This is a genomic window from Candidatus Zixiibacteriota bacterium (genome assembly GCA_036397555.1).
Taxonomy (GTDB): Bacteria; Zixibacteria; MSB-5A5; order WJJR01; family WJJR01; genus DATKYL01.
Genome location: DASWIS010000008.1, coordinates 787,843 through 879,923 on the forward strand (window position 1 = coordinate 787,843; position 92,081 = coordinate 879,923).

The following is a 92,081-nucleotide window of genomic DNA, read 5'->3' on the forward strand; positions in this document are numbered from 1 at the left end:
AAATCGGTCGCGCTGCACGACATGGACAGTGCCATCGCACTCGGTTTGCGGTCCGGCATCGGCAACGAGTGGATCACTATCGGCGCGGTGAAGGTCTTTCTCGATGGCGCGCTCGGTTCACGCACCGCCTGGATGTATCAGTCGTACTCGGGCGACCGCGCGAATCGCGGGATTTGCCGTCTCGACCAAAACAGGTTCGACGGAGTGGTCCGACGTGCGACCAGCCACGGCCTTTCCATTTGCGTTCATGCGATCGGCGATGCGGCGGTCGGCGCGGCCATCGACGTCATGCGCAAGTACAACCAACGCTTCCCGCGCTGCCAGCCGCCCCGCATCGAGCACTTGCAGCTCTTGCAGCCGAACGATCTGAAGAAACTTGTGGGAACCCGCATCATCGCATCGATGCAGCCGTCGCATTTGTTGACCGACCGCGACATCGCCGACCGCCACTGGGGAACGCGCGCGCGCAACGCGTTTGCGCTGCGGTCGCTCTGGGATGCCGGAGTTCCGCTGGCATTCGGCTCGGATGTGCCGATTGAACCGCTCTGTCCGCTCGATGGCATCGGCGCCGCCGTCCATCGGGCCCGCCCCGACGACAATCGCGGCTCCTGGCACTCACGTCAGCGGTTGTCGGTGTGGGAGGCGGTTTGGGGATTCACCGCCGGAGCCGCGTATGCCTGCGGCGGTGGCGAACGACGAGGACGCATTCTTCCGGGTCAACTGGCCGATCTGGTTGTGCTGGATCGCAACATCTTCACATGCCGGCCCGCGGACATCTTTTTGACGAAAGTTGACATGGCCGTAGTCGGCGGTACAATCATGTGGGACAGAGCCAACGCGGGGTGATCCGTCACACCGTTCTGTTTGCTGTTGACGTAGACGCGATTCTCCTCTTGGTTGCAGTTTGACAACGATGCCCAGACAACGCCCCAGAGTCTCGTCCCGCGCGAGCCGACATGCGTCGGTGCGTTGCACTGTCGTCTGCCTGTTGTTTGCTGCGACGCTCACCGCCCATGCGTCGGCGGCGACTGTCGATGTCATGACCATCGACGGTCCCATCGGTCCGGTGACTGAAATGATGATTGAGGACGCTGTCGAGGAGGCCGAAGAGTCCGGATCCGAAGCGCTCATCATCGAATTGGACACGCCGGGCGGATTGGTGTCGACCACCAAGAAGATTACGCAAACGATCCTGAAATCGAATGTTCCGGTTGTCGTCTATGTCTCGCCGCAAGGGGCGAGCGCGACATCGGCGGGCGTGTTCATCCTGATGTCGGCCCATTTCGCGGTCATGGCGCCGGGCACCAACGCCGGCGCCGCGCACCCGGTGTCATTGCAAGGCGAGATGGACTCGACCATGTCGCACAAAGCCGAAAGCGATGCCGCCGCGAACATTCGCGCGCTCGCCAAACGGCGCGGGCGCAACGATCACTGGGCCGAACGGGCTGTGCGCGAGTCCGAATCGCTGACCGCCGATGAGGCGCTCGATTCCAACGCCATCGATTTCATCGCCGCCAATCTCAGCGACCTGCTCGACTCGCTTCACGGACGCACCACCGATCTGCCGCGCGGCATCGACACATTGAACACCGCCGGGGCGGACGTTCATCGCATTGCGGCATCCTGGCGCGAAAAGGCGCTCGGTGTCATCACCGACCCCAACATCGCCTATATCCTCATGTCGATCGGCTGGCTGGGCATCATGATGGAGCTGTACAACCCCGGTTCGATCTTCCCCGGCGTGGTCGGCGCCATCTGCCTGATTCTCGGTTTCTATTCGCTGCAGACGTTGCCGATTAACTATGCCGGACTGTCTTTGATAATCCTGGCCATCATTCTCTTCATCATGGAGGTCAAGATCATCAGTCATGGTCTGCTGACCATCGGCGGCGCGATTGCCATGATTATCGGCTCGATGATGCTGATCGATTCTCCCGACCCGGCCGCGCGCGTATCATTCACCGTGATCCTCGCCGTGGTCGGCACGACGGTCGCATTCTTCGCTCTCGCCGCCGGTCTCGCATTGAAGGCGCGCCGGCGCAACCCTGTCACCGGCGACGAAGGGATGATCGGCCTGACCGGCACCGCGCGCGAGTCCTTTGATACCGTCGGGACCGTCTATGTCGCGGGAGAATACTGGCGCGCGAAGACGTCGCGCCACATTGAATCAGGCCAGTCCGTACGCGTCGTCGGCAAAGTTGGAATGGAGTTGGTTGTCGAGCCGGCGGGGCCGCCGTAGTCCGGAACGTGCCGGTCAGCCCTTGGGCCGCAGGTCCCGCCACAGCGGGGCTGACGGTCATCGCGAAGCGATGAAGATAGAATGATTGCGGCCGACCGCACGGAAGGTGAGTCGCAGCCGATTTCATCTGCTAAACTGACTTCAACGAGAGGAAGGAACACATGCTGCCCATCGGACCGATAACCGTCGCCATCATTGCGCTCATCATCCTGGGGAACGCCGTACGCATCCTCAAAGAGTACGAACGCGGTGTCATCTTCCGTCTCGGACGCCTGATCGACACCAAGGGGCCGGGGCTGATCCTGCTCATTCCCATCGTCGACAAGATGCTGCGCGTCGATCTGCGCACGATCACCTTCGATGTGCCGCCGCAGGATGTCATCACGCGCGACAACGTCACCATCAAGGTCAACGCCGTCGTCTATTTCCGCGTGATGGATGCCAACAAGGCGATCGTCAATGTCGAAAACTATATGGTCGCCACTTCGCAGATCGCGCAGACCACGCTGCGTTCGATCCTCGGCCAGTTCGAGCTCGATGACCTGCTCTCCAACCGCGAGCACATCAACCAGCAATTGCAGAAAATCATCGACGACCAGACCGAGCCGTGGGGGATCAAGGTCAGCGTCGTCGAGGTCAAAAACGTCGATCTGCCGGTTGAGATGCAGCGCGCCATCGCGCGTCAGGCCGAGGCCGAACGCGAACGCCGCGCCAAGATCATCCACGCCGAGGGCGAACTGCAGGCCTCCGAAAAACTCGCGCAGGCCGCCGAGATCATCGGACGCAACCCGGCGACCCTGCAACTGCGCTACCTGCAGACGCTGACTGAAATCGCCGCCGAAAAGAACTCGACGATCATTTTCCCGCTGCCGATCGATCTGATCAAGCCGTTCATCGACATGGCCACGCACCGCCAGCAGCAGGGGTAGGGGGGAGACTGGACGGATGTTCAATTGGAGGGTAGGGGCGCGATTCATCGTGCTCGCCAACGGGGGGACGGGCGCAATGAATTGCGCCCCTACGACGCGAAGACGACTCGCCCTGACCAGATGCTCGTCGCCCTCGGCGGATGGCCAGGGCTACCCGGCCGATAGGGCTATAAAGTGAAGAGCTGGTCGTTCATCAGCGAAGCGACATTCGTCGCATCTGTGTCGGCTATTATCTATCTAGCAGCGTACAGTTACGAAGAAGCATATTGTAATTACTGGGGTCTGCCCGCTGAGTTCATTGTAGTTTCAATCGAACGTCTTGCAAATCTGGCCCTGATCGCTATCTCCCTGTTCATGATTTACCTGTTCCCGGCTATTGTGCTTAGTAGAAACTTGTTTGCACGAATCTCTCGAAGTCCATATCTGCAGATGATGGTCTACCCGCTTCTTGTGACATGTTTTGCGATTCTGACTCTCATTCTGTATCCGACTCTTCGCCGGGCGTGGTGGACACTGGCGTTTTTCACTCTCAGCATCTGGGCAATTTGGTTTGGCCTGCCGGCGGTTATTGCGTGGAAGCGAAAAGTCTCATACTTGGAAGCCGAAAACGAAACACGTGAAGCAGATAGAGAGTTGGTAACGCCAATTGACTGGATCACTGGCAAATTGGGAGAGATGGGGGCGCCTTTGATCTTGTTCCTCCTCTTGGGGTATGTCGCAGCGCCGATGGTGGGCACGATGCAAGCGAAGAGACAGAAGACGTTTCCGGCTCTCGTTCGCGCCTGTGCCCCGGGCGAAGACAGTTGCCAGGTGATGATAGTGATTAGGAGCTATTCTGATGATGCTTTCTGCGCACTTGCTGACACATGTTCAAATACCGTCACGAGAGGTATAATCCCGGTGAATTTGAGTGAGTTTGCGCGTGCCGGAGGGACGATACTCAAGGTTCATGCGGGCCCTCTCGAGTTCCCTGACTAGGCCGATTCAAGCTACCGTGTGGCTGTCGCTGGGTGACCCTGATCGTTCGTCGAAGGCCGGGTGCCTGTGACGGAATTCGATCCCCATGTGCCGGGTGCCCATGACGCATCCGATCCCTGTGTGCTCGCCACATCTGTGGCGGACATGCGACACCACAAGGCACATCGGCCCCTGCCCTACCCAGCAACCTTCAGCTTCATAACATACTGTCCCGCAACGTGTAACCCGCCGCGTTATTCCTGACTGCAGCCGCCACGAAAAACCCAAGTCTGCACACGCTCTCTATCAACATACATCACAACCACTTTCGCCCCTCCCGAAACTTTCTTCCAATTGCCGTTGACTCCCACGCGCCAACCCATTGATTGCTCAGTTTTTCAGGGGGGCAAAACAGAAGATCAATCCGCCGCAGGCGGATCAATCGAGGGGGTCGACCAAATGACCAAAACCAAGGAATCTGTACTTGCCGCCCTGGACGCCAACAACGTCCGCTACATCCGACTTCTCTTCACCGACATTCTCGGCCACATGAAGGGGATGTCGATCACCCGCAGCGAAATCGAGCAGGTGCTCGAGGAGGGGCAGGGCTTCGACGGCTCCTCGGTCGAGGGGTATGTGCGCATCGAGGAATCCGACCTCATGGCGATGCCCGACCTCCGGTCCTTTCGCGTGATCCCATGGGACATCTCCGGCGAAAAGGTCGCGCTGATGTTCTGCGACATCTTCAATCCTGATGGAACGCCGTTCGATGGTGATCCGCGTTACATCCTGCGCCGGACACTCGAGAAAATCTCCAAGCGCGGCTGGACATTCTACACCGGGCCGGAAATCGAATACTTCTACTTCCGCAACGCCAACGGCACCGAGTTGCTCGATCACGACGGCTATTTCGACTATTCGACAGTCGACGAAGGGACTGTCCTGCGCAAGAAGGCCGTCGTCTCGCTGGAGCAGATCGGTATTCCCGTCGAGTGCTCGCACCACGAGGTCGCGCCATCGCAGCACGAGATCGATTTGCGCTACCAGGACGCATTGACCATGGCGGATTTCGCCATGCTCTATCGCTTCGTCATCAAGGAACTCGCGCTGAAGGCGGGCGCCTACGCGTCGTTTATGCCCAAGCCGATCTTCGGTCAGAACGGATCGGGCATGCACGTGCACCAGTCGCTGTTCGAAGACGGCCGCAATCTGTTCTTCGATCCCAAGGACCCGTACCATCTCTCGGCCGTCGCGCGGCACTACATCGCCGGGCTTTTGGCGCATGTTCGCGAGTTTACCATGGTGACCAATCAGTGGGTCAATTCATACAAGCGGCTGGTCTCCGGATACGAAGCGCCGGTCTATATCTCCTGGGGACGGCGCAACCGTTCCTCGCTGGTCCGCGTGCCGATGTATCGTGTCGGCAAGGAGAAGGCCACGCGCGTCGAACTGCGTTCGGCCGATCCGGCGTGCAATCCCTATCTCGCGTTCGCCTGCATGCTGGCAGCGGGTCTCGACGGCATCGACAAGAAGACACCGTTGGCCGAGCCGATCGAGCAGAACATCTTCCACATGTCCGAGGAAGAACGCGAACGCCGCAAGATCGTCGGGCTGCCCGGATCGCTGGAGGAAGCGCGCGAGGTGACCTCGAAATCGACGCTCATCCGCGAGACACTGGGCGAGCACATCTTCAACACCCTGATGGCCAACAAACGGCTGGAGTGGGACCGTTACCGGATTCACGTGACCGACCACGAGCTGGCGACGTATCTTCCGGTGCTGTAGACATGGCCTGCTCATCTCAATGGTAGCATTACAGTCGAAAAAATGTGCAGGCCAGGCGTCCTCGCCTGGCCCATCCCCCGCGCCTCCCTCCGCGACACTCGGTACCTTCGGCCGAGGGCGGGTGGTGTGCACACTTCTCACGGTTGAGCATCGCACCACATGACTGACTCCCCTGCCCGCTGGTCGGTGGCCAAAATCACCGAACAGGTGGGGTCGGGGGCGACTACTGCGCGTTCCGTGTGCGATTCGGTTTTTTTGCGAATCGAGCAACGGCGCTCGCTGAACGCCTTTGTCACGACTACTCAGTCTGAGGCCCGGCGGGCCGCATCTGCGATTGACACACAGGTTGGAAGTCGCGCCCCACTCGGTCCACTTGCCGGCGTACCGGTCGCCATCAAAGACAACATTTGCGTCAACGATGTCCGCTGCACCTGCGCGTCGAATATGCTGCGCGACTGGATCGCCCCGTATGACGCCGCCGCCGTCGAACGACTGCGAAAAGCCGGGGCCGTCATCGTCGGCAAAACGAACCTTGATGAATTCGGGATGGGATCATCGACTGAGAACTCGACCTTCGGCCCGTCGCACAACCCGGTCGATCCGTCTCGCACTGCGGGCGGGTCATCGGGCGGCTCGGCCGTGGCGGTGGCCGATGGACAATGCGCGGTTGCGCTCGGGACCGATACCGGCGGCTCGGTACGGCTCCCGGCGGCGTTTTGCGGCGTGGTCGGGCTCAAACCCAGCTATGGAGCCGTGTCGCGCTGGGGCGTCGTGGCCTTCGGATCGTCACTGGATCAAATCGGTGTCTTCGGCCGTTCCGTCGACGATGTGCGCATCGTCTTCGACGTGATCCGCGGACGCGACGAACGCGATGCGACCTCGGTCATCCTTCCCTCTGACCCAACCACACCGGACCGTCTCAGAATCGGGATGCCGACAGAGTATTTTGGAGATGGCCTCGACCCACAGATCGCGTCCGCCGTACGGAGCGTTGCCGATCGACTCGTACAGTTCGGACATCAGGTCGTCGATGTCTCATTGCCGAATTCGAAGCATTCCGTCGCCGCCTACTATGTGATCGCGACGGCAGAGGCGTCATCGAACCTGGCGCGTTATGATGGCGTCCGATACGGGCATCGTGCGCAGTCCGATGATGTCATCGCGATGTACGAAAAAACGCGTGCCGAGGGATTCGGCGTCGAGGTCAAGCGTCGCATCCTCCTGGGAACGTATGTCCTCTCCGCGGGGTATTACGATGCCTATTATGGGCGCGCCCAACGTGTCCGGGCGCTGATTGCCGCCGACTTCGACACGGCATTTCAGCGTGTCGACTGTCTGCTCACGCCGACCGCGCCGACCTGCGCCTTCAAGCTGGGCGAACGCTCCGATGATCCGCTGGCCATGTATCTGACCGATATCTACACCACGTCGGTCAACCTGGCGGGTCTGCCGGCGCTCAGTGTCCCCTGTGGTCGTTCGGATGAGGGCCTGCCCATCGGTGCGCAACTGATCGGTCCCGCTTTTCACGAATCGCGACTGCTGTCATTGGGCGGTTTCATCATGGACACAACCGGCGGCCGGAACTGACCATGGCATTCGAACCGGTCATCGGACTGGAAGTGCATGCGCAACTCTTAACCGAGTCTAAGGCGTTCTGCGCGTGTCCCTCCGCTTACGGTGCCGACCCGAATGCGCATACCTGCCCGGTCTGTCTGGGATTGCCCGGTGCGCTGCCGGTGCTCAATCGTCAGGCGGTCACCTGTGCCATCCGTCTGATTCTGGCGGTGAATGGGCGTGTGGAAGACACCAGCATCATGGCACGGAAGAATTACTTCTATCCCGACCTGCCCAAAGGGTACCAAATCTCCCAATATGAGGCGCCACTGGGTTCTGGAGGCGCTATTGACTTCACTGATGAGGGACGCGTGACATCGGCACGGCTGATCCGTATTCATCTGGAGGAGGACGCGGGCAAGTCGCTCCACCCCGACGATACGGCCCCCGATCCGTACACACGTCTCGATCTGAATCGCTGCGGCGTGCCGCTGTTGGAGATCGTCAGCGAGCCCGATATTCGCTCGCCGCGTCATGCGTCGTTGTATCTGCACAAACTGCGGCAACTGGTGCGCTATCTGCAGATTTGCACCGGCAACATGGAAGAGGGGGCGTTCCGCTGCGATGCGAACGTCTCGATCCGGCCGCGCGGCGCCGACACGCTCGGCACACGCACCGAAATCAAGAATATGAATTCCTTTCGTTCCGTCGAACGGGCGCTGGAGTTTGAGATTGCCCGACAGAGCGAGGTCGTCCGCTCGGGCGGCGCCATTGAGCGTGAGACGTTGCTGTGGGACGATCACGCGCAAACCGCCGCGCCGATGCGCTCAAAGGAAGAATCGTCGGACTATCGCTATTTCCCCGACCCGGACCTGCTCCCGGTCCGTATCGGTTCGGAGATTGTTGCGTCAGTACGCGATTCCCTCCCCGAGCTGCCCGATGCACGGGCCGCGCGATTCGTCTCACAGTATGGCTTGCCGGCCTATGATGCTCAAGTCCTCACCGACGACCGCGCCCTGGCCGAGTACTACGAGCGCGTGGCCGGGAGACTCTCCGATGCCAAGGCGGCATCGAACTGGATCATGACCGAGGTGATGCGTGTCCTCAAAGAGTCCGGCACGGGGATTGAGGGTTTTCCGATCGGTCCCGATGCGCTGTCCGAACTGCTAACGCTTGTCGAAACCGACAAAATCTCCGGCAAGATCGCCAAAGACGTCTTCGCCGAAATGCTCTCGTCCGGAATGCCTGCGGGGCAGATCGTAGAATCGAAAGGACTGTCACAAATATCGGACCACGACGAGCTGGGCGTCATCATTGAATCGCTGATTCAGTCGCACTCCGAACAAGTGTCGGATTATCGCGCGGGCAACAAACGCGTGCTGGGATTCTTCGTCGGCCAGGTGATGCAACAAACCGGAGGGCGTGCCAATCCCGCAATGGTCAATGAACTCCTGCGGGCGCAGCTCGACCGTATCTGAGTCAACGGCGATGGATCATGCCCCAAAACTGCGAATCGCCGTCATGGCCTCCGGCAGCGGCAGCAATCTGCAGGCGGTCATCGATCGCTGCGCCGATGGCACACTCCATGCCGAGGTCGTGTTGGTGATTTCCAACAACCGCGATTCCGTGGCGCTGCGGCGAGCGGAGGCAGCGGGTATCAAGGCGCTGCACTGGTCGGAGAAAGCCGTCGGATCCAGCGAGCGCTTTGCGGCGGGACTGATTGAACACCTGCGCGCCGCACGGACCGATTTGGTGGTTCTGGCGGGGTATATGAAACTGGTGCCCCCGGCGGCGGTGGCCGCATTTTCCGGATGCATCCTGAATATCCACCCGGCGCTGTTGCCCCGGTTCGGTGGAAAGGGGTATTATGGCATCCGCGTGCACCAGGCGGTGCTGGCCGCCGGAGAAAAAGAGACCGGCGCCACCGTGCACGTCGTCGATGACGTATATGACCGCGGTCCGATCGTGATGCAGCGACGAGTCCCGGTGATGCCGGGTGACACGCCCGAACGCCTGCGCGAACGCGTTCTGGAGATTGAGCATCAATTGCTGCCGGAGGCGATTGCGCACTGGGCACAGGGTCGGACCCGGGCCAAAACGGAATGAACCGATTATCTTGAGCGATCGAGGATGGCACCATGAATGTGGCGATTGATGCGATCGAACGCGCCGTGGGACAAACAACGATTCCCGGTGTGCCGCTGTACGCGCGCGGCAAGGTGCGCGACATCTATGATCTGGGAAGCAACCTCCTGATCGTCGCCAGCGACCGCCTCTCGGCGTTCGATGTCGTGCTGCCCACGCCGATACCCGGACGCGGAATTGTGCTCACGCAGATGTCGCGATTCTGGTTTGAGAGTACGCGGCACATCGTGCCCAACCACTTGCTCACCACCGATGTCGGGCGCTATCCGGCGCCGCTTCCGGAATTCCGCGACCGTCTCGAGGGCCGCTCGATGCTGGTCAGGCGCTGCAGCCGCATCGACTTCGAGTGCGTCGTCCGCGGGTACATCACGGGATCGCTGATGAAAGAATACAAGCAGGCGCGCTTCGAGTCCTCCGGCGATGTGGTCAGTCTCCATGGATTGCAGTTTCCGCGCGACCTGGTCGAATCTCAGAAACTCCCGAACCCGATCTTCACCCCGGCCACAAAGAACGACTCCGGACACGACGAAAATGTCTCCTTTGAGCACATGTCCAATCACATCGGCGACGATCTGGCGCAGACGCTGCGCCGACTGTCCGTCGAACTGTACCAATCGTGTGCCGACCTCGCGGCCAAGCGCGGAGTCATCATCGCCGACACCAAGTTTGAGTTCGGCCTCGACGGGGACACCGTGACGCTCATCGACGAGGTCTGTTCCCCGGATTCGTCGCGCTTCTGGGATTCGAAATCGTATCGTCCCGGTGAGATTCAGGACAGCTTCGACAAGCAGTACGTGCGCGACTACCTCGTCTCCATCGGCTGGGACAAGACCCCGCCGGGACCCCAATTGCCGATCGAAGTGGTTCGACAAACGGCCGCCAAGTACCGTGATGTCCAGCAACGTATCATGGGTGAGCAGACGACTGCTTAAAATGCGATTGTCCGACGATGACAGAGACACTGACTCAGAGCAAGCGGATGGATCGCGGAAGCGCTGAACATCTGCCCAACGGTGCGATACGCGTTCGCCGCGCGCTGCTGTCGGCCTACGACAAATCCGGACTGCTGCCCCTGGCGCAAACGCTCCGGCAGTTGGGAGTCGAGATCGTATCCACCGGCGGGACATTATCGATGTTGCGCGATGGCGGAGTACCGGCGCGCGCGGTCGAAGAGGTCACCGGTTACGGCGCCATGCTGGGCGGACGCCTCAAGACGCTGCACCCGAAGCTGCTCGGCGGGATTCTGGCGCGTCGCGACAACACTTCGGACACTCACGATCTTTCAGAAGCGCAGATCGATCCCATCGACCTGGTTGTCGTGAATTTATATCCATTCGAAACGGCGGCCGACGATCCCTCCGCCACACGGGATGATGCCATTGAGCTGATCGATGTCGGCGGGCCGACCATGATCCGTGCCGCCGCCAAAAATCATGCGTGGGTCGCGGTCGTCTGCGACCCGGCGGACTACGAATCGTTGTCGCGGGAGTTGCAGGCAACCGACGGTTGTGTCAGCGAGGATTCTCGGGCACGTCTGGCGTCGAAGGCGTTCTCCATCACGGCCGCCTACGACACGCGCATTGCGGATTACTTTGCCCGAAATGTCGGTCAGGACGCATCGCCGGGTTTCCCGTCGATCTGGCTGCAGCGCTACGATTACGTAGCCGGGCTCCGATACGGCGAAAACCCGCATCAGCGCGCCGCGGTCTATGCCGCGGCCGATTCAACGCAATCGTCCCTGGCGCGGGCGCGCGTCATCGGCGGCAGGGAGATTTCCTACAACAACTACAACGATCTCGACGCCGCCTGGCGCATGGCCGCCGACTTTTCGGAGCCGTTTGCCGCCGTCTTCAAACACGCGACTCCCTGTGGTGCGGCCGAAGGCAATTCGATCGCGGCGGCCTACCGATCCGCCCATGAGACCGACCCGTTGTCGGCGTACGGCTCGATCATCGCCTTAAACCGCCGTGTCGATTATGCGTGCGCCGAATTGCTCCACGCGACGGAGTTTATCGAGTGTGTCCTAGCCCCGGGCTATGATGAGGATGCGCTCGAACTGCTGATCCGGAAAAAGGCGCGCCGTTTCGTCGACGTACCGACCATCGACATCGAATCCTCCGCAATGCGCGTGCGTGAGATCATCGGCGGACTCCTGGTGCAGGAGGACGACAGAACGAACCTGACCCCGGCGGATCTGCGCGTTGTCACGCGCCGTTCGCCGACCGCGGAGCAAATCACGTCGCTGCTGTTTGCCCGCAAGGTCGTCAAGCACGCGCGCTCGAATGCCATCGCGATCGCATCGGGTTGTGTGGCGGTCGGCATCGGCGCGGGGCAGACATCACGGGTCGATGCCGTGCACCAGGCGGTGGCCAAGGCGAACAATCGCACCCAGGGTGCTGTGCTGGCATCCGATGCATTCTTTCCCATGGCCGATGGCGTCGAAGCGGCGGCGGCCGCGGGGATTGCGGCCATCATCCAGCCGGGCGGCTCCCGGCGCGACGCCGAAGTCATTGCCGCCTGTGACAACGCGAATATCGCCATGGTGTTCAGCGGGCTGCGGAACTTCCGGCATTAATCAGTGTTGCGAACGTGATGACAGACCATATCAATGATGCACCGCCCTGGGAGTCGCTGGGGGGCAAGCAGATCCTGCTGGGCATCGGCGGCGGCATCGCCGCCTACAAGTCCGCGTACCTCTGCCGACGGCTGATCGAAGCCGGCGCCCAGGTGCAGGTGGTCATGACCGAGGCGGGATCGAAGTTCATCACCCCGCTGACGATGGAGAGTCTCTCCGGGCGCGAGGTCATCACCGAGATGTTTCCGACGGGACAATTCGTCGGCACACGCCACATCGACATCAGCGCCTGGGCCGAGTTGGTCATTGTCGCGCCCGCCACAGCGAATCTGATCGGGCGTTACGCCGCCGGTTTGGCCAATGACATGCTCACGACGCTGCTGATCGCCACGCGCGCGCCCGTGCTCCTCGCGCCGGCAATGAATACCGACATGTATCTGCATCCGGCCGTGCAGGACAATCTGGAAACTTTGCGGCGCCGCGCCGTTTTGTTCGTCGAGCCCGGAGTCGGTGAGATGGCCTGCGGCACCGTGGGTGTGGGACGCATGGCCGAGCCCGAAGAGATCGTGGCCGCCGCCGCCGCCGTCCTCGCCGCGCGCGACAAGCGCGACCTGGTCGGGCACCATGTCATCGCCACCGCCGGACCGACGCAGGAACCGATCGATCCGGTGCGCGTCCTGACCAACCGGTCATCGGGCAAGATGGGATACGCGATCGCCGAGGCGGCCCGGATGCGCGGCGCGACCGTCGATCTGATCAGCGGTCCCACAGCGCTGCCCCATCCGTCAGGTGTCGAGTTGTTGAGGGTCAACACGTCCGAGGAAATGTACGACGCGGTGGTCGAGCGCGCCCCGCGCGCCACGATCATCATCGGTGTGGCGGCGGTCTCCGACTGGCGCGTCGATGAGGTGGCCGATTCGAAACTGCGCAAGGAGGACGGCACACCGTCGTTGCGTCTGGTCCCGACACGCGACATCATGGCATCGCTGGGCGCATCGAAACGACATGACCAAATACTCGTCGGTTTCGGACTGGAAACAGACCCGCGACGTCTGGAATCGATTGACAAGCTGAGGCAGAAGGGTCTGGATTTGCTGATCGCCAATAACCCGACACGGCCCGGCTCGGAGTTCGGCGGCGACACGAATGAAGCGGTCCTCATTGACGCAACCGGCACGATCACCCGGCCGGGACTGCTGTCGAAGCGCGCGCTCGCCGATGTTGTTCTCGACCGAATCGCGGAAATGATCGAACACAAACGCACCGGGGCACGCACCCGAACGTAGACGAAAGTCCCCATGGATGAGTCACTGGCAACGATGGGCCGGGCACTGCGGCAACTGCTGGACACCGAACCCTCGTTGCAGCTATTCGACGACCCCCGCGCGCAGCGGCGCGCGCGGTCGCTTGTGGAACTCTACGAACAGATTCACACGTGCACGAAGTGCCCGCTGGGACACTCGCGAAACAAGTTCGTCTTCGGCGTCGGCAATCCCAACGCCGAAATCCTGTTCATCGGCGAAGCCCCGGGACGGGATGAAGATTTGCAGGGAGAGCCGTTTGTGGGGCGCGCGGGCCAGCTACTCGACAAAATGCTGGCGGCAATCCACCTCCAACGCGAAGAAGTTTACATTGCCAACATCCTGAAATGCCGCCCGCCGGACAATCGCGACCCCCTCCCCGAAGAATCCGCCGCCTGTCTGCCGCACCTGGCGGAGCAGATTCGGCTGCTGGCGCCGCGCCTGATCTGTTCGCTGGGGCGCGTGGCGGCGCAGATTCTCATGGAGACGAAGGCGCCATTGTCCAAGCTGCGCGGCCGGTTTTATGAGTTCGGTTCCGCGCGCATGTTGGTGACATTTCATCCGGCGGCGCTCCTGCGTAATCCCAACTTCAAACGCGATGCCTGGGAGGACCTGAAGGTCTTGCGCAGAGCATACGATGATCTGAAAGGGCAGCCGTCGAACTTTTGATCGCCAGGTCTTCAAGGAGATCAATCCTATGGTTCACGCCGTAATCCTTGCCGGTGGCGCTGGAGAGCGATTCTGGCCGCTGTCGCGCCGCTCGCGCCCCAAGCAGCTATTGCCCTTATTGGGCGACCGTTCGATGATCGAGATGACCATCGATCGCATCAGTCCCGACATTCCCGCCGATCGCACCTGGGTGGTTACCGGACAGGAGATCGGGGCTGCCGTGTGCGAACGGCTCACGCAGATTCCCAAACAGAATATTCTCGAGGAGCCGCGCGGCAACAACACCTGTCTGGCGATTGCCTGGGCTGCCGCCGAGCTGCGACGCCGCGATCCCGATGCCACGCTCGTCGTCCTCTCGGCCGACCACGCAATCTCCCCGGTGGAGACATTGCGCCGTGTTCTCAGGGAAGGCGTCCGCCTGGCGGAATCCGACGATCATCTGATCACCGTTGGGATCACGCCCACGCGCCCGGAGACAGCCTACGGCTACATCGAATTGGGGCCGATCTTCGCCAAAACCGATGGGATCACGTCGTATCAGGTCGAGCGCTTCGCCGAAAAGCCCGACCGTCCCACCGCGCAGGATTACTATTACGACCGTCGGCATCTGTGGAATTCCGGTATGTTTGTCTGGACGGCGCGCGCGCTGCTGGACGCCCTGTCGAAACATGCTCCCGGCGTCAATACGCCGCTGATGGACTACATCAGGAAATCCGGCACCGGCCCGAACAACGGCGCACTGCAGGAGCTCTACGACACGGCCGAGTGCATCTCGATTGACATTGCCGTGCTCGAACGGGCCGACAATGTCGTGGTCATCCAGGCCGATCTGGCATGGGATGATGTCGGCAGTTGGCTGGCCCTGCAGCGGCTGTCGCACAAGGACTCGCACAGCAACGTCGTGCGGGGCAACGCGGTCTCCCTGGAGACATTCGACACGACAATCTACAACGATTCCGATGACTTGGTTTGCGCCTTCGGTGTCTCCGATTTGGTGGTTGTCCGCACCGGACGGTCCGTGATGGTGGCGCACAAGTCCCGGATCGATGAGATGAAGCAACTGATGGAGGAAATCAAGTCCGACCCCTCGTGGGAGGAGTACCTCTGATGAGACCCGTGACCGCGCCGGGGATTTTGGCTGTTCTGCTTGTGGTCAGTTCCTCGCCGGTTACGGCCGATCGCAAGGGTCCCGACCCTCTCGGCTTCCCCGGCGATGATGCCGTCATCACGGAGAATGTCACCGCTCACATGCCCGACACGGGTGCGGTCACAGCGCACGAATACCAACAGCCGGCTCCATCCACTGCGTCCACTGCGTCCTCACTCAGTCTCCAGGTCCAGTTCTACGCGTCGCCGGACATCGCCAAGGCGCGGGATGTCAAGTCGCGCGCCGAGGCGAACCTGCCCGATTCGATCACGCTGATCTATGAAACGCCGTACTACAAGCTGCGCACGGGCGACTTCCGCGATTACGACCAGGCCGAACACATCGCGGTCCGTCTGCGTGCCATGGGATATGAGACCGCCTGGGTCGTGCGCGTCGATCGCGCGCGCAACCCGCGCGCGACGGGTGAATGAAGGCGCCCGCCATTATCCCGATCGACCGCAGAGACCCGTCTCGTTTCGTTCCACGCATCGTTGGCCATCTTAAAAGGGCGGCGGTTGTTGTTCTCCCGACCGAAACGCAATATGCGTTGGCTGTCGATGCCTTTAACATTGCCGCGGTGCAATCAGTGCTCCGGCTCAAGGGACGCGACGCCGGCAACCCGCTGTCGATCTTCGTGTCCGGCTGGGACGCGCTGAAGCCCCTCGATATCCTGACAAACGACCGCGAGCGTCTCCTGGCCGAGGCATTCTGGCCGGGGCCGCTCACGCTGGTGCTCAAGACCGGAAACCGGCGGCTGTTGGCATTGGGGGGAGAGGGGTCGGTCGGGATTCGCGTCAGTCCGGAGCCGGTTGTCCGCTCGTGTCTGCGCACGCTCGGCCGGCCGTTGATTGCAACGAGTGCGAATCCTGCCGGTCGGCAGCCGCCGGCCGCCGCGCAGAATCAATGGTTGCAGAGACTCGCCGCTTCGGGTAGTGTCGTGTGGGTGCGCCCGCGATATTACCGGCGTGGTACTCCCTCAACCGTCGTCGATTGCCGTGACGGGCATCTGCGGGTGCTGCGGCACGGGGCGATTGCCGAATCGCAACTGCGGCGTGTGTTGTAGAATCAGGTGACGTCATGGAATCGGAACGCAAGACACAACGACAGGGGGCAGGAGGCGAGCCCTTTCGCGTGCTCTTTGTCTGCACCGGAAACACCTGCCGCAGTCCGATGGCGGAGGGGATTCTGCGGAAAATTCTCGCCGAGCAGGGGATTGATGCCGGTGCGATCACGGTCGCATCGGCGGGCACGCTCGATCTGCGTGGCGCGCCCGCCAGCGAACACGCCATCGCAATCTGCCGCCGTTACGGGATCGACATCAGCGCTCACCGTTCACAAGGGCTGACCCGGCGCGCCGTCGGGGAGGCGGATTTGATACTGGCGATGGCGCCGGAGCATTTCGATGCAGCGAGCGCGCTGGGCAAATCACCCGACGCGGTCAATCTGCTCCGCTCGTTCCCCGATGGTTCACAGGGTCGTGCGGGCCGCGCAGTGCCCGACCCGATCGGACATGCGATCGCGGAGTACGAAGAGGTGTTTTTGCTCATCGACGAGACTCTCCGGCACGCCCTGCCGGCGATTCTGGAACGCGCCAATCTTAACGTTCGATAGCCCACATCGATATCCATGATGCCCAGTCTGCCACGGCGCACCGCACGCGCACTCCGACAGGGTTTGCCGGGTGTCATTGCTCTTGCGTCGTTGGCGCTGCTGGTCGTCGGCAACCTGACGCAGGCACAGGCGCCCGACGCTCCCAAAGTCGGCGATCCGACCATCACGCCGCCGGATACCGTCGACTTCATTACACCGCTCTTCGATTCGACGGTGACGGGCGACAGCACTCTGACGGGATCCGGACCGTGGGCGGCGCGTCAGCACACCAACTGGGCCTTCGGCAGCGCGGAGACCCTCAGCTACACGATCGGCTGGGAGTCGATCGTCGCGGGACGTGGCACCATGGTGGTCGGCGAGGCGATCGACACGGCGGGGCGAACGTGTTTTCCGATCAATTCGCTGGTTGAATCGACGCCGTTCTTTTCGACATTTTACCGTGTCGCCGACACGATCACGACGCTGATCGATGCGCGGGAACTCTTTCCGTTGCGGTATGACAAGCGCGTTCACGAGGGGAAATACCAACACCGGACGCACGTGACATTCATTCCCGAACTCGGCATTGCCCATACGGACAAGGACACACTCGCGGTCCCGCCCTATGTCCAGGACGATCTTTCGTTGCTGTACTTTGTGCGGACCCTCGATCTGGCGCCCGGCAAGGACATTGAAGTGGACATCTACGGGGGCAAGAAGCTCTATCGGTTGACCGTCAAGATCGTCAAGCGCGAGCGCATCAAGGTTCGCGCCGGCGTATTCAGCACCATCGTGGTCGAACCCTTGCTGCAGGCGGCCGGACTCTTTAAGAGCGAGGGACGGGTCCGCGTGTGGCTCACCGACGACCGCCTGCATCTGCCGGTACTGATGAAAAGCAAGGTCGTGGTCGGGTCGATCGTTGCGGAGCTGGAAGATTATCGTCTCGGGCAAATCCGGCCCTACTGACATGACGCCCCGGCAATCAACCATGCGCTCCAAACGCAAACCACCGAGCCGTTCGGTACCGGCCGATCTGTCGCGGCTGAAACGTTACGACGTGTCGCGCCGACGCTCATTGGTACGCAAGGATCAGTTCGCAACGGCGCCCGCGCGTCGTGACACCATCGCCCGCTTTCTCGACAAACTGCCCCGGATTCTCAAGTCGGCGGATTGGACTCAACTGCTCGATCACATTGCCGAGGCAAAACGCCGCGGGAAACCGGTGTTTTGGTTGTTGGGCGCGCATGTGATTAAGTGCGGATTGTCCCCGGTCATTCTCGATCTGATGCGCTATGGGTTGGTCGATCTGATTGCGCTTAACGGCGCCGGCGCCATCCACGACCTGGAAATCGCATTCATTGGGCAGACGTCGGAGGATGTCGCCGCCGGACTGAAGACCGGGCAATTCGGCATGGCCCGCGACACGGCGCGTTGGTTTGCAGGCGGCGTCGATCGGGCGAAGCAAAACCAACTCGGATTGGGGGAGGGGTTGGGGCGGTTTATACGGGCGGAAAAGCCCCGCTGGAGACGCTTCTCCTTGCTTGCGGCGGCGGCTGAGTGGGACATACCGGCCCTGGTCTTCCCCGCCATCGGAGCGGAGATCGTTGCCCAACATCCTGAGTTCGATGGCGCCGCGGTCGGAGAAGCCGGTCATATCGACTTTCGCCTGCTGGCGACAGAATGCCGCAAACTCCACCGGGGCGGGGTGGTATTACAGTTCGGGTCGGCGGTCATCCTGCCGGAGGTGTTCCTGAAGGCGCTGTCGGTGGCCCGCAACCAGCGCCGCGTCGAGGGCATCGTCACCGCGAATTTCGATATGATTCAGCACTATCGCCCATTGACCAATCTGGTCAGCCGTCCCACCAGCGGCTCCGGTCATGGTTACAGCTTCACGGGTCACCATGAACTGATGCTGCCGTTTCTGGCGTGGTCGTTGAAGTCGCGTCTCAAACTGTAGCGCGTTCATTGTTCGGTTTCCACGAATCTGCTATAATATCGGGCTGCGCCTGAGCCGGCGTTCACTTTGCCATGAGTGCCATCGTCGAGTGCGTTCCCAACTTCTCCGAGGGGCGTCGTCCGGAGATCGTCGATGCCATTGCCGGAGCGATCAGTGGCGTCGCCGGAGTCGCCCTGCTGGACCGGCACATGGATGCCGATCACAATCGTTGCGTGATCACCTTCGCCGGCGAAGCCGATGCGGTCGCAGAGGCCGCCTTTCGCGCAGCAGAACGCGCCGGGGAATTGATCGACATGCGGGTCCACCGGGGCCTGCATCCGCGCATGGGCGCGGCCGATGTCGTACCGTTTGTTCCGATCCGCGATGCAACGACGTCCGATTGCGTTTCGCTCGCGCGCCGCGTCGGGCAGCGCATCGGCGACGAGCTTGGCACTCCGGTCTATCTGTATGGCCGTGCGGCGACCTCCGAGTCCCGTCGAGAACTCTCCGATGTGCGTTCAGGCGAGTACGAAGGTTTGTTGGAGGCGATCCGCACCGACCCTGATCGCCGCCCCGACTTCGGGCCCGCCGAGTTGAATCGCAAATCGGGCGCGACCGCGGTCGGCGTCCGGCCACCGCTGGTAGCATTCAATGTTTATCTGAATACCGGCAGGGTCGAGGTCGCCGATGCTATCGCCCGCGCCATCCGTTTTTCCAGCGGCGGACTGCGGCATGTCAAGGCGCTGGGACGTCCGGCGCCGTCGCGTCACGGTACGCAGGTCACGATGAATCTGACCGATGTCTGGGAGACCCCGATTTACCGGGTTTTCGCCATGATTAAAAACGAGGCCGCGCGATGGGGCGTCCAAATCACCAGTTCGGAGATCGTGGGGCTGGCTCCCGCCCGGGCACTCTTCGATTGCGCCGCCGCAAACTTGCAGTTGGAAGGGGATGTGCTGGACCGCGTCCTCGAGGAGAGAGTCCGCCGACTGTTGTCCGAGGAAATCGCGCCGCTGGACGCCGATCACTCAATGCACACACCGGCCAACTGATGATCGACAAATCGACCCGGAACCCAATCACACATTGGCGAGTTTAAGAACTGGCCGATCCGAGATTCCCCATCCGGCATGAGAGGACTCTCCCGCATATGTTCCTGAAACGCGCAATCATGTTGTGCCTCGTGGCTTCCTGGGCCGCAGACGCCACGGCCGCTGTCGACGCCGCCTACCAACAGTCGCTGATCGAGCGGGTCCGGCAACTCTTTCCATCACCGGCGACGACTCAGCCCGACAGCGACAATTCCGCCACGACAGTCAAGTGCGGCACGCCGCTGATACTGGAAGTCTGGCAGGCCTGGCCGGACCTGAACGAGGACACCCGGCGCATCCTCGGCGCGGCCATTCAACTGGAGCGTCCGGAACTCGACGAAATCTATGACACTCCCGATGGCCTGTTCCGGCTGCACTATTCGCGAACCGGAGCGGACTCTGTCGATATGACCGACGGAGTCGGCGCGGGCAATGTCCCCATTTACGTGCTCAATTGCGCCGATCTGCTGACGGATGTCGTCGATGTGGAGATCGACCAACTCGGTTTCCGGTACCCGGTATCCGATTCGGTCGGAGCGCCGGGGGAGGATCCGCGATTCGATATCTATTTCATCGATTACAACCTCGGGCTCTACGGCCTGACCGTGCCCGATAACATCGTCAAGATGGGCGACGAGGAGTCGTTTTGGGCGACGTCCCACATGCGGATCCACAGCCAATTCCGCGACATCCCGCCGTATCGCAACAACCCCTACGACGCCATGGCCGTGACCCTGGCGCACGAGTTCCACCATTCCTCGCAGTGGACCTACGACGTGGGCGAGGCCGAAGTGCGCGGGGCCAGTTCCTACCCCTGGTTTTTGGAAGCGTCGGCCGTCGCGATGGAGGATTTCGTCTTTGACGATGTCAACGACTACTACGCATATCTCACATCGTTCTACGACAACCCGTGGATGTCTCTGCGCGTCTTTGCCAACAGCCCCACCGCGGAGGGCTTCCATCCCTATGCGAGCGCAGTCTTCTTCATCATGCTGGCGCAACGGTACGATCAGGTGATGCTCCGTGAAATGTGGGAAGAGTGCGGGGATGTCTCCGAATTCAACACGTTCGATGCGATTCGAACCGTCATGGGAACGCGCGGAACAACCTTCGAGGTCGAATGGGCCGAATTCCTGATCTGGAACTACTTCACCGGCGGCCGCAATCGCGCATGGGCCTACCAGGAAGGTCAAAGCTACCCGGAAGTTCCTCAGAACCTGCTGGCGCAATACGACACCTATCCCATGGCCGACACGTCATCACTGATCGGTGCTCCGCGTTCCGTCGATGAACTGGCGGGCCAATACTTCATCTTCAGACCCCCGCCCACCGACACGTCGATCACGTTCCGCACCCTCGTGACGCCGCGCAGCGCTTTCGATGAATGGATGGTCGTGACCGCCGGAATCAACGGGATCTCCAAGCCGATGATCACGTACACGCAGGACATCTCCGCACCGATCGAGATTCCACACTGGGATACCTACGATGAGATCCTCATGGTCGTCTCGCCGTTTAAGGCCGACCCGCAGGAGGACGCACTGACCCGGCGCCTCGACTACATTGTCGCCGTGGCCGACACCTTCGAGACCATCTCGCCACGGTCCGCTGTGTGGAAAGTCATCCCCAATCCGTTCCCCATTGCAACCGGCTCAGCGGAAAAAATTCGCATTTACGTCGACCGCGCCTCAGCGGTCGAAGTCTCCATGGATATTTTCACGATCGATGGACGCCTGGTCCGGGGCGGCGAAAAAGATGGCATGCATGTTCCGGCGAACACGGGCCGCGTTTCGCTCGAGTGGGATGCCACCAACCGGGACAACGAGTTGGTCGCCTCCGGTGTCTATCTCGCCCTGGTGCGCATCGGCGACAAACGCGAAGTGGTCAAGCTCGCGGTTCGCAACGAGTCCGACTGATGCCGCACCTGCAGCGTCTCGCCCGCAGCGGCGGGATTCTGGCCGCCGCTTTGGTCCTGGGGTACCCGCTCATTGCCGTTCCCAATGTCGAGCCCCTCACGCTCGCCTTCTTCGCGGTCGGGTGCGCTGAGGGGCCGCTGTGGGGTCTGTTTGTCGCGCTCGTCGGTGAGAGCGTGTTTGCGGCCTTTCATCCCATGGGTCCCGCCATCGCTCCGGTGTGGCTGGCGCAGGTCATGGGAATGGGGATCGTCGGCGTGCTCGGTGGTTGGTCGCGTCCGCTGTGGCGTGGTGCGTGGCATCGCGGCGCATGGACAGTCCGCGCCGCGTGGGTCGGCGTGCTCGCCACGCTGGTTTTCGATGGGCTGACCAATTTCGCGTTTGCGATCGCGATCGGGCCGTTTGTCCCGGTCATGATCGCCGCCATTCCGTTCGCTGCGGTTCATGCCGGATCAAATGCGTTGCTGTTTGGGTTGTTCTTCCCCATTCTCCAGCGATGGCTCCTGCGGCCGACGAGCGTCGTGGCGCATTCCGTTCCGTCGCCGTGACGGTCCGCGGATGCCGTGCCGTTTGTGCGGCAATTGCGGCCATCGTGGCGCTTCTTGCCTCCCGCGTTTCCGCGCAGTCCCCATCGCTGCTGAATGCCTTCGCCGCCGATTCGACGGCGCAGAAGGACACGGCGCACGCGCCGGTGATCGCAGTCTCACGTTTCTCATTTCAGCCGATATCCGAGGCAGAGACGCCGAGTCGCCGCCGCTTGCGAGCGCGCTTGTCGGGGCCGCCGTGGCTGCTGCCGTCACCAGCGGCAACGGGGGGCGGTGATCTGGCCGACTGGATACAGCTTCTTCCGGGATACGATGTCGACGATGCGCCCGGTGTCGGACAAAGCCGCTTCTATACTCACTGGGGGATCGCGCCGCGTGAAGGGGGCTGGTCGGTCGATGGTGCGCCCCTGCATTGGCAGCGATTGTCGATCCCGCAGCGCGCCCAATTCGATCCTGTCATCGTGCCGTCGTTCATTTTCCATCAGTACAATGTGAGCGACGCCGTTATCCTCGAACGCGACACCCTGTGGGAGCATCCGGCGCGTTCGTCGTATTTCTATCGCCAGGGCGACTTCGCCGACACGTATTCGGAAGGACGCTTTCGCCGTGTCCTGGGCGGCCGCCTGGGAATCGACCTCGATTTCACCTTCTTCGACAGCGAGGGACGCTACCTCTCGGACAATCGCGACACGCGCCATCTGCGCGCACAGTTGGTCGCGCCGTTGTCATCGGCGGTCATGTGGCGCTACCAGTTCACACAATTCCGCGACAAGACACGCATCGTGATGCCGGAATCGCCCAGCCCGCTCTCGCAACTGGCTCCGCGACGCGATGATCTGCTCTGGCAGATGGATGTCGATCTGTACCGCCCGGAGCCGCTCGGATCGGCAGGCGGGTGGAGGGGCGGCCTGCAGATCCAGTCGGGAAAACAGTCATTGCGTGATGCGCTGCACGGTTTTCGCAATGGAAGCAAAGACCAGCGCTGGACGCTGCATGCTCAGACCGAACTCGTCGGGTGGCAGCTCGATGCCGAGACGGGATACGAACGTCTCGACGTCGAAGAGACACTCCACGAGCGTTGGCGCGGACGGATCACCGCCGGGCGTACCGCCACGATCGCCGAACAGTGGTTGGGCGCGGCATCGGTATCCGCCACCGAGTACGACACCGACCCCTTGGGCGTCGAGCTTCAGGCATCAATCGGACCCGCTGCCCAAACTCTATGGTTCATCCCGACCGTCCGGGTCGAGCGTACACGTGTCATGCCGACACTCTATGACCGCCACCGTCCCGCAACAGACTCCCTGACGGCCGTCAGCGGGTTTTCCAGTATCATCGTCTACGGCGAATCCGGGGATCCGTCGCTGGAGCCGCAATGGAACAACATGGTCAGTGCCTATTGGACGCTGGGAGACGCCAAAGGCGGCGGTCGCGCCCTGGTTCTCGAAGGGCGAAGCGCCTACATCGAGAATTACACCGCTTGGCAGGACATCTCATCGACGGACGACTCGATCCGCTACGCTCCGTTGGGTCACGATGCACGCACCCATGGTTTCGGCGCCGCCCTGCGCTCGGGGAGTGCCGCCGGGTTTCGCATGACGCTTCACTACGCCGCGCAATACGCCGAACAAACCAATGGGCAGCGGCTCGCGGGCTATTTCCCGCACAAGGCGAGCGCGATTCTCAACTGGCATCGGGACTCGCTGTCGTGGGATGTCACGACCGATGCCAATGTCGTTGCGGTGTGGTGGTATGGGGACCGTCGCATCGATCCGACACTGTATGAATCGCCGCATGTCTTCCGCATCGATCTGGCGGGATCGGCGACGCTGCACACGTTTACGTTTTATTATACGGTGCAGAACCTGTTTAACTTTCGGTATCGGACGCGCGTGGAGTATCCGATGACCGGGCGCACGATGCGCTTCGGACTCGACTGGCGATTCCTGGACTGACAACGGACAACCATGATGTCTCACATCCACGGCATACGCGGCGCAATCCAGGCGAGTGAAAACTCGGTTGCCGCCATCAAATCGGCGACGCAATCCTTGTTGCGCGCGATGATGGACGACAACGGCCTGACGGTCGACGACATCATTTCGGCGTTCTTCACCATGACCATCGATCTGAATGCCGACTATCCGGCGGCGGCGGCGCGCGCCATGGGATGGACCGCCGTGCCGCTGTTGGACGCACAGGAACTGGAAGTCCCCGGCGGACTCCCGCGCGTGATTCGTGTGCTTCTCCATGTGCGGTCGACCCGAGTTCGGGATCAGATCCAGCACATCTATATCGGCGCCGCTGAAGCCCTGCGTCCCGATCTGCACAATCCAGCGTGATCCGATGCCGACCACACGCCGCCGCACATTCGGGAAACGGCGCGCGTCTGCGCGTTTGCTGCGCGGCCGGACCGTCGGCGTGATCGGCCTCGGTCAGATCGGCGGCTCGATCGTCCGTCGACTCTCGGGGTTCAGAAATCGACTGAATCTCCTGGGGCACGACCGCGACCGACGACTGGCGGCGCGCGCGCGGCGATTCTGCCGTTGGCGCGCGGACATCGACGATTTGATTTCCCAATCGGACGTCATTATTGTCGCGGTGCCGGTGCCGACGAGTATCGCTCTGCTGGCTCTGATCGCCGCGTCGGCGGCGAAACGGATCTCCGGTCGGCTGATCGTCATGGATGTCGGCACCGTCAAGGCGCCTGTCATTCGCGAAGCCCGGAGACACCGGGCTGCATTCGATTTTGTCGGGCTGCACCCGTTTGCCGGGACCGAGAAGTCTGGTTGGAAAAGCGCCCACGAGGACTTGTTCGTCGGCAGAACCATTGCGTTGTGCGGCCCCCCACGATCCGCCGCCACTGCAGTTGCCTCCGAACTGATTGCCCTCCTTGACGGCGTCCGCTGGCGAGTCGATGCTGCAGCCCACGATCGCCTCGTGGCCTTGTCGATCGGCCTGCCGCATGTGCTGGCCTATGCCGCCGCCGGGATGCCGGAAGCCGCACTGCTCTCCGAGGGTCCGCAGGCCGGGTCGTGGCCGTCGCTGACGCGCGTGGCGGCATCGGATGCGGGCATGGTCGCGGGGTTTCTGTCGACCAACGCGACAGTGCAGCGCCGAATGATCAAACAATTCCGAAGGCGGCTCGACCTGATCGACGGGCTGCTGCGATCACACGATGTGAGCATGCTGGAGAAAACACTCAAGGCCTGGGGAAGGAAGACTGCGCACCGTGAGCCACGATGAATCGCCTGTTTCATCCGATTACCTGCCGGTCGTCTACTTCGATGGTTCCTTCGTCGACATCGCCTCGGCCCGCATTCCGGTCACGACCCATGCGCTGCACTATGGTACCGGCGTATTCGAGGGAATTCGTTCGTATGGAGACGGCGACCGCGCCTGGATATTCCGGGCCCGCGACCATTACGAGCGTTTACTGCGAAACGCCGCACTCTTGCAGATGGTGCCCCGGCACACGGTGGATGAGTCAATTGGGCTGACGGTCGAACTCCTCCGTCGCAATGACGCCTGCGCTGACACCTACATTCGTCCGCTGCTCTACAACAACACCGAACACATCGGCGCAGGTCTGAACAGCGACTGCGCGCTGACCATCATGGCCGTCCGGTCCGCCCGTGCGCCGGCGCCGCGCGCCCCTCTGAGAACTGACTTCTCGCGTTGGCGGCGCTTTCCGAGTGCGTCATGTCCCGCCGGCGCGAAAATCACGGGCTTGTACATCAACTCCTCGCTGGCGAGGGGAGACGCCCAGGCGCGCGGCTACGACCAGCCGATTCTGCTGACGACTGCGGGGCAGGTCTCAGAGGGATTTGGCGCCAATCTCTTTGCCGTCTTCGGGCGGCGGATCGTGACTCCGCCTCCGGAGGCCGACATTCTGGCTGGAATTACGCGCCGCACGTTACTGGATCACCTGGCCCGAATGCCCGACTACCGTGTCTCTGAAGAACACATCGATCCCGACGCGCTGACGTCCGCCGACGAGCTGTTTTTTTGTGGCACGGGAATGGAGATTACTCCGATCGGCAGCATCGGTGACGTCCCGATCGGCGATGGCGCCGTCGGTCCCGTTACGACGCGACTGGCGATCTGGTACCGCGCCGTCGTGACGCACGAAGTGGTTCCGGACTCCAGTCTGTACACCGCCGTTCACCGCGATTGATGATGGTGCCCGACACATTGTCCGCATCGGCTCCGCGCCGCGCCGTGGTCTCGTGGTGTCTGTATGATTTCGCCAACTCGGTCTACGCAGCCGTCATTCCCGCCACCGTGTGGTCAGCGTACTACGCCGGTGTGATCGTCGGTTCGGCGGGCGCCGGATCGCAGTGGTGGGGACGGGCCGTGTCACTGTCGATGGTTGCCGTCGCTGTCACATCGCCGTTCGTCGGCGCCGTCTCCGATTGGGCCGGGTGGCGCAAGCGGCTGCTGATCACGTATACGGCCCTCTCGGTCATTGCAACCGGACTGCTGGCGACCGTGCAGCCGGGGATGATCATTTATGGATTCATCCTCAGCGCGATCGCCGGATTCGGATTCGAAGGGGCGATGGTCTTCTATAATGCCTATCTCCCCGACCTGTCGCCCCCGGAACGCCGCGGTCGTCTCTCCGGCGTCGGGTTCGCCGTCGGCTACGCCGGGTCGTTCATTGGACTGTTGGCTGTGCTGCCCCTGGTCAATGCCGAGCACTACGCCGCATCGTTCGCCCTGGTCGCCCTGTTGTTCGGTGTTTTGGCGGTGCCCTCATTCCTGTGGCTGCCGCGTGACCACGTGGGCACGCACAGTGTCTGGCATGCCGGACGGCTCGGATGGAGCGGTGCCTGGGCGACGACCCGGGACGTGCTGCGCCACTGCACGCTGCGGCGATTCCTCGCGTCATATTTTCTGTATGCCGACGGCGTCAACACCGTCATCGTCTTCTCGTCCATCTTTGCCAAAGAAGTGCTCGGTTTCGCGATGACCGATTTGATCCTCGTGTACATCATCGTGCAGGTATCCGCGCTCATCGGCGCGGCGCTTTGGGCCAGGCCCACCGACACTTTGGGGCCGAAGTTTGTTGTGATGACCACCATCATCCAGTGGAGCATTGTCGTCGGATTGATCTATTTCGTCCAATCCAGAACGATGTTTCTCATCGTTGCCGCCATCGCAGGCACCGGACTCGGAGCCATTCAATCCGCCTCGCGGGCCCTGATGGCCTCGATGATCCCCCGCGGACGTGAGGGAGAGTTTTTCGGATTCTACAGCTTGTGCGGCAAGGCGTCAGCCGTACTCGGGCCGCTTGTTTTCGGAGAAGTGGCCGCCGCCACCGACGGAAACCTGCGGTTGGCCGCGCTGTCGATCCTCTTCTTCTTTGTCGCCGGGGGCGTGCTGCTGTCGACGGTTCGCGCCGGTGGTCCGAGTGCCGAGCAGAAGGCGGTGTGACCGCTACACGTCATCGCCGCGTCGGCCGGAACGCGGATCGTCGAACTTGTACTTGCTGATCTTGCGGTACAGCGTCGAGTTATCGATGCCGAGGATCTGCGCCGCCTTCGATTTCTGCCAGTCTGTTTGATTCAGAATCCAATAGATGTAGGCCTTCTCGATTGACTCCAATGTCGGCACCGCTCCATCGGACGGTCCGTCCGTCGCTTCGGCCGATGTCGCCTGTCCCAGCTTGTCGGGAAAGTCGCTGATATCGAGCTCGTCTTTGCGCGTCAGGACAACCGCCCGCTCGATCACGTTTTGCAGCTCGCGCACGTTGCCCGGCCACGAGTAACTGTGCAGGCGTGCCGCCGCCGCAGGAGTCAATGTCTTGAGTGCGCATCCCGCGCGCTCGCAGCTTTGACGGACAAAATAATCGCTGAGCAGTTCAATATCGTCGCGGCGCTCTCGCAGCGGCGGCAAATAGATTTGGATGACATTCAGACGGTAGTACAAATCGGGACGGAATCGCTTGGCCCCGACAGCGCCTTCCAAATCAGCGTTCGTGGCGGCGATCAGGCGCACGTCAACCGGCTCGGCACTCGTCGAACCGATCGACGTGACCTGCTTGTCCTCCAACACGCGCAGCAGCTTGACCTGGATCGCGCCGGGAGTCTCGGCAATCTCGTCGAGAAACAGTGTGCCGCCGTTGGCGGCGCGAAAGAGCCCTTCATGATCCCGGATCGCTCCGGTAAACGATCCCTTCACATGCCCGAAGAGCTCGCTTTCCAGCAATGTCTCCGGCAGAGCGCCGCAGTTGACGGCCAGAAACGGTTGATCACGTCGCGACGAGTACTGGTGGATGGCGCGCGCCAGCAGATCCTTTCCGGTGCCGCTCTCGCCACGGATCAGGATCGTCGCATCCGAACGTGCCGCCTGCGCCGCCGTGCGCTTGAGCTGATCGATGCGCGCGTCGGCGCCGAGAATCCGGTCGAATGCGCCGGCGACCCCGAGCTTCTCCTTCAGGACGCGGTTTTCCTTCTTGAGCGCCTTGGTCTCCAGCGCCTTGGCGACCGCGTGTTTGAGCTCGTCGACCTTGAACGGCTTGATGATATACTCATCCGCGCCCTTCTTGATCGCCTCGATCGCCGTGTCCACCGACGCGAACGCCGTCATGACGATGAAGGGCACCTCATTATTGAGGCGGCGTGCTTCATCGAGGATTTCGATCCCCGACATTCCCGGCATCTTCAAATCCGCGATCACCAGATCGTAGCCGGTGCTTTTGAGGCGCGTCAGCGCGCGGTCCCCATCGGGCTCAGCGTCGACGGCATACCCTTCCCGCGTGAGCATGATGCTCATCATCTCCCGCAGCGACTGCTCGTCGTCGACAACCAGAATCCGATGCTGCATAGCGCGTTGTCCGGACTGCCCCATCAAGGGGAGTATCGGCCGACGGCGGCGATCCGTTGACCGACTCGGTGCCGCGTCTAAATGTCGGGAACGGGTTTCAACCCGCGGACGGTTTCGCCGATAACTACTGTGTCGGGCTCCGGGCGGTCGTCGACCGGCTGTCTCGTATCCCGTCACCGCAGGGACACTGTGACAACACGCCGAATCACCGTCTTGCTGGTCGATGACGACCCCGAGATCGCTCAGGCGGTCGCCAACTTCCTGTCGCCGGAACGCTTCCGTGTCGAAGTGGTCGGCGACGGTGCGCTGGTGCTGTCCACGGTCCGCCATGTGCAGCCCGATGTGATCTTGTTGGATGTCCACCTGCCGTCGATCAGCGGGCTGGACCTGCTCAAAGAGATCAAAGCGACCGCGGCATCGATTCCGGTGATCATCGTCTCCGGGCACGTCTCCACCGACAACGCGATTGAAGCGATGAAACAAGGTGCATTCGAGTACGTCACCAAGCCGTTCCGTTTGGCGACATTGGAGCAAACGATCATCCGCGCCTGCGGACGCGCCGCCGGTCCCTTCCCGCGCGACGACGAAGACGTTGTGCCCGCCGACGGCCAGATCATCGGCAAGTCGCCGGAAATCGTCGCGGTTGCGAAGATGATCGGACAGGTCGCCGATGCCGACGCACCGGTGCTGCTCATGGGCGAATCGGGAACGGGCAAGGAATTGGTCGCCCGGGCCATCCATCGGAATTCGCGCCGCGCCGGAGCGACCTTTTGCTCCGTCAGTTGCGCTGCCTCCAACGAAGACTTCCTCGAAGCGGAACTCTTTGGCGGGATCGGCGGCTCGGAACGCGGACGGCCGGGACGGGCGGGAAAACTCGAGGAGGCAACCGGCGGAACCGTCTTTCTCGACGAAATCGCCGACTTGTCGCTGCTGGTGCAGAGCCGTCTGTTCCGCGTCCTCGATGACAACCTCATCGAGCACCCCGGTACACACGAAACCATCCACACCAATGTCCGGATCATCGCCGCGACGTCGCAGAGTCTGGTCGACCTGATGAAAGAGGGGCGCTTCCGCGTCGACCTCTTTTATAAGCTGAAAGTTGTCTCGCTGTTTTTGCCGCCGCTGCGCGAGCGCAAAGCCGACATCCGTTTACTGAGCGACTATTTCATCCGCAAGTACTCGCGCCTGGCGCATCGTCCGCCCAAGCCGCTCGCGTCCAGGGCGTACGATCAACTGCTGCGGTACCATTGGCCCGGCAATGTCCGGGAACTGGAAAACGCCATTCATACCGCCGTCGTGCTCGCGCGCGAGGCCGAACTCATTCCCGAAGACTTCCCGATGCTCGCGGACGTGCGGCAGGCGGTGCCGCCCGATTTGGACAAGATGCACGGCGACTATTGCGACTTGTTCCGCCGCACCCTCCGACCCGCATTCGAGCAGATGGTCGGAAATTCCGAAGGGCGGATTTACACGGAACTGACCGCCGCGCTCGACGAGGCATTGGTCGAAGCGGCCCTGGAGGCGACACAAAACAACCAGGTCCGGGCCGCGCAGTTGTTGGGAATCTCACGCAACACGCTGCGCGAACGGATGCGCCGCTTTTCGATGGTCGCCAGTTGAGCCGCAGCCAGGGAGGCAGGGAGCAGCGAAGACAACGCAGACGGCGCAGACGGGGCCCCATCTCGCAATCGGTATGGGACAATTCCCATCCCGTGTTCAACATGAGAAAAAACCCCTAAAACAGTCGCGTGCGTCGGCCGATGTGAGATTTAGGCGATCGCTTGATGTGCCGGTGGTCTCGGGGTGAGCGCACCGCATACACGGCGATTCCGATTGCATACGCAGAAGTGACGCCGACTCCGGGTGACGGAGTCCTTCCCAGACGGGGGAGATCATGCAGATACCATTTTTTAAGAAACGTTCCCGCTCCGTGGCCGCGCTCGACATCGGCGCCAGTTCGTTGAAGTACGTGCGGCTCGACCGCCAGTCGGAAGGGTATGCCCTGTCGGCCGCAGGGATTCGGGAGTTGCCGACCGAAGCGATCGTCTCTCACGAGATCAAGGACCGCGACGCCATCATCTTCAACATTCAGAGTCTGATCGACCAGTGCGATCCCGGCACGACGGATGTTGTGGTCAGCGTCTCCGGCCACGGCGTCATCACCGACAAGTTTGAAGTTGAGCACAAATCGGGCGTCGAAGCCGAACAGGCGATTCTCTTCGAGGCCGAGCAGCGCAGCCCGTTCGACGTCGATGATGTCTCCATGGATTACCACGTTTTGCGCGAGGACGCCGACCGCGGCAAGATGGAGGTGCTGCTGGTGGCGGCGCGCCGTGAGTTTTTGCAGGAGTACTTGAACCTCATCGAAGACGCCGGCTTAAAGACATCGCTCGTCGATACCGATGCCTTCGCGGTGCTCAACGCTTACGACATCAACTACGACATCGACCCCGAACGCGTCACGGCGTTGATCAACATCGGGTTCGACACGACGAACGTCATCTTTCTAAAGGACGGGCGCTACCACTCGACACGCGACGTATCGGCGGGTGGACGCATCCTTTATGAAGTCATTCAGCGCGAATTTCGTCTCAACCAGGAGTTGGCGCTCAAAGTGATCAAGGGCGAAATGACCGAGACCGTCGATCAGGACATGCTGCGCGCCACCATTCAGTCGGCGTCCGATGACCTGCTCACCGGGCTGGAAGTCGCGTTCTCCTACTTCCGCACGCTGGCCAAGACCGACGCGGTCGACTGGATCGTGTTGTCGGGCGGCGGGTCGATGGTGCCGTTTCTGCCCGAGTGTATCCAATCGAAGATGAACGTGCCGATCGAAATCGCCAATCCGTTGCGCAACGTCGAGTACGATCCCGAGCTGTTCGGCGGGGTCGATCCGGAACGCGTGGCGCCGCTGTTGGCGGTGGGAATCGGACTGGCGGCACGGGAGGCATAACGCGATGACGATGATTCAGATCAACCTGCTTCCCCGTGAGATGCGCCGGACCTCCGGCGGCGTGGGGCTGTCCAAGAGCTCGCTGGTGGGCGTCGCGGCGCTGGCCGGTGTGATGGCGGTACTGGCGGGATTGACCTTCATGCAATCGGCGCGCCACAACGCCGTTCAGGGCGAAATTGCCCGCGCGCAAATCAAGGTCGATGAACTGCGCGACGACATCGCCCTCGTCGATCGCTTGGAAGAGGTCAAAACGAAAATCCTGCGGCGCATGAACGCCATCGAGACGCTGGACAACCACCGGGGCTATTGGGTGCGCAACGTCGAGGACATTCTGGCGGTCATCCCCAGCTATCTGTGGCTCTCCGGGTTCCACCGCGAAGACCCCCGGAAAGCCGTGAAGGGCCAGGCCATCGATTCGACCCTGTTGTCGGAGAACCGCTATCTGCTCGACGGCTTCTGTTTTACGATCAGCAGTCTGGCCAATATGATTTTGAACATGCAGGACTCGCCGCGGTTCGAAAACGTTCAGTTGCGGCGCGCACAGATCAAGGATCTGAAGAAGCGCCACGTCTATGAATTCCAGGTCGCCTGCGAACTGATCCCGTTGGACGAGGCGACCGGCGGCATCGAAGACGTACCCGCGACATCCGTGACCGTCGGCAGTCGTCCGACCCAACGCGGCGCGGCGATGGCTGCGACACCCGATTGGTACGACGCACCGGCCGAGGAGGCACGGCCATAACCATCATCAATCGACTCTGACCTCTTGGACAGGTGGATGCAATGGATCTGAAAAACCCGCAAGTACAGAAGCTGTTGCTGCTGGTCATGGTCGGGCTGGTCGGTACCTACTTTTGGTACACGAAGGTCTATACCGACTACGAGCAGAAAATCGATGCCGGCTACATGCGTCTGGAGTCGCTGCAAACGGAGCTCGCCGAAGTCGAAATGAAGTTCCGTTCGCTCGAATCCCTGAAGGCCGAGTACACCGACCTGACGCACCGCTACCGCCTCGTGGCGCAGTTGTTGCCCGAGCACAACCAGCTCTCGCCGCTGCTTTCGAAAATCCACGCTGCCGCGCTGGAAACGTCCTCGAAGATCGCGAAGGTCGTGCCGCTGACCAACGCCTCGGAGGGATTCTACGATCGCGAGAACTATCAATTGACGCTGCATTCGACTTATCACGACCTGGGGGACTTTCTATCCCGGCTGTCGAACATGCCGTTTATCGTCAATGTCAATCAGTTGGCCCTGAAGTCGGTGGACGAGCGCGAGTCGCCCGAAACGGTGGGCGGCGGATTCACGCTCACCGCCGAAATGCAGATTGCCACCTACCATGTCAAAGAGTCCGAGCGCCTCGTGCTGTTGGACAATCTGGACTTAACCGAAGGTAGCGGGGAAGCGGGTCTATGATGAGTGCTCAGAGATCGTGCCGTTTGATCGCCGCCGCAGGCGCGGCCGCATTCCTTCTGGCGGGATCGCCGGCGCATGCCGCGACCCCCGTCAAAAGTGTGGCCATGCGACCGGTCGGCGACTTCACCGAACTGTCGATTCCCGTGCCCGGGGCGCTCTTATGCGAGCACTTCACCGTGGAACCGGGCAACGGCAAGCCCGCCCGCATCGTCCTGGATTTTTGCGATGCGACTCACGCCTTTGGCCAGAACGATTTCTCCAATCTGCCGCCGTGCGTCATCCGCGGCATTCGCACCAGCCAGTATCGTGTCGAGCCGCAGCCGATCGTGCGTGTCGTGCTCGATCTGGAGCGCAACGCCACGTACACGGTCCGTCAGGACGCCAATTCTGTGATCGTGGCGATTGCCGATGCGCAGCGCCCGGCGTTTGCCGAGTGGCAGAGCGGGCGTTCGATCGCGCCGTCGCCGACGTCGTCGGGCAAGCCCGCAATGGCGGCTGCCGAACAGAAAGCCCCTGCTTCAGTGCCACAAGTGACGAGCAAGCCGACCGTCGCAGCCAGCGACAAACCCGCGACGCAAACGGCGCCGAGCAAAACTCAGTCGCCGCCGCCAGCGCCGACTTTTGCGGATGCAAAAAAGAGCGCCGAGCCGAAACCGCAAGCGGCCGCCGCGGCAAAAAGCTCTTCGGACGCAAAGCCGGCAGCGGCCGGACAGCCGGAGTCACCCCCGTCGCAACCGGTGCCCGCACAGGTGCCGACCGACATGGCTCAGTCGCCGGGGAAGGGGCCGCAGTCGAGTGAGAGTCCCGCTGATTTTATGGCGCGCATGACGCCGCCGCAAACGAGTCAGACGTTCGTCCCGCCGTCGGAACCGTTGGTGCTCGCTCCCGAGCACTTCTCCGGGAAGGACGAGTCCGCCACAAGCACCGATATGCCGATGTCGTCCGCGCCGGTGCAGCCGATGCCCCGCGTGACATCGGGCACAGCGTCGCGGCAGACTGAGGCGCAGGTATTTGCTTCGACCGGACCGCAGGTTGTTCGCTCCGGAGAAGGCGGCGATGCCGTGGCAGACGATGAGCGTTCGCTGCTGGAACGTCTCAAGCTCAAGTTCTTCGGCAATCAACGTGCGCCGCGCCCCTACACGACGACGGGTATCGACCCCGCGGCCGTCCCGTTCGACAGCACGGCCGACCTGTTTGGTCCGCCGTCGCCGGGGCAGGCGCTCGATCGCGCCGCGTTGCTGGAACGCATTCGCGAGGCCGAACAACAGGCGGCCCAACGGTTCGGACAAGGCAAGCCCCTGCCACAAGAAGCCAGCGGACGGCACGACGTTTTCTACGATGACATGGGACGCACCGATCCCTTTGAGCAACTTCTCGACGGCCTTCGCTCGGGGTTCCTGACCAATGCCGTGCCGAACGTCGAGAGTCTGCGGATGGTCGGTGTCCTGCATGATGACTACGATGCCATGGCGCTGCTGGAAGACATGGAAGGGCACAGCTACATCCTGCGAGAGGGTGATCCGGTCGAGAATGGACACGTCGTGACGGTCCAGGACCAACGCGTGATCTTCCGGATTAACGACTACGGATGGCTGCGCAACGTGGCGCTGCAACTCAGCCCGCGCAACGCCGATCCGACCAAGACGCTGGGAATGAATACACAGAACCGACCGGATCGAATTCAGTATCAGGAAGAACCCATACCGACAGAAGGCAACGGCGAATAGAAACGGGGTGTCCGCGCTATGAAACGGTTACGCAATCGACAAGTACTGGGTCTCTCGCTGCCGGCGATCGGCCTGACGGTCTGCGCGCTGCTGCTCCTGGCGGCGCCGACTTCGGGCGAAGAGATCATCAAAAACCTCAACTTCCAGAATGCCGACGTCCGCTCCGTTCTGAACTTCCTGGCGGAGTACGGAGGCGTCAATCTGGTCGCGGCGCCCAACGTTCAGGGCCAGGTCACGCTGAACCTGAAGAATGTCGAATGGCGCCAGGCACTGGAAATCCTCGCCAAGACCTATGGACTGAAGGTCACCGAGGAGAACGGATTCCTGCGCGTGCTCTTGCTGATCGACTACCTCGAAGAGGAAGCCGAGCGCGAACGGCACCTCGCCGAACAGCGGCAACTCGTCGACATCGAAACCGAGCTATTCGAGATCAAGCACGCCAACGCCAAGGATCTCATCAGACCGGTCAAGTCGCTGTTGTCGGTGCGCGGAAAAGTCGATGTCGAAGAGCGGACCAACACGCTGTTGGTCTCCGATGAACCGGTCAATCTGGCGCGCGCCGCCCAATTCATCATCGAGCTGGATCGCGAAACACGTCAAGTGCGCATCTCCGCAAAACTGCTGGAGGTATCCAGCAACTACTTCGACGAAGTCGGCGTGTCCTGGAATCTGCACGGCTCCGGCGCCGACAACGACGGCAACACGTATACCAACGACATCTCGACCGACGGCGCTGAACAGATCACCGATCCCTTCGGAATCTACACCTTCGGCACGATGCAGAATGGATGGGATCTGGACGCCACCGTCGCCGCCATCGTCTCCAGCGGCCATGGCAAGGTCGTCGCCCATCCGGAAATCACCACCGTCGACAATAAAATGGCGCGCATCCAGGTCGGCCAGAAGGTCCCCATCAAGCAGTTCTCCGCAACCGGTGACGTCGTCATCACGTTCGAAGAGGTCGGCACCATTCTGCGCGTGACCCCGCACATCACCTCCGACAATCGCATTCTCCTGTCGCTGATGCCCGAGCGCTCCTCGTTCTTCTTTGACCCCAGCGGCGTGGTGATCAACACCAGCAATGCCGAGACCAACGTTGTCGTCGAAAACGGCCAGACCGCGGTCATCGGCGGACTCACTACCGAGGACGAATTAAAGACCGTTATCGGCGTGCCCATCCTGAAGGACATTCCGCTGATCGGCAAACTCTTCAGCTACGAAAAGAACGACACTCAGAAACGTGACCTGGTGATCTTCGTGACACCGGAAATTGTCGAGCCCGCCCTCATGGGAGCCGTCGACAACACAGGCAGCACCAATCCGTAACCGTGCGTTATCGCCAGAACAAAGCCCCGCGCAAATGTGCGGGGCTTTTTCTTTTGGCCGCGATGTCCTCTTCTTATTGTATTTTTATACTGTTGCTAAACAATGCTATGCGTTGAAAATATGAAGTCTCACTTTAAGCAGCGACCGACTCACTGTCCGGAGACGTTCAACGTCAAATATGTCAATGAGATAGCGACATTGTCCACATGTTTACCGTTGACAGATCAACCCGCCGCCGGTAGTCTGCTTCCTGTTGTCGGACTTTGGGTTCCGTCGAATGAGGATCTGCCTGCAACGTGTGAACTCGGCCTCCGTCGCCATCGGCGACGAACTGGCCGGAGAGATCGGGCCGGGGCTCGTGCTCCTGGTCGGATTCCGCACTGGTGATGCCGAGGATCAAATCGAGCCGATGGCCCGACGAATTGTCAATCTGCGGATCTTCGAAGATGACGACGGACGGATGAATGAATCGCTGTTGGAGCGTGGTTACTCGCTCCTGGTGATTTCGCAGTTTACCTTGTACGCCGATGTCGCCAAAGGACGGCGGCCGTCGTTTACCGAAGCACTCGAGCCGCGTCGGGCGGAGGAATTCTACTTGCGCCTTGTATCGGCCTTTCGGAGTATGAACGTGCGGACGGAGACCGGTCGCTTCGGCGCGAAGATGCTCGTACGCATCAACAACTGGGGGCCGGTCACGTTGGTGCTGGATGCCTAAGGGGGGCTTGTGGTCTTCCGGGAAACGCCGCAGGCAGGGGTCCGAGACGCTCTCGTTTCGCCAGGTCGTCGACAACGGCGACATCGCATCACTGCGGCTGGCGGTTGGCCGACGCCGCGTTTGTCTCGCGTCGGCGTCCCCGAGACGGCGTCGAATACTCCGCGCCTGTGGGATTTCGTTCTCGGTGTGCCCGTCGACCGTCGACGAGCCGCCGCCGCATGGTCCCGACTGGCGCGCGTGGGTGCGAACGTGGTCGTCATTCAAGGCATCCGATGTCGCGACACGAATCAATCGTTCGGCGCTGATCATCGCCGCGGACACGATCGTCGTGCTCGGCGGGCATGGTCTCGGCAAACCGCGCGACGGCGACGATGCCGTTGCCATGCTGAAACGATTGTCGGGACGTTCGCATTCGGTCATCACGGGCATCACCGTGACTGACCGGGCAACCATGCGAGGTGGGTCGGCATCCGAGGCGTCGGTTGTGACCTTTCGTACGCTGACCGATTCGGAGATTCGTGACTACGTCCGAAACGGTGAACCGATGGACAAAGCCGGCGCTTATGCAATCCAGGGTCAGGCGTCGGCATTCATTGCCGATGTTAAGGGCCCGATCGACAACGTGGTCGGTCTGCCGGTCGGAGCACTGGCCCGGCTGATCAGACGAGTGAGCGCATGAGCACGCGAAATCCCCGACGTAACGGATACGCCGCCGCGCCCGAAGGCGGCGCCGGGAGCGGATCCACGTCCGGGGCGCGCATCGAGTTGGCAACGCCGGTTGAAATCGATGTCGCGTCCGACCGACTGGGGCCCGTGCTCGGCGACCGACGACGATCATTGGGACTCAAACTGGAAGAAGTCGCGGAGGAGATCAAGATCAGGGCGGAATATCTCAAGGCGCTCGAGGAGGAATCCTTCGACGATTTGCCGACGCCCGAGTACGCCCGCCTGTTTTTGAAAACATACGCCGAACGCCTGGCGTTGAATGTCTCCGAGGTTTACGCCCTGTTGGATCTGTGCGACCATCCCGGAGTCCGCCGCATACCCTCGGTAACCGTGAAAACCCCGGCGATTTCGGTGCCGAGTCCGTCGACGGTCCGTTCGGGAAAGCTGTCAATCATCGCCATCGCCACTCTCGCGTTGCTGGCGATTCTGATGGTTGTGTGGTTGTTGCTCGGCGGGGATCAGGAGCAGTCGAATGTCGCGCCGCCGCCGGCCCCGGTCACATCGGATATCGAAGGGGCCGGGCAGCAGTATCAGGCAACGACCGAAACGGGGACAACTCCGGTTGAGCCGATGCATCTGGTGCTGCATTTCGGCAAGTCGACGTGGGCCGTGATCGCCGCCGACAGCGACACGGTCGTCAGTACGATTCTCTCGGCCGGGGACTCCGTCACCGCATTCGCTGAGGATCGGTTTCTGTTGACGATGGGGCACACCGACAGCGTGACGGCATCCATCGACGGCCATCCATTGGTCCCGTTCCGCAACCGCGCGGTCCGGCTGTCCGGACTGTTGCTCACCCGCGATTCGCTCGACGTCTGGTGGGATACAACTCAGGCGGCGCGGGCGATTTCTGTCGGCTCAGAAATGTCTCCCGACGGAGAGGGTATTTAAGGGCGGCCAATGGGAATGATCCGCGATCTGATCATTCGTTGGCTGGCCCGACGCTACGCTCCGGCGGAGTTCGCGTTTCCCCACGTGTTGCGCAACGCGCGCCGGGTGATGGTGCTGATGCCGCTGTCGCTGGAGGCATTTCGATTGTCGGAATACTTCCTGTCACGCCTGCCGCAGGCGTTCCCCGATGCCAAGATCACATTGCTCTATCCGCCCAAGAGTCTGGCGCCGCGCTTTTACAACCCGCACGGTTACCGCGTGGTCGTTCCCGAACCGCGCCAGGTCTGGTGGTTCAGTCTGCCGCGCCGTGCGTTTTTGGAAAAGCTCTTCGAGTCGAAGTTTGACGTGATCATCATTCTCAACAAGGAACCGAGCGTCTTCTATTCGGCGGCGGTGATGGCCTCCGGCACGGCGGTCCGGATCGGCTTGCCCGGCGGCATGGGTGCGCCCTTTGTCACCGTCGAGCTGCGTCACGGACGCGACGACGCCGATGTCAAAACCGAATTCATCCTGTTCGTGGAGATGTTGCGCAAAATGTCACGCGTCGTCCCGCCCCCCGACGAGAGCAGCGGCGCCGGGCTGGAGCCGACCTCGCCGCTGATCGGCCCGCAGTTGGCGATGCTGTAGACCGGGCGAAGCGACAAGGGAGTCCACTGTGTATCTCAAACGAATCGAATTGGCCGGATTCAAATCGTTCCCGGAGCATACCGAGGTCATTCTCTCCTCCGGGATCACGGCGGTCGTCGGACCCAACGGCTGCGGCAAGTCCAATCTCATGGACGCCGTCCGCTGGGTGCTCGGCGAGCAGCGCCCCCGTGTCCTGCGCGGCGGGAAGATGGAAGAGGTCATCTTCGGCGGCACGCCGCAGCGTCCGGCAATGTCGGCAGCCGAGATCACGCTGGTCATCGACAACGAGTCGGGACGTCTGCCGACCGAGTACACCGAAGTGTCCATCAGCCGTCGGCTCGACCGTTCCGGCGACAGCGAGTACCGGCTCAACGGGCAGGTCTGCCGTCTGAAGGATTTCAGCAATCTGTTTCTCGATACCGGGATGGGTTCCCACGGTTACGCCGTCATTCAGGCGGGGATGATCGATGCGATCATCTCCGAGCACCCCGACGAACGACGGTTTCTCTTCGAAGAAGCGGCCGGCGTCTCCAAATACAAAGTGCGCCAGCGCGAGGCACTGCGCAAAATGGAGGCGACCGATCAAGACTTGCTGCGGCTGTCGGATCTGCGCAACGAAGTTCAGACGCGCGTGCGATCGCTTGCGCGACAAAAGGGGATGGCCGAACGGCACCGCCGTCTGCGCGAGATGTGGAAGACGCTCGATATCGCCCGGGCCGCCCGGGCCTACCAGAAGTTCGTCAACGAGCGCGATCGGCTCGCGGCGTCGTTTGAATCCGCGGTCGGTGACGCGGCCGCGTTGACCGCGCAGACCGATGCGCTGGAACTGGAACGACAAAAGCTGCGCTTGTCGGTCGACGAAGCCGAACGTGACGCCCAGGAGATCATCGACCGATTGACCGCCGCCACCGCCATGGCACAGGATGTCCGCGCCCAGCGCCTGCGCAGTGAAGATCGCATCGTCCACCTGCGAGAGGAACAGACGCGTGCCGCCGACCGGAGTGGGATGTTGGTCCGGCGCAGTGAGGAAGCCACTCAGGCATTACAGAACGCGCAACACCGTCGCATGGACGCGGAAAAGGATCGCGAGCGAGTCTCGTTAAGCGTCAACGAAGCCGAGCAAAGTTGCCGTGCGGCCGATCAGGCCTTTGACACCGCATCGGAACAAGAACGCACCGCACGCGAACGGCGTGATCTGGCCGAACGTGACTATGTCCGCGCCGTCTCGCAGCGCGAGGCGATGGAGCGGCACGCGCAGACGCTCGCATCGATGCAAACCGAACAGCGTGAGCGACTGATACGATTGGAAGAAGACGTCTCGCAACTCCAACTCGAGACGGCGGCCGACGCCGCACAATTATCGGCGGCAGAAGAAGAATTGCGCCGGGACGGCGATGCCGCCGAACAACTGCAGAAGCAACACCGTGAAATCCAGGATGCCATCGCCCGCACGGAAACCGAAATTCAGCAGCGCCGGGAGCGTCTGGATGAAGCCCGTGACGGGCGCGCCTTCGTCGAGGGACTGATGCGGCGCGGTGAGGGACTGGGTGAAGCGGCCGAGCGCATCCTCTCCGACGAAGCCCGTTGGGGCCAACGTGTCAGCGGCTGGGTCGACCGCCTGCATCCGAAGTCCGAATGGATGCTGGCAATCGAGACGGTGCTGGCCGACCGGATCGCCGCCATCTGTTGTGTCGATCAGGCGACCGTCCACGATGTCGTCGCGCACCTGTTGGCTGAATCGACAGGACGCGCCGTCGTTCTCGACCCGTCACTGCTGCCGAAGACGTCAGGCGAGAAATCGGCCGAATCGGCGGCACATTTCGTCGGCTGGCTGTCCGATTTCATTGATCGTGAACCCGCTGACGCGGGGATGGTCAACGCAATTTTCGGCGGGATCGCCTGCGTCGATCAATCCGAGGATGTGCGCCCGCTGTTCGAATTCCTCGGACACAACACGCCGGTCGTGTCGCGCGACGGTCTGCACATCGCGCCGCCGGGGACAATCCGAGTCGGTCGCTTCGAGGGCGAGCCCGTTGTCGGGCGTCGCGCGCGGCTGCAGGTGCTCGATGCGCGGATGGCGGAAAGCGAATCGGTTCTCGAGGATTGCCGACACCGCCTCGCAGAGCTGGAACGGACGCGGGAAACGCTGACCAGGGACCTGACCGAAGCGTCGTCGCGCAGGAATCACCGGCAGCACGTTGTCATCGAGTTGCGCGCGAAGTCGGAAACAGTCAATGCGCGACTGGCGATGACGCGCCAATCGCTCGCCGAACTCCGGCTGTCGGTCGGCGGCGACCCCGCGACAGCGAGGGAAGGTGGCGTTGCCGCCGATGATCGTTCCCTCGAGGAGTTGCAATCGATTCGCGACACGATGTTGAAGGAACTCGAAGCGGCTTCGAACAGAGCCCGCGCGACCGAGGAACATCGCAATCGCCAATCGGCGGCACTCAGCCGCGCGCGCATCGCGGTGGTCGAGGCACAGGCGCGGCTCGAAGCGATTATCGCCGAACAGCGGCGTTACAACGACCAGATGACCGAGCTCAACTCGGAACAGCAGGAACTCTCCGGCCGATTGGCGGCCATACAATCCGAGTCGTCCGCCTTGGAACGCTCCCTGAACGAAGGCAAAGAGCTTGAGCGTCAATCTCAGAGAGCGGTTGAGGAACTGGAGGAACAACGCCGTGCCGCACGTGCCGAGCTGTCCGTGCGACGGGAAGCCCACGACGCGCAGGAGGCGCAGTTGCGCGAGTCGCGACGGCGCCGCGACGAGGCCGAACGCGCGCGATCGGGCATCGAGTTGCAACGCGCCAAGCTCGACGCCGAGGCGGAGCAATGGCGGCGTCATGTGCGCGACACCCACCAGATGGACCTGGCGACCGCAACAGTCGCCCGAGCGGAATTGTCCAATGAGGATCTGGACAAAAAAGTTCAGGATGCACAGCGCGCCATCGACAAGCTCGGCCCGGTCAATCCGCTGGCGCTGGAAGAATGGGAACGCGAATCGGAACGGCTCCAGTACCTCGATCAACAGATTCGTGACCTGCAGGAGGCCAAAAAGTCACTGGTCGATACGATCACCGAACTGAATGAGACCGCCGGCCGGCGTTTCACCGAGACCTTCGAGACTGCCCGCGGCCATTTTCAGGTTGTTTTTAACGAGTTGTTCCGAGGCGGTGAAGCCGACGTGCGCCTGACGCAGCCCGATCAGCCGCTGGAGTCGCCGATCGAGATCTACGCCCGGCCACGCGGCAAAAAATTCATCGGCATCCGCCAGCTCTCCGGCGGCGAACGCGCCCTGACCGCGCTGGCGCTCTTGTTCGCGCTCTATTTGGTCAAACCCAGCCCCTTCTGCATTCTCGATGAAGTCGACGCGCCATTGGACGACGCCAACTGCGGGCGATTTCTGCGGCTCCTGCACCGATTCAAACAGAGCACGCAATTCATCGTCGTCACACACAACAAACTGACGATGGACGCCGCCGACGTGCTCTACGGCGTGACCATGGAGCAGCCCGGCGTGTCCAAGCTCGTCTCGGTACGTCTCAACCGGGGCGCGGAGCAGGGCGGCAACGGGCATTCGCCGTCGGATGACTCGCGCACCGTCGATGAACTGTTGGCGCCGGGCGTGGCGCCGTCGTCGAATTGACGGTTCATCGCAGCGATTGCAATCCCCATGACACCGAGGGCGCCACGCCGTGCGTGAGTTTTTTCAGCGGCTCAAACGCGGATTGCACAACACGCACCGCCAACTCTCCGATGGCCTCCGTCGGGCGGTGGGGCTGTCGCCCGTGTTCGATGAGGCGATGTACGACCACATGACGGCCGCATTGATCGCCGCCGACTGCGGTGTCGATCTGTCCGAAAAACTGATCGCGCAGTTGCGCGATGATGCCCGACAACAAGGAATCAGCACCACGGATGGACTGTTGCAGGCGCTGAAGGGCCACGTGGTCCGACTGCTCAGCGATGCGCATGCGCCGGCTGGGCCGGATGATGATCGAATTCAGCCGCGCGTGACCGTGTTTGTCGGCGTCAACGGGGCCGGCAAGACGACCTCGATCGGCAAGATCGGATGTCATTGGGCGCAGAAGGGACGTCGCGTGCTGTTCGCCGCCGCCGACACCTTCCGCGCCGCCGCCGCCGAACAGTTGTCGATTTGGGCCGAGCGCGCCAACGCGCAATTGGTCAATTCGGCATCGGGCGCCGATCCCGCGGCGGTCGCGTTCGATGCGGTCAGCGCCGCCTACGCGCGCGGCATCGATGATGTCTTAATCGACACCGCCGGTCGACTACAGAGCAAAAGCAACCTGATGGCCGAATTGACGAAAGTGCGCCGCTCGATCGACAAGGCGCGCGGCGAACGGCCCGGCCTGGTTCGCGCTTGGCTCGTCTTGGATGCGACTACCGGACAAAACGGCCTCTCCCAAGCCGAGCGCTTCCGCGAGGCCGTCGGGCTCGACGGCATCGTCCTGACCAAACTTGACGGTACGGCGCGCGGCGGCATCGTGCTCGCCATCGCCGATCGGCTCAAGCTGCCGGTGGTCTGGGTCGGCGTCGGCGAGTCGCTGGAGGATTTGGAGACCTTCGACCCCGTGGAGTTTGCCGATGCGCTTTTTGATTGAGAGCTCTCCCGCGCGATGACAATCTCCTTCATTGCCGTCGGAAAGCCGAAGGCCCGCTGGGTGTCGGCCGCGCTCGCCGATTACGAACGCTTTTTGCGGAAATACACGAAAGTCGAATGGGAGTGGCTCCGACCATACTCGCGTTCTTCGAAGACTGCTGCGCAGATTCGCGCTGCCGAAGCTGTCGCAATCCAATCGGTGCTCCGGCGCCAGGTCGCGTTCACGGTCGTGTGCGATCACAGGGGAGAAGCGATGGATTCGGAGGACTTTGCCCGGCGGTGGCGCAAGGGCTTGGATTCACACGGCGGGCATGCACGAATCATCGTGGGCGGCGCGTGGGGGCTGGAAGCGAAACTGATCAGGGAGGCGGACCTGGTCTGGTCGCTGGGGCCGCAGACGATGGCCCACGAACTGACCCTCGTTGTCGCCGCCGAGCAGATCGCCCGCGCATTCTCGATCCTGCGCGGCGACTCCTACCACAAGTAGTGTTGACTCCTTTGGGGGTCGCAACAATGACTCCCTCTGTCCACCTGTCCCGCTTGTCCCACTTGTCCCGCTTGTCCCGAGCGCAGCCGAGGGAAGCGTAGTCGAGGGAAGCGTAGTCGAGGGAAGCGTAGCCGACGGAGTGAGGTGTGTGGCGAGGGAAACGGGAATGATCCGGGCGAACTTGCCAGGGCCTGAAGACTGTTACGCTGTCGCGGTCGAATGACGCCGTACGCGCACGAGGCGCCGCAACCAGGTCGCGAGGAAGGCCGCGATCAGCACGATGACACCGAGCCAGTTCAATACGGTCGCGGACTCTTCCGACAGAGCCGTGTCCACATTGGGTGTCCAATCCCAAGCACCAAAACCGGCATTCACGATCCACCCGATAAGGACACTGATGACGATCAGCGCCGTGATGTAGACCGCCGTCGTGCGTCGCCCCAGTTCTCGCGCGATGACCGCGAGCGCTGCGACATTCGTGGCCGGACCGACCAACAGGAACACCAGCACCGCGCCGGGCATCATGCCCTTGGCCAACAGCACCGCCGCGATCGGTGTCGAAGCCGACGCGCAGATATACAAAGGCACGCCGGCAATTATCACGAGCGCCATCTGACCCCACGCCGAGGTCGCGCCGAAAAACTGATCGGGCAGCCAGACCGCCAGCACACCGGATAGCACCAGCCCGATCGCCAGCCAGTTGGCGATGTCCGGGAAGAAGTCGAACGCGACATATCGCGCCGCCGAGCGGACGCGCTCAGGCCATCCGTGCCCCGTGGCGCATTCGGCCTCGTGACAAACGATGCAGCGCACGATATGATCGCCCCCGGATTCGGATTGTTGACTGCCGGAGAATCGATCGACCGCCAAGCCGGTCGTCAGCGCCGACACCAGCGCAGCCGCCGGGCGCAGAATCGTCATCAGGGGGTTGATCAGTGCGTAGGTCACCGCAATCGAATCGACCCCGGTCTCCGGCGTCGACACCAGAAACGACACGACCGAGCCCCGCGAAGCGCCACGGCGTTTCATGGTCAGCGCCGTCGGCAAGACACCGCACGAACACAAAGGCAGCGGTATTCCGGCCAGCGCGGCTTTGAGGTTGGAGACGAATCCGGGCTTGCCGATCAAGCGATGGATGCGATCCGACGGAAAGACCACCAACACGACAATCGCCGCCGTCAACCCCAGCACGATGTACGGGGCCATCATGAGCGCGACATGCCACGTCTCTTTCGCCGCCTGCGCGATCCAGAGCATCCAGTTCATAATCGATCGATCCTAACGCAAATACGAAATACTGATTCGAATGGTTGAACAATCGTTCAAATGATACAAACGTATAACCCGTTGCGCATCAATGTCATATCGCCTCACGCTTAGATGATCCCGTCGTCCACGTGACGAATGTGATCGAGACCCGAGGCGAAGACCGCCCTGACATGGTCGTCGTCGATGGAATAATAGGCCATCTTGCCCGCCCGTCGGAATTTGACCAGCCGGGCCATCCGCAAAGTCCGCAGTTGATGCGAGACCGCCGATACCGTAGCCCCCAAGACTTGGGCCAGGTCGCAAACGCACAGTTCCGTTCGCGACAAGGCGCGCAGGATTTTCACGCGCGTCGGATGCCCGAGGCAGGAAAAAATCGACGACAGTCGCTCCACTTCGGCGTCGTCAAGCTGACCGGCGCGCGCCTGAGACACCTTTTTCGGGTCGAACGACTCAATGGTACAGACGTCGAGTGTCCCGCTTGCCGCATCACGGGGTTTGCGTCCCGTCATCATCGGTGCCTCCATCCGTATCAGTCAGCATGCGCGCCGCTGTCGAGTCAATGAGACTATTACGTTTCAGGCGCGGTCTCAGACAGATTCGTGCATCCCGGCCCTGCTTGACTCCGTACAACTTTGGGCCTACAATCGCCCCGTCAACCATGGGTCGCATCATTCTCTGAGGAGGAGCAATGAGGAGTTTGATTGTATTTGTCAATGTCGTTGCCGCGATCGCCCTGTCGGCGGGCGCATCGTGGGGATACTTCGTCGATACGGCGTATGTTCCCGACATTGAAACGTTCATGCAGATCGGCGGCAACTCCTCGTTGCAGGTCTCACGCGACGGTTCGGTCCGTTGTTTCAGTTCCGCGATGTCCGGGGTCTCCCAGGCATACCGGCTCGATGCCAACGGCTGGCCGGTGCAGTTGACTTTCTTCACCGATGGCATCTCTTTCTATGCGTTGTCTCACGACGGCAAGTGGGCCATCGTCGGCGCCGCGGTCGGCGGATCGGAGCAGACCAATCTCTACCTGCTTGAAGTGGCGACCGGCCGGATCGAGCCGGTGACCGACTTAGACGATGTCCAGATCGCCAGCGTCCTGTGGTCCAATGACGACCGGCACATCTACTACCGCTCCAACGAGGTCAACAAGAAGGACTTTCATGCCTACGAGATGAACCTGGCGACCCGAAAGGTGCGTCCGGTCTTCGTGCAGGAAGGGTACAACGGCCCGTCGCTGATCACCCCCGATGATAAACGGCTGGTGACCTTTCGCTACAATTCGAATGTCGACAACGAACTCTACCTCGTGAACCTCGCCGATGGTTCGGTCGATCCGCTGACGCCGCACGAGGGCAACCAGATGTTCGAACCCGGCGGTTTCTCGGTTGATATGAATACGTTGTATATCGTCACCAACGCCAACGACGACGGCATCATGCGGCGCGCGACACTGGATGTCGGCACCAAGCAGATCACGTTTCTCGATGCGGCATCGCCGTGGGAAGTCGAAGGGCTGACACTCTCCGACGACACCAAGACCCTGGCCTGGACGGTCAATGAGAAGGGGTACTCGCGTCTCAAGCTCTGGGATCTGACCGCCGACCGCGAACTGCCGTTGCCGCCGCTGGACGGTTTGATTTCCGGCGTCGACTTCGCGGGCAACGACGCGGTGAGTTTCACGTTTACCAGCGCGGCCAGGCCACCCGATTGCTGGATTTGGAACCTCAGGACGCAAAAGCTTCAACAACTGACACAGGCAGTCAATGCCGGGATCGATGCGTCGATCTTTGTCGAGCCGGAGTTGGTGACCTTCCCCAGTTTCGATGGGTTGGAGATCAGCGCGTTTCTCTTCATGCCTCCCGGCGCGAAGAAGGGCGACCGCGTGCCCTTCATCGTCCACTGCCATGGCGGCCCCGAATCGCAGTTTCGGCCGACGTTCATCCGCAACTTCCAGTATTTCGCGCTCAACGGATTCGGGCTTCTCGCGGTCAATCCGCGCGGTTCATCGGGATACGGGCGTGAGTTCCAGGATATGGACAACTACAAGGACCGGCACAAGTCGGTGAAGGATTATGAATTCGCCACCCGGTGGATTGTCGAGCAGGGGTACGCCCATCCCGACAAGGTCGGCGTGTCCGGGGGCTCGTACGGCGGCTACATGACCTTGGCCTGCCTGACGACCAATCCCGAGCTGTACGCGGCCGGAGTCGACTTAGTCGGCATCGCCAATTTTTACACGTTTCTGAAGAACACCGCCGATTACCGGCGCGGCCTGCGGGAGTCCGAGTACGGTCCCATGAGCGACAGCGCGTTCCTGATGGAGATCTCGCCCGTGTCGCACGTCGACAGAATCGCCGCGCCGTTGTTCATCATCCACGGTGAAAACGATCCGCGCGTGCCGGTGGGCGAAGCACGCCAGATGGCGGCGGCGATCGCCCAGCGCGGCGGGATTGTCGACACCTTGATTTTTCCCGATGAGGGGCATGGGGTCGCCAAACGCGAAAACATTCTGGTGGCCTACCGGCGGATCGTGGATTTCTTCAGGCAGCACCTGACCAATTGACGGACGATCGCGAGACGCGATTCGTGTCAGGCCGGCGTAACTCAGATGGTAGAGTAGCTGATTTGTAATCAGCCTGTCGGGGGTTCGATTCCCTTCGCCGGCTTCGATATCGTCGGGTGTCGGACAGCACGGCCGCCACGACAAACTCGTTGACCAACGCTGCGTACGGGTTTAGATACACGCCCTGTCCGCCCGCGCCCGGCGCGGGAGGTCGACCCGGTGACGGAGAGGTACCCAAGTGGCCAAAGGGAGCAGACTGTAAATCTGCCGGCGGATGCCTTCGGAGGTTCGAACCCTCCCCTCTCCACCATTCCCGAAGCAAGCGACCCGGTTCCCCCATGAATCATCGCAATCGAACAGGTGTGCCGTCGTTATGAGCACACACCAAGGAGAACGATCTCCCATGAAGAAGGACCCTGCACCACGCAGGCGGACCCTCGGCCCGGTCTCTGATCTGGAACGCCATCTGCCGACAGACTGGTGGCGTCATCTGTTCAACTCGGTCTACCTGAAGACCGACGGCGATGTCATCGAAAACCGTGACAACACGCGGCGCGAAGTCGAAATCGTCATTCGCGTGGCCGATCTCGACAGGGATTCCCGTATCCTCGATCTGTGTTGCGGACAGGGACGGCACTCCATCGAATTGGCGCGCCGAGGATTCCATCACGTCACCGGCGTCGACCGTTCACGCTATCTGATCCGCCTGGCCCGCAAGCGCGCGCGGTCGGAGCGGCTCGATGTCCGCTTTCACGAAGGCGATGCGCGCAAATACCGGACACAGGGGGAGCCGTACCATTGCGTCGCGCTGCTGGGCAATTCGTTCGGCTATTTCGACATGGAAAGCGACGATGCGGCGGTGCTGGAGAGCGTGCGACGCGCCGCCGTTTCCAACGGCAGTCTCGTGCTCGACTTGGCCGACGGCGACTGGGTGCGCGCACACTATCAACCGCGTTCGTGGGAATGGATCGACGAGAATCATCTGGTGTGCCGCGAACGGTCCATCTCCCGCGATGGCGACCGGCTGATCGCGCGCGAGGTGGTCGTGCATGCCGAGCGCGGCATGATCGCCGATCAGTTCTACGCGGAACGGCTCTACTCCGAGGAGCGGATCACCGCGCTCCTGCGCGCCAACGGTTTCGGCGACATTCGCAACCACGGGCCGGTCGCGGCCGAATCGACTCGCGGGCAGGACCTGGGGATGATGGAGCACCGCCTCATCCTGACCGCCCGCACGCCGCGCCGTGTCGCCATCCCACGCCCCGAAGTCGGTGAAAGACGGTCCGTCACTGTGATCATGGGCGATCCCCGGCTGCCCGATGAAGTCAAGCTGGAAGAGAAGTTCAATGCCGAAGACATGGACACGATCGATCGGCTCAAGCGGGCGCTGGCGGAATTGGATGAGTATGAGTTCACCTATCTCGACGATCACGAGACTCTCATCAGCGATCTGCGCCATGAACCGCCGGAATTCGTTCTGAATCTCTGCGACGAGGGATTCGGCAACGATCCGCTGTGCGAACTGCACGTGCCCGCCATCCTCGAATTGCTCGGCATCCCCTACACCGGAGCCGGCCCGGGGTGCCTGGGATTGTGTTATGACAAAGGACTGGTGCGCACGATCGCCGCTTCCGAAGATATTCCCGTCCCGCTGGAATCGTACTGCGGCCCCGATGACACCTCCGCCACGTTGCCGTCGACATTTCCCGCGCTGGTCAAGCCCAACCTCGGTGACAGCAGCATGGGCATTACGCAGCACGCCGTCGTGAACGACTCCGGCGAGTTGTTCGAGTATTTCACCTGGTTGCGGGAGAAGTACGGACGCAAGGCGGTGCTCGTGCAGGAGTACCTGACCGGCCCGGAATACACCGTCGCCATCATCGGCAACCCCGGACGGTCCATTCGGACTCTGCCGGTGCTCGAGGTTGATTATTCGGGTTTGAATCCCGGCTTGCCCCGGATTCTGTCCTACGAATCCAAATGGGATCCCCATTCTCCCTATTGGACACAGATCAAATTCAAAGAGGCCGATGCCGACGCTGAGACCGAACGGCGCCTGATCGATTACTCCAACATACTGTTCGAGCGCCTCTCCTGCCGTGATTATGCTCGTTTTGACTTTCGCTGCGACGACGAGGGCACTCCGAAGTTGCTGGAGGTCAATCCCAATCCGGGATGGTGCTGGGATGGCAAGCTGAACATCATGGCCGAAATGGGCGGCCTGCGATACGCCGAGTTGTTACGGCTCATTATCGAGGCGGCGCACGAACGCAACGGTCTGCGCCCGGCACGGGTGCATGAAGCCGAACCGGCGCCGAGCTACGGTTAAGTCGCGCTCATGCCGATGACGGCGATCTCAGTGCGGCCGATGCATCCGGACAGGGCGACGCACATGACCCTGGAGACCACGCCCGACCGCGATCCGGCCGCCTTTGCGCGTGCGTTCCCCTGGCAATTCCGGTCACGTATCCCCGCCCGTATTCATCCGGCCGGCGCGTCCCTAAAACGGATCGACATTCTCGAAATCGGCCCGGGGCGCGGCGAATTCCTGCTGGCAGCGGCCCGATCGTATCCCGATTTGCGGTATCTGGGCATCGAGCTGGGACGGAGACGCTTCGACAAACTCAGGGCGCGGTGTGATCGGCTGGCGCTCGACAACGTCGTGCTGATCCACGCCGATGCGCGTCTGGCCATCCCGCAGTTTGTTCCCGAATCGGCCGTCGCCCAGATTCATGTCCTGTTTCCCGATCCCTGGCCCAAACGACGGCATGCTTTTCTTCGTCTGTTGTCGATACAGTTTCTCCTGATGCTGCACACACGACTGCGTGCCGGGGGGGTGCTGGTCATGCGGACCGATGTGCGCCAGTACGCCGACTGGGTTGCCCGCAATACTGAAGCCGTTGCCGGTTTAACGCGGGACGACGGGCATTCAGCGTTGGATACACAGCTTGAGACGGAGGGCGCGACATCGCACTTCGAACGAAAGTGGCGTGCCGATGGCGCCCGGATTTTGCGCCTGTGCTGGCGCAAAGCCGCCGGGGACACGTCCTGATGGCAGTATCCGCATCCACCCGCCGACGCGGCGTGCTCATCGTCAATCTCGGTTCACCCGAATCGCCATCCCCAAAGGATGTCCGCCGCTACCTGCGTCAGTTCCTGATGGACCCGCGCGTGCTGGACCTGCCGTATCACCAGCGCGCATTCCTCGTCTACGGTCTGATTCTCCCGCGTCACACGGCGAAGTCGGCGTCGCACTACCGCAGCATCTGGACCGACGACGGCTCCCCGCTGATCGTCCACAGCCGCAAGGCAGTCGCCGCACTCAGAGAACGGCTGACGATGCCGGTCGCCCTGGGAATGCGCTACGGCCATCCGTCGATCCGTGAAGCCGTCGGCGAATTGCTGTCCGCGCCCGGAGAGCGAGTCGATGAAATCCTGCTGATCCCCGCGTATCCGCAATACGCGATGTCCAGCTACGAGACAGCGTTGGTCGAAGCCCGAAGAGCACTCAGATTCAAGCGTCGCATCCGCTTGACCGTCATCCCGCCCTACTTCGAAGAAGACCGGTTCCTCGACTCACTGGTCGAGTCCGCCCGCCCGCATCTCAAAGAGGGATTCGATCATCTCCTGTTCAGTTATCACAATATCCCCGCACGACACCTGCACAAAAGCGACACGACCGGTTCCCACTGTCTGAGGGACGATCGTTGCTGTCTGATCCAATCCGATACCTGGCGTACCTGCTATCGCCGGCAGGCCATCCGCACCTCCGAATTGTTCGCGGCGCGGGCGGGAGTGCCGATTGAGCGCTGGTCGATTGCCTTTCAATCCCGATTCGGTTCTGACGAGTGGCTGACTCCCGAGACCGAACCGGAGATCATTCGCTTGGTCAACGACGGTGTCAAACGACTCACCGTGATCTGCCCCGGGTTTTCCGCCGATTGCCTGGAGACAATCGAGGAAATCGGGATCCACGGACGCCAAATGTTTCTCGATGCCGGCGGCGAGTCGTTCACGCTGATCCCATGTCTTAACGATCATCCCCGTTGGGTCCAGACCCTCGCGGATTGGTCGCAAGAGGACTGGCCGGACGCTCGCAAATAGCGGTCGCATGTCGCTCCCATTGCCCACAACGTGAGAAATACCTTGACTTTACGGGGTATTCCGCTACGTTTCGACGCCGTGGAATTGGAATTATCAGCACTCCCGGATGGCCAAACCGAGCAAGACCTTTCGGAGCCGTGGGAAGATGTTCTGCCCGAGGGAGATACCTATCGGTTCGACCGCCCGGTCCGGCTCCAGTTCATAGCATCCAAGACCCAGGACGAGGTCGTTGCCGATGGTGAGTGTGACTGCCATGCCGTTTTGACCTGTGTCCGTTGTCTCGAGGAGACGGCAGTCGAGATCAGGCAGCCGTTTCGGGTCGTTGTTCACATCGTCGACGATGCGCAGTTCGAGGCAGACACGGGGGATGAAGATTTCTATCTTGTGCGTCGCAGCGATCCGGTCTGGAATCTGGGAGACCTGATCCGCGACCTGTTGCTGCTGAGCATCCCGGTCAAGCCGCTTTGCCGGACCGATTGCGCCGGAATTTGTCCTGAGTGCGGCGCGAACCGAAACACCGACCCGTGCAATTGCCGCGCACAGAGACCGGAGGGACCGTTGGCCGATCTGGGACGCCTGATGGAAAAAGCGGGTGGACGGCAACCCGACGATTGATGCTGAAAGTAACGGTATTGCTGTAACGAGCAGGGTCTTTGGGGGTAATAAGAAAGCACAGGAGATCGCATGCCATTACCGAAGAGACGTCACTCCAGAACGCGCGGGCTCAAGCGGCGCACGCACTGGAAGCTGCAGGTCCCGAACCTCGGGCCGTGTCCGCAATGCGGAACGATGCGTCAACCGCACATCGTTTGCCCGCACTGCGGCCATTACAACGGACGTTCAGTCATCAACGTTGACGCATCCTGATCGATCGAGTACCGATCGACAGGACGCCTCGAGGACTCTCGGTGAAAAACTCCGAAACCATCGTAATTCTCGATGTTATGGGGGGTGACCACGGCCCCCCCGAGTGTATCGCCGGAGCGGTGCAGGCGGTGACCGAAGCGCCGCACCCGATGCAAATCGTCCTCGTCGGTGACCAGGCGGCGATCGAGTCGGAACTGCGAAAGCACCACGTGCAGCGGGACCGGCTGGAGGTCGAGCATGCGACCGACTTCATTCGTATGGACGAGCAACCGACCGAGGTGATGCGGCGTCCCGACACATCCATCCGGGTCGCCATGCGCCTGTTGAAATCCGGCCGCGGTTCGTCGGTTGTCTCGACCGGTAACACCGGCGCCGTCATGGCGGCGGGGCTTTTGGAACTCGGACGGCTCCCCGGCGTCTCACGTCCCGCCATCGCCAGTCTTTTCCCCACGGAGAAGGGTTCGACATTACTCCTGGATGTCGGCGCCAATCCTGTCTGCAAAGTGCAAAACCTGACCGAATTCGCGGTCATGGGCTCGGTCTATATCCAGGCGACGAAGAACAACGGTCGACCAACGGTCGGGCTGCTCTCGATCGGCGAGGAACCATCGAAAGGCACGGAGTTGACGATCAACGCGCACCAGGCGTTGTCGCAATCATCGCTCAATTTCATCGGGAATATCGAGGGACGCGATATCCTGCGCGGACGCGCCGACGTCGTCGTCTGCGACGGATTCGTCGGCAACATCGTCCTGAAGTTTGCCGAATCGCTGCGCGGGTTCCTGGAGAATGCCGTCCGCGCACAGATCAGCAAAAACTACTTTTCGCATCTCGGCGCGATTTTGATGGGACCGTTCCTGCGACGGATGCGCAAGCGTTTCGATTATGCCGAGTACGGCGGCGCGCCGCTGCTGGGACTCAACGGCATGTGCCTGATCTGTCACGGATCGTCATCGGCGCTGGCCATCCGCAATGCGCTCTGGGCGGCCATGTCCGGCGCGGAGCACCATGTCAACGATCACATCGTCGCGGCACTGGCCGGAAGCGAACCCGCAGTCGCGGTGATGACCGCATAGGGGGAGGGATTGGCCAACGCCATCATTCGTGGAACCGGCCGTTACACTCCGGAAAAGGTGCTCACCAACGCCGACCTGGAGAAGATGGTCGATACTTCGGATGAATGGATCGTCGAACGCACCGGCATCCGCGAACGGCGCGTACTCAACGGCTCCGGCGACTTCGGTTGCTCGGACATGGCGGTCGCCGCCTCGCGCAACGCCATCGAAGACGCCGGACTCACGCCGCGCGACGTCGACGCCATCATTCTCGGCACCGTCACGCCCGACTTTGTCGTCCCATCGACAGCGACCGTCGTACAGTACAAGCTGGGCTGCCGCCGCGCTGCCGTCATGGACATTGTGGCGGCCTGCGCCGGATTCCTCTATGGGCTCTCGATTGCCAGAGCATTCATCGTCTCGAACACCTACAAAAACGTGCTCGTGATCGGCGTGGAACACCTGACCAGCATCACCAACTACAAAGACCGCAACACCTGTGTCTTGTTTGGCGATGGGGCGGGCGCGGCGATCGTGGCGCCGTCGACAGCGAGTGAAAGCGGACGCGGTATCCTCGCCACGTATCTGTCCGGCGACGGCCAGTACCGGGACCTGCTGAATGTCGAATTGGGCGGCTCACGCGCGCCGCTGACCGCTCAGACACTCGATTCGCCCGGACGCTTTATCTACATGGATGGCCGCAGCATCTTCAAGCTGGCGGTGCGTGAAATGGCTGATGCCGCCGAGCGCGTCCTGGAGAGCGCCGGTGTCAAACCCGCCGACGTCGACATGCTGATCCCTCACCAGGCCAATATTCGCATCGTCGAGGCGGTCTGCAAAAAGCTCGGTTTCCCCATGGAACGCGTGTATCAAAACATCGAACGTTACGGCAACACCTCGGCGGCCTCTGTCCCGATCGCATTGGACGAAGCGCGGCGCGGCGGCATCGTCGCCGACGGTTCGCTGATTCTCTCCGTGGCGTTCGGCGGCGGGCTGGTCTGGGGCGCCGCGCTCTATCGCCTGTGATTCGGTATTCCCTCAGGTGCCATGAAGACAGCGCTACTGTTTCCCGGTCAGGCATCCCAGTACGTGGGTATGGGCGCCGACTTGTATGCGGAGTATCCGCCGGCACGCGAAATGTATGGCCGTGCCAATGAAATCCTCGGTGTCGACATCGCCGCACTCTCCTTTCACGGTCCATCGGATGCGCTCGTCCGGACGGCGAACACGCAGCCGGCCATCTTCCTGCACTCTTGCGTCATGCACCGTCTCGCCGCCGATGCCGGACTGGTTTTTGACTTCGCTGCCGGACACTCACTGGGCGAGTACTCGGCTTTGGTGGCGTCCGGCGTGTTGACGTTTCACGATGGTCTCGTGGCGGTCCGCGAACGGGCGCGATTCATGCAGAACGCTTGCGAAGCCCACCCCGGCACGATGGCCGCTGTCCTGGGGCTGGACTTCGCCACCGTCGACGACGTCTGCAAGCGCGCCATGACCGTCGGCACCGTCGTCGCCGCGAACTACAACGGTGAACGCCAGATCGTGATCTCCGGCGACCTCCCCGGTGTCGAGGCGGCATCAGCACTGGCCTCGGAAGCAGGCGCCAAACGGGTCATCCGACTGGCCGTCGGTGGCGCGTTTCATTCGCCGCTCATGGAACCGTCGCCCCGAATGCTGGCGCCGGTGCTCGAGCGATTGCAGTTCGCCCCCGCGATGCGTCCGGTCGTCCTCAATGTTTCCGCCGAACCGACGACCGATCCGGCCGCCATCAAACCCGCGCTGATCCAACAATTGACCGCCCCCGTGCTCTGGTATCCGACCTTGCGGGCACTCTCGTCGGCGGGTGTAACCCGCATCATTGAAATCGGCCCCAAGACCGTCTTGCTGGGACTGGCCAAGCCGCTCTTCCGCGAAGCGGAACTGCTCTCGCTGGACACCGTCGTCGATCTGAAATCATTTGCGGAGAACCACGAAACCGTCCCTGCCCGTGGCGATTGAATTGCGATCAGGCAGTCTGTCCGATATGTCGACAACGCCCCCGAAGGCCGGCGAGACTCGCACGCCGGGTATGAGCGAGACGGTACGGTCGCGCGTGGCGCTGATCACCGGCGGTTCGCGCGGAATCGGCGCGGCCATCGCCGCCCGCCTGGCGGCCGACGGCCACAAAATCGCCATCAGTGGACGCGATCAAAGCGCGCTGACGCGCCGCGCTGAAGACGTGCGCTCGCTGGGCGTCGAGGTGCTGCCGGTGGTCGGCGATTTGCTCGATGCCGATGCCGCGAACCGTCTCATCGACCAAATCGAAGAGCGGTGGAGTGCGCCGGAGATTCTCATCAACAACGCGGGCATCACGCGCGATGGCCTCTTCATTCGGATGAGCGACGATGATTTCGACACTGTCATTCGCACCAATCTGACCGCGGCCTTCGCGCTCTCCCGGCGCTGCGCGCGCAGCATGATGAAGGCGCGCTGGGGACGGATCATCAATATCACGTCCGTCGTCGCCCAGATGGGAAATCCCGGACAGGCAAACTACGTGGCCGCCAAGGCGGGACTGATCGGTTTGACCAAGAGCATGGCGTTGGAGCTGGCCACGCGCGGTGTCACGGTCAATGCTGTCGCTCCCGGGTTCATTCAGACCGAGATGACCGCTGCGCTGTCCGAGGAACTCGCGGCGCGCTACTTGTCACGCATACCGTTGGGCCGTTTCGGTTCGCCCGCTGATGTCGCGGGGCTGGTGGCGTTTCTGTCCGGCCCGGAGGCCGCGTACATTACCGGACAGACCTTTCGCGTCGATGGGGGATTGCTGCTGGCATCCTGAGGAATGGGCCGGCAATTGGGCTTTCCCCGGAAGTCATGATTGTCCTATTATTGCAGGTTGGATCGGAGATTTACGGCACAGACAATTTGCTGGGGAGGATCGAGCATGGCGTCCGTCGAAGAGCGGGTCAAAAAGATCATCGTCGAGCAGTTGGGAGTCAATGCGGAGCAGGTCACCAGTGGCGCGTCGTTCGTGGATGATCTCGGAGCGGATTCGCTCGACACGGTCGAGCTTGTCATGGCCTTGGAAGAGGAGTTTGGTCTGGAGATTCCCGACGAAGAGGCACAGAAGCTCGCCACCGTGCAGTCTGCCATCGACTACATCAACGAGAAGGGCGAGGGCGGAGCCGACGACTAAGAGCGATGCCCTTCGCCGGCTGACCCGGGGCATCACTGACCGATGAGCACCAACGGCTACCATCGCAATGACCGTCCGCGCCACCGTGTCGTGGTGACCGGTATGGGTGCGCTCACGCCGATTGGTCTGTCGGTCGACGAGTTCTGGAGTGGTTTGCTGGAGGGGCGCTCCGGCGCGGCGCTGATCGACTCCTTCGACACCTCGCAGTTCTCCACGCGCATCGCCTGCGTGGTCAGGGGTTTCGACCCGGCCAGTGCCGCCGAACGCAAGGAGGCCCGTCGGCTGGATCGAGCCGAACTCTTCGCCCTGGCCGCCACGGCCGAGGCGATCAAAAGCGCCGGAGTCGATTTCGACACGCTGGATCGCGAACGCTGCGGCGTCGTGATCGGCTCGGGCATCGGCGGCATCGATACGTTCGAAAAACAACATTCGACGCTGCTGAATCAGGGTCCCGGACGCGTGTCGCCGTTCTTCATCCCCATGATGATCATCGATATGTGTGCCGGAATCGTGTCGCTGCGACACGGATTGAAGGGACCCAATTACGCCACCGTCTCCGCCTGCGCATCCTCGGCACATGCTATCGCCGACGCCGCCCGCATTATTGAACGCGGCGACGCCGACTTGATGATTACCGGCGGCGCCGAGGCCACCATCACCGCCGGTGCGCTCGCCGGATTCTGCTCGGCGCGCGCGATGTCGACGCGCAACGACGAACCCAAACGCGCCTCCCGTCCCTTCGATGTCAACCGTGACGGGTTTGTCATGGGCGAAGGCGCCGGCATCATCGTGCTCGAATCACTGGAACATGCCACCGCGCGGCACGCCAGGGTCTTAGGTGAGATTCTCGGCACCGGGATGTCGGCCGACGCCTATCATATCACCGCCCCGGCGCCGCACGGGGAAGGCGCGGTCCGGGCCATGCGCGCCGCGTTGAAGGACGCGGAAATCGAACCCGAAGACGTCGACTACATCAACACGCACGGCACATCGACCGATCTGGGGGATATCTGTGAGACCGAAGCGATCCGTTCCGTGTTTGGCGGCCACGCCGACAAACTGGCCGCAAACTCCACGAAATCCATGATCGGGCATTTGCTCGGGGCCGCCGCCGGCGTCGAATTGATCACCTGCCTCAAGACGATTGGAACCGGCACCGTTCACGGCACACTCAATCTCGAAGATCCCGATCCGAAATGCGACTTGAACTATGTGCCGCTGGTCTCGATCAAGCGGACCGTCAAGACGGCGATTTCCAATTCTTTTGGTTTCGGCGGGCACAACATCACACTTGTCGTCGGTGCGCCGCCGGGCAACGGCAGCACAGGAGCAACGTCGTAATACCGACACCGAGTCACACTGAGGGCCACACAACACCCGTAAGCGCCGGGAGCGGTTAGCCGGGAGGCGCTATCTGCGCCCTGCATCAGCAGGACGCAGATAGTTCTTCCCCACATTCCCGATCGAACCGTCGGCTTCCGCGCTCGGGTTCACTGGGACGTTGCGTCCCGGGACGACCGATGGGATTTTTATCACGACTCTTCAAGTCTCGCCGTACTGGCGACCAACCGACGATTTCGGCCGCGACGCTGCTGGGTTACCAGTTTCGCAGCCGTCTCCTCCTCGAAGAGGCGCTGACGCATCGTTCCTATGCGAATTCCGCCGGTACGCCGACAACGTACGAGCGCCTCGAGTTCCTCGGCGATTCGATCCTCGGACTGGTCGTGGCCGAACACCTCTATCGAACCCATCCCGACAAGACGGAAGGGGAACTCACCAAGCTGAAAGCGTCACTGGTCAACCTCAAGACACTGACCGCGGTGGCGCGACGCGAAGGGATTGCTCCCCACATCCAGCTCTCTCCCGAAGAAGACCGCGCCGGCGGTCGGCGTCGCGGCTCGATCCTCTCCGATGTCCTCGAGGCCGTGCTCGGGGCGATCTACCTCGATGGCGGGTTGCCCGCAGCGCAGGGGGTCATCGAACGCATCCTCATCGGCGAATTGACCAACACCCACCAGGAGTTTCTCGAAGTTAATTACAAGGGGGAACTGCTGGAGTATCTCCAGGGACGTGGCGAGGGCATGCCGCGTTACGAAGTCTCCGATGAGTCCGGTCCCGACCACCAGAAAACATTCACCGTCGTCGTGCACCGCAACGGGCAGGCGATCGGACGCGGTATCGGCACCAACAAGAAGGAAGCGGAGCAAGGTGCCGCGCGTGAAGCGCTGCGCTCACTGGGCATCCTCACGGAGATTCTCGAAGGCGCAAGAAAGCGCCGCATTCCGTCTGGTCCCGGCCATGCCCGCGCCGGCACGATTTAAGTAGCGTCACACGCGCGTCGAATCCGACGCCACCCGGAGAACCCGATGAATATCGTCGTCTGCATCAAACAGGTCCCGGAAATCGCCCTGGTCAAAGTGACGGCGACTGAGGGCGTCATCCTGCCGGCGGGAAAGGGGACCATGAATCCCTTCGATGAGTACGCGGTCGAGGAAAGCATCCGGCTCAGGGAGAAACACGGCGGCACCGTCACGGCGCTGAGCTGCGGTGGCGACGACGCCGTCTCCGGCCTGCGCGATGCCATCGCGCTGGGCGCCGACCGCGCGGTGCTGTTGGCCGATGCTGCCTTCGCCGGTTCTGACGGCGTGGCCATCGGGCGGATTCTCGCGGCCGCAATCGTTAAGCTCGGCGCGGTCGATGTCTGTCTGTTCGGCAAAAACGCCGTCGATACCGACCGGTCCGTCGTGCCGGGGGCCACCGCCGGAGCGCTGGGATGGCCGCAGGTCTTGTTCGTCAAACAGATCGCGGCGATCGCCGACCGCCGGGCCGAACTCCTGCGCACGACCGAGGACGGATTCGACCGTGTCTCCGTCACGCTTCCCGCGGTGATCAGCGTCGTGAAAGAAATCAACGAGCCCCGGCTGCCCTCGTTGAAGGGCAAGATCAAAGCCAAGAGCGCGCCGGTGGATCGCTGGAGCGCATCCGACTTGGGGATCGACGTGTCCCATATCGGAACGGGCTCGGCGACGCGCGTGCGCACGGTGACTCCGCCCGCCGAACGCACCGGCTGTGAAATGCTCACCGGCGATGCGCAGACGGTGGCCCGGTCGTTGTATCAAAAACTGCGAGAGCAGAAAGTCATTTGAAATTCATCGATTCCTCGCGTGCGTCGTGACATACGCAAATATCGCAATTCGATCGCTTAACGATGACCCGCTGAATCGACACTTCGCGGGCGATGGCCCCCGATGCCGTTCCCGGATGCCGGTTGACCCCCGCTGAGGTGATTTCTATCTTGCCCGGTCTCAAGCCCTGGGGACACGGGTCCCGAGCGAAGCCGAGGGAAAGGAGCGTTCGTGAAGGAGATTACATCCGAGGATATCCGCAACATCGCGCTCGTCGGCCACGGCGGGACCGGCAAAACATCGCTGACCGAGGCCATCCTCTTCTGTGCCGGGGCGCTCAATCGCATGGGATCGACCGATGCGGGCAACACGACCAGCGACTACACCGAAGAAGAGATCGCGCGGAAAATGTCGTTGGCGGTCTCACTGACACACTGTGATTGGAAGGGTCGTCACATCTCCGTCCTCGATGCTCCCGGTTACAGCGATTTCATCGGCGAGACGATTTGCTCACTGCGCGCGGCGGACACTGCGGTCTGCCTCCTGAATGCCACCGGCGGCGTCGAGGTCGGGGCCGAGCACACGCTGCAATTGCTCGACGAAGGCGATCGTCCGCGATTGTTCTATGTCAACAAGATGGACAAAGAACACGCCGACTTCGCCGCCGCCGTTGAAGCGCTGCGCGAACGCTACTCGACGAAGGCCGTTCCGGTGCAGTGGCCCATCGGCCAGGCGACCGAGTTCAAGGGCATCGTCGACTTGGTCACCATGAAGGGATACGCGGCCGACGGAAAGCCATCCCCGGTGGAGATGCCGATCCCCGATGCAGTTCGTCCCCAGGCCGAAGAGGCGCGTGGCCAAATGGTCGAAGCCGCGGCCGAATCCGATGATGCGCTGCTGGAGAAATTCTTCGAGTCGGGCGCATTAAGCGATGAGGAACTGGTCACCGGACTGCGCAAGGCCGTGGCCGATGGGAAAGTCTTTCCGATCCTCTGCGGCGCCGCCGCCACCGCCGCGGGCGTGCCGCTCTTCATGTCGTTTGTCGATCAGTTTGCACCGTCCCCCGCCGACCGTCCCCCGGTCGAGGGGACCAACCCGGCCGATGATCAGGCCGCGACCCGCCCGCCACGATCCGTCGCGCCGTTTTCGGCACTCGTGTTTAAGACCGTCTCCGAACCGCATGTCGGAGAACTGTCGATGGTGCGCGTGTTCTCCGGGCGGCTCGCCCACGGCGACGAAGTCATCAACACAACCCGCGATCAGACCGAACGCATCGGCCAGGTGTATCTGCTCAACGGCAAGGAGCGCAGCGAGGTCGGGACGCTCGTGGCCGGACAAATCGGCGCGGTCGTCAAGCTGAAAACCACGCACACCGGCGATACGCTCTCCGACAAGAAATATACCATCAAGCTCCCGCCGCTGGTGTTGCCCAGACCCGTTATCGAGATGGGCGTCAAGGCGAGCGCCAAAGGCGATGAAGACAAGATGGGCAACGGTCTGTCCCGGTTGCACGAGGAGGACCCCACGTTCTTCCACCGTGTCGATTCCGAACTGCGGCAGACGATCATCTACGGTCAGGGGGAGATGCACTTCGACGTCATCACCAACAAGCTGAAAAAGCGCTTCGGTGTCGAAGTCAACCTTGAGAAGCCGCGCATCCCGTATCGCGAGACCATCACCGGGAAGACCGAGATTGAGTTCAAATACAAAAAGCAAACCGGCGGACGCGGCCAGTATGGCCACGTGTTTCTGCGGATCGAGCCCCGTGGGCGCGGCGAGGGATATGAGTTCGCCGACGAAATCAAAGGCGGCGTCATTCCGTCGAAGTTCGTCCCGTCGGTCGAAAAAGGCGTCGTCGAAGCGATGCACGAAGGAGGGCTCTCCGGCCATCCGGTCGTCGATACGCGGGTCGCGGTTTTTTATGGATCGTACCACACTGTCGATTCCTCCGACATGGCATTCAAGACCGCCGGCCTGATGGCATTCAAAGAGGGTTTTTTGAAATGCCACCCGGTGATGCTCGAACCGATTTACAATGTTGAGATCATGGTCCCGGATGACTTCACCGGGGATGTGATGGGCGACATGTCGAGCCGTCGCGGCAAAATCATGGGCATGGACCCGATGGGGAAGTGGCAGAAGATTCGCGCGCAGACGCCGCAGGCCGAGTTGTACAAATATGCCACCAAGCTGCGGTCATTGACTCAGGGGCTGGGGACTTATTCCAGCGAGTTTTCCCACTACGAACTGGTGCCGCGCGAGTTCGCCGAACAGGTGATCGAAGAAGCCAAAGCCGCCAAGAAAGCCGCCGAGGCATAGCGGCAGTTCTCACGTCCGCGTGTGGGGCCCAATGAAATCACCGTGTGCATCATCCGCCGTCAGGTTGTTATTCATCGTCCTGACCGTTGCGGCTGTCCTCGCGCCGTTGTCACAGGCGTACTCTCAGGACTACGCGACTCCGAAGTGGCTCCTCTCCGTTTCCGGCGGTCTGGCATTCCCAACCGGGCGATTTGCCGAAACCAACCCCGATGCCGATCCGCCCAAGGCCGGTCACGACAACGGCTATGATGCCTCAGCCGCTATCGGCATGTTCCTCTCACCCGCCGTGGCTGTCGGCATTTCCGGCGACTACAGCCGATTTGACATCGATTTCGAGGGTCTTCCCGTCAATCCCGACGATCGGGGACACACATCGACCGTGTCGGGGCATGTCTGGATCAAATACCAGTTGAGTGGCGGCTTTGCGCGCTGGCAGCCATATGCCAAAATCGGGCTCGGCGCCGGGCGTCCCACCGGCCAGGTCGACTATGACGTACCGGTTGCATTTTCCGTCAACGACTCGACCGTTCTGGCGACCAAACTGGAGAGCGTCGTGAAGACGTCATTCTCGTTCCTGGCGGCATTAGGCGTGCTGATTCCGATCACCAATCAAGTCGGCATTTCCATCGAACCGGCCTATCGAACTGTCTCGACCAAAGGGGCAGGACGCACCGACAAGATCCACACAGTCGACGGCGATGTCTTTGAAACCGAAATCGGGACTGATTCGGGCGGTGGAACCGTGCGTCTGAAGGCAAAATCCAACACCGATTGGTGGGAAATCCGCGGCGGAATCGTCATCATGATCTGACCGGCAGTGCCAGATTCCGCATAAACCATTGCCTGGCAATATCTTGACGGCATAGGCAGCCGGAGACAGGTCACCAACTTTTTTGTAAGCGATTGACAATTCTACTCTTGACAGGTTGATGGCTCCGGCGTTTACTCTGGCCGACCGTTGGCGGGAACGGTCATTTTTTGCAATGCTCGCACTACTGATTGTGGAAACAGGGAAGATCTAAACAACCGGAGGAGGGTCCATGAAGAAATTAGTACTGATTTGTGCCGCAACAGTGTTGGGACTGTTCGCGATCGCCGGTAGCGCGCATGCCGGAGCAGGCGTCGGAGCGACATGGTATTATGGTTCGATCATTCCCGACATCACGATCCCCATCAAGATGGAATCCGGGATGATCATCGAACCGCGACTGGGCTTTACCAACATCAGCTACGACGAAGGCAGCAGTTCGCAGGCGGCCGGCAGCGTCTACTCCTATGGCGGCACCGCCATCCGTTTGGGCGTCAGCGGTGAGTTCCCGTTCGGTGAGGCCACCGCGGCTCACCCGATGATCGGCGCCTGTGTCGGTGTTCAGAATATCTCGCCCGACGTCGAGGGGCTGGATAGCTGGACGGATTTCTTCGTCGACGCGTTTGTCGGGGGCACCGCCAGCTTAACGGACGGCTGTGATGCCGGTGTCCGTGCCGGAGTCGAGCTCTGGATGTATGGCGAGCAGAAGGCCGGTGATGTCGTTGTCGAGCCCTCGGCGACCGAGATCGCCACGTTCGTCCAGTTCTTTATGCGTTGGTGGCTCTGGGGGCAGTAAACCGTCTTGGACAATCGAAGTTCAACCCGCCCGAAACACTGTTTCGGGCGGGTTTTCTTCTGATATTCGACGTCGACTCCATGTAGGTTGGAGCCACGCCAGCCCCTTGTGGTCTGGTCCAACCGGACATTATCTTAATCCATTGCGCGAGCTTAGCAGACGGAGCGTTGACATCTTATGTCCGGACATTCCAAATGGTCGACCATCAAGCGCAAGAAAGGCAAGACCGATGCCGCGCGCGGACGGATGTTCACCCGTCTGATCCGCGAAATCACGGTGTCCGCCCGCGAAGGGGGCGGCGATCAGGACTCCAATCCCCGTTTACGCACCGCCGTCGCAGCCGCCAAGGCGGCCAACATGCCCGCCGACAACATCAAGAAAGCAGTTCAGCGAGGCACCGGCGAACTGCCGGGGGTCACCTACGAAGAAATCCTCTATGAGGCCTATGGTCCCGCCGGAGTGGCGATTCTGATGCGCACACTGACCGACAATCGCAACCGCACCGTCGGTGAATTGCGCCATCTGCTGAGCCGTTTCGGCGGCAATATCGGCGAGACCGGAAGCGTCAATTGGGTTTTCCAACGCCTCGGCCAGTTCGAGATCGATGCGAAGTCGGCCCCGGAGGATACGGTGCTCGAGATCGCGATGGAGTCGGGGGCGACCGACATGAGCAGCGACGGTGACACCTTTACGATTATTTCACCGATGGCCGAATTCGATTCGGTCAGGACGGCGCTGGAACGTAAGGGGATCCGGCCCACCAGCGCGGAGTTGACCATGGTGCCGCAGTCCTATATTCGACTCGAAGGGCGCGACGCCCAGACCATGTTGAAGTTGATGGATGCGATCGAAGACCACGAGGATGTGCAGAACGTCTACGCCAACTTCGATATTGACGATGAGTTGATCGAAGAATTCAGCGCACAAAATTGATACCGGCTGTCGGTGAGTGTTCCGCCCCGGAATCTGGGGCGTTTTTTTGTGGTACCCATGCCGGATGCCGTAGTCTATCCTATCGGCGCGCGATCTGCGCGGTGCGTCATGAAAGTATTTGGCATCGATCCCGGACTGAGCACGACCGGCTGGGCCGTGATTCATCAGGCCGACGACGGCGTTAGTCTCGACGCGTCAGGAGCAATCCGGACCGATTCGTCCCTGCCGCTGCCGATTCGCCTGCTGTGTTTGTTTGAAGAGTTGCAGGATGCGCTGACGCGGCATAGGCCGCAGGTCGTGGCCATCGAAGAAGTGTTCGTCGCGCGCGATGCGCGCGCCGCACTGGCCTTGGGTCAGGCCAGAGGCGCGGCGCTGTTGGCGGCGTCGATGAACGGCCACGAAGTGCACTCGTACTCTGCCTTGGAGGTCAAGCAATCGATTACCGGCAACGGCCGCGCATCCAAAGAACAGGTGGGGTACATGGTATCGCGCCTTCTCAATCTCGCGTCGGCGCCGAAGCCCGCCGACTGCGCCGATGCCGCGGCGATCGCGCTGTGCCACTTAAATCGCGCCTCCATACCGGATGTGCTGCGCGCGTCCGAACGTCCTCGCGTGGGGGGGGCGCGATGATCGGATTTGTCGAGGGCGAATTGATCGAGCGCCACCCGACGCGCGCGGTGATCTCCTGCGCCGGAGTGGGATATGAAGTCGCGGTGCCGCTGTCGACCTTCGACCGTTTGCCCGATGTCGGCCAGAGCTGTCGCATCCTGACACGGCTGGTTGTGCGTGAAGATGCCCACCTGCTCTTCGGGTTTTCATCGCACGAAGAGCGGACCCTCTTCGACCAGCTCTGCTCGGTGTCCCGCGTCGGGCCGAAGCTGGCCCTGTCGGTGCTCTCCGGTCTGTCCGTGCCTGAAATTAAAGGCGCGATCGCGAAAGAAGATGCGGGTCGTTTGGCGTCGATTTCCGGTGTCGGCAAGCTCACCGCGCAGCGTATTTGTGTCGAACTGAAGGACAAAGTCAGCGCCGATGGCGCCCTGACCCGCATCGGACGGCCCGGTGGAGAGGGGATCTATCACGAGGCCGTCACGGCGCTCATTGTTCTGGGGTATTCCCGTTCCGAAGCGCAGGATGCCGTGGAGCGCGCGATGAAAAAGTCGCCCGGAGTCGTTGAAGTCGAAGAGCTGGTGCGCCACGCGCTGGGTTCTCCGGCGCGCTGAGTCAACCGATCATGGCCGCGATGCGTAAAAGCGATGTGACCAACCGACTGCCGGAACATGGCGTCATCACCCACGACCGCCTGACCGCGCCATCGCCGCAGCCCGACGATCTGGCGGCCGAGGGGTCGGTACGCCCCCGGCGCTTTAGTGAGTTCCTCGGTCAGTCGGCATTGGTCGACAATCTCAAAGTCTTTATCACCGCCGCGCGCCAGCGCGGTGATGCGCTCGATCATGTGCTGCTATATGGTCCGCCCGGATTGGGCAAGACCACGTTGGCGCACATCATCGCCAATGAACTCGATACCGAACTGAAGAGCACGTCCGGCCCGGCGCTGGAACGCGCCGCCGATTTGGCGGGGTTGTTGACCAACTGCGGCGAGCGCTCCGTGCTGTTCGTCGATGAGATCCATCGGCTCAATCCCACTGTCGAAGAATACTTGTACCCGGCCATGGAAGATTTTTCGCTCGATATCATGATCGACCGCGGCCCGGCGGCACGCGCGGTCAAACTGCCGCTCAAACGGTTCACCCTCATCGGCGCGACCACCCGTGCGGGTCTGCTGACATCGCCGCTGCGTTCCCGGTTCGGGGTCGTCGGCCGTCTCGATTATTATTCGGGCGACGATCTGGCGGCCATCGTCCGTCGTTCGGCCGCCATCCTCGATGTCGACATCAGCTCCGAGGGCGAGCAGGAAATCGCCCGGCGCGCGCGCGGAACGCCGCGCATCGCCAATCGTCTGCTGCGGCGCGTCCGCGACTTCGCGCAAGTGCAGGGTCAAAAGACGATCGACCGCACGGTCGCCGATGATTCGTTGCGTTCGCTCAATGTCGACGCCTCCGGTCTCGATGAAATGGACCTCAAAATCCTCGAAACCATCGTGCACAAATTCCACGGCGGGCCGGTTGGGCTGAATACACTCGCGGTGGCTGTCGCCGAAGAATCCGGGACCATCGAGGAGATTTACGAGCCGTTTCTGATTCAGGAGGGGTTTCTCGACCGCACGCCGCGCGGGCGGTCCGCCACGCCGCGCGCATACGAGCACCTCGGGGTGGTCCAAAAGGCGGCAGGGGCCGGGCGCCTGCTCTGATCCGCCACTGGTCGTGGCCTTCACCTCTTTCGAGCACACAGTATGGCCAGCGGGTCGCAAACGTCGGAACTCGGACGGTTGCTGATTGTCATCGGCGGCGCGGTGCTCATCATCGGCATCGCCGTGGTTCTGATCGGTCGCGCCGGCTGGCCGTGGAGACCGCCTGGCGATATTCTGCTTCGCGGGCGCGGGTGGAGCGTGTGGATTCCGATCACGAGCAGTATCATCCTCAGTTTGTTGCTCACCCTGATTCTGAATATCTGGCGGCGGCATTGATGTGAAGACCGCGCAGCTCGACTATGAACTCCCCCCGGTGCTGATCGCGCAGCACCCGATGCGCGTGCGACGTCATTGCCGATTGCTGCGTCTGAGCCGGCAGGACGGTTCGACGGCGCATCACCGGTTCGACGAGCTGCCGCAGTTGCTGGATCGCGGCGACCTGCTCGTCGTCAATGATGCGGCCGTCATCCCGGCGCGGCTTCTGGGACAGCGTGCCCCCGGCGGCGGGCAGGCCGAAGTGTTACTGCTCGAAAAGCTGGGCCGACGCCGTTGGCGGGCGATGGTCCGCCCCGGCCAGCGGCTGCGCGACGGGGCGGTCGTCGAGTTTCCGGATCGCAACGGCGATGCGTTTGCGGCGCGCGTTGAATCGGTCGCCAACGATGGCACACGCGTCGTTACGTTTCACGGTCACGGACAATTCGATGTGTGGCTGAAAGCCGTCGGCCATGTCCCGCTGCCGCCGTATATCGACCGTCCCGACCAGACACGAGACCGGCGCGACTACCAGACGGTCTTCGCGCGGCACCCCAATTCCGTGGCGGCGCCTACCGCCGGGCTGCACTTCGACAAGCCGCTGATCGCCCGGTTGCGCGCGCGCGGCATCGCGCTGGCGGCTATCACGCTCGACGTCGGCGCGGGGACATTTCGACCGATCAAGTCCGACCGGATCGAGGACCATCACATGGATGAGGAACGGTTTTCGATTTCGTCGCGCACTCTGAGGGTGCTGGCGGCACGGAAACACACCGGGCGCATTATCGCCGTCGGCACGACCGTCACACGCACGCTCGAAACCCTGGCGACGCACCCGCAATGGCGCAAGCTGTCAGAGCGCTCAGATTCTCCGACACAACCGGGCAGCGTCTCTGTCGGGAGCGTTGAGGGTCGTACTGATTTGTTCATCCGTCCCGGCTGCCGATTCGCACTGGTCGATGGACTCATCACCAACTTTCATTTGCCGAAGTCGTCGCTGCTGGCGCTGGTCGCGGCCTTTGCCGGACTCGATTCGGTGATGGCGGCCTATCGGGAGGCGGTCGAACAGCGGTATCGATTCTATAGTTACGGCGATGCGATGCTGATCCTGTAGCGACATGTCCGCGCAACCCACAACCGGAGTGATTATCGCCGCCGCCGGATCTTCGGAGCGCCTGGCGGGCGACCGCCCGAAACAATGGCGTCCGCTCGCTGGGATGACGCTCGTCGAGCGTGCCCTGCGCTCGTTTCAATCCGAGCCGGTCGACGGCGTGGCGCATCTGGTGCTGGTCGTCGCGGCGGGCTGGGAAGAATTAGCGCGGGCGACGCTGCGCGAACCCCGTGTGAGCGTCCACGTCGTGACCGGAGGCGCCACCCGCAGCGAATCGGTGCGCAATGGGCTTGAGGCGATGCCGCCGGATATTGACGTGGTCGCCGTTCACGACGCCGCGCGTCCGTTCTGGCCGGTCGCACGCTGGACCGCGCTCGTAGCGTCGCTGCGCGATGCCGATGGCGCCGTGCTCGCCGTTCCGGTGCCGGATACCCTCAAGGACGATCGCGCCGCTGGCTGCCGCACGATCGACCGCAAAGGCCTCTGGCTGGCGCAGACGCCCCAGGCGTTCGTGGCAGCATCGGTACGAGCCGCGCACGACCGCGCCAAGAGGGAATCGTATTGCGGCACCGACGATGCCGAGTTGGTCGAACGCAATGGCGGACGGATTGCCCTCGTCGAATCGGATTCCACCAACTTCAAGATCACAACAAATGAAGACTGGCGTCTGGCCGAGCGGATCGTGTCGAATACTCCCGTGAGCGCGACCCGTGTTGGGATCGGCTTTGATGCGCACCGTTTGGGGGGAGAGGGCCCTCTCATCCTGGGCGGAGTACGATTCGCGGATGGCGGCGGCCTGATCGGCCACTCCGATGGTGACGCGCTGTTGCATGCGATTTGTGACGCACTGCTCGGGGCCGCCGCGCTCGGCGACATCGGCCGTCACTTCCCACCGAGCGATCCGAATTTCTCCGGAGTCGACTCACGCGAACTGGTTCGTGCCACAACCGGGCTGTTAGCGAGGGTCGGATATGCTCCGTGCCAGGTCGATTGCGTCGTCATGGCCGAGGTTCCGCGACTGGCGCCGCAAATCAATGCGATGCGGGCGATCATCGCCGCCGACCTCGGGCTTGCTCTCAGCACGGTATCGGTCAAGGCAACCACGACCGAGACGATGGGTTTTGTCGGGCGTCGCGAAGGTATTGCCGCGCAGGCCATCGCGACCATTCGTGCGATTCAGCCATGAACGCGCCACAGGACACGATCTGACATGGAATTTTCCGATTCCTGGAGTTCGCTGCTCTGGCTGCAGTCGTTCTGGTGGTCGGTCGGTCTGTTCTTTGTCGCCGCCCTGACCGAGATGATCTTCCCGCCGTTTCCGGGTGATGCCGTCTTCTTCCTCGGACTCGTCGCCGTCCAATCCCAGCAACAACCGCTGCTGGCGGCGTTTGTCGCCGCGCTGCTGGGCGGAGCGCTCGGGTATTCCTTGCTGTATTGGTTCGGACGCTTGAAAGGACGCAAACTCTTTCGCCCCGGACGGCGCGGAATGTTCTCCGAGGCGGTCTTAATCAAACTGGAACGCTGGATCAAGCGCTGGGGGTGGCTGGTGATCGTCGCCGGGCGCTTTCTGGCCGGTGTGCGTTCGGCGGTGCCATTGGTGGCGGGAGTCGGACGTTACCAGCCGATCACTGCGCACGTCCTGGGCGTGATATCGATACTCCTGTGGAACGGCATCCTCGCCTATCTGGCGCTTCGACTTCACAAAAATTGGGTTACCGTCTCGCGCGTCTGGGACACTTACACCTTGGCGGTTTTGGCGGTCCTTGCTACCATAGCAATCCTCTGGTTTGTGATGACGAGGCGACAGACGAAAGCATCCGAGCGTATACCACAGTAATGGGGGCATCATGAAGGTTCTGGTTCTGGCAGGGGGACGGTCCGCGGAGCGCGATGTGTCGCTGGCGACCGGTGCGGCCGTATGCGCGGCACTCACCGAGACGGGCTATGACGTGATGGTGCTCGATCCGGCGGTTTCATCGCGGGCACTCGATTGGTCGCCCGATGTTTTGACCGCCCGGATCGGCGTCACGCCTCCCGAGGACGAGGACGAATCGCCCATCGTGGCCGATCATGTCTCGACTCTCACACCCGCCGATCTGGCCCCGGCCGGTGTCGGCGATGTCGATTTGGTGTTCATCGCCCTTCATGGCGGCGATGGCGAAGACGGACACGTGCAGGCGCTGCTGGATGCCGCCGGCGTCGCCTATGTCGGCTCCGGTATGCTGGCTTCCGCATTGGCAATGGACAAAAACGCCGCCAAACGGATCTTCATCGCCGAAGGGATACCGACTCCGAATTGGCGCGTGGCCGATCGCGGCGAAATCGTGTCCTATCAGGAAAGTGTCGTCGCCCTGGGACTCCCATTGGTCGTCAAGCCGAATGCGCAGGGCTCGACCGTCGGCCTGAGCATCGTGAAAGCCGAAAGCGGCTGGGAACCCGCCCTGGCCGAAGCGTTTCGCTGGGACAGACGACTGCTCGTGGAGGAATTCATCCCTGGACGAGAACTCACCGTGGCCATCCTCGCCGGTGAAGCGCTCCCGGTCATCGAGATCAAGCCGTCGCACGGCATTTACGACTACGAGTGCAAGTACACCAGCGGACGCACCGACTACATTTGCCCCGCCGAGTTGACCCCGAAGCAGACCCGCGCCATACAGGAACAGGCGGTGTCGGCGTTTCGCGCGCTCGGATGCCGCGACTATGCCCGCGTCGATTTCCGGATGCGCGATGACGGCCCGCTCTACTGCCTCGAGGTCAACACGCTGCCCGGTATGACGCGGACATCGTTGGTTCCCAAGGCGGCCCGTGCGGCGGGAATCGAATTCCCGCAGCTCATGCGGCGGTTGTGTGACTCGGCGATGCGGCATCAGTCGCGCACGACGGCGGCGAAGGTCTCCGCGTAAGCGATGGCGCGTTTCCGCAGCCCCCGGCCATCGTCATGACATTCGCACAGACCCGCCGTCGATCCGGAACGGCTCGCCTGCGCCCGCCCGGCGGCGGTCGTTATGCCGCAATCATCTTCGACATGGGCGGCACGCTCATTGAATACGAAAACATCCCGTGGCCCCGGTTGTATGGGATCAGTCTCGATGCTGTGCGACAGTATCTCCGTCGGTCCGGACGCTCCCTGCCGCCCCGGCCGGTGTTTCGCCGCCAATTCGACGCGCTGTTGAATCGTCGCCGGCAACTCATCCGCGCCCAGATGCGTGAATACCGAATCGGCGAACTCCTGCGCTCGCTGTTGCGCTCGGCGGGCATACGTCTGCAACGCGACGAGTTGGGCACGGTCGCCGATGCTTACTACTCCGTGATCAGCCGACAGGCCAGCGTCTACGCCGACTCGGAATCGACTCTGCGCGCCGTGCGCGACGCCGGGTACTCAATCGGCCTGCTCTCCAACACCTGTTTCCGTGTCGCCGATCACCGTCACGATCTGGAACGCTTCGGATTGTGGCGCTATCTCGACGCGGCCGACTTCACGTCGACCGGACGCTACCGTAAGCCGCACCCCGATGCCTTTCGCCGCATCGGACGCCGTCTCGGTGTGCCGTTGAAGCGGTGCCTGTATGTCGGAGACCGACAGTATGAAGATGTGCAGGGGGCGCAGGGCGTCGGCATGACGCCGGTGCTGGTCCGCCGGCCCGGCTTCCGGTACACTCCGGGGCTGACACGATCGGTGGAAATCCGCAATGTCGGCGCGTTGCGGCGCCATCTCAATCTGGATTAATCGGCCAATTCGGGATTGAGTCGCCGGATGCGAATGTGTTACCTTCGCGCTTTCGTGTCGATTGCTGAAATGTCACGATACTGACGGGAGGATCTTTTGGATCGAACGGAACGACTATTGGCTGCACTGACAGAGGCGCATGGCGCACCCGGGAGCGAGTCTGCGGTCCGCCGCGTCATGGCGGAGCACATGCCGTCCCATGCGGAGCTCTCGTCGGACAAACTCGGCTCGCTCATCGCCAAAGTGGCCGGACGCTCCGAGTCGCCCCGCGTGCTGGTCGGCGCGCATATGGATGAAGTCGCATGGATCGTGCGTGAAGTCACCAAGGATGGATTTCTAAAGGTGTATCCGCTCGGCGGCTGGTGGGGGCATGTCATGCTCTCGCAACGGGTCGTCGTGCATGGCGACAAGGGACCCGTCGTCGGCGTCTTCGGATCGACGCCGCCGCATCTGCTGCCGGACGAGGAGCGCAAGAAAGTGATCGCCCCGCGCGACATTTACATCGACGTCGGCGCGGCCGAGGGATTCGATGTCGCGCGCAAGCTCGGCATCCGCAACGGTCACTATGTGACGCCGATGGCCGACTTCCAGATCATGGGCAACCCGCAGCTCTACCTGGCCAAGGCCTTCGACAATCGCGTCGCCTGCGCATTGGTGTGCGATCTCATGCAGGCCACCAGGCCCAAGTCCCTGCCGAACACCCTCTATGGTCTGGGCAGCGTGCAGGAGGAAGTCGGCTTGCGGGGAGCGGGCACCTCGGCATGGGCGGTCGATCCCGATGTGGCGCTCATCGTCGATGTCGGCATCGCCCGCGACACGCCCGGCATCAAGGAACCGGGGGAGAAGCTCGGCGGCGGCGTCGCGATCGACATATTCGATGCGGGAATGATCCCCAACGGCAATCTGCTGCAACTGGTGATCGACACCGCCGACCGCAACCGCATCAAATACCACCTCTCCTCGATGGAACGCGGCGCCACCGATGCCGGACGGGTCCACATCTCGCGCGCCGGCGTCCCGACCGTATCGCTGGGACCGGCCGCACGCTACATCCACTCCCACAACTCCATCCTGTCACGCTACGACTACGATGCCACGCTGAAACTGCTCAAGGCCGTGGTCAAACAGCTCGATGCTGCGACTGTGGCCGGTTTGACCGATCGCCCAACGAAGCGTGTCTCCGCGCGACGTCCGGCCGTCAAGACAAAGCGCCCGGCCCGCAAAGGACGCACGCGACGATAGATGCCTGTCCGGTTCACCGATACGCGACGGCGCGCGCTGGTCGATTTCGAGCCGCTGAGACCGGGCGAAGTGCGCATGTACACCTGCGGCCCGACCGTCTACAACTTCGCGCACATCGGCAATTTTCGCACATTCATGTTCGAGGACCTGCTGCGCCGCTTTCTCAAGTGGCGCGGGTTTGCCGTCACGCAGATCATGAACTTAACCGACATCGACGACAAAATCATCAAGGCCTGCAATGCCGCGGACATCTCTCCGGCGGAGTTTACGGCCCCCTATAAGGAAGCGTTCTTCGAGGATGTCGACATGCTGCGCATGCAGCGCGCCGAGGTCTATCCCGAGGCGACGGCGCACATCCCGGAGATGGTGACGCTCACCGAAGCCCTGCTCGAACGCGGCCACGCATACAGAGCCGATGACGGCTCGATCTACTTCCGCATCGCCTCGTTTCCCGAGTACGGACAATTGTCGCACATGGACTTGACCGAGCTCAAGGCGGGGGCCCGTGTCGCCTCCGATGAATACGAAAAAGACCAGGTCTCCGACTTCGCCCTGTGGAAGAACTGGGATGAGGCCGACGGCAACGTATTCTGGGAGACATCCCTCGGCAAGGGCCGTCCGGGATGGCATCTGGAATGCTCCGCGATGTCCATGAAATACCTCGGTGCGGAGTTCGACATTCACACCGGCGGGGTCGACAACATCTTCCCGCATCACGAAAACGAAATCGCGCAATCGGTCTGCGGCACTGGAAAACCGTTCGCCCGCTACTGGCTGCACTCGGAGCATCTCCTGGTCGAAGGACACCGCATGGCAAAGTCGCTGGGCAACTACTACACATTGCGCGACGTGGTTGCCAAGGGGTACTCGCCGTTGGCGGTGCGCTATCTCTTGTTGTCGACCCACTACCGCCAGCAGCTCAACTTCACCTTCGCCGGACTGGATGGCGCGCGCAGCGCCATCGAACGCCTCCGGGACTTTCAGCAGCGCCTGGGCGAGATCACCGATGAGGGAGATGCCGGCTCCGACTACGCCACGATGGTCAGCGAAGCCCAATCCGGATTCGGCGACCACCTCGACGACGATCTGAACGTCTCCGGCGCACTCGGTGTGCTCTTTGACTTCATCCGCGACACATACAAGCGAATCGATTCGGGTGCCCTCAATCGCGCCGAGGCGGCTCTGGCGCTGGTATTCTTGAAGAGCGCCGATCGAATCCTCGATGTCTCAACGCCCGAGAGTGCCGGCGGCGTCGATGAATCGTTGGTGGAGAAGCTGATCGAAGAACGAAAACAGGCGCGCGGCCGCAAAGACTTCAAACGCGCCGACGAGATTCGCCGGCAGTTCGATCAGATGGGTGTCGTGCTGGAAGACACGCCCGCGGGCACGCGTTGGAAGCTGCGGGTGTGATGCTCATCTCCGTTGTCCACGCGCCGCCCCGCGTCGTGTAAACTCTTCGAAGTACACCGCGTAGTCCGCATCCGAAAACAGCACGAACCGAATCAAATCGAACACGTCGGCGTGTTCATCGACGAACGCGGACACCGTATTAATGGCAATCGGCGACGCTTCTTTGATCGGATATCCATATGCCCCCGTCGAGATCGACGGAAAAGCCACCGTGCGCGCACCCACTTCGACCGCACGCTTCGAACTCTCGCGATAAGCCGATGCGAGCTGATCGGCGTCCGAACGCAGCCCGCCGTAAATCGGTCCGACCGCGTGAATTACCCAGCGCGCCGCGAGCTTACCGCCGCCGGTCACGACCGCCTGCCCGGTCGGACAGCGTCCGATCTTCCGGCACTCTATCATGATCGTCGGGCCGCCCGCGCGATGGATGGCGCCGTCGACCCCGCCGCCGCCCCGCAGCGAAGTATTGGCGGCATTGACGATCGCGTCGGTCCGTTCACGCACAATATCCCCCCGCACAATCTCCAAACGCGTTGTCCCTCTGTTGAATCCCAGTTCCGGCATATTCTCGCCTGCGTCGGCGCTCTGGCGGCGGACGTGCGCCCGATCCGGAGCATATATCGTCATCACGCGCGGGTCAGCGACTTTTGCTCGATCTGGTCGAGCACCGTACCCTGAGTCTGGTCACTCCCCGACAACTGTGACGGAATGACCCCACGGATTCGGAATTTTTTTCCGCTCTGAGAGTCTCCGCTCGGCCGTCCGGCCGAGTTAACCCGTTGCCCCTGAATGCTATGCAATTCTTTGCAGCGGTTGGCAATGCCGTTGCAAGGGGGACTTGACGAAACGGGGATGGTATACCCAGCCCCGTCATTATGGCGACGAACCAGCACAATTCGGCCCAGGCCGGTCCCGCACCAACCGTCGCCGCGTCGGACGGCGGCGGCAGTCAGGCGGCCGACCGGACGGACCTCAGGCGTCGCGATAACACTATATCGATAACTATGTCACATACTATTCCACATAACGAGCGGCCGCGCGGCCACGCTGTGAATGGGACAACCACGCACGGCCAACGGGGCCGAGGGGCAATCTAACGCAGGGAGCGGACAGCATGCCGATGATGATGGCGCCACGGACGGAGATGTCGGAGTTTGCGGACACCCGCACAGGCAAGACCACGCGACGCAGCCGCAACACCCAGGATGTCTCCCGTCAATGGGAGGCGTACCGCCACACCCGCGATCCGAGAATCCATCAGGAACTGATGCTCCGCTATTTGCCCTTGGTCCGCAATGTCGCCGGCCGCATGGCGCACGGCTTTCCCAAATCCGTGGAGCTGGCCGACTTGATCTCCACCGGCGTCATCGGCTTAAACGAAGCCCTGAAGAATTTCGATCCCGACCGCGGGGTCAAATTCGAGACGTTTGCGGTGCCCCGGATCCGCGGTGCCATTCTCGATGAGCTGCGCGCCCTCGACTGGGTGCCGCGCTCCACCCGGGCCAAGGCGCGCGAGATCGACCGCACTACGGTCTACCTCGAAAACAAGCTGGGACGTGTCCCCACGCGCTCGGAGATGGCCGATCACATGAAAATCTCCGCCGATGATCTGGCGTACGCGCTCGAGGATGTCTCCGGCACCACGCTGCTGTCCCTGGATGAATTGGTCTACCGCGAAGAGGACAATCGCCAGGTCCCGCGCGTCGAGACGCTGGAATCGCCCCAGAACGACACCGTGCTCGGCGACATCGAACGCCAACAGTTGCGCGCCTATCTCATCAACGCCGTCTCCAATCTGTCCGAGCAGGAAAAGCTCGTCATCGCGCTGTACTACTACGAAGAACTGACCTTACGGGAGATCGGCGAGGTCATGCATATCTCCGAGTCGCGCGTCTCGCAAATCCACACCAAGTCGGTCGGCAAGCTGCGCGCGCTGGTGCGCGAACGCTTCGGATTCTGAGCGGACAGGCCGCTGACGGGACCGTGGAGATTCCGGAATGAACGCCGATACCTCACCGTTTCGCATGATCCGGCTCGAATGCCCCGTCTGCACGACCATCAATGACTTTGAGCAAATACGTCCCGGCGCGTTCACCGAAGGCGACCGCGACACCGATTTTTGCCCCCGGAATCACCAGTGGACAAACCCGAAATACCAGGCCATCCATCCGCTCCTGTACTTCACCGCCACCTGCTCCTCGTGCCACTACACGCGCGAGCTCAACAGGACATTTCCGGGTTGGAAAAACGACGCTGAATTTTGTGCGGTCCGTCAGCCCCGCCTGCGACAGCAACACCTGCAGGCGCTGGCCGATCCCGATGGATTGCTGCGACGTCTCGGCGGCAATCTCTGGCCCCAACAGTATCCGACGGCCACGGCGATCAACAAGCTGCTGATTGCCATCTTCGACGAACTGCTGTCCGATAGACCCTCGGCCACGGACCTGGGGCGCTGGTTTTTGCGTGTCGCCTGGTTGTTCCGTGAAGGATACCCCGCGTCGGAGGGGAGTGCCACTCCGCGCACACAGTTGCGCCGTCGCCTCTTTGCCTCCCTGGATCGATTGAAATCGTCGTTGCAGCAAGTCACCGCCCAGCTCGCCGAGGTCATCGACTTTGCGCAGTCGCACCCCGAATCGTTGGCATCCGATCAGCATGACCTGCGCACGCCCGCGCAGTGCCGCGGCGAATTTGCCCGCTGGATGGAGGTACAATCCGCTCTCGGCGCCGACATCAACGGTATCATCACCATACTCACCGATGAGGGCCGCATGCTGTTCGGCGCCGGCGGCGACCGATCCGCTCCGGCAGAGCGCTACGGCGACTACCCGTCGTACGGTGCGTTTTTGAATTCTCTCCAACAGATCGCCGCGTGGGCTCCGGCGAGTGAGCCGGATGCATTGGCGCAGGCATACGACTATCAATGCCGGGCGCTCGAGGCGGCGTCGGTCAGCGACACCGACACTTCACGATTGCAGTTGATCTACATGGCCGGTGAGATCGCGCGCCGCCTCGGCCGGACGCCTGAGGCCGAGCGCCACCTGACGCAGGCCACGCTCATCGGACGCGCCTGCGTCCAGAACGGCGGTGACGATCGCTGCCAGACGGCCCTGGCGCGGCACATCGTCGGATTGGCAACGCAACAGTTGACCCGTCTTGAAGAATTCACATTGAGCAATTTCAAGGTTTGAAGACAGCGGTCTTAACAGTTCAGGGGGAGGGACATCAGAATGACCACCAGAAAAGCGGCAACCGCGAAGCCGGCGCCCGCCGGTACCGCCAAGAGCAAGTCTCAGAAGCGTCGTTATGTCCGACTGGAAGTGTTCTCACCGGTTGAGATTACGCCGATCGTAGTGGATCGCGCCGAAAACCGCGTGCGCCGCCACCCGCACAAGAAGGCGGGCGTCCTGCTGAATCTCTCCGGCGGCGGCGTCCTCATCTCGACGACCGATACGATGGAGGAAGAAGACGTCGTGTTGATGCGCTTCGACATCAAGGGATTCGACAGTCTCAACAACATTCTCGGACGGGTCAAGCGCGTCGAGCTACGCGACGACGGCGAACGGCTCGTCGGCGTGGAGTTTCTCTCACCCCGGCAGGTGACCGATCCGGTCCTCGCGCGGGGACTGGCAAAGCTCAGCGACAATCCGCAGGGCTTTGAGGAGAGCGTCGGTCGTCTGATCTCGCGGTATGTCTTCCAACGGCAGATCGAGTCGGAGTCGGAGTGACGCACGGCCGCGAATACGACCGCGTCGACCGCGAGCCGGTCGCGGGCCGTGTCGAGGACGTCGTCGAATCGGTCCGCGGCCTGGGCGAACGCGCCCGCCTGCTGGCGGTCAATCTCGCGGTCGCGGCGGCCCGGCTCCATCAGTCGTATGACCGCCGCCACATGAATGATGAGTTGCTCGACTTGGTGGCCAAAGTGACGCGCGTCTCGCAGGCGGTCGGCGATGCCGTGCTTGCCATCGAATCGGGCGCTGCGTCCACGAAGGGATCGCTGGGCATCTCCTCACAAACCCTGCAAGGCGTCGGAATCCCCGACCAGGACACGCTGGACCGGCTCGCACAGGCATTGGGCGAATCGGTCGCGTTGGCGGGCCAGATTGCCCGACGCCTCCGCGAGGTCGAACTCGAGCACCAGCCCTCTCCGCAGTCGACCTCCTCGTCGTTGCGCAACTGGGATGATCCCTTCCGGCCCTGAGGTGCAGGCGCCGAAGATCCTCTCTTGAAGGCGGAGCGGCATGCGGGTTTTGTCCCACATCGTGCAGCGGACTGCATAGCGCATCACCGGTTGTCCCGGACCCGTCGGCGCACGACGCACGGGGCGCAGCTCTCCCTGTCGATTCCGACGGCGTTTTGGAGCCGGTGAATCAAGCACCCGGGGTGCGGGCCGATACCCTGTGATAGGGACAGTCGAACCGGGGCGCGCAAGGAGGCGGCGTGCTGATCCTCACACGGAAACAGGGCGAAAGCATTACCATCGGCGACGATGTCAAAGTGACGGTCCTCGGCGTTTACGGACGTCAGGTTCGTCTGGGTGTCGAGGCCCCGCAGAAGGTCGTCGTCCACCGTGAAGAGGTTTATCTGAAAATTAAAGAGGAACACCGCAAGAGCCGTACGATCAAATCCGACCTGATGGGGCTGGCCCGAATCATTACCGGCAAGGTCAAGGGCGGGAGCGCCAAGCCATCCGACACGGAAACCGCCGATGCCAAACCGGGCGAAAGCGTGCCGGGTCAAAACAAACGACCCCAGCCCCGCGATGGCCGGAGACGGACGGAGAGGTGAACATGAGCTGGATCGATCGTCTGCTGAAACAGCGTGCCGTGGGCCCGCCGACGAAGAATGCCGCCGTCGACAAGAATGCCCGCACCGGACCGGACGCACCCAAGGCGCCTCCGACGAATCGCAGTCCGCAGACCGACTTTCCTCGCGGAGTCGACGCCGGATTCTGCTTCGGCGATTCCGACGCGAAGTAGCCGGCACAACGTACGCCGCGATCGCGCGTCGGTGTCGTCATGCGCCACACCGGCACAGGCGCACCGCGACGTCGGTCTCAGTGTTCACTTCTCGCACACCGCAACTCTGACCGGTCCACTCTCCATCGACACTCGGTCGCTGATCCGCCGCCGCGCATCTCGGGCATCGAATTTTCGGAAAATGCGCCGCCGGACAGCCGATAAAGGAATGGGAGTGTGGCTTTGCATCGCTTCCAGCGATCGGCCACGTCGAAGATGGCATCGCGCAAGACGAAACCGGCATCGCCCCGGCGCCGCGTATCAGCGGCCGCCGACAATCGCCCAGACACGAAGCGGGATGAGGCGTCGCATTCCTCCGCCGATCCATTCGCTGGTCTGGTCGAAGATCCCGAATACACCGGCGACGGCTCCATTCGCCCGGCGCGCGTCGCCAAGGCGCGGCGCGACAGCGCGGCCGGACGGTACCGAACCGACGATGTCATGGCGACGATCGTCGAGCGATTGTTGGATCAATGGATGTTGTAATGTTCTACCCGTCGATGTGCACGCCCGCCGCACCGTCGCAGAGCCCCCTTGTGCACGACCAATCCTGAATCGTCGGCGTTCTTCCGTCCGGTAAAGCGCTTGCGCCCGTGCGAGCGCCCCGGTATTTTTGTCGCAATGAATGCCAACGGGCGATTAGCTCAGATGGTTAGAGTGCTTGCTTGACATGCAAGAGGTCACTGGTTCAATTCCAGTATCGCCCACCATGCCGCCCTCCGCTGTCCGGAACTCTCTTTCCATGTGACAATCCCGGCAGCCGACGCCCGTAGGGGCGCTTTCGACTGATAGTGCGATGAGCATAACGACCGCTAAGAGTACGATTGCACTGACCCTGCCCGATGGGTCGCATCGTGAATACCCCACTGGAGTCACCGGGGCGGATGTCGCCGCCTCCATCGGTCGCCGGCTTGCCAAAGATGCCCTGGCGATCCGTGTCGATGGACGTGTGCGTGATCTGTCGGCGCCCATCCACGACGACGCGACGATTGAGATTCTGACCTTCGATCATCCCGACGGACGTCAGGTGTTCTGGCATTCGACCGCCCATGTGATGGCGCAGGCCGTGCTCGAAGCATTGCCCGGCACCAAGCTGGCAATCGGCCCCCCCATCGACGAGGGCTTCTACTACGACTTCGATCCGCCGCGTCCGTTCACGCCCGAGGATTTGGAGGAGTTCGAAAAGCGGATGACCGGTATCGTCGGCGAGGATGCGCCGTTTCTGCGTCAGGAATGCACGCTCGATGAAGCGCGTTCGATCTTCAGCGAGCGTGGCGATTCGTACAAACTGGACATCCTCGATCGCATCGACGAAGCGGGCGATCAGGTGAGCTTGTACCGCAGCTCTCGCTTTCTCGATCTGTGCCGGGGACCGCACGTGCCCACGACCGGCCGCATCAAGTCCTTCAAGCTCACCTCGATTGCCGGCGCCTATTGGCGTGAACGTGAGGGAAACCCGCAGTTGCAGCGCATCTACGGCGTCTCCTATCCCGATCGGGCCATGCTCGACGATTTCATCCGTCGGCGTGAAGAGGCGGAGCGCCGCGACCATCGCCGTCTGGGAAAGCAGTTGAATTTGTTTTCGATTCGGGAAGAATCGGGAGCGGGGCTGGTCTTGTGGCATCCCAGGGGAGCGTCGATCCGACGCAAAATGGAAGAGTTCTGGTATGCCGAGCACCAGCGGTCCGGATACGAACTGGTCTACTCGCCGCATATCGCGCGTCTGGGGCTCTGGGAGACATCGGGCCACACCGGTTTCTATGCGGAGAGTATGTTCCCGCCATTCGACGTCGAGAACAACCCGCACCAGCTCAAGCCGATGAACTGCCCGTTTCACATCCTGATATATCAGTCGGCCCTGCGTTCCTACCGTGAATTGCCGCTGCGGTGGGCTGAACTTGGCACGGTCTATCGCTTCGAGCGCAGCGGTGTGCTCCATGGACTGCTGCGCGTGCGCGGATTCACCCAGGATGACGCGCACCTGTTCTGTCGCCGGGATCAGGTCGAGCAGGAAATCCGGCGCGTGCTCGACTTTTGTCTGAACATGTACGCGGCATTCGGGTTCAGTGATGTGCAGTTGTATCTCTCGACGCGACCGGACAAAGCCATCGGCGAAGAGGCGGATTGGACGCTGGCCGAAAGCGCACTGAAAAGCGCGCTCGATGCCCGTGGTGAGCCCTACGAGGTCGATGCCGGCGGCGGCGCCTTCTACGGTCCCAAAATCGACCTGCACGTCCGCGACGCGATCGGACGCACCTGGCAATGCGGCACCATCCAGTTCGACTTCAATCTGCCCGAGCGTTTCGATCTTTCGTACATTGGCGACGACGGCCACCGGCATCGCCCGGTCATGATCCACCGCGCGCTATTGGGGTCGCTGGAACGGTTCTTCGGCATCATGATCGAGCACTACGCCGGCGCATTCCCGATCTGGCTGGCGCCCGAGCAGGCCAGCGTGCTCTCCGTCACCGATGCGGCATCGGCATTTGCCGGCAAAGTCGTCGACGAGCTCACATCCGCCGGCGTGCGCGCCGTCGCCGACACGCGCTCCGAAAAGATCGGTCTGAAAATTCGTGAAGCCGAACTGCAAAAGGTGCCGTACATGCTGATCGTCGGCGAGAAGGAGGCCGCGTCCGGCGCCGTTTCAGTCCGCGCGCGCGGACGACAGGATTTGGGTACACTATCAATCGCCGCAGTGATCGCGCGAATCAAAGACGACGATCATCCGGCGCATCACGCGCAATCGAACGCGTAACTTTCATCAACTCTCACAAGGGAGGTAGACATCGTCAGGCCGCCACGTAAGCCGCAAGTCCGCATCAACCGACGCATTCGCATTCCGCAGATTCGTGTCATCGGCTCCGACGGATCGCAGTTGGGGGTCATGGCGACCCGCGACGCGCTCAAGCTCGCCGAAGACGAAGGTCTCGACTTGGTCGAAATCTCGCCGATGGCGCGACCGCCGGTCTGCCGCATTCTGGACTACGGCAAATTCCAGTACGAGGAAGCGAAAAATGCGCGCAGAGCCAAAAAGCGTCAGCATTCCTCACAACTGAAGGAAATGCGGTTCCGTCCCAAGATCGACGAACATGACATCCATTTCAAAACCGAGCGCCTCCGCGAATTCCTCGAAGAGGGCCACAAAGTCCGCGCCTATGTCGAGTTTCGCGGACGGGAAATGACGCACATGGAGTTCGGCCACCGCATTCTCGACCGGGTCAAGGAACAGTTGGCCGAAGTCGGCCAGCCCGAGCCCAACGTGCGCATGGAAGGGCGCCACATGTCGCTGATCATCAACCCCAAAAAGACCGACAGCCGTCCCAAAGGCGATTCCGCAGGCAAATCCGAGAAACCCGACAGGACGCCGGAGGCCTCGCCCTCATCACATGACCCCGAGGGAGTCTCGAGCGAAGCCGGGAAGGGGAAACGCCAGTCTGTCCATAGCCCTGCGGACGAGGCGTCCGCTCCTTAGCCGATCTTCGCCATTGACAGTCGGGGATGGGGTCTTATATTTGGCATTTCGCCGTATGGCGCAGAGTGCTCTTATGCCGAAAATGAAAACACGACGTGCCGCCGCTAAGCGCTTCAGACGCTTGAAATCCGGCTTGATCAAGCGCTCCAAGGCATACCGCGGCCATCTCTCCAAGAGCAAGTCGACAAAGCGGCAGCGGCAACTCCGTCAATCGACCTATATCTCCGACGGCGACCTGCGGCGCGTCAACAAGATGCTGGGGCACGGATAATCTGGGTCCGCCTTAAACGATGCCACGCGCAACCAACAATCCCGCCGGACGCCACCGCCGCAAAAAGTACCTCAAAGCGGCGCGCGGCAACTTTGGCGGACGACGCAAACTGATCCGGGTCGCGCGCGAAACGGTCGAGAAGGGGTGGACCTATGCCTATCGCGATCGCCGGGTCCGCAAGCGCACCATGCGCCGTCTCTGGACGGTCCGCATCAATGCCGCGCTTCGCGTGATCGGGTTGAACTACTCGGGCTTCATCAACGCGCTGAAGAAATCGGAGGTCACGCTGGATCGGAAGGTCCTGGCCCATATGGCGGCCACCGATCCGGCCGGTTTTGAGATGCTGGCACGCTCCGTCTCGCGGGAGACTTAAGTTCGAGCATCTGCCCGCGCGCATGACGCGTTGCCCTGTTGACCCGGCTTGTCCGGGTTTTATTTTGTCCATTCTGCATTCTGGTTGCACAGCCGAGGATGACACAAATGTCCGATGTCAGCGACATAGCCGGTGAACTGGCCCAAATCGAGCAGGATGCCCGGCGCGAGTGGGATGCCGCGTCCGACAACGAACGGCAATTGGTCCGGTCGCGCTATCTGGGACGCAAAAGCCGTCTCAATGCCCTGCTGCGCGGGCTCAAGGATCTGTCCGCGGATCAACGCAAGTCGTTCGGAGCTCTGACCAACCAGACGCGAGACCGGCTCACCGCGCTCTTTGAGCAGCAAACCGAGCCGACGGAGACACACCCGCGCGCCTACGACCATACGCTGCCGGGCCGACACCACCCGCGCGGACACCGGCACCTGATCACGCAGACAATGGATGAGGTCATCAGCATCTTCTATGGGATGGGCTTTGAGGTCGTCGACGGTCCGGAGATCGAAACCGATTATTACAATTTCACGGCGCTCAACTTTCCGCCCGATCATCCGGCGCGCGACCTGCAGGACACGTTCTTCATCAACGACGAGTACCTGCTGCGCACGCACACCTCGCCCGTGCAGGTGCGCGTCTTCGAATCGCGGCGTCCCCCGGTGCGCATTCTTGCGCCCGGCCGGACCTATCGCAACGAAGCGATCAACGCGCGCGCGTACTGTGTCTTTCACCAGGTGGAGGGTTTCTTTGTCGATCGCGATGTCTCCTTCGCCGATTTGAAAGGCGTCTTGATCGCGTTTGCCGAGGAGTTTTTCGGCTCCGGGACGCGGCTGCGCTTTCGGCCCAGCTACTTCCCCTTTACCGAGCCGTCGACCGAAGTCGATGTCGAGTGTCTGCTGTGCGGCGGCAAGGGATGCACCGTCTGCAAGCACGAGGGCTGGCTCGAGATTCTCGGCGCCGGCATGATCGACCCCGCAGTATTCATCGCGGTCGATTACGACCCCGAAGTATTTTCGGGTTACGCATTCGGGATGGGCGTCGAACGGATCGCCATGCTCAAGCACGGCATCGGCGACATTCGGCTCTTCTACGAAAACGATCTTCGCTTTCTGCGCCAGTTTTAGGGCGCGAAGCATTCTCGATTCAAGACTGGATGCCCGATGCGCGTCGGATACCGTTGGCTGCAAGACTACATCACCATCCCCTGGGAGCCGGATGAACTGGCCGAACGCCTGACGTCCCTCGGCGTCGCAGTGGAACGGATCGAACCGGTGTTCCCCCGCGCCAGCGGTGTCGTCGTGGCGCGTGTCGAGTCGGTCGCCCCGCATCCGCAGCGGCCCGACCTGAAGGTGCTCTCTGTCAACGACGGCAAAACCAGGCACACTGTCATCGCCGGCGCGCGCAATTGCCGTAAGGGACTGGTGACCCCGTTTGCGCGCCTCGGCGCGATCATCGACTCACTGGGCGAAACACCGTTGACTCCGCGCACCTTCGATGGCGTCGAATCCACCGGCATGTGTTGCTCCGAACGTGACCTTGGGCTCTCCGATGATCACAGCGGTCTGATGGAGCTTGACGGCGAGCAGGTGACGGTCGGCAACGCCTTGTGGGAGTCGCTCGAACTCGACGAGGTGGCGCTCTCGTTCGAGCTGACGCCCAACCGCAGCGACTGCCTGTCGGTGTTCGGGATCGCGCGCGAGATCGGCGCGATCATCGGCGAGAAGCCGCGTCGCGTCGAATTCGAGCTGGCCGAGGGTGAGCAGTCGGTCGATGGTCTGCTGCACGTCGAGATCGCCGACGCCGACGGCTGTCTGCGATATGCGGGCCGAGTGCTCAACGGCGGCCGGATCGCCCCCTCGCCGTTCTGGCTGAAGCGAAGACTCAAGAGTGCCGGGGTGCGATCGATCAACAATGCCGTCGACGTGACCAACTTCGTCATGCTCGAAACCGGCCAGCCGTTGCATGCATTCGATCGCGCGAAGATCGCATCCGCACGAATCGTCGTTCGCCAATCCCGGCCGGGGGAGGAATTCACGACCCTCGACGAGCAGGTGCACAAGCTCCCCGGCGATGCCGTCATGATCACCGACGGCGAGCATTCGGTCGCCATCGGCGGCGTCATGGGCGGGCGCGATTCGGAAGTCACCGAGAGCACCACCGATTTCTTGATCGAGAGCGCCTGCTTTAAACCGTCACGCATTCGCCGCACCCGCCTGCGCCTGGGATTGTCGACCGAATCGGCGCTGCGTTTCGAGAAGGGGGTCGATCCCAACGGCGCCATCCACGCGCTCGATCGCGCGGCCGCGCTGTTGGCGGATCTCACCGGCGCGCAGCCGGCACGAGGTGTCGTCGACAACTATCCGACGACGATCGCCCCGCTGAAGCTTGAACTGGACCCGGTGAGAGTGAATCGACTGCTCGGAACCGACATCTCCACGCCGACGATGATCGACTATCTCTCCCGGCTGGAGTGTGACGTCACCACCGGCAAGCCGCTACTGGTTGGGGTTCCGACCTTCCGCCCCGATCTGACACGGCCGGTCGACTTGACCGAAGAGATCGCGCGTCTGCACGGCTACGACAAAATGCCCGCGAACAGACAGGCCGCGGGTGTTTTGCCGACCCATCGCAACCGCTGGCGAATCGCCGAAAACCGCATCCGCGACATTCTCGAGGGGATGGGCTTCTGCGAGATGGTCGGTAATTCGCTGACCGACCCGTCGCACAGTCAGGGTTTCGCAGGCACACCGGTCAGTCTGCGCAATCCGCTGTCGACCGATTTGTCGATCATGCGTCTGGATTTGCATCAGACTTTGCTGCCGGTCATCGCCCATAATCTGAACCATCGCGCCGATTCGATGGCGCTCTACGAAGTGGGCAGGAGTTACCAGGCGGACGTCGATGGCGCCTTCGCCGAACGCCGCGAATTGATTATCGCCTTGTGTGGTCAGACACCGGGCGCCTGGCCCGATATCCCTCGGCGCTACGAATTTTCGGATTTGAAAGGCGCGGTCACGGCACTGCTGGACGCGCTGAAGCTCCACGGAACTGTGATCGCCGCCGCCGGCGCGCCATACGGTGAGGGAGAGAGTTTCGCCGTTGAGATTAAGAGCGCGGCCGTCGGCCGGCTGGGACGGGTCGCGCCATCAGTAACGCGGCAGCACGACGTCAAGGAGGAAGTGTGGAGCGCGGTGTTCGACCTTGAGCTCATCTGCACCGCATTGGGCGCAGCGCACCAATTTGAGCCGCTGCCGCGCTATCCCGACGTATACCGTGACCTGGCGGTCGTTGTCGACACACACGTCGCCGCGGGAGCACTGCAACAGACGATCTGTGACAGCGGCGGCGGCCTGATCGCCGACGTCCGGGTTTTCGACCGCTACACGGGTTCGCAGATACCCCAGGACAAAGTCAGCGTTGCCTTCTCATTGGTATACCGTCATGCCGATCGAACCTTGACCGATGCCGAGGTCGACTCGGCCCATGCCCGCATCGTCGCAGCACTTCACACGCAGCATGGGGCGGAACTGAGAACCTGACTGGGCGGTGTCCCAACAGGCGATTCGCTTAAAGTGATACTGAATCTCGCACAAAGCGGCTGCCGCCTAAGACCTTCCCCGCGATCAAATCGCTTGACATTATTAAAGTAACGAATTAAGGTCCGCGCGACTCATCTCCGGTCGTATCCTGAAGCGCGGGACTGATATCCGAGGGCCATATGACGCACGCCGATTTTGATCGTCTCGAAAAGTCGATCAGGCGCGCCGTCACGGAAATCGAGTCTCTCAGGGCCAGAAACCAGCAGCTTGAATCGCAGCTTGGCAAGTCCAGTGCCGGCCAGCGTTCGCGCCTGCTGGCCCCGGCCCAACCCGCAGTGTCGGAAGTCCGCCTCGATCAAGCCCGCGCACGATTGCGCGACCTGATCGAACGGCTCCGTGCATATGAGCAGGATCTTTAGGCCGCCTGGAGGGTGAAATCTGGAGTTGACAATCCTTCATTGTCGGAGAAGATTCTTCGACATGAGGAGGTTCATTTAACATAAATCGCGGTCTGGAAGGGCCTTGGGGTCCTTCGATCCGGGCGGGAATTCCCTGAAGTGAGCACGCCTCCAAAAAGCATTCACGTCAATATTTTCGGTGAAGAGTACCCCTTGCGCAGCAATGGGGATACGGACGTCGAGTACATGACCAAAGTGGCGGCCTACGTCGATCAATCGATGCGCAAGATCGCCTCAGGCGCGCCACACCTGACCACCGGCAAGGTGGCCATACTGGCGGCGTTGAACATCACTGATGAATTGCTTTCCGCAAGGCGGCAAACCGACCACGAGGTCGGCGCGCTGAACGGCCGGGCACGGAGTCTGGCCGATTGGCTCGAGGGGCAGTTGTCCGCCGGCTCCACGTCCCGGATCAAATCCCACCTTTCCTGACCCGCACTGCAGCATCCGGCGATACGGGCAGCGCCCGTCATCCCTTTGGGGATGGCCGCCGGTGGGGAGAACAACACTATGATGCCGATCTGGCTGACGGTCGTAATTGTGGTCGTAACCGGGCCGGTCTTCGCGCTGGTCGGATGGATGATCGCGCGGCGTGTCGGCAGCGGGAAGATCGCCCGCGCCGATGAAGTGGCCGCACAGATCGTCCGTGACGCCCAGAAGGAAGCGGAGATCAAAAAGAAGGAAGCCCTGCTTGAGGCCAAGGACGACTGGTACAAACAAAAGGTCAATTTCGAGCGCGAACTGCAGGTCAAACGCTCGGAAATGCAAAAAGTCGAAAAGCGCCTCACCGAACGCGAAGATGCGCTCAACCGCAAAGTCGATATCCTGCAAACCAAAGAGAAAGACCTGGGCAATCGCGACCGGGCGCTGGCCATCAAGGAACGCGCCATTCGCGGTCGCGAAGGCGAACTGGAACGGCTCATCGCCGACCAGAACAAGCAACTGGAACGCATCGCCGGGATGACCTCCGATGAAGCCAAAGCGCTCCTGATGGAAAACCTGCAGGCGCAGGCGCGACGCGAAGCCGCCGCGCGGGCCAAGGAGATTGTCGACGAGGCCGAACGCAACGCCGAACGCGATGCCCGCGAAATCATCACCAATGCCATTTACCGCTGCGGCGCCGAGCACTCCGTCGAAACAACCGTCTCAGTCGTGAGTCTGCCCTCCGACGAAATGAAGGGACGCATCATCGGACGCGAGGGCCGCAATATCCGCTCGTTTGAGACCGCCACCGGCGTCGATGTCATCGTCGACGACACGCCCGAAGCGGTGATTCTCTCGTCATTCGATCCGGTCCGCCGCGAGATCGCACGGCTGTCGCTGGAAAAACTCATTGCCGACGGGCGCATCCATCCCTCGCGCATCGAAGAAGTCGTCGCCAAGACCGAGAAGGAAATCGAAGTCAAGATTCGTGAAGCCGGAGAACAGGCCTGCTTCGATGTCGGCATTCACGACCTGCACCGCGACGTGATGTGGCTGCTCGGTAAACTTCACTTCCGTACCTCGTACGGACAAAATGTCCTGAATCACTTAGTCGAGGTCTCAACTCTTTGCGGCCTGATCGCCGTCGAGTTGGGGCTGGATCCGATGCTCGCCAAGCGCTCCGGCCTGCTCCACGACATCGGCAAGGCCATCGACCGCGAGACCGAGGGAACACACGTCGAAATCGGCGTCAACTTCCTGAAGCGCTACAACGAGAACCCCATCGTCGTCAACGCCGTTGCCGCCCATCACGGCGATGTTCCGCCCGAGTCGCCGTATCCGCTGCTCGTCATGGCGGCCGATGCGATCTCCGGCGCGCGTCCCGGCGCACGGCGCGAACCGCTCGAAGGGTATGTCAAGCGGCTGGAAAAGCTCGAGGAGATCGCCGACTCGTTCGCCGGTGTGGCCAAGTCGTATGCGATCCAGGCCGGACGCGAAGTGCGCGTGATCGTCGAAAACGACCAGGTCGACGACGTCGGCGCCGGACTGTTGGCGAGCGACATCGCCCAGAAGATTCAGAATGAAATGCAGTACCCCGGACAAATTCGCGTGACCGTGATCCGCGAAACACGGGCGATCGATTACGCGAAGTAGTCGCAGTTGCCATGAAAATCATGTTCATCGCCGACATTACCGGCCGCCCGGGGCGCTGGATCGTCTCGCAGCTCTTGTGGGGATTCAAGCGCAAGCACGAAATCGACTTTGTGATCGCCAACGTTGAAAACGCCGCTGGCGGATATGGCATCACGCCGGAGATGAGCGAGAAACTTTTCACCTATGGCATCGATGTCCAAACCTCCGGTAATCACATCTGGGACCGTCAGGAAGCGCACGAACTCCTCGACCGCGAGCCGTACATCTTGCGACCGGCGAACTATCCGCCGAATGTCCCCGGCAAGGGCTCGGTCGTGCGCGAGACAGCAAACGGCGAGAAAGTCGGTGTCTTGAACATTCAGGGCCGTGTTTTCATGAAAGAGATCGACTGCCCGTTTCGCATCGCCGACCGCGAGATCGACCGTCTGCGCATGGAAACCAAGATCATCTTCGTCGACTTCCATGCCGAGGCGACCTCGGAAAAGCAGGCGATGGGATATTATCTCGACGGCCGCATCTCGGCACTCGTTGGCACGCACACACACGTTCAGACCGCCGATGAACACATGCTCCCGAAAGGCACCGCGTATCTGACCGATGCCGGCATGACCGGACCGCACGATTCAGTCCTCTGGGTCCGTCCCAAAGACGCGATTGCTCGTTTCCTCACCGGCTTGCCGCACAAGTTCCAGATTGCCGACGGCGATGTGAAAATGTGCGGCGCGGTGGTCGATGTCGACTCCGACACCGGACGCGCGCGCTCCATCGAACGCTACCGCCTCGACTACGACGGCTCCATCCCGGTGCGCGACTATTTCGGTCTGCCGCCCCGCGAAGCCAACGAACCGGCGGATGTGCCGTTCGTGTCGCCGGGGGAGGCGTGAACAAGATACGATCGTGCGGGTCAGCCCTCGGGCTGACCGCGAGCCGCAGGCCCGGACATCTTTGATCGACGTGGCTTCATGGCTTCGCGATGACCGTCAGTCCAAAGCCGTAGGTCCCGCATCAGCGGGACTGACCGGCACGGGAAGAATGCCGTTGAATGTCTTGAAGGGTTCTCAATGTCACCCCGAACCCCGGAATTCCGGCCCGCCGAAGGCGGGGCGGAATGGAGTGGGTGAGG

The 92,081-nt window shown here is 61.9% G+C and carries 88 protein-coding genes, 3 tRNA genes and 1 pseudogene (1 of these 92 running past the window's edge); 88 read left to right on the top strand and 4 right to left on the bottom strand.

Going from position 1 to position 92,081, the window contains the following annotated elements:
* The 26 genes from VGB22_05045 to VGB22_05170 form a co-directional block, all read left to right on the top strand.
* A protein-coding gene (locus VGB22_05045) for an amidohydrolase (GenBank protein HEX9750637.1) crosses the window boundary here: on the top strand, positions 1 to 846 show its 3' portion. Its footprint begins 750 nt before the window's first position; the window shows 846 of its 1,596 coding nt (coding positions 751–1,596); its start codon lies off the left edge, out of view; it ends in the stop codon at positions 844 to 846.
* 118 nt (positions 847 to 964) lie between these two features.
* Entirely contained in the window at positions 965 to 2,239 is a 1,275-nt protein-coding gene (locus VGB22_05050; GenBank protein HEX9750638.1) for a nodulation protein NfeD, read from the top strand.
* A 161-nt stretch (positions 2,240 to 2,400) separates the two neighbouring features.
* Positions 2,401 to 3,168, top strand: coding sequence for a slipin family protein (locus VGB22_05055; protein ID HEX9750639.1), 768 nt, complete (start codon positions 2,401 to 2,403; stop codon positions 3,166 to 3,168).
* A gap of 174 nt (positions 3,169 to 3,342) precedes the next feature.
* The gene (locus VGB22_05060; GenBank protein ID HEX9750640.1) at positions 3,343 to 4,146 is read left to right on the top strand and encodes a hypothetical protein; all 804 of its coding nucleotides are present in this window, start codon (positions 3,343 to 3,345) and stop codon (positions 4,144 to 4,146) included.
* Between the two features lie 438 nt (positions 4,147 to 4,584).
* A complete protein-coding gene (locus tag VGB22_05065) occupies positions 4,585 to 5,910 on the top strand; it encodes a glutamine synthetase family protein (GenBank protein ID HEX9750641.1) in 1,326 nt (441 codons plus the stop codon).
* 159 nt (positions 5,911 to 6,069) lie between these two features.
* Positions 6,070 to 7,497 (top strand): Asp-tRNA(Asn)/Glu-tRNA(Gln) amidotransferase subunit GatA, encoded by a 1,428-nt coding sequence (gene gatA, locus VGB22_05070; protein HEX9750642.1) that lies wholly within the window; start codon positions 6,070 to 6,072, stop codon positions 7,495 to 7,497.
* 2 nt (positions 7,498 to 7,499) lie between these two features.
* Entirely contained in the window at positions 7,500 to 8,942 is a 1,443-nt protein-coding gene (gene gatB, locus VGB22_05075; protein ID HEX9750643.1) for an Asp-tRNA(Asn)/Glu-tRNA(Gln) amidotransferase subunit GatB, read from the top strand.
* A gap of 10 nt (positions 8,943 to 8,952) precedes the next feature.
* Entirely contained in the window at positions 8,953 to 9,570 is a 618-nt protein-coding gene (gene purN, locus VGB22_05080; GenBank protein HEX9750644.1) for a phosphoribosylglycinamide formyltransferase, read from the top strand.
* 32 nt (positions 9,571 to 9,602) lie between these two features.
* Positions 9,603 to 10,541, top strand: a complete 939-nt coding sequence (locus VGB22_05085; protein ID HEX9750645.1) for a phosphoribosylaminoimidazolesuccinocarboxamide synthase — start codon at positions 9,603 to 9,605, stop codon at positions 10,539 to 10,541.
* Positions 10,542 to 10,558: 17 nt separating this feature from the next.
* Positions 10,559 to 12,184 carry a bifunctional phosphoribosylaminoimidazolecarboxamide formyltransferase/IMP cyclohydrolase gene (gene purH / locus VGB22_05090; GenBank protein ID HEX9750646.1) on the top strand — a complete coding sequence of 542 codons (1,626 nt, stop codon included), beginning with the start codon at positions 10,559 to 10,561 and terminating at the stop codon, positions 12,182 to 12,184.
* A gap of 17 nt (positions 12,185 to 12,201) precedes the next feature.
* Positions 12,202 to 13,470 carry a bifunctional phosphopantothenoylcysteine decarboxylase/phosphopantothenate--cysteine ligase CoaBC gene (coaBC, locus tag VGB22_05095; GenBank protein ID HEX9750647.1) on the top strand — a complete coding sequence of 423 codons (1,269 nt, stop codon included), beginning with the start codon at positions 12,202 to 12,204 and terminating at the stop codon, positions 13,468 to 13,470.
* Positions 13,471 to 13,482: 12 nt separating this feature from the next.
* Positions 13,483 to 14,154 carry a uracil-DNA glycosylase gene (locus VGB22_05100; protein ID HEX9750648.1) on the top strand — a complete coding sequence of 224 codons (672 nt, stop codon included), beginning with the start codon at positions 13,483 to 13,485 and terminating at the stop codon, positions 14,152 to 14,154.
* Positions 14,155 to 14,182: 28 nt separating this feature from the next.
* A complete protein-coding gene (locus VGB22_05105; protein HEX9750649.1) occupies positions 14,183 to 15,262 on the top strand; it encodes a mannose-1-phosphate guanylyltransferase in 1,080 nt (359 codons plus the stop codon).
* Positions 15,262 to 15,732 carry an SPOR domain-containing protein gene (locus VGB22_05110; protein ID HEX9750650.1) on the top strand — a complete coding sequence of 157 codons (471 nt, stop codon included), beginning with the start codon at positions 15,262 to 15,264 and terminating at the stop codon, positions 15,730 to 15,732. Before VGB22_05105 ends, VGB22_05110 begins: the two co-directional genes overlap by 1 nt.
* Positions 15,729 to 16,364: an L-threonylcarbamoyladenylate synthase gene (locus VGB22_05115; GenBank protein ID HEX9750651.1), complete on the top strand. Its 636-nt coding sequence runs from the start codon at positions 15,729 to 15,731 to the stop codon at positions 16,362 to 16,364. The genes VGB22_05110 and VGB22_05115 overlap by 4 nt, the downstream gene beginning before the upstream one ends.
* Before the next feature lie 14 nt (positions 16,365 to 16,378).
* Positions 16,379 to 16,912 (top strand): low molecular weight protein arginine phosphatase, encoded by a 534-nt coding sequence (locus VGB22_05120; protein ID HEX9750652.1) that lies wholly within the window; start codon positions 16,379 to 16,381, stop codon positions 16,910 to 16,912.
* 15 nt (positions 16,913 to 16,927) lie between these two features.
* Positions 16,928 to 17,857: a DUF3108 domain-containing protein gene (locus VGB22_05125; GenBank protein ID HEX9750653.1), complete on the top strand. Its 930-nt coding sequence runs from the start codon at positions 16,928 to 16,930 to the stop codon at positions 17,855 to 17,857.
* A 22-nt stretch (positions 17,858 to 17,879) separates the two neighbouring features.
* Entirely contained in the window at positions 17,880 to 18,848 is a 969-nt protein-coding gene (locus tag VGB22_05130) for a hypothetical protein (GenBank protein HEX9750654.1), read from the top strand.
* A 71-nt stretch (positions 18,849 to 18,919) separates the two neighbouring features.
* Positions 18,920 to 19,879, top strand: a complete 960-nt coding sequence (gene ftcD, locus VGB22_05135) for a glutamate formimidoyltransferase (GenBank protein HEX9750655.1) — start codon at positions 18,920 to 18,922, stop codon at positions 19,877 to 19,879.
* A 98-nt stretch (positions 19,880 to 19,977) separates the two neighbouring features.
* Positions 19,978 to 21,834, top strand: coding sequence for an MXAN_6640 family putative metalloprotease (locus tag VGB22_05140; protein HEX9750656.1), 1,857 nt, complete (start codon positions 19,978 to 19,980; stop codon positions 21,832 to 21,834).
* Entirely contained in the window at positions 21,834 to 22,379 is a 546-nt protein-coding gene (locus VGB22_05145; protein ID HEX9750657.1) for a hypothetical protein, read from the top strand. The genes VGB22_05140 and VGB22_05145 overlap by 1 nt, the downstream gene beginning before the upstream one ends.
* On the top strand, positions 22,328 to 24,331 hold the full coding sequence (locus VGB22_05150; protein HEX9750658.1) for a hypothetical protein: 2,004 nt from the start codon (positions 22,328 to 22,330) through the stop codon (positions 24,329 to 24,331). Before VGB22_05145 ends, VGB22_05150 begins: the two co-directional genes overlap by 52 nt.
* Positions 24,332 to 24,343: 12 nt before the next feature.
* Positions 24,344 to 24,718, top strand: coding sequence for a chorismate mutase (gene aroH / locus VGB22_05155; GenBank protein HEX9750659.1), 375 nt, complete (start codon positions 24,344 to 24,346; stop codon positions 24,716 to 24,718).
* 4 nt (positions 24,719 to 24,722) lie between these two features.
* The gene (locus VGB22_05160; protein HEX9750660.1) at positions 24,723 to 25,622 is read left to right on the top strand and encodes a prephenate dehydrogenase/arogenate dehydrogenase family protein; all 900 of its coding nucleotides are present in this window, start codon (positions 24,723 to 24,725) and stop codon (positions 25,620 to 25,622) included.
* Positions 25,609 to 26,553 carry an aminotransferase class IV gene (locus tag VGB22_05165; protein HEX9750661.1) on the top strand — a complete coding sequence of 315 codons (945 nt, stop codon included), beginning with the start codon at positions 25,609 to 25,611 and terminating at the stop codon, positions 26,551 to 26,553. Before VGB22_05160 ends, VGB22_05165 begins: the two co-directional genes overlap by 14 nt.
* On the top strand, positions 26,553 to 27,812 hold the full coding sequence (locus VGB22_05170; GenBank protein HEX9750662.1) for an MFS transporter: 1,260 nt from the start codon (positions 26,553 to 26,555) through the stop codon (positions 27,810 to 27,812). The genes VGB22_05165 and VGB22_05170 overlap by 1 nt, the downstream gene beginning before the upstream one ends.
* A gap of 3 nt (positions 27,813 to 27,815) precedes the next feature.
* Here the strand turns inward: VGB22_05170 and VGB22_05175 are convergent, their stop codons facing one another.
* Positions 27,816 to 29,204, bottom strand: coding sequence for a sigma-54 dependent transcriptional regulator (locus VGB22_05175; protein HEX9750663.1), 1,389 nt, complete (start codon positions 29,202 to 29,204; stop codon positions 27,816 to 27,818).
* Positions 29,205 to 29,393: 189 nt separating this feature from the next.
* Between VGB22_05175 and VGB22_05180 the strand changes: the two genes are divergently transcribed.
* From VGB22_05180 to VGB22_05240, 13 genes are all read left to right on the top strand, one after another.
* Entirely contained in the window at positions 29,394 to 30,824 is a 1,431-nt protein-coding gene (locus tag VGB22_05180; GenBank protein HEX9750664.1) for a sigma-54 dependent transcriptional regulator, read from the top strand.
* 274 nt (positions 30,825 to 31,098) lie between these two features.
* Positions 31,099 to 32,157 carry a type IV pilus assembly protein PilM gene (pilM, locus tag VGB22_05185; protein ID HEX9750665.1) on the top strand — a complete coding sequence of 353 codons (1,059 nt, stop codon included), beginning with the start codon at positions 31,099 to 31,101 and terminating at the stop codon, positions 32,155 to 32,157.
* A gap of 4 nt (positions 32,158 to 32,161) precedes the next feature.
* Complete coding sequence (locus VGB22_05190) at positions 32,162 to 32,899, top strand: PilN domain-containing protein (GenBank protein ID HEX9750666.1); 738 nt, start codon at positions 32,162 to 32,164, stop codon at positions 32,897 to 32,899.
* Between the two features lie 41 nt (positions 32,900 to 32,940).
* Positions 32,941 to 33,570 carry a type 4a pilus biogenesis protein PilO gene (gene pilO / locus VGB22_05195; GenBank protein HEX9750667.1) on the top strand — a complete coding sequence of 210 codons (630 nt, stop codon included), beginning with the start codon at positions 32,941 to 32,943 and terminating at the stop codon, positions 33,568 to 33,570.
* Positions 33,570 to 35,297 (top strand): hypothetical protein, encoded by a 1,728-nt coding sequence (locus VGB22_05200; GenBank protein HEX9750668.1) that lies wholly within the window; start codon positions 33,570 to 33,572, stop codon positions 35,295 to 35,297. Before pilO ends, VGB22_05200 begins: the two co-directional genes overlap by 1 nt.
* Before the next feature lie 18 nt (positions 35,298 to 35,315).
* A complete protein-coding gene (gene pilQ, locus VGB22_05205; GenBank protein HEX9750669.1) occupies positions 35,316 to 36,623 on the top strand; it encodes a type IV pilus secretin PilQ in 1,308 nt (435 codons plus the stop codon).
* 298 nt (positions 36,624 to 36,921) lie between these two features.
* A complete protein-coding gene (gene dtd, locus VGB22_05210) occupies positions 36,922 to 37,338 on the top strand; it encodes a D-aminoacyl-tRNA deacylase (protein ID HEX9750670.1) in 417 nt (138 codons plus the stop codon).
* The gene (locus tag VGB22_05215) at positions 37,331 to 38,017 is read left to right on the top strand and encodes a Maf family protein (GenBank protein ID HEX9750671.1); all 687 of its coding nucleotides are present in this window, start codon (positions 37,331 to 37,333) and stop codon (positions 38,015 to 38,017) included. The genes dtd and VGB22_05215 overlap by 8 nt, the downstream gene beginning before the upstream one ends.
* Positions 38,014 to 38,955, top strand: a complete 942-nt coding sequence (locus tag VGB22_05220) for a RodZ domain-containing protein (protein HEX9750672.1) — start codon at positions 38,014 to 38,016, stop codon at positions 38,953 to 38,955. The genes VGB22_05215 and VGB22_05220 overlap by 4 nt, the downstream gene beginning before the upstream one ends.
* Before the next feature lie 15 nt (positions 38,956 to 38,970).
* Complete coding sequence (locus tag VGB22_05225; protein HEX9750673.1) at positions 38,971 to 39,582, top strand: hypothetical protein; 612 nt, start codon at positions 38,971 to 38,973, stop codon at positions 39,580 to 39,582.
* 28 nt (positions 39,583 to 39,610) lie between these two features.
* Positions 39,611 to 43,228: a chromosome segregation protein SMC gene (smc, locus tag VGB22_05230; protein ID HEX9750674.1), complete on the top strand. Its 3,618-nt coding sequence runs from the start codon at positions 39,611 to 39,613 to the stop codon at positions 43,226 to 43,228.
* A gap of 49 nt (positions 43,229 to 43,277) precedes the next feature.
* Positions 43,278 to 44,204, top strand: a complete 927-nt coding sequence (gene ftsY / locus VGB22_05235) for a signal recognition particle-docking protein FtsY (protein ID HEX9750675.1) — start codon at positions 43,278 to 43,280, stop codon at positions 44,202 to 44,204.
* Between the two features lie 15 nt (positions 44,205 to 44,219).
* Positions 44,220 to 44,690, top strand: a complete 471-nt coding sequence (locus VGB22_05240; protein HEX9750676.1) for a 23S rRNA (pseudouridine(1915)-N(3))-methyltransferase RlmH — start codon at positions 44,220 to 44,222, stop codon at positions 44,688 to 44,690.
* A gap of 201 nt (positions 44,691 to 44,891) precedes the next feature.
* Here the strand turns inward: VGB22_05240 and VGB22_05245 are convergent, their stop codons facing one another.
* Both VGB22_05245 and VGB22_05250 read right to left on the bottom strand, forming a co-directional pair.
* A complete protein-coding gene (locus VGB22_05245) occupies positions 44,892 to 45,956 on the bottom strand; it encodes an SO_0444 family Cu/Zn efflux transporter (GenBank protein HEX9750677.1) in 1,065 nt (354 codons plus the stop codon).
* Between the two features lie 110 nt (positions 45,957 to 46,066).
* Complete coding sequence (locus tag VGB22_05250; GenBank protein ID HEX9750678.1) at positions 46,067 to 46,471, bottom strand: metalloregulator ArsR/SmtB family transcription factor; 405 nt, start codon at positions 46,469 to 46,471, stop codon at positions 46,067 to 46,069.
* 176 nt (positions 46,472 to 46,647) lie between these two features.
* Between VGB22_05250 and VGB22_05255 the strand changes: the two genes are divergently transcribed.
* The 31 genes from VGB22_05255 to cysS all read left to right on the top strand — a co-directional run bounded on the left by VGB22_05255 (position 46,648) and on the right by cysS (position 75,757).
* The gene (locus VGB22_05255; protein ID HEX9750679.1) at positions 46,648 to 48,522 is read left to right on the top strand and encodes a S9 family peptidase; all 1,875 of its coding nucleotides are present in this window, start codon (positions 46,648 to 46,650) and stop codon (positions 48,520 to 48,522) included.
* A gap of 30 nt (positions 48,523 to 48,552) precedes the next feature.
* Positions 48,553 to 48,625, top strand: a tRNA-Thr gene (locus tag VGB22_05260).
* A gap of 121 nt (positions 48,626 to 48,746) precedes the next feature.
* Positions 48,747 to 48,832: transfer RNA gene (locus VGB22_05265), tRNA-Tyr, on the top strand.
* Between the two features lie 93 nt (positions 48,833 to 48,925).
* Positions 48,926 to 50,851, top strand: coding sequence for a methyltransferase domain-containing protein (locus VGB22_05270; protein HEX9750680.1), 1,926 nt, complete (start codon positions 48,926 to 48,928; stop codon positions 50,849 to 50,851).
* Between the two features lie 63 nt (positions 50,852 to 50,914).
* Positions 50,915 to 51,574: a hypothetical protein gene (locus tag VGB22_05275; protein HEX9750681.1), complete on the top strand. Its 660-nt coding sequence runs from the start codon at positions 50,915 to 50,917 to the stop codon at positions 51,572 to 51,574.
* On the top strand, positions 51,574 to 52,626 hold the full coding sequence (hemH, locus tag VGB22_05280; protein ID HEX9750682.1) for a ferrochelatase: 1,053 nt from the start codon (positions 51,574 to 51,576) through the stop codon (positions 52,624 to 52,626). The genes VGB22_05275 and hemH overlap by 1 nt, the downstream gene beginning before the upstream one ends.
* A gap of 42 nt (positions 52,627 to 52,668) precedes the next feature.
* On the top strand, positions 52,669 to 53,241 hold the full coding sequence (locus VGB22_05285) for a DUF177 domain-containing protein (GenBank protein ID HEX9750683.1): 573 nt from the start codon (positions 52,669 to 52,671) through the stop codon (positions 53,239 to 53,241).
* Positions 53,242 to 53,310: 69 nt separating this feature from the next.
* Entirely contained in the window at positions 53,311 to 53,493 is a 183-nt protein-coding gene (gene rpmF / locus VGB22_05290; protein ID HEX9750684.1) for a 50S ribosomal protein L32, read from the top strand.
* A 41-nt stretch (positions 53,494 to 53,534) separates the two neighbouring features.
* Positions 53,535 to 54,569 carry a phosphate acyltransferase PlsX gene (gene plsX, locus VGB22_05295; protein ID HEX9750685.1) on the top strand — a complete coding sequence of 345 codons (1,035 nt, stop codon included), beginning with the start codon at positions 53,535 to 53,537 and terminating at the stop codon, positions 54,567 to 54,569.
* A 9-nt stretch (positions 54,570 to 54,578) separates the two neighbouring features.
* Entirely contained in the window at positions 54,579 to 55,574 is a 996-nt protein-coding gene (locus VGB22_05300) for a beta-ketoacyl-ACP synthase III (protein HEX9750686.1), read from the top strand.
* A 21-nt stretch (positions 55,575 to 55,595) separates the two neighbouring features.
* Positions 55,596 to 56,546, top strand: coding sequence for an ACP S-malonyltransferase (gene fabD, locus VGB22_05305; protein ID HEX9750687.1), 951 nt, complete (start codon positions 55,596 to 55,598; stop codon positions 56,544 to 56,546).
* 70 nt (positions 56,547 to 56,616) lie between these two features.
* On the top strand, positions 56,617 to 57,369 hold the full coding sequence (fabG, locus tag VGB22_05310; GenBank protein HEX9750688.1) for a 3-oxoacyl-[acyl-carrier-protein] reductase: 753 nt from the start codon (positions 56,617 to 56,619) through the stop codon (positions 57,367 to 57,369).
* A gap of 105 nt (positions 57,370 to 57,474) precedes the next feature.
* Complete coding sequence (acpP, locus tag VGB22_05315; protein HEX9750689.1) at positions 57,475 to 57,726, top strand: acyl carrier protein; 252 nt, start codon at positions 57,475 to 57,477, stop codon at positions 57,724 to 57,726.
* Positions 57,727 to 57,768: 42 nt separating this feature from the next.
* On the top strand, positions 57,769 to 59,067 hold the full coding sequence (gene fabF, locus VGB22_05320) for a beta-ketoacyl-ACP synthase II (GenBank protein HEX9750690.1): 1,299 nt from the start codon (positions 57,769 to 57,771) through the stop codon (positions 59,065 to 59,067).
* A 179-nt stretch (positions 59,068 to 59,246) separates the two neighbouring features.
* A complete protein-coding gene (gene rnc, locus VGB22_05325) occupies positions 59,247 to 60,047 on the top strand; it encodes a ribonuclease III (protein HEX9750691.1) in 801 nt (266 codons plus the stop codon).
* A gap of 45 nt (positions 60,048 to 60,092) precedes the next feature.
* On the top strand, positions 60,093 to 60,872 hold the full coding sequence (locus tag VGB22_05330; protein HEX9750692.1) for an electron transfer flavoprotein subunit beta/FixA family protein: 780 nt from the start codon (positions 60,093 to 60,095) through the stop codon (positions 60,870 to 60,872).
* Between the two features lie 210 nt (positions 60,873 to 61,082).
* Positions 61,083 to 63,170 carry an elongation factor G gene (gene fusA / locus VGB22_05335; GenBank protein HEX9750693.1) on the top strand — a complete coding sequence of 696 codons (2,088 nt, stop codon included), beginning with the start codon at positions 61,083 to 61,085 and terminating at the stop codon, positions 63,168 to 63,170.
* Between the two features lie 64 nt (positions 63,171 to 63,234).
* On the top strand, positions 63,235 to 63,981 hold the full coding sequence (locus VGB22_05340; GenBank protein ID HEX9750694.1) for an outer membrane beta-barrel protein: 747 nt from the start codon (positions 63,235 to 63,237) through the stop codon (positions 63,979 to 63,981).
* A 229-nt stretch (positions 63,982 to 64,210) separates the two neighbouring features.
* On the top strand, positions 64,211 to 64,774 hold the full coding sequence (locus tag VGB22_05345; protein ID HEX9750695.1) for a hypothetical protein: 564 nt from the start codon (positions 64,211 to 64,213) through the stop codon (positions 64,772 to 64,774).
* A gap of 177 nt (positions 64,775 to 64,951) precedes the next feature.
* Positions 64,952 to 65,707 (top strand): YebC/PmpR family DNA-binding transcriptional regulator, encoded by a 756-nt coding sequence (locus VGB22_05350; GenBank protein HEX9750696.1) that lies wholly within the window; start codon positions 64,952 to 64,954, stop codon positions 65,705 to 65,707.
* Between the two features lie 108 nt (positions 65,708 to 65,815).
* Positions 65,816 to 66,337: a crossover junction endodeoxyribonuclease RuvC gene (gene ruvC / locus VGB22_05355; protein ID HEX9750697.1), complete on the top strand. Its 522-nt coding sequence runs from the start codon at positions 65,816 to 65,818 to the stop codon at positions 66,335 to 66,337.
* Complete coding sequence (gene ruvA, locus VGB22_05360) at positions 66,334 to 66,927, top strand: Holliday junction branch migration protein RuvA (protein HEX9750698.1); 594 nt, start codon at positions 66,334 to 66,336, stop codon at positions 66,925 to 66,927. Before ruvC ends, ruvA begins: the two co-directional genes overlap by 4 nt.
* A gap of 11 nt (positions 66,928 to 66,938) precedes the next feature.
* Positions 66,939 to 68,015, top strand: a complete 1,077-nt coding sequence (ruvB, locus tag VGB22_05365) for a Holliday junction branch migration DNA helicase RuvB (protein HEX9750699.1) — start codon at positions 66,939 to 66,941, stop codon at positions 68,013 to 68,015.
* A gap of 42 nt (positions 68,016 to 68,057) precedes the next feature.
* Positions 68,058 to 68,291, top strand: a complete 234-nt coding sequence (locus VGB22_05370) for a DUF2905 family protein (protein HEX9750700.1) — start codon at positions 68,058 to 68,060, stop codon at positions 68,289 to 68,291.
* A gap of 1 nt (position 68,292) precedes the next feature.
* Complete coding sequence (queA, locus tag VGB22_05375; GenBank protein HEX9750701.1) at positions 68,293 to 69,381, top strand: tRNA preQ1(34) S-adenosylmethionine ribosyltransferase-isomerase QueA; 1,089 nt, start codon at positions 68,293 to 68,295, stop codon at positions 69,379 to 69,381.
* A 4-nt stretch (positions 69,382 to 69,385) separates the two neighbouring features.
* Positions 69,386 to 70,564, top strand: a complete 1,179-nt coding sequence (ispD, locus tag VGB22_05380; GenBank protein HEX9750702.1) for a 2-C-methyl-D-erythritol 4-phosphate cytidylyltransferase — start codon at positions 69,386 to 69,388, stop codon at positions 70,562 to 70,564.
* A 24-nt stretch (positions 70,565 to 70,588) separates the two neighbouring features.
* Positions 70,589 to 71,215 carry a DedA family protein gene (locus VGB22_05385; GenBank protein HEX9750703.1) on the top strand — a complete coding sequence of 209 codons (627 nt, stop codon included), beginning with the start codon at positions 70,589 to 70,591 and terminating at the stop codon, positions 71,213 to 71,215.
* A gap of 10 nt (positions 71,216 to 71,225) precedes the next feature.
* Positions 71,226 to 72,281: a D-alanine--D-alanine ligase gene (locus tag VGB22_05390; GenBank protein ID HEX9750704.1), complete on the top strand. Its 1,056-nt coding sequence runs from the start codon at positions 71,226 to 71,228 to the stop codon at positions 72,279 to 72,281.
* A 35-nt stretch (positions 72,282 to 72,316) separates the two neighbouring features.
* Positions 72,317 to 73,105, top strand: coding sequence for an HAD family hydrolase (locus VGB22_05395; protein HEX9750705.1), 789 nt, complete (start codon positions 72,317 to 72,319; stop codon positions 73,103 to 73,105).
* Positions 73,106 to 73,222: 117 nt separating this feature from the next.
* Complete coding sequence (locus tag VGB22_05400; protein HEX9750706.1) at positions 73,223 to 74,347, top strand: M42 family metallopeptidase; 1,125 nt, start codon at positions 73,223 to 73,225, stop codon at positions 74,345 to 74,347.
* On the top strand, positions 74,348 to 75,757 hold the full coding sequence (cysS, locus tag VGB22_05405) for a cysteine--tRNA ligase (GenBank protein ID HEX9750707.1): 1,410 nt from the start codon (positions 74,348 to 74,350) through the stop codon (positions 75,755 to 75,757).
* A gap of 3 nt (positions 75,758 to 75,760) precedes the next feature.
* On the opposite strand, the gene VGB22_05410 is transcribed toward cysS, so the two are convergent.
* Positions 75,761 to 76,321, bottom strand: coding sequence for an O-acetyl-ADP-ribose deacetylase (locus VGB22_05410; GenBank protein HEX9750708.1), 561 nt, complete (start codon positions 76,319 to 76,321; stop codon positions 75,761 to 75,763).
* 550 nt (positions 76,322 to 76,871) lie between these two features.
* Between VGB22_05410 and VGB22_05415 the strand changes: the two genes are divergently transcribed.
* From VGB22_05415 to VGB22_05500, 18 genes and pseudogenes are all read left to right on the top strand, one after another.
* Positions 76,872 to 77,717: a FliA/WhiG family RNA polymerase sigma factor gene (locus VGB22_05415; GenBank protein ID HEX9750709.1), complete on the top strand. Its 846-nt coding sequence runs from the start codon at positions 76,872 to 76,874 to the stop codon at positions 77,715 to 77,717.
* A 37-nt stretch (positions 77,718 to 77,754) separates the two neighbouring features.
* A complete protein-coding gene (locus VGB22_05420) occupies positions 77,755 to 78,945 on the top strand; it encodes a DUF2225 domain-containing protein (GenBank protein ID HEX9750710.1) in 1,191 nt (396 codons plus the stop codon).
* Between the two features lie 39 nt (positions 78,946 to 78,984).
* Positions 78,985 to 79,482 (top strand): PilZ domain-containing protein, encoded by a 498-nt coding sequence (locus VGB22_05425; protein ID HEX9750711.1) that lies wholly within the window; start codon positions 78,985 to 78,987, stop codon positions 79,480 to 79,482.
* Positions 79,479 to 79,955, top strand: a complete 477-nt coding sequence (locus tag VGB22_05430; GenBank protein HEX9750712.1) for a hypothetical protein — start codon at positions 79,479 to 79,481, stop codon at positions 79,953 to 79,955. The genes VGB22_05425 and VGB22_05430 overlap by 4 nt, the downstream gene beginning before the upstream one ends.
* Positions 79,956 to 80,194: 239 nt before the next feature.
* Positions 80,195 to 80,392 (top strand): annotated as a pseudogene (gene csrA, locus VGB22_05435) (carbon storage regulator CsrA).
* Between the two features lie 152 nt (positions 80,393 to 80,544).
* Positions 80,545 to 80,733, top strand: a complete 189-nt coding sequence (locus tag VGB22_05440; GenBank protein ID HEX9750713.1) for a hypothetical protein — start codon at positions 80,545 to 80,547, stop codon at positions 80,731 to 80,733.
* A gap of 216 nt (positions 80,734 to 80,949) precedes the next feature.
* Complete coding sequence (locus VGB22_05445; protein HEX9750714.1) at positions 80,950 to 81,258, top strand: hypothetical protein; 309 nt, start codon at positions 80,950 to 80,952, stop codon at positions 81,256 to 81,258.
* A 147-nt stretch (positions 81,259 to 81,405) separates the two neighbouring features.
* Positions 81,406 to 81,482, top strand: a tRNA-Val gene (locus tag VGB22_05450).
* Positions 81,483 to 81,568: 86 nt separating this feature from the next.
* Positions 81,569 to 83,527 carry a threonine--tRNA ligase gene (thrS, locus tag VGB22_05455; protein ID HEX9750715.1) on the top strand — a complete coding sequence of 653 codons (1,959 nt, stop codon included), beginning with the start codon at positions 81,569 to 81,571 and terminating at the stop codon, positions 83,525 to 83,527.
* Positions 83,528 to 83,590: 63 nt separating this feature from the next.
* The gene (infC, locus tag VGB22_05460) at positions 83,591 to 84,244 is read left to right on the top strand and encodes a translation initiation factor IF-3 (protein HEX9750716.1); all 654 of its coding nucleotides are present in this window, start codon (positions 83,591 to 83,593) and stop codon (positions 84,242 to 84,244) included.
* Between the two features lie 73 nt (positions 84,245 to 84,317).
* The gene (gene rpmI / locus VGB22_05465) at positions 84,318 to 84,515 is read left to right on the top strand and encodes a 50S ribosomal protein L35 (GenBank protein HEX9750717.1); all 198 of its coding nucleotides are present in this window, start codon (positions 84,318 to 84,320) and stop codon (positions 84,513 to 84,515) included.
* Between the two features lie 19 nt (positions 84,516 to 84,534).
* Positions 84,535 to 84,888 carry a 50S ribosomal protein L20 gene (rplT, locus tag VGB22_05470; GenBank protein ID HEX9750718.1) on the top strand — a complete coding sequence of 118 codons (354 nt, stop codon included), beginning with the start codon at positions 84,535 to 84,537 and terminating at the stop codon, positions 84,886 to 84,888.
* 125 nt (positions 84,889 to 85,013) lie between these two features.
* Complete coding sequence (gene pheS / locus VGB22_05475; GenBank protein HEX9750719.1) at positions 85,014 to 86,009, top strand: phenylalanine--tRNA ligase subunit alpha; 996 nt, start codon at positions 85,014 to 85,016, stop codon at positions 86,007 to 86,009.
* A 36-nt stretch (positions 86,010 to 86,045) separates the two neighbouring features.
* On the top strand, positions 86,046 to 88,424 hold the full coding sequence (pheT, locus tag VGB22_05480; protein ID HEX9750720.1) for a phenylalanine--tRNA ligase subunit beta: 2,379 nt from the start codon (positions 86,046 to 86,048) through the stop codon (positions 88,422 to 88,424).
* 179 nt (positions 88,425 to 88,603) lie between these two features.
* Complete coding sequence (locus VGB22_05485; protein ID HEX9750721.1) at positions 88,604 to 88,843, top strand: hypothetical protein; 240 nt, start codon at positions 88,604 to 88,606, stop codon at positions 88,841 to 88,843.
* Between the two features lie 138 nt (positions 88,844 to 88,981).
* Entirely contained in the window at positions 88,982 to 89,314 is a 333-nt protein-coding gene (locus tag VGB22_05490) for a cell division protein ZapA (protein ID HEX9750722.1), read from the top strand.
* 78 nt (positions 89,315 to 89,392) lie between these two features.
* Positions 89,393 to 90,958: a ribonuclease Y gene (gene rny, locus VGB22_05495; protein ID HEX9750723.1), complete on the top strand. Its 1,566-nt coding sequence runs from the start codon at positions 89,393 to 89,395 to the stop codon at positions 90,956 to 90,958.
* Between the two features lie 11 nt (positions 90,959 to 90,969).
* On the top strand, positions 90,970 to 91,842 hold the full coding sequence (locus VGB22_05500; GenBank protein HEX9750724.1) for a TIGR00282 family metallophosphoesterase: 873 nt from the start codon (positions 90,970 to 90,972) through the stop codon (positions 91,840 to 91,842).
* The last annotated feature ends 239 nt before the right edge of the window (positions 91,843 to 92,081 follow it).

Coding starts and splice junctions, on each gene's coding strand:
- VGB22_05055 (HEX9750639.1), top strand. CDS start 2,401: ATGCTGCCCATCGGACCGATAACCGTCGCCATCATTGCGCTCATCATC.
- VGB22_05065 (HEX9750641.1), top strand. CDS start 4,585: ATGACCAAAACCAAGGAATCTGTACTTGCCGCCCTGGACGCCAACAAC.
- gatA (HEX9750642.1), top strand. CDS start 6,070: ATGACTGACTCCCCTGCCCGCTGGTCGGTGGCCAAAATCACCGAACAG.
- gatB (HEX9750643.1), top strand. CDS start 7,500: ATGGCATTCGAACCGGTCATCGGACTGGAAGTGCATGCGCAACTCTTA.
- purN (HEX9750644.1), top strand. CDS start 8,953: ATGGATCATGCCCCAAAACTGCGAATCGCCGTCATGGCCTCCGGCAGC.
- VGB22_05085 (HEX9750645.1), top strand. CDS start 9,603: ATGAATGTGGCGATTGATGCGATCGAACGCGCCGTGGGACAAACAACG.
- purH (HEX9750646.1), top strand. CDS start 10,559: ATGACAGAGACACTGACTCAGAGCAAGCGGATGGATCGCGGAAGCGCT.
- coaBC (HEX9750647.1), top strand. CDS start 12,202: ATGACAGACCATATCAATGATGCACCGCCCTGGGAGTCGCTGGGGGGC.
- VGB22_05100 (HEX9750648.1), top strand. CDS start 13,483: ATGGATGAGTCACTGGCAACGATGGGCCGGGCACTGCGGCAACTGCTG.
- VGB22_05105 (HEX9750649.1), top strand. CDS start 14,183: ATGGTTCACGCCGTAATCCTTGCCGGTGGCGCTGGAGAGCGATTCTGG.
- VGB22_05110 (HEX9750650.1), top strand. CDS start 15,262: ATGAGACCCGTGACCGCGCCGGGGATTTTGGCTGTTCTGCTTGTGGTC.
- VGB22_05115 (HEX9750651.1), top strand. CDS start 15,729: ATGAAGGCGCCCGCCATTATCCCGATCGACCGCAGAGACCCGTCTCGT.
- VGB22_05120 (HEX9750652.1), top strand. CDS start 16,379: ATGGAATCGGAACGCAAGACACAACGACAGGGGGCAGGAGGCGAGCCC.
- VGB22_05125 (HEX9750653.1), top strand. CDS start 16,928: ATGATGCCCAGTCTGCCACGGCGCACCGCACGCGCACTCCGACAGGGT.
- VGB22_05130 (HEX9750654.1), top strand. CDS start 17,880: ATGCGCTCCAAACGCAAACCACCGAGCCGTTCGGTACCGGCCGATCTG.
- ftcD (HEX9750655.1), top strand. CDS start 18,920: ATGAGTGCCATCGTCGAGTGCGTTCCCAACTTCTCCGAGGGGCGTCGT.
- VGB22_05140 (HEX9750656.1), top strand. CDS start 19,978: ATGTTCCTGAAACGCGCAATCATGTTGTGCCTCGTGGCTTCCTGGGCC.
- VGB22_05145 (HEX9750657.1), top strand. CDS start 21,834: ATGCCGCACCTGCAGCGTCTCGCCCGCAGCGGCGGGATTCTGGCCGCC.
- VGB22_05150 (HEX9750658.1), top strand. CDS start 22,328: ATGGCTCCTGCGGCCGACGAGCGTCGTGGCGCATTCCGTTCCGTCGCC.
- aroH (HEX9750659.1), top strand. CDS start 24,344: ATGATGTCTCACATCCACGGCATACGCGGCGCAATCCAGGCGAGTGAA.
- VGB22_05160 (HEX9750660.1), top strand. CDS start 24,723: ATGCCGACCACACGCCGCCGCACATTCGGGAAACGGCGCGCGTCTGCG.
- VGB22_05170 (HEX9750662.1), top strand. CDS start 26,553: ATGATGGTGCCCGACACATTGTCCGCATCGGCTCCGCGCCGCGCCGTG.
- VGB22_05175 (HEX9750663.1), bottom strand. CDS start 29,204: ATGCAGCATCGGATTCTGGTTGTCGACGACGAGCAGTCGCTGCGGGAG.
- pilM (HEX9750665.1), top strand. CDS start 31,099: ATGCAGATACCATTTTTTAAGAAACGTTCCCGCTCCGTGGCCGCGCTC.
- VGB22_05190 (HEX9750666.1), top strand. CDS start 32,162: ATGACGATGATTCAGATCAACCTGCTTCCCCGTGAGATGCGCCGGACC.
- pilO (HEX9750667.1), top strand. CDS start 32,941: ATGGATCTGAAAAACCCGCAAGTACAGAAGCTGTTGCTGCTGGTCATG.
- VGB22_05200 (HEX9750668.1), top strand. CDS start 33,570: ATGAGTGCTCAGAGATCGTGCCGTTTGATCGCCGCCGCAGGCGCGGCC.
- pilQ (HEX9750669.1), top strand. CDS start 35,316: ATGAAACGGTTACGCAATCGACAAGTACTGGGTCTCTCGCTGCCGGCG.
- VGB22_05215 (HEX9750671.1), top strand. CDS start 37,331: ATGCCTAAGGGGGGCTTGTGGTCTTCCGGGAAACGCCGCAGGCAGGGG.
- VGB22_05220 (HEX9750672.1), top strand. CDS start 38,014: ATGAGCACGCGAAATCCCCGACGTAACGGATACGCCGCCGCGCCCGAA.
- VGB22_05225 (HEX9750673.1), top strand. CDS start 38,971: ATGATCCGCGATCTGATCATTCGTTGGCTGGCCCGACGCTACGCTCCG.
- VGB22_05240 (HEX9750676.1), top strand. CDS start 44,220: ATGACAATCTCCTTCATTGCCGTCGGAAAGCCGAAGGCCCGCTGGGTG.
- VGB22_05245 (HEX9750677.1), bottom strand. CDS start 45,956: ATGAACTGGATGCTCTGGATCGCGCAGGCGGCGAAAGAGACGTGGCAT.
- VGB22_05250 (HEX9750678.1), bottom strand. CDS start 46,471: ATGATGACGGGACGCAAACCCCGTGATGCGGCAAGCGGGACACTCGAC.
- VGB22_05255 (HEX9750679.1), top strand. CDS start 46,648: ATGAGGAGTTTGATTGTATTTGTCAATGTCGTTGCCGCGATCGCCCTG.
- VGB22_05270 (HEX9750680.1), top strand. CDS start 48,926: ATGAAGAAGGACCCTGCACCACGCAGGCGGACCCTCGGCCCGGTCTCT.
- VGB22_05275 (HEX9750681.1), top strand. CDS start 50,915: ATGACCCTGGAGACCACGCCCGACCGCGATCCGGCCGCCTTTGCGCGT.
- hemH (HEX9750682.1), top strand. CDS start 51,574: ATGGCAGTATCCGCATCCACCCGCCGACGCGGCGTGCTCATCGTCAAT.
- rpmF (HEX9750684.1), top strand. CDS start 53,311: ATGCCATTACCGAAGAGACGTCACTCCAGAACGCGCGGGCTCAAGCGG.
- fabD (HEX9750687.1), top strand. CDS start 55,596: ATGAAGACAGCGCTACTGTTTCCCGGTCAGGCATCCCAGTACGTGGGT.
- fabG (HEX9750688.1), top strand. CDS start 56,617: ATGAGCGAGACGGTACGGTCGCGCGTGGCGCTGATCACCGGCGGTTCG.
- acpP (HEX9750689.1), top strand. CDS start 57,475: ATGGCGTCCGTCGAAGAGCGGGTCAAAAAGATCATCGTCGAGCAGTTG.
- fabF (HEX9750690.1), top strand. CDS start 57,769: ATGAGCACCAACGGCTACCATCGCAATGACCGTCCGCGCCACCGTGTC.
- rnc (HEX9750691.1), top strand. CDS start 59,247: ATGGGATTTTTATCACGACTCTTCAAGTCTCGCCGTACTGGCGACCAA.
- VGB22_05330 (HEX9750692.1), top strand. CDS start 60,093: ATGAATATCGTCGTCTGCATCAAACAGGTCCCGGAAATCGCCCTGGTC.
- VGB22_05345 (HEX9750695.1), top strand. CDS start 64,211: ATGAAGAAATTAGTACTGATTTGTGCCGCAACAGTGTTGGGACTGTTC.
- VGB22_05350 (HEX9750696.1), top strand. CDS start 64,952: ATGTCCGGACATTCCAAATGGTCGACCATCAAGCGCAAGAAAGGCAAG.
- ruvC (HEX9750697.1), top strand. CDS start 65,816: ATGAAAGTATTTGGCATCGATCCCGGACTGAGCACGACCGGCTGGGCC.
- ruvA (HEX9750698.1), top strand. CDS start 66,334: ATGATCGGATTTGTCGAGGGCGAATTGATCGAGCGCCACCCGACGCGC.
- ruvB (HEX9750699.1), top strand. CDS start 66,939: ATGGCCGCGATGCGTAAAAGCGATGTGACCAACCGACTGCCGGAACAT.
- VGB22_05370 (HEX9750700.1), top strand. CDS start 68,058: ATGGCCAGCGGGTCGCAAACGTCGGAACTCGGACGGTTGCTGATTGTC.
- ispD (HEX9750702.1), top strand. CDS start 69,386: ATGTCCGCGCAACCCACAACCGGAGTGATTATCGCCGCCGCCGGATCT.
- VGB22_05385 (HEX9750703.1), top strand. CDS start 70,589: ATGGAATTTTCCGATTCCTGGAGTTCGCTGCTCTGGCTGCAGTCGTTC.
- VGB22_05390 (HEX9750704.1), top strand. CDS start 71,226: ATGAAGGTTCTGGTTCTGGCAGGGGGACGGTCCGCGGAGCGCGATGTG.
- VGB22_05395 (HEX9750705.1), top strand. CDS start 72,317: ATGACATTCGCACAGACCCGCCGTCGATCCGGAACGGCTCGCCTGCGC.
- cysS (HEX9750707.1), top strand. CDS start 74,348: ATGCCTGTCCGGTTCACCGATACGCGACGGCGCGCGCTGGTCGATTTC.
- VGB22_05410 (HEX9750708.1), bottom strand. CDS start 76,321: ATGCCGGAACTGGGATTCAACAGAGGGACAACGCGTTTGGAGATTGTG.
- VGB22_05415 (HEX9750709.1), top strand. CDS start 76,872: ATGCCGATGATGATGGCGCCACGGACGGAGATGTCGGAGTTTGCGGAC.
- VGB22_05420 (HEX9750710.1), top strand. CDS start 77,755: ATGAACGCCGATACCTCACCGTTTCGCATGATCCGGCTCGAATGCCCC.
- VGB22_05425 (HEX9750711.1), top strand. CDS start 78,985: ATGACCACCAGAAAAGCGGCAACCGCGAAGCCGGCGCCCGCCGGTACC.
- VGB22_05440 (HEX9750713.1), top strand. CDS start 80,545: ATGAGCTGGATCGATCGTCTGCTGAAACAGCGTGCCGTGGGCCCGCCG.
- thrS (HEX9750715.1), top strand. CDS start 81,569: ATGAGCATAACGACCGCTAAGAGTACGATTGCACTGACCCTGCCCGAT.
- rpmI (HEX9750717.1), top strand. CDS start 84,318: ATGCCGAAAATGAAAACACGACGTGCCGCCGCTAAGCGCTTCAGACGC.
- rplT (HEX9750718.1), top strand. CDS start 84,535: ATGCCACGCGCAACCAACAATCCCGCCGGACGCCACCGCCGCAAAAAG.
- pheT (HEX9750720.1), top strand. CDS start 86,046: ATGCGCGTCGGATACCGTTGGCTGCAAGACTACATCACCATCCCCTGG.
- VGB22_05485 (HEX9750721.1), top strand. CDS start 88,604: ATGACGCACGCCGATTTTGATCGTCTCGAAAAGTCGATCAGGCGCGCC.
- rny (HEX9750723.1), top strand. CDS start 89,393: ATGATGCCGATCTGGCTGACGGTCGTAATTGTGGTCGTAACCGGGCCG.
- VGB22_05500 (HEX9750724.1), top strand. CDS start 90,970: ATGAAAATCATGTTCATCGCCGACATTACCGGCCGCCCGGGGCGCTGG.